General features: G+C 56.8%; 86 protein-coding genes, 1 tRNA gene and 1 pseudogene (2 of these 88 only partly in view). 42 read left to right on the top strand and 46 right to left on the bottom strand.

Translation table 11 applies throughout. The features are described 5' to 3' along the window. The 5 genes from VO84_RS18800 to VO84_RS18780 all read right to left on the bottom strand — a co-directional run. Positions 1–1,313, bottom strand: partial view of a sensor histidine kinase gene (locus VO84_RS18800; protein WP_197414112.1) — the start only. The gene continues 1,765 nt to the left of window position 1, outside the view; the window shows 1,313 of its 3,078 coding nt (coding positions 1–1,313); it begins with the start codon at positions 1,311–1,313; its stop codon lies off the left edge, out of view. A gap of 652 nt (positions 1,314–1,965) precedes the next feature. Continuing rightward, on the bottom strand, positions 1,966–2,202 hold the full coding sequence (locus tag VO84_RS23390; protein ID WP_058189277.1) for a GyrI-like domain-containing protein: 237 nt from the start codon (positions 2,200–2,202) through the stop codon (positions 1,966–1,968). A gap of 13 nt (positions 2,203–2,215) precedes the next feature. After that, complete coding sequence (locus VO84_RS22940) at positions 2,216–2,584, bottom strand: hypothetical protein (protein WP_058189276.1); 369 nt, start codon at positions 2,582–2,584, stop codon at positions 2,216–2,218. Between the two features lie 28 nt (positions 2,585–2,612). Further along, positions 2,613–3,344 (bottom strand): hypothetical protein, encoded by a 732-nt coding sequence (locus VO84_RS18785; protein WP_157440002.1) that lies wholly within the window; start codon positions 3,342–3,344, stop codon positions 2,613–2,615. A gap of 594 nt (positions 3,345–3,938) precedes the next feature. Further along, on the bottom strand, positions 3,939–4,211 hold the full coding sequence (locus tag VO84_RS18780) for a LexA family protein (protein WP_269431433.1): 273 nt from the start codon (positions 4,209–4,211) through the stop codon (positions 3,939–3,941). Positions 4,212–4,213: 2 nt separating this feature from the next. Here VO84_RS18780 and VO84_RS18775 point away from each other — a divergent pair, with 2 nt between their 5' ends. The 5 genes from VO84_RS18775 to VO84_RS18755 are packed head-to-tail and all read left to right on the top strand — an operon-like array spanning position 4,214 to position 11,152. Further along, positions 4,214–4,516, top strand: coding sequence for a hypothetical protein (locus VO84_RS18775; protein ID WP_058189273.1), 303 nt, complete (start codon positions 4,214–4,216; stop codon positions 4,514–4,516). Between the two features lie 26 nt (positions 4,517–4,542). Beyond that, entirely contained in the window at positions 4,543–6,576 is a 2,034-nt protein-coding gene (locus VO84_RS18770; RefSeq protein WP_082662164.1) for a TerB N-terminal domain-containing protein, read from the top strand. Continuing rightward, positions 6,533–7,612 (top strand): tellurite resistance TerB family protein, encoded by a 1,080-nt coding sequence (locus tag VO84_RS18765; RefSeq protein ID WP_082662163.1) that lies wholly within the window; start codon positions 6,533–6,535, stop codon positions 7,610–7,612. Before VO84_RS18770 ends, VO84_RS18765 begins: the two co-directional genes overlap by 44 nt. Continuing rightward, on the top strand, positions 7,612–8,907 hold the full coding sequence (locus VO84_RS18760; protein ID WP_058189270.1) for an ATP-binding protein: 1,296 nt from the start codon (positions 7,612–7,614) through the stop codon (positions 8,905–8,907). Before VO84_RS18765 ends, VO84_RS18760 begins: the two co-directional genes overlap by 1 nt. Next, positions 8,852–11,152 carry a DEAD/DEAH box helicase gene (locus VO84_RS18755; RefSeq protein ID WP_197414110.1) on the top strand — a complete coding sequence of 767 codons (2,301 nt, stop codon included), beginning with the start codon at positions 8,852–8,854 and terminating at the stop codon, positions 11,150–11,152. The genes VO84_RS18760 and VO84_RS18755 overlap by 56 nt, the downstream gene beginning before the upstream one ends. A gap of 820 nt (positions 11,153–11,972) precedes the next feature. Here VO84_RS18755 and VO84_RS18750 read toward each other — a convergent pair. From VO84_RS18750 to VO84_RS18740, 3 genes are all read right to left on the bottom strand, one after another. Next, positions 11,973–13,946 carry an alpha-L-arabinofuranosidase C-terminal domain-containing protein gene (locus VO84_RS18750; RefSeq protein WP_197414109.1) on the bottom strand — a complete coding sequence of 658 codons (1,974 nt, stop codon included), beginning with the start codon at positions 13,944–13,946 and terminating at the stop codon, positions 11,973–11,975. A 244-nt stretch (positions 13,947–14,190) separates the two neighbouring features. Then, positions 14,191–16,317, bottom strand: coding sequence for an arabinofuranosidase catalytic domain-containing protein (locus VO84_RS22935; RefSeq protein ID WP_058189268.1), 2,127 nt, complete (start codon positions 16,315–16,317; stop codon positions 14,191–14,193). 249 nt (positions 16,318–16,566) lie between these two features. Further along, complete coding sequence (locus tag VO84_RS18740) at positions 16,567–20,187, bottom strand: TonB-dependent receptor (RefSeq protein ID WP_197414108.1); 3,621 nt, start codon at positions 20,185–20,187, stop codon at positions 16,567–16,569. 739 nt (positions 20,188–20,926) lie between these two features. On the opposite strand from VO84_RS18740, the gene VO84_RS18735 reads away from it, so the two are divergent. After that, a complete protein-coding gene (locus VO84_RS18735; protein ID WP_082662160.1) occupies positions 20,927–21,847 on the top strand; it encodes an ROK family protein in 921 nt (306 codons plus the stop codon). On the opposite strand, the gene VO84_RS18730 is transcribed toward VO84_RS18735, so the two are convergent. After that, positions 21,810–23,150: a sugar porter family MFS transporter gene (locus VO84_RS18730; RefSeq protein ID WP_058189266.1), complete on the bottom strand. Its 1,341-nt coding sequence runs from the start codon at positions 23,148–23,150 to the stop codon at positions 21,810–21,812. The genes VO84_RS18735 and VO84_RS18730 overlap by 38 nt on opposite strands. A 498-nt stretch (positions 23,151–23,648) precedes the next feature. Between VO84_RS18730 and VO84_RS22265 the strand changes: the two genes are divergently transcribed. From VO84_RS22265 to VO84_RS18715, 3 genes are read left to right on the top strand one after another with little or no spacing between them, the layout of a single operon-like run. Continuing rightward, complete coding sequence (locus tag VO84_RS22265) at positions 23,649–26,714, top strand: PfkB family carbohydrate kinase (protein ID WP_082662159.1); 3,066 nt, start codon at positions 23,649–23,651, stop codon at positions 26,712–26,714. A 23-nt stretch (positions 26,715–26,737) separates the two neighbouring features. Beyond that, positions 26,738–27,337 carry a D-sedoheptulose-7-phosphate isomerase gene (locus VO84_RS18720; protein ID WP_197414107.1) on the top strand — a complete coding sequence of 200 codons (600 nt, stop codon included), beginning with the start codon at positions 26,738–26,740 and terminating at the stop codon, positions 27,335–27,337. A 22-nt stretch (positions 27,338–27,359) separates the two neighbouring features. After that, complete coding sequence (locus VO84_RS18715; protein WP_157440000.1) at positions 27,360–28,415, top strand: class I mannose-6-phosphate isomerase; 1,056 nt, start codon at positions 27,360–27,362, stop codon at positions 28,413–28,415. 121 nt (positions 28,416–28,536) lie between these two features. Here VO84_RS18715 and VO84_RS18710 read toward each other — a convergent pair whose 3' ends face one another. From VO84_RS18710 to VO84_RS18685, 5 genes are all read right to left on the bottom strand, one after another. Then, entirely contained in the window at positions 28,537–30,252 is a 1,716-nt protein-coding gene (locus VO84_RS18710) for a glycoside hydrolase family 32 protein (RefSeq protein ID WP_058189263.1), read from the bottom strand. 134 nt (positions 30,253–30,386) lie between these two features. Continuing rightward, positions 30,387–31,547: a GntR family transcriptional regulator gene (locus VO84_RS18705; RefSeq protein ID WP_058189262.1), complete on the bottom strand. Its 1,161-nt coding sequence runs from the start codon at positions 31,545–31,547 to the stop codon at positions 30,387–30,389. A 1,355-nt stretch (positions 31,548–32,902) separates the two neighbouring features. Further along, positions 32,903–32,978 (bottom strand) — tRNA-Lys (locus VO84_RS18695). 133 nt (positions 32,979–33,111) lie between these two features. Beyond that, positions 33,112–34,872, bottom strand: coding sequence for a carboxypeptidase-like regulatory domain-containing protein (locus VO84_RS18690; RefSeq protein WP_082662157.1), 1,761 nt, complete (start codon positions 34,870–34,872; stop codon positions 33,112–33,114). A 60-nt stretch (positions 34,873–34,932) separates the two neighbouring features. After that, the gene (locus VO84_RS18685; RefSeq protein ID WP_058189259.1) at positions 34,933–36,654 is read right to left on the bottom strand and encodes a GWxTD domain-containing protein; all 1,722 of its coding nucleotides are present in this window, start codon (positions 36,652–36,654) and stop codon (positions 34,933–34,935) included. Between the two features lie 306 nt (positions 36,655–36,960). Here VO84_RS18685 and VO84_RS18680 point away from each other — a divergent pair, with 306 nt between their 5' ends. From VO84_RS18680 to VO84_RS18665, 4 genes are all read left to right on the top strand, one after another. Continuing rightward, positions 36,961–38,325, top strand: coding sequence for an efflux RND transporter periplasmic adaptor subunit (locus VO84_RS18680; RefSeq protein WP_058189258.1), 1,365 nt, complete (start codon positions 36,961–36,963; stop codon positions 38,323–38,325). 146 nt (positions 38,326–38,471) lie between these two features. Then, positions 38,472–39,236, top strand: a complete 765-nt coding sequence (locus VO84_RS18675; protein ID WP_058189257.1) for an ABC transporter ATP-binding protein — start codon at positions 38,472–38,474, stop codon at positions 39,234–39,236. 273 nt (positions 39,237–39,509) lie between these two features. Further along, positions 39,510–40,496 (top strand): sigma-54-dependent transcriptional regulator, encoded by a 987-nt coding sequence (locus VO84_RS18670; RefSeq protein WP_157439999.1) that lies wholly within the window; start codon positions 39,510–39,512, stop codon positions 40,494–40,496. A 136-nt stretch (positions 40,497–40,632) separates the two neighbouring features. Continuing rightward, positions 40,633–41,673, top strand: a complete 1,041-nt coding sequence (locus VO84_RS18665; RefSeq protein ID WP_058189255.1) for an L-threonylcarbamoyladenylate synthase — start codon at positions 40,633–40,635, stop codon at positions 41,671–41,673. A 117-nt stretch (positions 41,674–41,790) separates the two neighbouring features. Here the strand turns inward: VO84_RS18665 and VO84_RS18660 are convergent, their stop codons facing one another. From VO84_RS18660 to VO84_RS18640, 5 genes are all read right to left on the bottom strand, one after another. After that, complete coding sequence (locus VO84_RS18660; protein WP_058189254.1) at positions 41,791–44,559, bottom strand: ABC transporter permease; 2,769 nt, start codon at positions 44,557–44,559, stop codon at positions 41,791–41,793. Between the two features lie 23 nt (positions 44,560–44,582). Further along, on the bottom strand, positions 44,583–44,906 hold the full coding sequence (locus VO84_RS18655) for a PadR family transcriptional regulator (protein WP_058189253.1): 324 nt from the start codon (positions 44,904–44,906) through the stop codon (positions 44,583–44,585). A gap of 423 nt (positions 44,907–45,329) precedes the next feature. Next, positions 45,330–46,742 carry an EAL domain-containing protein gene (locus VO84_RS18650; protein ID WP_197414106.1) on the bottom strand — a complete coding sequence of 471 codons (1,413 nt, stop codon included), beginning with the start codon at positions 46,740–46,742 and terminating at the stop codon, positions 45,330–45,332. Positions 46,743–47,315: 573 nt separating this feature from the next. Further along, positions 47,316–47,651 carry an Hfq-like protein gene (locus VO84_RS18645; RefSeq protein ID WP_058189251.1) on the bottom strand — a complete coding sequence of 112 codons (336 nt, stop codon included), beginning with the start codon at positions 47,649–47,651 and terminating at the stop codon, positions 47,316–47,318. 311 nt (positions 47,652–47,962) lie between these two features. Further along, positions 47,963–49,078, bottom strand: coding sequence for a DNA polymerase III subunit (locus VO84_RS18640; RefSeq protein WP_058189250.1), 1,116 nt, complete (start codon positions 49,076–49,078; stop codon positions 47,963–47,965). Between the two features lie 155 nt (positions 49,079–49,233). On the opposite strand from VO84_RS18640, the gene VO84_RS18635 reads away from it, so the two are divergent. Next, a complete protein-coding gene (locus VO84_RS18635) occupies positions 49,234–50,733 on the top strand; it encodes an aldehyde dehydrogenase family protein (protein ID WP_058189249.1) in 1,500 nt (499 codons plus the stop codon). A gap of 95 nt (positions 50,734–50,828) precedes the next feature. Here the strand turns inward: VO84_RS18635 and VO84_RS18630 are convergent, their stop codons facing one another. Then, positions 50,829–51,437 (bottom strand): hypothetical protein, encoded by a 609-nt coding sequence (locus tag VO84_RS18630; protein ID WP_058189248.1) that lies wholly within the window; start codon positions 51,435–51,437, stop codon positions 50,829–50,831. Positions 51,438–52,373: 936 nt separating this feature from the next. Here VO84_RS18630 and VO84_RS18625 point away from each other — a divergent pair. After that, complete coding sequence (locus tag VO84_RS18625; RefSeq protein ID WP_058189247.1) at positions 52,374–53,237, top strand: hypothetical protein; 864 nt, start codon at positions 52,374–52,376, stop codon at positions 53,235–53,237. A 162-nt stretch (positions 53,238–53,399) separates the two neighbouring features. Here VO84_RS18625 and VO84_RS18620 read toward each other — a convergent pair whose 3' ends face one another. The 3 genes from VO84_RS18620 to VO84_RS18610 form a co-directional block, all read right to left on the bottom strand. Next, the gene (locus VO84_RS18620; protein WP_058189246.1) at positions 53,400–53,924 is read right to left on the bottom strand and encodes a hypothetical protein; all 525 of its coding nucleotides are present in this window, start codon (positions 53,922–53,924) and stop codon (positions 53,400–53,402) included. A 174-nt stretch (positions 53,925–54,098) separates the two neighbouring features. Then, positions 54,099–55,565, bottom strand: a complete 1,467-nt coding sequence (locus VO84_RS18615) for a sigma-54-dependent transcriptional regulator (protein WP_231738067.1) — start codon at positions 55,563–55,565, stop codon at positions 54,099–54,101. Between the two features lie 95 nt (positions 55,566–55,660). After that, positions 55,661–56,590, bottom strand: coding sequence for a sensor histidine kinase (locus VO84_RS18610; RefSeq protein WP_058189242.1), 930 nt, complete (start codon positions 56,588–56,590; stop codon positions 55,661–55,663). A 433-nt stretch (positions 56,591–57,023) separates the two neighbouring features. Here VO84_RS18610 and rph point away from each other — a divergent pair, with 433 nt between their 5' ends. Continuing rightward, positions 57,024–57,761 (top strand): ribonuclease PH, encoded by a 738-nt coding sequence (gene rph / locus VO84_RS18605; RefSeq protein WP_058189240.1) that lies wholly within the window; start codon positions 57,024–57,026, stop codon positions 57,759–57,761. On the opposite strand, the gene VO84_RS18600 is transcribed toward rph, so the two are convergent. After that, complete coding sequence (locus VO84_RS18600; protein WP_197414105.1) at positions 57,758–59,158, bottom strand: MHYT domain-containing protein; 1,401 nt, start codon at positions 59,156–59,158, stop codon at positions 57,758–57,760. The two genes, rph and VO84_RS18600, sit on opposite strands and share 4 nt — an antisense overlap. 223 nt (positions 59,159–59,381) lie before the next feature. On the opposite strand from VO84_RS18600, the gene VO84_RS18595 reads away from it, so the two are divergent. Both VO84_RS18595 and VO84_RS18590 read left to right on the top strand, forming a co-directional pair. Beyond that, on the top strand, positions 59,382–59,840 hold the full coding sequence (locus VO84_RS18595; protein ID WP_058189236.1) for a MarR family winged helix-turn-helix transcriptional regulator: 459 nt from the start codon (positions 59,382–59,384) through the stop codon (positions 59,838–59,840). Positions 59,841–59,852: 12 nt separating this feature from the next. Then, entirely contained in the window at positions 59,853–60,281 is a 429-nt protein-coding gene (locus VO84_RS18590) for a DUF1398 domain-containing protein (RefSeq protein WP_197414104.1), read from the top strand. Positions 60,282–60,390: 109 nt separating this feature from the next. Here the strand turns inward: VO84_RS18590 and VO84_RS18585 are convergent, their stop codons facing one another. Beyond that, on the bottom strand, positions 60,391–62,847 hold the full coding sequence (locus tag VO84_RS18585; RefSeq protein WP_058189234.1) for an ABC transporter permease: 2,457 nt from the start codon (positions 62,845–62,847) through the stop codon (positions 60,391–60,393). Positions 62,848–62,945: 98 nt separating this feature from the next. Between VO84_RS18585 and VO84_RS18580 the strand changes: the two genes are divergently transcribed. Together VO84_RS18580 and VO84_RS18575 are read left to right on the top strand one after the other, a co-directional pair. Continuing rightward, the gene (locus tag VO84_RS18580; RefSeq protein WP_058189233.1) at positions 62,946–63,431 is read left to right on the top strand and encodes a MarR family winged helix-turn-helix transcriptional regulator; all 486 of its coding nucleotides are present in this window, start codon (positions 62,946–62,948) and stop codon (positions 63,429–63,431) included. A 75-nt stretch (positions 63,432–63,506) separates the two neighbouring features. Next, entirely contained in the window at positions 63,507–65,165 is a 1,659-nt protein-coding gene (locus VO84_RS18575) for a tetratricopeptide repeat protein (RefSeq protein WP_231738066.1), read from the top strand. A gap of 154 nt (positions 65,166–65,319) precedes the next feature. Here the strand turns inward: VO84_RS18575 and VO84_RS18570 are convergent, their stop codons facing one another. From VO84_RS18570 to VO84_RS22645, 5 genes are all read right to left on the bottom strand, one after another. Further along, positions 65,320–67,995, bottom strand: a complete 2,676-nt coding sequence (locus VO84_RS18570; RefSeq protein ID WP_058189229.1) for a CHAT domain-containing tetratricopeptide repeat protein — start codon at positions 67,993–67,995, stop codon at positions 65,320–65,322. Between the two features lie 65 nt (positions 67,996–68,060). After that, complete coding sequence (locus VO84_RS22930; RefSeq protein ID WP_058189226.1) at positions 68,061–68,972, bottom strand: hypothetical protein; 912 nt, start codon at positions 68,970–68,972, stop codon at positions 68,061–68,063. Between the two features lie 209 nt (positions 68,973–69,181). Further along, positions 69,182–69,892 (bottom strand): anti-sigma factor family protein, encoded by a 711-nt coding sequence (locus tag VO84_RS18560; RefSeq protein ID WP_058189225.1) that lies wholly within the window; start codon positions 69,890–69,892, stop codon positions 69,182–69,184. Between the two features lie 79 nt (positions 69,893–69,971). After that, positions 69,972–70,757, bottom strand: coding sequence for an RNA polymerase sigma factor (locus VO84_RS18555; protein ID WP_082662151.1), 786 nt, complete (start codon positions 70,755–70,757; stop codon positions 69,972–69,974). Continuing rightward, positions 70,747–70,893 (bottom strand): hypothetical protein, encoded by a 147-nt coding sequence (locus VO84_RS22645; protein ID WP_157439996.1) that lies wholly within the window; start codon positions 70,891–70,893, stop codon positions 70,747–70,749. Before VO84_RS22645 ends, VO84_RS18555 begins: the two co-directional genes overlap by 11 nt. Positions 70,894–71,542: 649 nt before the next feature. Here VO84_RS22645 and VO84_RS18550 point away from each other — a divergent pair. Beyond that, the gene (locus VO84_RS18550) at positions 71,543–72,136 is read left to right on the top strand and encodes a hypothetical protein (protein ID WP_058189220.1); all 594 of its coding nucleotides are present in this window, start codon (positions 71,543–71,545) and stop codon (positions 72,134–72,136) included. Positions 72,137–72,217: 81 nt separating this feature from the next. Here VO84_RS18550 and VO84_RS18545 read toward each other — a convergent pair whose 3' ends face one another. After that, positions 72,218–74,116 (bottom strand): winged helix-turn-helix domain-containing protein, encoded by a 1,899-nt coding sequence (locus tag VO84_RS18545; RefSeq protein WP_058189218.1) that lies wholly within the window; start codon positions 74,114–74,116, stop codon positions 72,218–72,220. A gap of 330 nt (positions 74,117–74,446) precedes the next feature. Between VO84_RS18545 and VO84_RS18540 the strand changes: the two genes are divergently transcribed. Then, a complete protein-coding gene (locus VO84_RS18540; RefSeq protein WP_058189217.1) occupies positions 74,447–75,130 on the top strand; it encodes a Rossmann-fold NAD(P)-binding domain-containing protein in 684 nt (227 codons plus the stop codon). A 307-nt stretch (positions 75,131–75,437) separates the two neighbouring features. On the opposite strand, the gene VO84_RS18535 is transcribed toward VO84_RS18540, so the two are convergent. Next, the gene (locus VO84_RS18535) at positions 75,438–78,062 is read right to left on the bottom strand and encodes an ABC transporter permease (protein ID WP_058189215.1); all 2,625 of its coding nucleotides are present in this window, start codon (positions 78,060–78,062) and stop codon (positions 75,438–75,440) included. Between the two features lie 2 nt (positions 78,063–78,064). Further along, complete coding sequence (locus VO84_RS18530; protein ID WP_058189393.1) at positions 78,065–78,430, bottom strand: PadR family transcriptional regulator; 366 nt, start codon at positions 78,428–78,430, stop codon at positions 78,065–78,067. A 282-nt stretch (positions 78,431–78,712) separates the two neighbouring features. Between VO84_RS18530 and VO84_RS18525 the strand changes: the two genes are divergently transcribed. Next, positions 78,713–79,285, top strand: a complete 573-nt coding sequence (locus VO84_RS18525) for a dihydrofolate reductase family protein (protein ID WP_058189213.1) — start codon at positions 78,713–78,715, stop codon at positions 79,283–79,285. A gap of 96 nt (positions 79,286–79,381) precedes the next feature. Here the strand turns inward: VO84_RS18525 and VO84_RS18520 are convergent, their stop codons facing one another. Together VO84_RS18520 and VO84_RS18515 are read right to left on the bottom strand one after the other, a co-directional pair. Beyond that, a complete protein-coding gene (locus tag VO84_RS18520; RefSeq protein ID WP_058189211.1) occupies positions 79,382–80,446 on the bottom strand; it encodes an NAD(P)H-dependent flavin oxidoreductase in 1,065 nt (354 codons plus the stop codon). A 14-nt stretch (positions 80,447–80,460) separates the two neighbouring features. Continuing rightward, a complete protein-coding gene (locus VO84_RS18515; protein WP_157439995.1) occupies positions 80,461–81,807 on the bottom strand; it encodes a hypothetical protein in 1,347 nt (448 codons plus the stop codon). 514 nt (positions 81,808–82,321) lie between these two features. Here VO84_RS18515 and VO84_RS18510 point away from each other — a divergent pair. The 8 genes from VO84_RS18510 to VO84_RS18475 all read left to right on the top strand — a co-directional run bounded on the left by VO84_RS18510 (position 82,322) and on the right by VO84_RS18475 (position 89,265). Next, positions 82,322–83,089, top strand: a complete 768-nt coding sequence (locus VO84_RS18510) for a hypothetical protein (protein WP_157439994.1) — start codon at positions 82,322–82,324, stop codon at positions 83,087–83,089. Between the two features lie 152 nt (positions 83,090–83,241). Then, on the top strand, positions 83,242–84,291 hold the full coding sequence (locus VO84_RS18505; protein ID WP_058189206.1) for a ketose-bisphosphate aldolase: 1,050 nt from the start codon (positions 83,242–83,244) through the stop codon (positions 84,289–84,291). 204 nt (positions 84,292–84,495) lie between these two features. Then, on the top strand, positions 84,496–84,855 hold the full coding sequence (locus VO84_RS18500) for a GIY-YIG nuclease family protein (protein ID WP_058189204.1): 360 nt from the start codon (positions 84,496–84,498) through the stop codon (positions 84,853–84,855). A 533-nt stretch (positions 84,856–85,388) separates the two neighbouring features. Continuing rightward, positions 85,389–86,081 (top strand): hypothetical protein, encoded by a 693-nt coding sequence (locus VO84_RS18495; protein WP_058189202.1) that lies wholly within the window; start codon positions 85,389–85,391, stop codon positions 86,079–86,081. 408 nt (positions 86,082–86,489) lie between these two features. Beyond that, a complete protein-coding gene (locus tag VO84_RS18490; RefSeq protein ID WP_058189200.1) occupies positions 86,490–86,747 on the top strand; it encodes a hypothetical protein in 258 nt (85 codons plus the stop codon). 291 nt (positions 86,748–87,038) lie between these two features. Beyond that, positions 87,039–87,938 carry a D-hexose-6-phosphate mutarotase gene (locus VO84_RS18485; RefSeq protein ID WP_058189198.1) on the top strand — a complete coding sequence of 300 codons (900 nt, stop codon included), beginning with the start codon at positions 87,039–87,041 and terminating at the stop codon, positions 87,936–87,938. A 30-nt stretch (positions 87,939–87,968) separates the two neighbouring features. Next, entirely contained in the window at positions 87,969–88,382 is a 414-nt protein-coding gene (locus VO84_RS18480; RefSeq protein WP_058189197.1) for a thiol-disulfide oxidoreductase DCC family protein, read from the top strand. Between the two features lie 88 nt (positions 88,383–88,470). After that, positions 88,471–89,265 (top strand): 3-keto-disaccharide hydrolase, encoded by a 795-nt coding sequence (locus tag VO84_RS18475; RefSeq protein WP_058189196.1) that lies wholly within the window; start codon positions 88,471–88,473, stop codon positions 89,263–89,265. Here VO84_RS18475 and VO84_RS18470 read toward each other — a convergent pair. Beyond that, positions 89,262–90,722 carry a DHA2 family efflux MFS transporter permease subunit gene (locus tag VO84_RS18470; RefSeq protein ID WP_058189195.1) on the bottom strand — a complete coding sequence of 487 codons (1,461 nt, stop codon included), beginning with the start codon at positions 90,720–90,722 and terminating at the stop codon, positions 89,262–89,264. The genes VO84_RS18475 and VO84_RS18470 overlap by 4 nt on opposite strands. Positions 90,723–90,751: 29 nt before the next feature. Continuing rightward, positions 90,752–92,761 (bottom strand): ABC transporter ATP-binding protein, encoded by a 2,010-nt coding sequence (locus VO84_RS18465; protein ID WP_058189194.1) that lies wholly within the window; start codon positions 92,759–92,761, stop codon positions 90,752–90,754. A gap of 278 nt (positions 92,762–93,039) precedes the next feature. Between VO84_RS18465 and VO84_RS22920 the strand changes: the two are divergent. Next, a pseudogene (locus VO84_RS22920) lies at positions 93,040–95,136 on the top strand (NHL domain-containing protein); the annotation flags it as partial. Positions 95,137–95,614: 478 nt separating this feature from the next. After that, positions 95,615–96,751: an Ig-like domain repeat protein gene (locus tag VO84_RS22255; RefSeq protein ID WP_157439993.1), complete on the top strand. Its 1,137-nt coding sequence runs from the start codon at positions 95,615–95,617 to the stop codon at positions 96,749–96,751. Positions 96,752–96,802: 51 nt separating this feature from the next. Here VO84_RS22255 and VO84_RS18450 read toward each other — a convergent pair whose 3' ends face one another. Next, positions 96,803–98,164 (bottom strand): aminotransferase family protein, encoded by a 1,362-nt coding sequence (locus tag VO84_RS18450; RefSeq protein WP_197414102.1) that lies wholly within the window; start codon positions 98,162–98,164, stop codon positions 96,803–96,805. A gap of 88 nt (positions 98,165–98,252) precedes the next feature. Between VO84_RS18450 and VO84_RS22640 the strand changes: the two genes are divergently transcribed. After that, on the top strand, positions 98,253–98,393 hold the full coding sequence (locus tag VO84_RS22640) for a hypothetical protein (RefSeq protein ID WP_157439992.1): 141 nt from the start codon (positions 98,253–98,255) through the stop codon (positions 98,391–98,393). A gap of 71 nt (positions 98,394–98,464) precedes the next feature. On the opposite strand, the gene VO84_RS18445 is transcribed toward VO84_RS22640, so the two are convergent. The 5 genes from VO84_RS18445 to VO84_RS18425 all read right to left on the bottom strand — a co-directional run bounded on the left by VO84_RS18445 (position 98,465) and on the right by VO84_RS18425 (position 105,580). Then, entirely contained in the window at positions 98,465–100,396 is a 1,932-nt protein-coding gene (locus tag VO84_RS18445; RefSeq protein WP_058189191.1) for a CocE/NonD family hydrolase, read from the bottom strand. Between the two features lie 117 nt (positions 100,397–100,513). After that, a complete protein-coding gene (locus tag VO84_RS18440) occupies positions 100,514–102,979 on the bottom strand; it encodes an ATP-dependent Clp protease ATP-binding subunit (protein WP_058189190.1) in 2,466 nt (821 codons plus the stop codon). A gap of 355 nt (positions 102,980–103,334) precedes the next feature. After that, positions 103,335–104,090, bottom strand: a complete 756-nt coding sequence (locus VO84_RS18435; RefSeq protein ID WP_082662148.1) for an ABC transporter ATP-binding protein — start codon at positions 104,088–104,090, stop codon at positions 103,335–103,337. Between the two features lie 200 nt (positions 104,091–104,290). Then, the gene (locus tag VO84_RS18430) at positions 104,291–105,028 is read right to left on the bottom strand and encodes a hypothetical protein (RefSeq protein ID WP_058189189.1); all 738 of its coding nucleotides are present in this window, start codon (positions 105,026–105,028) and stop codon (positions 104,291–104,293) included. Positions 105,029–105,100: 72 nt separating this feature from the next. Next, positions 105,101–105,580, bottom strand: coding sequence for a nucleoside deaminase (locus tag VO84_RS18425; protein WP_058189188.1), 480 nt, complete (start codon positions 105,578–105,580; stop codon positions 105,101–105,103). Between the two features lie 47 nt (positions 105,581–105,627). On the opposite strand from VO84_RS18425, the gene allB reads away from it, so the two are divergent. Genes allB through pucL form a run of 7 tightly spaced genes read left to right on the top strand, consistent with a single transcriptional unit; the run spans position 105,628 to position 112,026 of the window. Beyond that, positions 105,628–106,989 (top strand): allantoinase AllB, encoded by a 1,362-nt coding sequence (allB, locus tag VO84_RS18420; protein WP_058189187.1) that lies wholly within the window; start codon positions 105,628–105,630, stop codon positions 106,987–106,989. Positions 106,990–107,015: 26 nt separating this feature from the next. Next, positions 107,016–108,248: an allantoate amidohydrolase gene (locus VO84_RS18415; protein ID WP_058189390.1), complete on the top strand. Its 1,233-nt coding sequence runs from the start codon at positions 107,016–107,018 to the stop codon at positions 108,246–108,248. 11 nt (positions 108,249–108,259) lie between these two features. After that, the gene (gene allE, locus VO84_RS18410) at positions 108,260–109,000 is read left to right on the top strand and encodes a (S)-ureidoglycine aminohydrolase (protein ID WP_058189186.1); all 741 of its coding nucleotides are present in this window, start codon (positions 108,260–108,262) and stop codon (positions 108,998–109,000) included. 4 nt (positions 109,001–109,004) lie between these two features. Beyond that, a complete protein-coding gene (locus VO84_RS18405) occupies positions 109,005–110,243 on the top strand; it encodes a M20 family metallo-hydrolase (RefSeq protein ID WP_058189185.1) in 1,239 nt (412 codons plus the stop codon). Between the two features lie 10 nt (positions 110,244–110,253). After that, positions 110,254–110,766, top strand: coding sequence for a 2-oxo-4-hydroxy-4-carboxy-5-ureidoimidazoline decarboxylase (gene uraD / locus VO84_RS18400; protein ID WP_058189184.1), 513 nt, complete (start codon positions 110,254–110,256; stop codon positions 110,764–110,766). A 46-nt stretch (positions 110,767–110,812) separates the two neighbouring features. Further along, positions 110,813–111,157, top strand: a complete 345-nt coding sequence (uraH, locus tag VO84_RS18395) for a hydroxyisourate hydrolase (RefSeq protein ID WP_058189183.1) — start codon at positions 110,813–110,815, stop codon at positions 111,155–111,157. A 26-nt stretch (positions 111,158–111,183) separates the two neighbouring features. Beyond that, positions 111,184–112,026: a factor-independent urate hydroxylase gene (gene pucL / locus VO84_RS18390; protein WP_058189182.1), complete on the top strand. Its 843-nt coding sequence runs from the start codon at positions 111,184–111,186 to the stop codon at positions 112,024–112,026. Between the two features lie 374 nt (positions 112,027–112,400). Here pucL and VO84_RS18385 read toward each other — a convergent pair whose 3' ends face one another. Then, positions 112,401–112,982, bottom strand: a complete 582-nt coding sequence (locus tag VO84_RS18385) for a nucleotidyltransferase family protein (RefSeq protein ID WP_058189181.1) — start codon at positions 112,980–112,982, stop codon at positions 112,401–112,403. A 114-nt stretch (positions 112,983–113,096) separates the two neighbouring features. Between VO84_RS18385 and VO84_RS18380 the strand changes: the two genes are divergently transcribed. Then, positions 113,097–114,500: an APC family permease gene (locus tag VO84_RS18380; protein ID WP_058189180.1), complete on the top strand. Its 1,404-nt coding sequence runs from the start codon at positions 113,097–113,099 to the stop codon at positions 114,498–114,500. Between the two features lie 21 nt (positions 114,501–114,521). Here VO84_RS18380 and VO84_RS18375 read toward each other — a convergent pair whose 3' ends face one another. Beyond that, a complete protein-coding gene (locus VO84_RS18375) occupies positions 114,522–114,911 on the bottom strand; it encodes a VOC family protein (RefSeq protein ID WP_058189179.1) in 390 nt (129 codons plus the stop codon). A 74-nt stretch (positions 114,912–114,985) separates the two neighbouring features. After that, positions 114,986–115,343, bottom strand: the 3' portion of a protein-coding gene (locus VO84_RS18370) for a DUF2165 family protein (RefSeq protein WP_058189178.1). Its footprint extends 131 nt past the window's final position; the window shows 358 of its 489 coding nt (coding positions 132–489); its start codon lies off the right edge, out of view — the gene reads right to left on this strand; the stop codon is at positions 114,986–114,988.

Genomic DNA, 115,343 nt, shown 5'->3' with positions numbered 1-115,343 from the left:
TCGCGCGGCATACCGGGCGCGTCTACATGTTCCCACTTGCCCGAGTAACGCCACAAACCATGGCCTTCAAAACAGGCAAGCAAGGCGCCTTGCCGGTCCGTTCCCAGGCACCACGTCTCGCCAGCCATCCCTTCAACCGGGGCGGGTATCCGCAGCGGTGCACCTCCCGATTCCGAATAGCGGTAGAAGCTGCGCGTAATCTGGTCCAGCATCCAGACAGATCCGTCGCTGTCCTCAAAGAGAGAGCTGCTCCCGTGGCCTTCGCTCACAAACGACAATTTTCCGTCGCGCAGACGCATCAATGGCTTATCCATATCGTGGAGCCAGATGCCGCCGCTGGCGCCTGCCGCCAACGCTGGATAGTATTCGAGTGGAACCCCGTGAAACGGCACCACGGGCGAAGGACGGAATCGATCCAGGCCCCTTGCAGTGCCAACCCAGATGGCGCCTTGACGATCTTGCAGGATCGTTCGCGTTTGCCCGTCTGTCAGTCCATTCGCCTGCGCGTAGTGTTCTGTCTCACTCGAGGCGGCCCCCGGCTCCTTGATGCGCGTAATCCCGCCGAAATCGTTCGCCAGCCAGATGCTTCCGGCCTTGTCCACGATCATGACCGGCACGCCGGGGATGCGAACCGTGTTCACGTGCTCGTCGTCGAGCAGAGGCCGGATCTTGTTCCAGGCGTCACTTATCCAGATGTCTCCGTTCGGCAACTGTCCAAACTGATTCACTACCTTTGCCGAAACAGCTACTGGAACAAACTTGTCTTCCCCTTTCTTCAGTTCGTAGACATGCCCCTTGTCGGCAGTCCAGAGGTTTCCAGCGCGATCGAAGAACAGAGAATAGAGCCCTTCAGACACCAGACCATGTTTGATCGAGTAGTTCTCCCAGCCGGTTCCGGTAAAGCGCATCAGCCGTCCGTCCGCGGTTGCCCAAACTGAGCCGTCTTCGCGACAGAGCAACTGTTCCGTCGATTCGCTTACCAGGCCGTTGTGTTCGTCGTAGTCCACCTTCTTGCCGTCGCGGAGATAGCTGATCCCGCCCATTCGGTAGCCGATCCACAACCCGCCGACGCGGTCCGTGGCGAGCGCCGCTACGGCGGAGGCAGGCAGCCGTGGATCCGCGGAAGTGAAGGGGTAGGACTGGAATTGCAGACCATCGAAGCGAAAGAGCCCGGCGCTTGACCCGATCCACAGATATCCGTCTTGGGTTTGCGTCAGTGCCGAGATATCGCTCGGAGCCCCGTCCCGCCGTGTCCAGCTCATGTGGCCCATGTCTTCAAGCGGCTGTGCTTGTCCTCGTGCCGGCAATCCCAAGGTTGAAGCATGCCACCTCTCGGCATACAAGTTCGTCGCTGTCCAAAGCAAGGAGACCGCGATTACGATAAATTCCATGCCAAAGAGCGGGAGACCTGAACCTCTTCCAGCGGGGCGAAGCGCTACCCAACGGCCTGCACGCCTCCAAATTATTTGAGCCAAAGAATGCGGATGCAAGAATGTCTTCCAATCGGCTCCCGACATCCGACGGCCGCGCATTCCTTGACTATCGCTTTTCTGATGTTCCATCGTTGTCTCCGTGCCGTTGAGTCAATCCGCTTGAGCAAAGACTTCGCCCAGTGCGATTCAATCTCAGGCCTAAGGCCGTGCGGACAATCAGAGCGGCATATGAGGAAGTATCGTGATCGGCTCGCATGAAGCCATTTATGCCTCGCGAGCCTTCACTATAACAAGACGATGCGAGCTTCACACCCCCCGAAAGAGTGGACAATTCTCGACTCTGAGGACCTCTTTGGCCGAAACGCTATCTCACGATCCTCCTGCTCACAAAGGGAATCAAGCAGCGGAATATCTCCTTAGTCGGCTTTGTCGGAAGTGAAATGCTAAATGCAAGCGGCAGCAGAGTAGTTTAAGGCAGGAGTCAGAATTCGACCGCTCGACTCAACGACGATCGAAGCCCGCAGCGGCGGACTCAATCACTTAAGAACGGTTCGAGGGGAATCCAGATTTCAACCGGTCCAATGGGTGCACCGGTTTCCGATATGCTGGAAAATCGCTCAAACTCTGGTGCGTTCTTCTCTCGACGTCCGGAGTTCGCCAGCCAATGGCCCAACAACCAGGTCCAGGTATCGCGGAGCAAGGCTGTATCGATGACACGAACGACCGCATACTCTCCCGCCTCAAGAGTCAGGCGCTCACCACCAACCACACCATCCGGGCCTTCATATGCGACATTGTGATGTGCTCTGAAGAGTCGTCGTGTACGTATAATAGGTCGATCCGACACTTTGTTGTAATCCTGACCAGCCCCATTGTGAAATGGGCGTCCATACCTGAGAGCCACTTACAGTAGCGGGATACCAGATGGAGCTGTCGTAAGCAAGGTTGAAGACAAAATTCTGCCCCCGTCCTGCCTTGTTCATGATCGGAAATTGCCAATTGACATTGAGATTTCCCAGATTAACTGCATCCGGTCCGCCTGCGAAAGACCCGAACTGATATGTACCGGTCGCCACAGTCTGCGAAGTCACAAGATGAGAAGCAAAGCTGAATAGAACCAGGATCAGCGAACACAGGCGGGCGTTCTTCATGACAGGTCTCCAGATCTTCAAATATGTCTCAGTTGGTAGTAACCGAAGAAGCGCTAGGAGTAGCGCTGGTAGCTTGGAGGGTGACCACAAGGGCACCGTTCATGTACTTTGATACCGTTCCCGGGACGAGCACTCCGCCTAAATTCACATAATTGGAGAACTGGATTTCTATGGGAATATTCACCAACGCGTTGTTATCCGGATGGGCATTGAAATCGAACGCTACAGGCTGCAATGTCGTTGCATTGAGATAAATATCCGTCTGCGCTATCGCTGAAATGGAGGAAGACCCGTCGGACGCGCTGCTCAGACTTGGAGGGGCAACCAGATAATGAAGGGCTGCAATGCCATTCTTGGTTTCGCTCCCGACAAACTGAATAGTCATCGAGCCTGGTGATTTGAGAATGGACGACAGAACAACTTGCGGGCAAAACCAGGCCGCAGGTGTCTGCACATTCTGGGGAGCCATAGCGTGTGCCGTACCTTGCTCATCTACCCAGCTTCCGGAGGCCACGCCCGCCGCGATCAGACTATTCTCGGTACGCGTTCCCGACGAGAGCTGCATCTGAAGCTGACTCGTTCCCGAGATGCTGCACTGGCCGGAAAAGGTTCCAGTGTCGCTGTCCTCTCCAGCAGGCGCCTCGATAGTTCCGGACAATTGAAGCGCGCCTACATTTCCGGAATTTAAGGAGGCTATTGCTGATTGAAATACCTGTTGCGGTGTTGTGCCTTGCTGTGCTCGCGTACGCGTGGCGGTCATAGCTAGACATGCTAGGGTAATCAGCGACAAACACTTTCTCATACGTTCTCCTCTGCAACATCGCTCGCTTGACGCTATTAAGTGTGCTTTGAGCAAACTCTCCACTTGGCATACACTCCCCATTACAGGCGGAGTACGCCATAGTGTTGCCCTTATGGCTTCAATTACGCGGAATTCTTCACGATTTGCGGCCTCGAATGATCAACTGACATTCCCGTTCCATCGCCATGATCTGGGAAACGAACACAACACACTACTGCATTCGAGACAACGTCGGAGTCGCTGCCGCGCGGATCGAGGGGCCCATTCATGAGCTACGACTACTGCCGCCGCGCACGGCGTAGTCTGAAGTTGTAAAGCAGGAACGGGAAGAGTCTCGTCGAACTACGACAAATCTGTCAAGTATTTTTTGCGGCAACAATTTGCCATAAGTCAGAATGACTCATTCAGGCGTTCTAGTTAAAAATCCTACGAAAATATTTAGCGCAAATCTTATCGTCAGAAAGCTGACAGACGAACACATCGGTTCTTCTAGCCGTTTGGGTGGACCCTCATCGTGACACACCAAATCAGCGGAGGAACCGCAGGTTATAACTACGGTACAAGCCAGTTACACTCCTGGGGCCGGAAATCATCCGTCAAGCGGATGTCGGGGAACTTCTTTTTGTCAGCGTTGTGTGAATTCAAGTAGGCACTGTTTTCGTCTTCGGCCAATTCTTTGACGATAGAATCGGCCCCATCCCAAACGACAACGTAGTTTCCGACCACAGCCCTCTTGGTCAGATGGATGACCACGGTGTCGCCATTCAGAATGCCAACGCCCTCCATCGAATCTCCGCTAACCCTGCAAAGCCGCTCCTTCGACAGCTTTGCAGGAGTTCGCGGGCACTATCGATGTCAACGGGCTGGCTCTGACTTTCTGCTGTTCCCTTGCCGACCTGCACGGAGCCGATCATCTTGATCTCGAAGAACCGCAGGCCACGCACGAACTAGAAGGTCGAGGCATTCGTCTGGAAAGGCGGATCGCAGTACAGCAGTTTAATCAATGCCTCAAGCATTTTGCCGCAGGTGTCTATATTTCAGCAGTTCATCGATTCGCGCGTTTTGAGAACTTTATTGCCATCAGACGGTTGCGCCAGGAAGGACTTGCACGCCACTCAATTTCTTGCTGATATTGTCAATATCAGGATTCGTCCACATGATCTGGCTTTTTCTGTTTCTACTCCTTTTAGCCGGAGTTTTTGTTACCTATCGCCTTTCACCCGCCTCACGGGCAAGGAAGCGGGTGACCTCTGTGTTGCGGCCGCTTGAGCAACTCAAGCAAGAGCTCCTTGAACAACCGTCGAGGACTCAGGACGCGATTGGCGGAGCAGCCAACAAATATGTACAAGGAGTGCAGGCAGCCCGATTGCGGGTTATTCCCCTCGATGAATTAAAAAAGCATGGTGAGGGTATGCGTCTCCAAGCGCTCAAAGACGCTGGTATACGCACGCTGTCTGATCTTCAGGGATGGGATGAGTTTCGGATTTCCCAGGTACATGGTGTTGGCCCCAAATCCGCATCGATGATCGCGGCGATTGCCCGACAACTGACGAATACTGCCCGATCTCTTCCTATTCCACATCCCACGCCGCCCTTTGACATCGATGTCGAGCGAGAGTTGATACAGGCAATCTATCTTCAGCGGTGGCTGGAGCAGAATTTTGTATCTCCACAAGAGCATTTTGAGAGGACAATTTCGCCTCATCTGGATTCGCGCGATGAAGTACTTGAACATACCAAATTCATGTCTTGGCTTTGGACCTTTGGCAGCAGTGATTCTGTTCGGACCCGAATTGAATTGGCCAGCGGTGTGTGTGAAGAAGTCGATGGAGCGAATTTTCGTGCAGTCCACAATCAGGCTACCGCTGCGCTTATCGAGATACAAAAGCTGCGCGCCAATCGAATCGGGAATGATCTTTTAATTCAAGACTTCAATGCCAATCGGACGTTTTACGAATCGTTGCTGACGCGCCAACTTGGCAGTACAAAGCAAGAATCGACGACGTCATCATCTAAAGAGCAAGTTCACGTGGAATTCGGTCGTATCACTACCGGACCCCCTCCAGTGCCGGTGCCGCGTACACAAACTGCACCAGAAAATTTGCTTATGATCACCGTCGGAATGGGCTCGACGGTCAAGACAGCTGATTTCTCGATCCCTTCTCCTCCTAAAAAAGAGCCTGAGAAGAACTACCGTTGGTATGGAAAGGGCGAATCAACCACCGTTCAGGGATTTGAGTTGCGCACTGGCTTCATTTATGTAGGCAAAGGAAGCGCAACTGACAACCCGTTTGTGATTGACCCGCAACTCCTGGTGCAGCGTGACAATCCGTCATCCGCCGATGAATGGTTCCACCTCGGAGACTACCAAGCGCTTTCGGCTGACGTACGATGCCGTTACCTCCGGTGGCTTTCGCAAGGGGCGATAACACAAATCGAAAATGATCTTGGATTGCTCTATTTCTATGGCCTGGAAAACAGGGTTCTTGGCCTGATTCAAAACAAGATTTTAGATCCCCCCGCGGAAGAGATTGCTGAGCTGCGCGACGAGATGCTACGCATTGCAAAGCTATTCTCTAGTGCAGGGGGAAGTGTCAGGGAGGCCTGCATTCGGCTTGCGGACTTCATCTCGTTCTATTCCCTGAACGGTGCGACTCCTGAGCTTCCTGATATATGGATGCGCACCTACGAATTTCCACTAATCATGCGCTACGGCCTTGGCTGTTTTATGCGGGACCGCAAGCCCATCCCTGTTGAATGGGCAATGCGATGGGTTGAGGTCGAGCCCACCATCTATTTCCGTACCCCAGCTACTAGATGCCCACAGGAATTTGGGGCAGCATTCGCGGCAACTTATATGAAACGATTTGGCGATGGGCTTATCATTCCACCCAATAAAACGCCGCTGAAAGTGACATACACGCCATGGTGGACCCGGTATTCCCCAGGAAGCAAAGAAATCAAACTTGATACCAAAGGCATACCCGATATCGCTGCGTTAAGCACGCCCGTACAAACTCTGAAAGAGATTGTCGATCAGAGTACGGCCGCGATTGATTCCTACAGCCGATTTCTGGGCCGAACCCCGCAAAAAGCAGGCACGCTTGAAGCGTATCTTAATCTACCAGTTGCATTCTGGCCTGAAGATGCAAAAAAAACGACTGCAGGAATTAAGAACCAGCTACGCTGATTCAATTGAGCCTGTTCTGTATGACGTGTTTCTGCGACAGTTGGGCTTCACCGAAGACACCGCCTCGGCGAAGATCATGGAAATCGCGAATAATCTAAAGCGCGCATCCATTGGTATCGAACCTGATGTTCTTGCTGATGCGCGTCGCCCCAAGCCCGGAGAAAGGATTGTGCTCTTTTCTCTTATCTCTGATACGGACGCTGACCGATCGGGCAATGATTATAAGAACGCATCGATAACGGTATCTCTTGCGGCCTGTGTAGCCCTCGCAGACGGTCACGCCAGCCAGGACGAAACGGATGCGGTGGATGCAATGATTGCCTCTTGGCAGCATCTCGATGCCAACCTGCGTACTCGACTTCGTGCGAAATATCGTCTTCAGATTCATCAGACTGTTTCACTGACCAGCTTGAAGATTCGATTTGCGGCGCTGTCCAGCGAAAGCCGATTGCGGATAGCTCAATTACTTTCGTCCCTTGCGGCTGCTGACGGCGTAATTGACGCCAAAGAGGTAAAGTTCCTGGAAGAGGTCTATAAAGCCCTGGGAATTGGCAATCAGTTGCTCTACAGCCACCTACACGGAACCCATTCCCGCCCGACGCCAGATCCAGCGCCGGTGGAGAACGGCCAGGGGCTCTCCGAGGCGGCCTTTGCTGTAAATACCAAGCGCCTCGAGTATCTCCGTAGGGAGACAGAACAAGTTAGTGAACTCCTCGCCAGCGTATTCGCGGATGAGGAAGCTGCCCAAGAAGAGAAGCCGACAGAGGCAAATGTTTCTTCTGCAAATGAGGTGGCATCGAGCGAATCGCTTTTACCGGGTCTTGACCAGATCCATCAAGTGTTCTTGTCAGAACTACTTCAAAGGGCCGCTTGGTCCCGCACAGAATTGGAGTCTATCGCGGCCAAGCTACAAATTATGCTGGATGGAGCTTTGGAGCAAATTAACGATGCTGCATTTGATCTGATTGGCGAAGCACTTACCGATGGCGATGATCCAATCCATGTTCAGCAGCAACTTCTGGAGAGTGTCGAATAATGCCTCCAATTCGCCCAAGAGAGCGGGATGCAGTGCTGCAATCCCTCCGTGCCGGCGTCGTGCCCCGCATCGGCCAACATCTCATTCAGGTAGGCCGTGTACAGGAACTGCGCACGCTGATCTCAGATATTGATCGGATCGCCGATGGCGGTTCCACATTTCGCCTGGTGATCGGGGAATATGGCGCGGGCAAGACATTCTTCCTGAATCTTGTTCGCTCCATTGCCCTTGAGAAGAAGCTTGTCACAATGCACGCCGACCTCAATCCAGACCGGCGACTCCATGCTTCCAGCGGGCAAGCCAGGTCATTGTATGCAGAATTGACCCGCAGCGCGGCCACGCGGACCAAGCCCGAAGGTGGTGCGATACCGGCAATTCTTGAAAAGTTCATCGCACAGGCAAAGACGGAGGGTGAGCAGTCGGGCACGCCGACTGAGCGCGTTGTTCGGCAGAAGATTGAACATCTGGCTGAAATGGTCAACGGATACGATTTCGCAGATGTGGTATTGGCATATTGGCGAGGATTTGAAGAAGGCAATGATCAGTTGAAGGCCGATGCGATTCGCTGGCTGCGCGGGGAATTTACTACGCGAACAGAGGCACGGGCCGCACTTGGAGTTCGTACCATTGTCGATGACGCATCTGTCTACGATCAGTTGAAGCTGCTCGCCCGTTTTGTCCGCCTGGCCGGATATAGTGGTCTTCTCATTTGCCTCGATGAGATGGTCAATCTCTACAAACTCGCCAACACCCAGGCGCGGACCTCAAACTATGAGCAAATTCTCCGTATCCTGAATGACTCGCTGCAGGGATCAGCAGAAGGGCTCGGTTTCTTGCTCGGCGGCACTCCTGAATTTCTACTCGATACACGAAGGGGACTTTATAGCTACCAGGCGCTGCAATCCCGCCTGGTACAAAATTCTTTTGCGAAAGACGGGCTTGCAGATTTTACTGGACCTGTTATCAGGCTTGCCGCGCTCACCCCGGAAGATTTCCAGATTCTTCTTGAAAAGCTGCGCTTTGTATTCGCATCGGGAGACCCAGAGCGGTATCTTATGCCCGACGAGGCAATCCCTGCCTTCATGCACCACTGCAGCCAACGCCTTGGAGACAACTATTTCCGCACCCCCCGCACCACGATTACGTCATTCATTGATTTGCTGACGATTCTGGAGCAGAACCCCCAGGTGAAGTGGACGGGCCTTATTGATGGATTGGCGGTAAAGCAGGATAAAGGTGGTGAAGCCGATCTGGCAGTTGAGAGCGACGATGAGTTTACCACCTTCAAACTCTGAAACAGCTTCTTTTGGCCTGCTTGACGAACGGATTCGGCAATGGATCTGGTCGCAAGGGTGGAAAAGTCTACGCTCCGTTCAAGAACAGGCAATTCCTCTCTTGTTGGACGGGACCAGCGATGTGATTCTTGCTGCAGCCACCTCGGCTGGGAAGACGGAAGCCGCCTTCTTTCCGCTTCTGACAAGGTTGCTGCAAAATGAGTCTCGATCTGGCTTCATCCTGTCAATCAGCCCACTCAAAGCACTTATCAACGACCAGACACAGCGGCTTACATCTATCTGTGACCCGTTGGACGTTCCCGTACTCGGCTGGCACGGCGATATTTCTGCCTCAAAAAAGCAGCGATTTCTGAAAGAGATGAAGGGCGTAATGATTATTACCCCCGAGTCTCTGGAAGCACTTTTCGTCAATCGTGGAACCTTGATGCCTGCGTTCGCCAGCGCTGTTCAATGTGTTGTGATTGATGAATTGCACTCCTTTATTGGCTCAGAACGTGGCAAGCAGGTACAGTCTCTTCTTCATCGCCTCGAATTGGCTGGCCAAAAACGCATTCCGCGTGCAGGTCTATCCGCCACGTTGGGTGATAAGTCCCTGGCGGCCGAATTTCTCCGTATTGACAAAGGAAAAGTGGTTAAGACCATTGATGCAGCAAGCGAAGGCTATGAACTGAAGCTGCTTGTCAAAGGATACGTTGATGAATGGTCCGTCCCGGACAAGCGGCAGATTGAAGATTCCAATATCCGGGATGACATCGCGGAAGATGAGATTGAAGAGACAACTTCTGAAGGAGCCTCCAAATTTGCCATTGCCGACTATCTCTATCAACACCTGCACGGAACCAACAACCTGATCTTCCCAAACAGCCGTTCTTCGGTTGAATTCTACGCAGACCAACTCCGGCGCCGCTGCGAGAGGGAGGGTGTTCCAAACGAATTTTGGCCCCATCATGGAAGCCTTTCACGCGAATTGCGGGAGGAGTCCGAGGCAGCGCTGAAGAGTGGTCAAGCTGCTGCTACGGCCGTATGTACTACCACTCTCGAACTCGGTATCGATATTGGAAATATCCGCAGCGTCGCACAGATAGGTTCCCCACCTTCTGTTGCCAGCTTGCGCCAGCGGCTTGGGCGTTCCGGTCGGCGGGCCAATGAACCTGCGATTTTGCGTTGTTTTGCTATAGAGAGAAAGCTCTCTCCCAAATCAACATTCTCTGACCGGATTCGCGAAGGACTGGTCCAGACAATCTCGATAGTCCGTTTGCTCCTGGCACAATGGCTTGAACCGCCGCGGACGGAAGCATTGCACGCCTCTACTCTTGTTCAGCAACTTCTTTCTGTGATTGCGGAGAAGGGCGGCGCTACGGCTGTTGATCTATGGCAAACTCTCGTGCGCAGCAGCGTTTTCGGCCAGATTCAAGCGGCTGACTTTTCTGACCTTCTTCGAGAACTGGGAGCACGTGACCTCATCTCTCAGGAAAGTTCCGGTGTACTGCTGCTGGGTGTGCTGGGCGAAAAACTCATTAATCAATATGAGTTCTACAGCGCGTTTAACTCTGGCGAGGAATTCCGCGTTGTTGCCGAAGGCCATAATCTCGGGTCTCTGCCAATCCTGAGGCCGCTTGTGCCGGCACAGCGCATCATCTTCGCGGGACGCCGCTGGAAAGTTCAAAGTATCGACCCTGACTCCAAGGTGATCTATGTGGTGAATGACCGCGGCGGGAAACCACCGGCATTCGACGGGATTGCCGGGGCTGTCCACGGACATATACGCGAAGAGATGAAGCGCGTACTTTCGGAGACCAGCACGATACCATTCCTTGACACCAAAGCGGGTTCACTCCTTGAAGAAGCCCGTGATTGGTACAAGGCTTCCAGTTTGGCGCAAAAGCCGTATTTTTCAGACGGAGCTAGCACCCTATTGCTTGGCTGGAGAGGCGACCTGACACACGACGCGCTGTCTCTCTTACTGACGGCACGTGGTCTTCAGGCAACAAATGAAGGAGTCGCCATTCGAGTATCATCCACGGATAACCAGCGCTTGATTGCCGTGCTTAGAGCAATCGGAGAAGGATCTCCGCCGTCTATCGATGATCTCAAGATCGAGCCAGATCATGCGATCCGCGAAAAATGGGATTGGGCCTTGCCGGAAGGACTGCGGCTGCGTTCATTTGTAAGTGCTGAGTTGGATCTGAAGGGCGCTCATGAGTTAGCGGCTAGACTCTCGGCAATCAATGTAAATTCGGCCTAAATTAACGTAACTCGCGAATCGAGAAAAAATCTTTGTTACGCTGACCACCATTGTGGTACTGTTTCGATCTGTTGCTGTACAGCAGGACCTTAACTTCGGCCCTACCTCTCCCGACACAATTGCCTAGTTTCCGAAACAGAGCGCGCGCGGCCCTCGAATCGATCGTCAAGAAGCCCGCAGAGGGAGCCCCTGCTCATCAGAAAGAGCAGGAAGTGGGGCGCCCCGCAAGAGTTGCCACGGGGTTGGAGAACGGAGTCCCGCGGCCAACGAGCAGTCACACAATGACGCTCTCGGCTGGAGTAAGAAAAACGGAGCAGGAGTGCTTAGAATCGCCAATGATTGTCCAGCATTTTGAAGGAGAGTCCCTACAAAAGTCCCTACAGTCTTGTATTTTGGAGGGTGATCAGGAGGCTTAGAAGCATTGTAAATTGTTGATTATAATTGATTTACGCGGTAGGAATCGAACCTACAACCTGTCGGTTAAGGGCCCAAAAGGAAGACCTGGAGTACTTTTGTTTTCAACGGAGTAGAAGGGAGCCGAGAGGATAAATTGGAGCCTCTTCGGGGCACAACTGGACCAAGTTTTGGACCACGTTTCTTAACCCAGCCGGTTCTCGCAACCTGATGGTGGAGGAGCCGGAAGGATGTGAAATTTCGTTCGAAACTGTTTGGAATGCTATGTTGAGGGTCCGTAAAAACCGACCCTCCCGGGACGCAGTTCCGGTCTGTTGTTAATCGTGTCACCGAAGGCAAAACCTGAAATATTCATTTCCTTCTTCTCTCTTTCGCCACTTGCATACTTCAACCTCGAGGAATCCTGTCATTTCTTGAAGGGTATCTCTATCACCGTTACACTGGCGTTCGGAAACGTGTAGGGATGTTTGGCAGTGAATCTCTCTGTGTGTGTCACGGCGACCACGCGGCTCGGATTGTATTCGTCGTTCGCCTCAAGTATCCCATCGCCGGCAATGGTCGTCACCTGAGCAGGCCCACCTTCCACCGCAATGAAACTTACATCGATAACAGCGGATTCGGGACGCGTGAGATTGCGATTGACGCACAGGAGCACAATCTTGCTTCCATCCTCCGACAGCGCTGCGACGACATCGAGATACGGTGCGCCCTTGATCTCCGGTAACTGAGTGACGCCCTTCGAGATGTTGAAAGTGGGTGAAGTAGACTCGACCTTGAGCAAGGTGCGCGGCATCGCTTTTGCGTAACTCCGCAGCACCCAGTAAGCGGAAGAGGCATAGACCTGTTCCCGCTTCTTCCAGATGCCGCCAAACTCGAGAATCCCTGTCATATTGGCAATCGACACAACATCGGAGTTACGCATCATCGCATTCAGGAATCCGCCGGCAAAGAGTGCGCCTCCCAAATTGCTGTAATTGGGCGCAGCGTGCAAGTTGTTGGCGCCCATCAGCCACTCTGTAAAGGCAAACTGCACCTTGGGCCGGTGAGCATCGATGGCTTGCTGCTTCATGTCGCGTATTCGTTGCGAAAGACCCCATGGGAGGGCGAGCAATGCCATCGTGCGAAATTCGTTTGTAGCCTCGGGAAGAAGTACGTCCTCGCTCATGATGAAGTGACTGGAAAGGTAATTGAAGGTGTCAGGGGGAGTGGCAAGTTGTTGCGCGTTCCAGTCCTGAAACACGCCTGCGTCGCCTCCGGTCGCGATTAGCCGGGCACTCGGGTCGACCTTTCGGACAGCTTCGCTATTTGCCTGGGTCGCGGCCGCGGCAAGCGTCGGCGCAGGATATCCCACCTGGTAGTCTCCCCAGAGTTCATTCCCCAGCTCCCAGGTGAGCCCTCCGCGATGATCCTCCCAGTGCGCGTTGACGAAGCTGACCCACTCAGCCGCTTCGCGCGGAGTTCCGGTACCCAGGTTGAGTGCAATCTGGGGTCGTGCATGAATGAGTTCGCAAAAGCGAAGAAACTCGAGCGTGCCGAAGGTGTTGTATTCGGGTATACCCCATGCCAGGTTCAATTTACTAACGCGTATGTCTAGCGGCCCCACGCCGTCATGCCAGTTATACGCAGAGGTGAAGTTACCTCCAAAGCGAACTGCCGGAGAATGGAGTTCCCTTGCCAGCGTCAGGACATCAGGGTCCATGCCATCCACAGCGTCGTCAGGGTTCAAGCCGATGTTGTCGACCAGTACGCGTGCATCGCCATCGAGAGAGATCACCAGGTCGACGGGTTCAAGAGGAGCTACCTGGCCGGGATTCAACTCAAGGTGAAATGTGTATTTGGCCCAGGTTTCCGATGGCGCCACGACGATACTCGACGCCAGCACTTCCGCCGGGTGTGCATGACGACGCAGGGAGAGCTTTACCGCGTTGTTCCCATCGATATGCTTGAGCCAAATGCTGCCGCTAAATTTGAGCTCGCGATGAACCGGGAGATAGACCTGTTCCAGAATACCCACCTCCTTGCCAGGCAGCGACATCAGGAGGATGGATTGAGTTGAATTCGCCGCGTCTCCCCGCACAGGAGAATAGCGGTTGCCCTGGGATTCATGGAGCGGCTCCCATGGCGCCGGTAGACCGAGCGATGATGCGGCACGAAGTTCAGGACGGGAATTCCATAGCGTCTCGAGGTTTTCCGCGGACCAGAGTCCCTCTTCAAAGGAAGGATTCTCCACAACGTTGGCCCAGAGCCCACCGTAAATCGAATGACCGATAGGCTCCAGAAAACTTCCAAAAAGCGTAGGCGCTATCTCCTGCGGTGTGTCGGGCCTGCTAACTCGAATCGCGATAGGCTTGTCCTGGAGTCCCGGTGAGGACTCAGACATCTGAGACCAAGCGAGGGGAGCCGCCAACACTGACAAACAAAGCAAGGTAAGAGACTTGATGAGCCGTGGTGCCGAATTGTCAAGGATCTTCATGTTCAATGATTTCTTCTTTCGCACAAGGAAATGGATTTGAAACAGCGAAGAGACGCGGCCCATAGGCATAACTCCATGCCATGAGTTGGCATAAGGCCGCAGGGTCGCCGTGCCAGGCGATCATGATGCCTGGCACGGCGACACCAACTTCTCAGTTGGGAATTACGCTGACAAACCTCCATTGGGCTGTTGTATCGTACGCTCGCACTCCGACCTGTCCAGAGGAGAAGCTGCAATCGGTCACACTAACGTCATTGGCCGGGGTAGAAGAGTCTACAGGCTGGGCTGTCAACCGAATCTGGCAACCAACGACCTGCGCCGTGAGATGAATCCAGGTATTGGCAGGCGAAGCATTAAGAGGAGCTGCTGCTAGCTGGGTCCAACCGTAGCTCTCTTTTCCGATTTCGATAAAACCTCCAGTGTCGACTCCCAAATAATAAGCGTCCACAGAGTCAGCGCCAACGGCTGGATTGGTCGCACGGACCAAGAAGCCCGCATTTCCACTACTGGATGTAACGTCAACATCGCCAGTTAAAGTGAAGTTGCCAGAAGTAGGCCCGCCAATTGATTTGTCGCCCGATGTTTCACTTGCTGAATCGATGTAATTCTCGCTGGATAAGGACCAGGTTCCTGCGTATGTCGTCCAACCGGATGGCCCCGTACCCGCTGCAAACGGAGCGTAGTAGGGCAAGGTGGAAGTCCCTCCTACTGATACGCAGATGTTGCGCCACATTGCCGATGCAAGATGGCTGCGAACTCCGATCGCGCCGGCTGTGAACGTACATCCGGAATCGGTGTAACTGAATCCAGTCGAGGTTGTTGATCCTACCGCTTGAGCAGAAACAGTGAAAGTACACCCCACGGCTTGTACGGTGAGGTGATACCACGCATTGGTGGATACACCGCCGGGCATTGCCGTTGTTTGTAACGCCGTCCAACCGTAGCTTTCACGACCCAGAACTAAGTCGCCACTAACCGCGTCCACGCCTACATAGTAGCCATCCAGAGAATCGAGTCCCGACGCCGGATTGGTCACACGGAAGTTCAATCCAGCATCGCCTGAGCTGGTAATCTCAACATCTCCCTGCAATGTATAGTTATCCCAAGTTGGCGAGCCGGTCACTGCCTTGTCTCCGTTATTATCGGCTGTACTGTTTACGTACGCACCAGAAGATGATACAGACCAGCTACCGTCATATGTAGTCCATCCCGATGCGGAGCCGCTTCCAAATCCGTCATGATACGGGAGCATACCGGCGTAACCGACCGAAACGATATTAGCCTGAACAGAATTCATGGTTGTGCTGGTGGGAGCGCCTGCCGTCATCACACCTTCGAAGAAGGATCCTATCGTCGATTGACTGTTATCTCCGCCTATCCCAAGAATGATAGCTCCCTCTTGTCTCATCGGCGAGTACCCGCTTGGCAGGGCTGTCGAGCCCGTCGTCGTGAGGCTGCCCGATTGAGCGTTGCCCTGGTAGATGGCATAGTAATGCTGACCGTCGTTTGAGCCCATCGCGGTCACAAACGGGGTTCCGCCGGCTACAGCCAATTGCCCATAAATACCGTTCTCCATATCGAGTCCCGCGATGGGAGTGCATGGATTGGTAGTACAGATAATGTTGATCGCATCCATACGTCCGGCGCCGTCGTCATCGTTGCTCGTCTCAGCATTGCCAAAGTCGAAACAGCATCCGCCATTGAGATGGGTCCCCGATGTCACCATATACACTCCCTCTGGCTGGCCGTTGACCGCAATGCCCGTGGTCGCATCGTTGCGATAACCCATGCCAGACTGGAAGTACACGCCGTATACCTTGTGGCCACCGGCAGTTATCGGCAACGCGGTTGCAAACGCGGGGAGATCGTATCCGCCTGGACCCGGGCCGCTAGTTTCGCCACCGGGAGGGGCGACGGTTAGATTGTTATGGTTCGATGATTGATCGTAAATTTCCGTGATCGTACAGACGGTGCCGGCACAGAATGTGTCTTGCGTCGCAGCATTCGCATAGCCATCGGAGAGGACTCCGATATTCGTCGTAGTGTTGTCTGATTCACGGGTTACCTGGTAGAGAGAACCGGTATAGGAGCTATAGAGTGCTCTGGTGGTGCTGAATGCGGCAACACAAGCTGTGCTGGCCGCTGCGTAGATGTCGCATGGACCATTACTAGCCTGTGCTGGGCGGACATCGATCAAGCCGGTGACGAGAAGCGCAATAACCGATGCTGTGAACGATATTCTCCGATACAACGATTGTGATTTGTCTCGTACGAGCATTTTGCTACTCTCCTTTTCTTGATTTTGGATATCGCATCCTCGTTGCTGAGCCCACGCCCGGCATCAACCAGAACAAGAGAAATGTGGCTGCCTCCCCGAAAGTGACTTCGCGGCGCGATGCAACGAAGTGGGATAGAGAATTCAGGACCGGTGCCGCCCAATCGAGGCAACACCAGCCATTCGGTTTTTGTGAGGTGGGAGAAGAGCCGTGCCTGGCGGTCCTAACTGCCTGGCACTGCTCCAGAGTGATCAGAAGCTTACACGGATCGTGAACTGTATGTTTCTTGGGCTCGTAATGGTTGAGTTTGGAATCCCAAATGAGGAGTCCGTCGGATTCGTGTCCGGAACATTGAACATATGGCGGTTGAACATATTCAACGCTTCCGCTTTGATCACAACATTCACTCCTTCGCGGACCGGAGTGGTCTTCATTACGCTGATGTCTTCATCGTCGTAGTGCTGCATCCTCACCTCTCCTGTGACCCGAGGTGTGTTGCCAAATGTATAGGCTCCGGCACCTCGATTGGCAGTGCTGTTAGGATCACTAAAGGCCGCAGCATTGAAGAAGCTGATCTGTCCAGCGACGAAGGGATTTATCTTGCCCGAACGATAGCTCGGGCTCTTTAAGGACTGCCCCAGAACCCGGTTGTAGCGGATGAGATTATCCCAGCCGGGAATCGCGGTTGCGCAACAGAATGCGATCGGTATCCCTGACTCGTAGCGCTGAATCGTGCCGATCTCCCATCCGCCGGCAAGGTAGCTGGCGGGTCCACTGTTTAAGTACTTCTTTCCTTTTCCGAAAGGCAATTGATAGAGAGGCGCCAGAACCAGAGTATGCGGCAGGTCTTGTATTGAGATGGCCTTTTCTTCGTGAAGATCGGCGGGATTCTGAATGGTAGTAGGCTCCGGTTGCTCCGATTCGGCATTCGTCAGAGTCTTCTCAAAGGTGTAGGAAACCTGCAGAGACAAACCGTTCCTGTAGCGCCGGTTCAGAGACACGAGGAGCGCGTTGTATGTCGACATGCCGTCGTTCTGAAGGCAGCAGCCTGCGTCGATTTGAGAATACTGAGGGAAAGGACGGAGAGCGCGGTTGATGGGCGCGCCCGCGCCCCACAAAGAGTAGAACCCCGCGAAGGGGGCAACCACTCCCACGGTGTTCCCAGCCACGGCGGAATTCAGTTCATTGCCCAGGCTGAACGCACTCTGGGGAATGTTGTTGGGGTTTTCCAGAGACGAACGAAGGTTCTGGGCCTTATTGCCCGTATAGCCGACTTCGAGGATAAGATCCTGTGCAAGCTGCTCCTGAACCTGGAGGGCCCACTCAAAGAGCATGTCCGGTTTGCCTTGCGAAGACCGGATCCATTGGTCGCTCAGGGGCTGACCGTTGAAGATGCCCGGGTCGAGATCCGGCGGTTGACCGTAGGATGGGAAGCCGTTGTCGACCAGAAAAGATGGCGAAAAGCCATCGCTGCTCGTAAACGCAGGCTGAATCTTGTAGCCAACGTTCATTCCGCCGCCGTCGTCGGCATAGAGTAGCGGACCAGAGATCATGCCGGCGCCGCCGCGAATCACGGTCTTTCCATTCAGAAACGGAGTAAAAGCGAATCCGAATCTAGGTTGAAAGTCTTTGTAGTAGGTGTCGGCCCAACGCGTATTACCTTTATAGGTTGTACCGAAGACGAGGGCTCCGGGAATGTTGTACTCGGGGTCGTTCGCGGTTGGGCTGAAATTAGAGGTGTAGTTGTGTGCTGCCGTGCGGGGAATATCCACGTCCCAGCGGACGCCAAGGTTGAGGGTCAACCTGTCGCTCACCTTCAGGTCGTCCTGGGCAAATAACGCATAGTAGGACGACGTCCATCGCGGCAATGAAAAATTCAGCCCCGCCCCGAAGTTGCCGGTTGAGACTTGGCCGAGGAGAAGGCTTGCAAAGCTGTTGCCGTCGAGCTCCGAGTTCGCAGGGTCCGATGCCGTCTGCGCGCGATCATAGCCCAGAGTGGGAGTTGGATAGGAAATCGGTGAAAACTGCTGAATGCGGTAGTCCGCACCGAACTTGAAGCTGTTGCGCCCCTTCTCTATGCTTACGCTGTCATTGAAGCGCCACCCGTTGTCGATCCAATCGTTGTTCAGCGAACTGCCCAAGGCGACGTACTGATCCCGGCTGTTGAAGCTGATATTGGTAAAGTTTTTGGAAGGAGGCGCATTGGAAATTCCAAGCTTCTGCGTGTAATCGATGTTCCCTAAGGCCGGAAAGGCAAAACAGGCGCTGTTCGAGCGGTTATATCCGAAGTTGAAGTGGTTCAACATGGTTGGCGTAATAATGAAGTCCCAACCAGCTCGGGCAAAATGCGTCGTGAAGTTCTGGCTCCAGCCAATAGAAGCTTCAGGGTAAGGAAGATTTGGAGTTGAGCAGCAGGTGCGGAGATTGTCGCGTGACGAGTAAGATGCGAATAACTTCTGCCGGGGAGAAGGACTGGCATCAATCCGGATGGTGTTAGTGGTGTTGTTGATTGGCTGCGTAAAGGGATAATAGAAGTTGTTAATCAGGCCCGGCTCCGTCGGAGAGGGAGTATAAGCGAGAACGTTTGTCGCCACCGCACTGATCGGCGTCGTAATCTTGTTGCCCGCGAAGGGAAGCCGGCATGGCGTTCCGTTGACAACCCGTTGTGTTGAAGGATCGAATATCTCGCCGGGATATACAGGCTGGCCGTTACAAGGATTGATAGCCGTGCTGCCGCCAGCCGGTGGCGCCGCCGGATTATAGAGATCGGTAAAATCCCCGCCCCGTTCGGGAACAGTCGGCACAGTGCTGATCATCGTCCCGCCAACTGTATGCAGGATTTGCTCCCAGGCGAAGAAAAACTGGAGCTTATCGACCCCGTTGATAACGTGCGGAACCCTTACAGGTCCACCCAGCGTGACTCCAAAATCGTTCTGCGTATCGGCGGGTTTCACATAATTACTGGTGCACAGAGGAGTATTGTTCGCGCCCACGCAGATCGTTGCTAGACCTCCATTATTGAACCAGGTGTTTCCGTCGAGCGCTGCATTCTTGACGATGTCGAATGCTGTGCCGTGATATCGGTTCGTACCGCTCTTAGTCACAAAGCTCTCGGTGCCGCCCTCTGTCCGTCCGTACTCCGCCTCGGGAATCCCCGTCGTCACCTTGAATTCCTGAAGCGCCTCTACGGATGGCGCCTCTTCATCGAACTCGGAGCCGTTTTCGCTTCTAATCTGGTCCGCGCCGTCGAGAATGTCGCTATTGGCCTGCATCTCAGAGCCCGAGATCCTCAAGTTATAAATGTCGCCGGTCAAGCTGGATTCAGAGCCGGGGCCCGTCGTGCCAGGCAGCAGGAATTCAAAAGATTCAGGCGAGCGAAGAGCGCCGACGCCGCCAAGCGCAAGCGGCAGTTCTTCGATCTCCCGGTTCTGAATTGTTCCACCAATGTCAGATGATCGCGTCTCAATGGTCGGCGAAGAAGCATCCACACTGATCGTCGTCTCGGCGCTGCCGGCTTTCAGCGTCAAGTTCAGGGCGGACACATTGCCCACCGTAACCTGCACCCCATGCTGGACGAGCGTCGAAAAGCCGGGGGCTGATGCAGTGACATCATAGGAACCCAGATTCAACTCCGGAAAGTTATAGGAACCTTCGGCGCTCGAAACCGTGGTCCGCGTCACACCTGTATTGGGGTCGCGGGCGCTGATCTTGGCTCCCGAAATGACCGCGCCCGACTGGTCCAGAACATTTCCTGAAAGAGATCCGCGCGTCGATTGTGCAATGGCCACATTAGATGGAAAGTACGTACCTGCTAAAGTCAGGATCGCGAAGATCCCGACCAGTACTTTGATCGTCCAGCTCCAATTCTTCATTGTGTCGCCTCCTCGCCCATTGTTTTGCCTCCTCGAATTTTCAAAACCGACGGCTTCCATGACGAATGCAGGAGATTGTCGTACTTGGCGCATCTTTGTCATGGTTCCGCTTCCAATCCGCGTCTTCACACTTATTACTTCCTCCGCCATCACTTCCTCCGGAATTACTTTCTCAAAACACTTCTTGCGGCTGCTTCAGTGCAAGCCAAATCGCTCCCCGTGTCTTGTTTCCGGGCTTCATCCCCGCAGCGGCTTTGTTACGTTGATTTTTCGTGATTCACGACGCCAACATATATACATACCGGATTTGCATATGTCAACGATGAAATATATATACCTATCGAGCATCAGGAGGCGGTGGTGAAAGAGTAAGAGTCTTCAACCAAGCCAACCCCGCACGAGAGGACATCTCAATCAAGCCTGCTCTCGTAGCGGTTCGCGCAAGGAAGAGATCAGCTGTAATATATGGATATATGTCGTTTATTTCTAGATATATATAAATTTCCATCCGACCCGCAACCCCAGCAGAAAACCAGGAAAGAACGTCGTGTCACGGATCATTCGCCTCGCGCACGAGCACGTCGGTGGTGAAGAGTCTGGCCGCTCACGCCCTTTCGATTGCATTTCAGCTATAACCTCTCTATTACCATATATTTCCGGATATTCGCAAGAGATTCCGCTAAATAGATACTAGACACGTATACATATATGCTAAAAACTATGTGCTATCGTGAAATGCATGAAAAACACTCTCGCAATCGATATCGGAGGAACGAACTTCAGTATCGCTGTCTTCGAGGGGACATCGTTGAGAGGAAAGCTCTCGCACCCGACTGACCGAACCGCAGGTCCGAAGGGTATGTTGGATCGAATCGAAAAGATGCTCAAAGTCCAATGGCGCGACACAGCCATCCACGGATGCGGAGTTGGATTCGGCGGTCCAGTTGACTTCGCTGCCCAGAAGGTTATTGCTTCCACGCATGTGGACGGTTGGGAAGGTTTTGACCTGGCCAGAGAGGTTCAGGAGCGATTCGGCGCGCCGGTCGTCATTGATCGCGACAGCATGGTCGGCGTTCTAGGGGAAGGGTATTTTGGGGCAGGCCGAGGCTTCCGGCCGCTCTTTTATATCACGCTTTCCACGGGAATCGGAGGCGGGCTGCTTACCGAGAATGGGCTATATCGTGGAGCTGACTCATTTGCCTGTGAATTAGGTCACCACACGATCGTTCCGGGCGGGCCGGCCTGTCTCTGCGGCTCCAACGGCTGCCTCGAGCGAATGTGCTCCGGGCTCTGGCTTGAACGCGATTATGGCAGTCCTGCACAAAAACTCTTCAAGGATCCGGAGTTTGTTTCTCGTTATGTGATTCATCTTGCCCAGGGGATCAAGAGCTGCCTGATGTTCCTCAATCCTGCCCGCATCATCATCGGCGGAGGAATCAGCCAGGCCGGAGATTTGCTCTTCGTTCCCTTGCGAGAGGAGTTGGCCCGCCAAATGACGTCCTGGTGGAAAGCGAACGTCGCAGTGGTTCCGGCTGCTCTCACCGGAGAGAGCGTTCTTTGGGGGGCCTTAGCTCTCGTTGCCGAACATATTTATAAGCAGAATCCGGCGCGTCTTGATCGGCTTAACGATGCAGTTGTTCCTCCATCGCTTCAAGCCTGACTCCGCGTGTTTCCGGAAAGAAAAGAATCACAACGATGAATTGGAGCGCCGTAAATCCCGAGAAAAAATAGAACGGTCCTGAATGCCACCTGGCAGCGGCAATCGGAAAGACCATCGATACCAGGGCATTCATCAGCCAATGCGTAAAGCTGCCAATGCTCTGCCCCTTGGCCCGCACCCGGTTCGGAAAAACTTCGCTGATATAGACCCATATTACAGCCCCTTGTGAAAAGGTGAAGAAACCGATAAAGCCCATCAGGAGCCAAACGAGAGATCCCTGATACTGTTCCAGCCGAAATATTGTGCCGACCCCAAAAAGACAAATCGTAGTCCCGACAGAGCCAATGAGGAGAAGCATCCTGCGGCCAATCCTATCGATGACCAACATCGCCAAAGTCACGCCGATGAGGTTGGTAATGCCAATGAGCACCGCCTGAAGATCGCTTGATCCTTTGTCAAAGCCGGCTTTTTCAAAGATGTCATTCAGGTAGTAGAGGATGGCGTTGATGCCCGAGAGCTGGTTGAACATTCCAATGGAAATGGCAAGAAATATGGGAAGGCGATAGCGCCATTGAAAGACATTCCCTCCTTTCGATCCAACTGCAACCTGCAAAGACCTGGAGATTTCGCCGAGTTCAAGTTCCGGATCGGGGTCGCCGTTTCGCCTGAGCACTTCCAATGCCTCCGGCATCTTGGTTTTACCCACCAGCCAGCGGGGGCTTTCAGGAATGAAAAATAAAGCAAAGTAGAAAACTAAAGCCGGGATGATCGCAACGCTGAATTTCCAGCGCCAGTCTGCTGCTCCAAGGTGCAACAACCCCAGGCAGAAGTTAGAAAAGTATGCGGACAACATTCCAAGTACAACATTGAATTGAAACGCCATTACCAGGCGGCCGCGAAGATTCGGCGGAGAGATCTCCGCAATATACGTTGGGCTGATCACCGACGAGGCGCCAACTGCCAGGCCGGCGAGCACACGAAAACACATCAGGGGGTACCATCCCCAGGCCAATGCGCACCCCAGGGCAGAAAGCACATAAAGCAGGCCCAGGGCGCGAAGACAAGTGCGACGGCCAAACATATCTCCCAGTTTCCCCGCAAAGCCGGCCCCCAAAACTGTGCCCCATAGCGCACTTGATACCGTGAGGCCAAGAACAAACGGAGAAAGATGAAAAGCATCGGTGAGCGAACTAGTTGTTCCCGCAATGACCGCAGTATCGAACCCGAATAGAAGCCCGCCCAGCGATGCAATCAAACATGTGGCCAACAAGGTTTTGTTGAGAGCTCTGCGTATTTCAGACATCTGCAACTCCAAAGGCCCAATCGGCTATAAACATGACATTCAGTGACTTCACGTGTCTCGTGAGTTTGCAGCGCCTAACTGCCCTTTGACGTGGCGTATACGCCTTTGAGCCGAGACGACAACTCCCGCATTGCCCGTTCTCATTTCCTTCCTCTGGACCGCTCCAAGCGTAGAAATAAGAACTGGCCGTCCCTTTCCATCCCAATCAAACTTCACCACGCTTGAGCATTCTCTCCATTTCACCCATTCTCCGAGATGATCAACATATCATATACGTGTATGCATCAAATAATTGACTTTCTAAATCTTGGTATGTATACATGTTGGTACATCCGGGCCGCCGCTGAGCGAGCAGGCATTGCCAATCGCAACCAATAGAGGGAATTCCGGCTCGGCAATTTATCCGGGAGGGAGCTTGAGTCTCCACCTCTTCGAATGTGACGACAACCTGGTCGACGAATCAAGTTGTAAGGCGCACCCCACTGGAGCTGCGGCGCAATGACTGAATGGCAAGAAGACAGCCTTCGGGCTCAATACACGGTCCCAACGGTGGAAATATCTTCAATCTTGGATAGCATTCCCAGCGTCTCGGCAGCCGTTATAGGCGACTTTTGCCTGGATATTTATTGGGCAATTGACCGATCCGCATCTGAGCTCTCAATTGAGACCGGACTCAACACTGAGCCGGTCAGTCACCAGCGATACTCGCCAGGCGGTGCGGGCAACGTGGTTATGAACCTACTGGCTCTTGGGGTTGAAACCGTCTATCCCGTAGGAGTGTTAGGGGAAGATCCTTTTGGGCGCGAGCTGCGACTGCTATTCAAAGACCCTCATGTAAATTGCACCGGCCTGGTATCGCAGGATAAAGGCTGGGCGACGCCGGCTTATATTAAGCCGTGTGTGGAAAGTCAGGAATTGAGCCGTATCGATATTGGAAATTTCAATCGGCTATCCGATTTAGCGGAAGCGGAGCTTCTTACAAAACTTGAAGAGATTCTGCGCAGGGTCTCCGTAGTTTTGATCAATCATCAAGTTACTGGAAGCATTCATGACTCCCCGGCCTTTCGACATCGACTCGCGCAGTTGATAGAGCGGTATCCTCAACTGATCTTCATCGTCGACTCACGCGGATACCATGATTCTTATCCAAAGGCGATTCATAAGCTCAACGAACATGAAATTATGCGGGCAAGTGGAAAGCCTGTTGATGCCCACGAAACAGTTCTTCTGGAAGACCTCATTCAGCAAGCTCCGTTGCTTTGCGAACGTTGGAATTCGCCCCTCATCGTCACTCGCGGAGAGCGGGGCTGTATCATCGCCGCCGGCGGTGAAGTATCTCGGGTCTACGGTCTACAACTATCCGGCCCGTTAGATCCGGTCGGGGCGGGCGACACTTTTTGTGCGGCGCTTATGGCCTGTATCTCAGCCGGAGCAGGTCTCGCTTCCGCCGCGTTCGTCGCCAATATTGCGGCTGCGGTTACAGTTCAGAAACTTCTCCAGACTGGCACCGCGAGTCGCCAGGAAATTCTTGAATTGGGGAAGCATGCTGATCGCGTTCACAATCCGGAACTTGCCGAATCTCTCCATCGCGCACGATATATTGACGGATCCGAAATCGAAACCATCAACAAGCCCATCCCTGCTCTAAATATCCGACATATCCTATTCGATCATGATGGCACCATCTCCACGCTCCGCCAAGGGTGGGAAGAGATCATGGAACCGATGATGATCAGGTCCATTCTTGGAACTCAACATCGCATGGATGATGAAGCAGTATTCCTTCGAATCCGAAAGCGTGTGCGAGAGTTCATCGAGCGCACAACGGGCATTCAGACAATCGCGCAGATGCACGGACTCGCGCAATTGATCGGAGAGTTTGGACTTGTGCCGGAGAACCAGGTCCGTTCAGCGACGGAATATAAAGAAATGTTCAACAAGGAACTTACAGAAGTTGTAGACATGCGTATAGCTAAGCTCGATCGCGGCGAATTGAGCGTTAGCGACTTCACATTGAAGGGCGTGGTGCCGTTTCTTCGAGCGCTCAGGCAGGCTGGCGTGCTGCTCTACCTAGCCAGTGGCACCGACGTGGAGGACGTGAAAAGGGAGGCCGAACGACTAGGCTACGCAGATGTCTTCGATGGTAGAATCTACGGTTCAATTGGCGAGGTCGACAAAGATGCAAAGAGAATCGTCATCGAAGGAATTCTTAACAAGATCAATGGAGCTGCCGAACAAATCATCACGTTTGGAGATGGACCTGTCGAAATTCGCGAAACTGTGCGGCGAGATGCGCTCGCCGTAGGTGTTGCCAGCAACGAATTGCGCCGCTTCGGGTTGAATCCAGAAAAACGAACTCGCCTCATTCGCGCAGGAGCGAATGCAGTTGTTCCTGATTTCTCGCAATGGCAAAAACTCTGGGAGGTGCTTCAACTCCCTCGTCCGCGCTTACAAAACATCTCGCATCCTCAATTTGACCGCTCCCATTTGCAGACTCGTAAACTCAATGTCCGTGTGAACAAGGTCAACATCGAGCGCGACGCTGTTTTGGTGGAAGCCACGCCAGGACCTATTTCCCCGGCGACTGCAGGGGCATTAGTGGAATGCGCGGAGAAAATCCGCGCTGCTCGAAGCGCTGGCCGACCTGTCATGCTGGCCTTTGGTGCGCACACCATTAAGAATGGCCTGGCACCGGTTCTTATCCAACTCATGGAGCAGGGATGGGTCACTCTTCTCGCCACCAACGGAGCAGGAATCATTCACGATTGGGAGTTTGCTTTTCAAGGATTCAGTAGTGAGGATGTCCGATCCAATGTGAATCTTGGCCAATTCGGTATGTGGGAAGAGACAGGATTCAATCTGAATCTAGCGCTAATCGTTGGGGCCTACGAGGGGATTGGTTACGGTGAGGCTGTAGGCAAGATGATCATGCGCGATGGGTTAGACATTCCCGTTCCGGAGGAGTTGTTAAGAATTGCCAGGACCAACGCAGAACAGGATCCCAGCAGTGCTGCTTCAGCCCTCGATCTAGCGGATACGATTCAAAGATTCGGCCTTGAACCTGGCTTCCGTCCTATCCCTCATCCCTTCAAGAAGTACAGCGCACAGGCTGCAGCTTTTCGACTGAACATTCCTTTCACAGCGCATCCGATGTTCGGCCATGACGTCATTTACACCCACCCGATAAACAACGGAGCAGCAATTGGACGCGTCGCACTGAGAGACTTTCTCACTTACGCGGAACAAGTACATCGATTGGAGGGAGGAGTGTATCTTTCGGTGGGTTCTGCTGTAATGTCACCGATGGTATTCGAGAAATCGCTTTCCATGTCGCAAAATCTTGAACTGCTGCAAGAGCGCAAGATCACCAACCACCACATGGTCATTGTTGACTTGGCCGAGAACTCCTGGGACTGGCAACGTGATGGTGAACCACCTGCTGACAATCCTGCCTATTACTTGCGCTTTTGCAAAACATTCAGCCGGATGGGTGGAACGATGCGTTATGTCTGCGCCGATAACCGCGACTTCCTACTCGCACTGCTACAGGAACTACGAGGATAACGATGTCAACACACCTTCGGGATTTGATCGAACGCTATCCCCTGCTGAAAGAATGCCAGTCTGAAATTCAAGATGCATATGATCTGCTGACTGCGACGTTCAGAAGAGACGGAAAGCTTCTGCTATGCGGAAATGGTGGAAGCGCCGCGGATGCGGAGCATTGGGCCGGCGAACTTCTCAAGAGCTTTTCACATCCCAGGCCGCTCACCGCTTCCATGCGCAAGGGACTGCCGCCCAAAATGGCTGCCCATCTCCAATGGGCATTTCCGGTCATTCCATTGACGGGCTTTCTTGCTTTTTCAACGGCATTCGGAAATGATGTCGATCCAGAATATGTCTTTGCGCAGCTCGTACTCGCACTTGGTAGAAGCAGCGATGTGCTGGCTGCATTGAGCACCTCGGGAAACGCCTCCAATGTGTGCCGCGCTGCTGAGGTCGCTCGTGCGAAGAGCCTCCCTGTTCTGGGATTGACGGGAAAATCCGGCGGCAGCCTCAAAGAATTAGCTGACGTCTGTATTTGCGTTCCAAGCACGCTGACGCCGCACGTTCAGGAATTCCATCTTCCCATTTATCACTGCCTCTCGTTGATGCTGGAAGAATATTTCGTAAGACATTGGGAATAATCACAGATTGGAGCTAATTGCGATGACGACATCAGACTTTCAAAGCCCATTATTTTTCGAGCGAAATCGCGTCTTCCGAGTTTACGAAGGGGGCAAGCTTTTTCATGATTTCTTTGGAGACGAAGCCGTCGACGGGAATTTGCCTGAGGAGTGGATCGCATCGAAGGTGAAAGCCTTGAACAAGGAGATGCGAGGGCCAGATGAAGGGCTTTCAAGAATCCGAGGTGAGGAGACAACCTTTGCCTCGCTGCTCGCAAGCAATCCTGGGGAAATGACCAATGGCAATGGATTCGACATTCTAGTCAAGATTCTCGATAGCGCCGTCCGATTGCCGGCTCAAACTCATCCTGATCCTGAGTTCTCGAGAAAACATTTCGCTAGTAACCATGGGAAGACTGAGTGTTGGGTCATCCTTGCAACCAGACCGGGTGCAAAGCTCTTCTTCGGCTTCAAGCAAGGCGTGACTGAAACTGATTTGCGCCTCGCAGTGAGAAACGGCGAACAACCAGGCGACGCCTTTCCCGTTCTGCTTCAAGAGGTCGAGGCCAACTCAGGCGACGTGTGGTTGATCCCTGCCCGCGTTGCACATGCGATCGGAGCCGGATGTCTGATTCTGGAAGTCCAGGAACCGACTGACTTCACGATTCAACCTGAACGCTGGTGCGATCGTTATCGCCTCTCCGATCAGGAAATGTATCTTGGCCTCGATAAAGAGGTGGCTCTCGGTTGTTTTGATTTGGAGCAGGCAGGACCTTCGGTTCTCGCTCGGGGAAGGAAGGAGGCGAAGGTTGACGAGGAAAACAATGATTATCGAAAAGAAGTTCTCATCTCATTCAAAGATACGCCCTGCTTCGCTGTAAATCGGTACCGAGTGAAAACGTCTTGTGCCTTGCAGAACCTGGCGGTCTACGTCGTAACAAGCGGGGAGGGCGAATTGGCGAGCTTGGCTGGTACAAGTAAAGTGAAGAAAGGCGCGTATTTCTTCGTTCCCTTCGCTGCTCATGGAGTTACGATCCATACCAAAGAGGGGATGGAATTAATTGAGTGCCTCCCCCCAGTTCAAGTTAAGACAATTTGATAAGCGGGAAACTCCGAAGCTTTTCCCAAGTCCCAGCACGGCTCCAGCGTAATCTACACAAGGCTTGATGACCCTGTCGGGCAAGTTGTATAAAAGGACACAATTGTTGCCGCACACATACTCAGCGTCTTGGAGCGCGATCTCTTGCCTCGCGTCTCCACATGGAGGTCATCTTATAAACGTCAAGAGTGTTAAAGATGCTCCCCGATCGTCCCATATCAAGTTCAATGCCGCGAACATTCGTAGTCGCCGGTAACTCCGTGACGATGTACCGCCTTCCCCCATCGATAAATATCTCGGCTACAGATTTGTCGATCAATATCTCCGCAGCTCCGATGCCTTTGTCGAGGTCGCCGAACTTCACAGTCGCCAGAGACTTTCCCTGGTATCGAATGGTCAGCTCGTCATCTCTCTCTAAGGTTACCTGCATCTTCATATGCAGAGGTCCAGGAGGAATAAGATGCAGCCTCCTGTTAGCATCCATAGCAGTTAGTGAAGACCATGTATACTCCCTGGCGTGCAACCCTTCGATTTCCCGAATAGGAGTAGCAAGCAATCTAAGACCATCCTTTGTAGTGGCTAACTTGAATTCCGTTGGGAAGAGCATCATCTGACTGAAGGGCATGCCTGGTTCGGTGATTCTTCCCCATGCCATTTGGACACGCCTTCCGTCCGGCATATCGGCGAAGGACTGGGCAGCATAAAGAATGTCGTCTCCCTTCGTGTTTTTTCCCTCCGCGTAGCTCAGCGCCGATGATTCAGGAGTGAATGTGCTGCCATCGAAACTGCCGATAAAGTATGTAGGCGAGCCGCCATGAAGGATCCACTTGCGATGACTGTTATCTCCGTCAACGGGTAACTCAAAGAAATCCGGGCATTCATGAAGACCCTTGAAGTGACTCTGCCGCGTCCATAATTTCAGGTCGGCCGAATTAAAGAAAGACATCCCGTCATTCTCAAATAAGACCATCACCCAACGCTTTGTCGGTTCATACCAGAAGACCTTTGGATCCCTCGTGTCATTCGTACCTGCCTCGATGTTGGTGTCAAGAACTGGATTACCAGTAAAGCGGGTGAACGTAACTCCATTGTCGGTGCTGTAGGCAATGCACTGCACCTGCTTATGCGAGAAGCGGTCGAAGGCTGTATAGACAAGCACGAGCGCATCTTTCCCCCACCCGCCGTCATTGTTGCGATCGACGACGCTTGAACCGGACCAGGGAGAGCCCAGCTTGTCGACCATGAGAGCGGGCGGCAACTCTCGCCAATGAACCAGGTCCTTGCTCACTGCGTGTCCCCAATACATAAAACCGGTATCCCACGTCACTCCAAATGGAAACGCCTGCCAGAACAGATGGTATTGGCCCTTGTAAAAAATCGGACCGTTGATGTCATTACTCCATCCACGCTTGACCGTAAAGTGAAACTTGGGCCGATTGAGTTCTTTATACAAGCTGCCTTGACCGTCAATCTTGCTCGACTGATAGATGCGCCCCAACGCCAACTGCGACGCACTGCCGGACAGTGTGATTGACTGCCCCTGAAATTCACTCACATCGATAAATATCCAGTAGTCGATTGATCCTTCCGCCAATTGCGCTGGGAATTCGCGCTGCGGTTTGCCATTGACGCTGATCTGAAACACGCGCATTTTGGCTTCGCGACCGATGGGGATATTCAAGTATTGCTTCGTAATATGCGTTACCGTAGTCTCCGCACAAAGGGAGATCGGAAGGTAAGCATGAAGACCTAACAGGCAGACGCTAAGACGAAAACACCTTAGAGCGAGGACGCGAATAGCAAACCACGTACGATTGCGACCAAAGCCGCCAGCCATCGTTCCGGCTCCCGCCGCGCTATTTCCAATAGACAAATGCATCCCTACCTCGATATTGGACACATGTAAAAGAATCGTCTTTATCGATCCGCAACTTGGTTTGGGACGGAACTTGAGAGATTCGGCCCGCTAAACTAGCCAAATTGAGAGCTCATTGAGTAATTCGGATTTGCGCCGCAAGAGGCCCGTACGATGAGCTCGCAGTCAAGCGAAATTGTGCGAGGAACCATTGACGGATCTTCGAGTCGAGCTAGCATAGCCTTCATCGCAGCAATGCCAATTTCGAGGCATGGCTGGCGTAGTGTTGTTAGAGGGACCGGAAGAATGCTCGCATATCTTACGTCGTCGAAACCCACAAGCCGGATTGTTTGTGGTACGGCAATTCCAAGCTTTGCGAGTGTGTGCATCAGTTGCCCCGCTGTATAGTCGGTTGCGCAAAGTACGCCATCGGGACGAACGACCTCAACCCAGCGTTGGACAGTGTCTATATCGGTCGGATCCGCCATTAAGATACACTCAGAGGACATCCCGGACGAATATTGACGCATTGCTTCACTCAAGCCTGCAATGCGTGCATTCACCGTTGGGGCCGAACCGGGACGACCAACGAACCCAAGTCTTGTGCAGCCGAGGTCCAGGAGATATTTAGCCATTCTGCATCCTTCGCGCCAATTGTCTATACCAACAAGATCGTGCTGCGTAGGCTCTGGGAACGGTTGTATGCTGCGATCCAGCAAGATAATTGGAATGCTTGCTTCATCCAAACGATTAACAATCTGCTGATTAATCTCCTTGGTATGAGAAGTTAGCTCGAGTGGTGCAAAGAAGACTCCATCCACCCTTCTTGCAATAAATGAGTTACAGAGCTCAAGAGCCTGAGCTTCCTTGTTAACACTGGAGTTCGATATGTTTCCCCAGATAAGAGCTTGTTGCGACGAGCTACCGGCTCGTGCCAAGCCCGCACATATAGGTTCAAATATTTCGCCTTCCCCTAAGTTGGGAAAGAGAAGCCCAAACGAGTGTGCAGCATTATCACGCTGGAGTCCGACGTAGGTTCCCGAACCTGCCTTACGTTCTACAAGCCCTTCCGACTCTAATTGTCGGAGAGCACGGATTACCGTTAGTCGCGAACTGCTAAAGTGCTTGCTCAACTCGGAATCGCTAGGAAGCTTGTCCCCCGGAGGATATTCCAAAGAGCAGATCTTCGCGCGTAACATGTCGGCAATTTGCTTGTATTTTGGCGGCGCTTCTGACGACGAATCTAGATCGTGCATAATATCCCCGTTAAACTCCATGCAAGAACGCTTTGTATAAGAATGTGCTTTGTTTCACCGGGAAGGTACACCCTGATTTTTGAAATGCTAATATCCGTTGCAAGCCCGGTCGATTGAAAAGGCCGACTTGGATTGCACTTCGCCATCCACTTGGCTCCCCCTGATGTGTCGGACCGATCAACATGCGGTTGATGAGAGCTGTTCGCTCAGTTTGTCTTTGCCTCAGCCTGCCGCCTTGATTCCAAACCTTTCAACGATCACCGATTTGGGGCAGACAAAGTCATTCGAATTAGTTGGTCCAATGAAACAGCCTCGGTAGTCATCCGCTGGAAATCCACTGCTAAATTGGTAGTCCAACCCTTTTTACCGCCCGCGGAACCGAGGATATCTGGAGGAAGCGGATGCCTTCGGTATTAGCTGTCCGCCCGTACGAGGGCAGCCGGATCGTGTTTAGACCCGTAAACATCGGTAGGTTACTAGACATGTCGATATACTACATCACTTATTTATCCATAGACAAGTCTGTAGATTGATTGGCAGCTTTGTGCTAGTGCCTGAGGGGAACTTCTCGAGGTCGCACTAATACGGATCAGATCGAGAAAGCTATTTTGGCTGCTGCCAGCCTCTATTCCGTCCCTTCGTAAGGATCTGCAACAGAAGCATTTGACTTGTCTGCGCTGCTGTTCAACCAAGCCTTCCATCCTCTCCGGAGAAAACGCAATTCAGGAGCGGGCCCGAACTTGCGTGCTTGGCAAGACTTCTGTCCCGGCGCGCGGCTCCACCTCCGACAATCTCGCTCGGGCAATGAAAGAGGGGGCATGAGCTTCTTTCGCCGCGGCGGTGTCTGGTGGTATGAGTTCTGGTTTGCGGGACGACGGGTTCAGGGATCGATCAAGCGCACGTACCTTGAGCTTGAGCATCTTTCATTTGCGGAGCCGAATGCGCATTATGTCACCCGGATCGCGAGGATGCGAAGCAGAAAACCCACTTCCTCATTGACACTCTTCGGCGATATTGCCGGTCACGTCTCCAGCAAATGCTCAAGCACTACAGCCACATTCGCATGGAGGCCAAGCGCGCGGCCCTCGAATCCATCGTCAAGAAGTCAGCGAATGAGGGCGCCTCTGCTCAACGGAAAGGGCAGGATGTGGCCTCGCCGCAAGAGGCCCTACAAGCGGCCGGGAACGGAGTCCCGCGGCCAACGAGCAGTCACACAATGACCCTCTCGGCCGGAGCAAGAAAAACGGGACAGCATTGCTCAGAATCGCCATTGATTGCGCAGCATTTTGAAGGGGAGTCCCTACAAAAGTCCCTACAGTCTTGTATTTTGGAGGGTGTCAGGAGGCTGAGAAGTATTGTAAGTTGTTGATTCTAATTGGTGGACGCGGTAGGAATCGAACCTACAACCTGTCGGTTAAGAGCCGAATGCTCTGCCAGTTGAGCTACGCGTCCGGGAGGGTTGAAATGGGGCCTTTTGCGCGCCGGGATACGCTCCGGAAAGCGTGCTCTGAGCAGTAAAACTGCCTCAGCCACCTCAATGAATATACCACAGAGTTGTCTTGCTTAAAAAGCGCGCGTAAGCAATCTAGAATGTAAACGCAAGCCCGGCGCTCAGGCTGCGCTGCTCCTGGGCAAAGATCAGCAGCGACCCATCATTGAGCACAAATGATCTGTATCCTTGCGCCAGCAGATTCCGCGCGTCCACCATCGCATCGATGCTGTGCGCGTGCTCTCCGCGCACGCGGTATATGGGCTGCCGCACATGCAGATTCATGAATGGCTCGGCCGCATCGAGCGCATAGGGCGCCACTCGCGTCAGAGTCTCCTCCGGCTGCCAGCGATAACTGGCGCGCCAGCGAGTTCCCGTGCCGTCAATCGTTCCTGAAAGCGAGAGCGAATACATTTGCGTCCGCCGCGGCTTGGCCGCGCCCGCCAGCGCACTCAGCGACATGGCTCCGTGCGCACCGGAAATCACAAGCGCATCGCCGTTGGCATAGCTCAGTCGCACCGAGTTGCCGCCAGGCAGTCGATGCTCAACGCTGGCCACCACGCCTGCCGTCGAGAATCCTTCTCCTGCGGTGCGTATCAAGCCGCTGGCCGGATCCATAAGCGCCTGTCCGGCAAAGCCCATTCCACCCGTCTGGTGCGCGCTGGCTTCCAACATCGGATTGCTGATCGAATCGGCATACACCAGAATCTGCACGCCGGAAGCATCCGTGCGGCGCTCCCACCCAATCTCCTGGTGCGTGCCGCGCTCCACAACGAGCTTTCCATTTGCCATTTCCACTGCCGGCAGCACACCTGCAGCTCCCGAAGCATCGGCTCCCGGAGCCGGCACGGCTGTCGCCATCCGGTAGTGAATTTCGTTGTTGCCCGTCCGCCAGCCAACCATGGCAAACGGCATCTCTGCCAGGACCGTATTCGGGCCATTCTGTATAAAGCGCGCCATCACCTGCTGCGTGCCTACTTCCGCCTCAGCCATATCGCCGAACTGCATCCGCTCAGTAGTCCGAACCGCAGCCTCTTCCAGCCCCACGCCCGCTCCATTACCTCCGGCATCTTCAATCTCCGGATGCATCGCAACCGCAGCTACCGACTCAACGGAGCCGGCAAATCCAAGGTCCTGCCGGAAGCCAAGCATTGACTCCATGCCGGCATTGGTCGTAGGGTCAAAATCCACGCGCGCTAGAAGCTCACGGCTGCTCGAAGGCGTATCTTCCACTTCCATCGTGATACGCTCGCCATCCTCGCCAAATGCGCCCTGTTGCCCGCTGGCAACTAGACGCGCCTTCAGCCTGGGCTGCGAGTTCGGCCCCTCGGAAACCACCACCAGCGGGCCATCTTCCAGCCAGCGCAGCAACGGACGGTTTGCCGTCGAGCGCAGCGTCCACGCCCAATCATCCTTCTGCGTGCTCGCATTGCGCGGCTGCGCGGGGAGCCACTGCATTACTTCATAGAGAGTATTCAGAGTGAGATTAACCACTGTCGCTGAGCGAACACGGACATTTTCGCGCAGCGATGGCAGGAAGGAGCTCCCGATAGCCTTCACGGCATAGGAGCCGGGCAGCACAGAAGCAAATACAAAATGTCCCTTGCTGTTCGTATAGGCGTTCGCCGCCACCGTCAGATCGGCCTTGATAAGCTGCACTTCGGCGCCGATTTGCGGCACCCCTGCCGAGTCGCGCACCATTCCCGATACTGACGTCTGTGCGCCGGCTTCGACCGAAGCCGCGGCCAGACCGGCCAGCATAAGAAACAACGCGAGATGGAGCCTGCGTATGATCACTCTTGGCATCTGTGACTGCGCGGCGTCTCTGGCAAATCCGAAGTGCAAGCTCAACTGCATTTTCCCCCACGCGGAATTCCGGTCTGAAGCCGGGTTACCGGGTTTGTGGGGGAATGTTTTCTATTCCACGACAAAGGGAGCCGATTGCGCAATCTCTTGTTTGGAGATTGTGTCGTTGACCTTGATCGTTACCTTGTACTTGCCCGGCTGGAGACCTGCGATCGGGAGCAGCTTCTCCACCGTCAGCTGGTTGCTGTGAGCGCCCAGGTCCTTGGATTCAATCTCTTTCTCAAAGATGACGTTGTTTGTGGTCGAATCAATGATCTGATAGGTCACCTTGGCTAGATTGCTCTTGCTCTGCTCGTCGATGCTGAGGTTGTACACCTGCATCCAGAAAGCCAGATTCTGGTTTCGCTTGTAGCTCACCGGCGTGGCTGGGCCGGCCTGTACGCGCGGGCAGATCTTCGTGCCGCCAATGACGCACGTGCCGGTGCCTACCGAGTGCGAGTCAACAGGCGCCAGGTTATCGGAGAGAATCAGCGATGAGGTGGAGAGCTTCTCATCGTCGAACGTCGGCACATTGATACCGCGCCCATACAGGCCCACGTGGTCCGGGTTGTTCACGTCCTTGATAGCAATGTCGATGCGGTAGAGGCCGGGAAGAAGCGGAAGCGCCTGCCAGTAAATCTTTTTGCTGTCCAGCGCCTTCTCCAGCAGCTCGGCCGGCTCCTGCACAGAGACCGTATCTTCAAAGGTCTGCACCGTCTTGTGCGTCAGCGTAGTTACCTTGCCCAGGATGTTGACGCTTGCAGTCGAAACACCATCCTTGGTTACAAAGGTCAAATCACGGTTCTTGAGCTGTACCGTGATAGGCACCAGTACAGTGCTCTCCGTTACCCGGACAAAGTCCGTACGAACATCAAACGGCAGCGGCGGTCCGGTCAGAATCGTGTGCTCGGAGATGAATCCTTCCAGGTCCTTGAACTTGATCGGCGGCGGCGCAAATAACTTCGCAGCCAGTTCAATGCGGTCAAACTCCTTGGTATTCTGCCCGCTCGACTGCGGTCCCAGGCCAAGCGCTTCGCCGCTGCCCTTGAAGCGGTCAGCCTTCTTGGCCATGCCCATCTCTTCCCACTGCGTCAGGCCCGCGCCCGGTACGCGCAACAGAGCATCCTTTTCGCTGCGGTCAATGGTGAAGTGGTAGTCGCCGCACTGGCAGGTGTCCACAAACTCGATATCGATGTTGTCGCCGATGCCTTCGAGATAACGGTAATGCCAGGTCTCAAAGGGGAAGGTCGAAGTCTGGCCTCCGCCTTCTTCAATCGGACGCTGATATGCGCCGCCGGAGGGGTGGGAATCTGTCGAGTCCGGCTTGCCGAAGGCGATATATATATGACCCCGATCGGTCTTCCATCCCGGCTTGCCCGCCGCATAGTGGTCGTTCGCATATTGAATACGGCGATAGTGCTCATCTCGAAATTCGTTCTCGGGAGAATCGGGATTCGGGTTGCGCCGCAGCCAGAAGTTTTCGATAAACGACTCGCGTTCTTCGTCGTTCGAGAGGCTTCTAAAAGCCTTCCGTTCCTCATCCGTAATGATGTAAGCCACATCCTGTTCGAGCCAGGTCTTGTATGCGCCCTTTAACTCTGTCCGGAGGTTCTTACGTGCATCCAGTGTTTCCTTGTCGCTGCGCTTGCGCTTCAGGGGATCCTGATCGTCTTGCGTGGCTGCTCCGGCACTCGGCGGTGGAGTCGACTGCTGCGCTGCCATCCTGGCGGCGGGAACTGCAAACAAACCGCACAGTACTGCGGTGGCAAACAAGGAACTGCGGCTGTGCGTCATAACCCTCAAAGAACTCCTGGATCACCGATGCTGATTGCCTTTATTCTACGGTCCGGAAGCAACGACGGCAAGATATTCCCCAGCGCCTGTCCCTGCCTGATCCCTGCTCTGGCGCAGATAAATCTGCAAGTTGGACTCTCCAGGAGCCGGAAAGTAACCTTTTGGGGCAAAAATTGGCCCTGTATTCTGCCTCTCAGCCTTCACCGGATAGCAGAAAACCGGAACACTTTTCGATAACTCAAGGAACTCTTTGCGAAGTTTTTGCGTACACTGGACTGGTACCCCTCAGGGAGCAAAAAGTCGCACATGAAGAAGATTCTTTTGATTGCCCTCATTCTGCTTGCGGTCGCCGGAGCTGTGACCTTTTACGTCATCAAGCAGCAATCCGGCTTCACCAAGGTCCTCACTGCCAAAGTCGCCCGCCAGGAGCTGACCACCGTGGTCAGCGGCACCGGTCAGATCAGGCCCAAAACCTTCGTTGTTCTTGGCGCCACCGCCATGGGCCGCATCACGCACCTCTACGTCAAGGAAGGCGACCACGTAAAGAAGGGTCAGCTTGTGGCCACCGTCGAGAACGTACAGCAGACGGCGCAGGTTGTCGGTCAGCAGGCAGCCATCGCGGCGGCCAAAACCGACATTAACAGTTACATCGCCGCCGAAAAGACTGCCGATGCCAACATCGAACACGCCAAAGCTGATCTTGAGCAGAAAAAGCTCGACTGGGACCGCGCCCAGGGTCTTTACAAAGCCGGCATCATGGCCAAGCAGGACTACGACGCCAAAAAGGCTGCTTACGATACCGACGTCGCCACGCTCGACCAGAACATAGCTCAGCTCAACCAGGCCAAGGCCAATACGGATTCCGCCCGCGGCCATCTCGGCACACAGGTTGCCACGCTGCAGGCCAACAAGAACATGCTGGACCTGACGAATGCCATTGCGCCCTTTGACGGCATCGTCACCAACCAGCCCGTCCGCGAAGGCGAAACCGTGGTCGAAGGCATCCAGAACACCTCAGGCTCGACGTTCATGACCATCGCCGACATGAGCATCATTACCGCCGAAGTCAAAGTGGACGAAACCGACATTGTGAACGTCAAGATCGGCCAGCCCGCGGATGTAACCGTGGACGCAGTTCCCGGCCGCGTCTTCAAAGGACACGTAACCCTCGTCGGCGATCAGGCCCTGTTGCGCTCTACCGGCGTCGCCACTTCGCAGTCCACCTCCGGCACCGAAGAGGCGAAGGACTTCAAGGTTGTCATCACGCTCGATCAGCCAGACGAGACCTTGCGCCCCGGCCTCTCCACCACGGCCAAAATCACCACGGCACAAAAATCCGGCGTGCTCGCTTTGCCCATCCAGGCGCTCACCATCAAAACGGTCGAGACCCCGCCATCCGGCAATGTGCAGGCTGCCACTAAGCCCGCCGGCACGCCTGAGCCGCAGGGCGTCTACGTCGTCGACAAGGACAAGTCCGGTAATCTCCGTGTACACTTCGTCACCGTCACCACCGGCATCACCGGAGCCACCCAGATTGAAGTGCTCTCCGGTCTGACAGAAGGCCAGGAGATCGTCATCGGTCCCTTCAAGACACTGCGTGCCCTGAAAGAGAACGCTCTCATCAAGCGCGACACCGAGAAGCCAGCGCCGATACCGTCCTCAACTACATAAGCAGAAGAGGAACGAACCCGGTTTGATCTGCGTATGTCTTAAATAAGTGATTCGTTTTTAGTGATTCGTGATGAGCAGAGATCTACTCTCATCCATTCACGAGTCCTGACAACGAATCACGAATCACGAATCACCGAAAGAAGAACATGGCTCTCGACAGCGTCGGAACCGAAGAAAGCACACAGCAGGCAGCTCGTCCAACGGGCGACGTCATTGTCGTCGAAAACCTCTGGCGCACCTACGACATGGGCTCCGAGCAGCAGGTGCACGCCCTCCGCGGCCTCAACCTCCGCATCCGCCACAATGAATATGTGGCCATCATGGGTCCCTCCGGCTCCGGCAAATCCACGCTGATGAACCTCATCGGCTGCCTCGACACGCCTTCGCAGGGCAAGTACTGGCTCAACAACCAGCTCGTCAGCGATCTTGATGACGACCAGCTCGCACGCATCCGCAACAAGGAAATCGGCTTCGTCTTCCAGACCTTCAACCTGCTGGCCCGTGCCACTTCGCTGCACAACGTCGAGCTGCCGCTCATCTACAACGGCACCCCTGCTGCCGAGCGCATTGAACGCGCCAAAGCCTCCCTCGCCAGCGTCAATCTTGAAGAACGCATGATGCACAAGCCCAACGAGCTCTCAGGCGGCCAGCGTCAGCGCGTCGCCATCGCCCGCGCGCTCGTCAACCGGCCCTCCATCATCCTGGCCGACGAGCCCACCGGCAACCTTGACTCCAAGACCGGCGTAGAGATCATGGCCCTCTTCGATGCGCTCCACGCCAAAGGCAACACCATCGTCCTCGTCACCCATGAGCCGGACATCGCCGAATACGCTCACCGCGTCGTCATGATCCGCGACGGCCAGCTCTTCTCCGACACCCCAAGCAAAAGGTTCCAGAGCAGCCAGGGATAAGGAACAAGAAAAACAACTGCGCTGGTCATCCTGCAAGGATATTGGATGATCAGCGCATTTTGCTTATGCGTCAAAATAAGACACCCCGCAACAGCCGATCCGCATCCCGCCCTTGTCCCTTGTCCCTTGTCCCTTGTCCCTTGTCCCTTGTCCCTTGTCCCTTGTCCCTGCCTTACTAACGTTCTTCCCCTGCCCGCCGATGAAACACCTGTTGGCCATTTCCTGGCCACCGGGCCCTATTTTGGCGCTCCATCTGTACCGGAGGCAGGCAAGTTGAGCACACAACCTAACCCCATTCCCTATCTTTCTCAGCTTCCTGCCCTTCCGGATCACGCGGAGAACGGTTTGTCACAGAACGCACACGCGACCGGCATCAGCTCTGCCTGGCGTAAGCTCCTTCTGCAGGCTGAAATGGCCGCGCCGCACCTGCAAATTGCCTCAATTGAAGGCGAGCAAGGATCAGGCAAGCAGACCGTCGCCCGTTATCTGCTCAGCCGTTCGCCATTGGCCCGCGCCGTCTTTCAGCGCCATGATGCGCGCGAGTGGCTGCTCAGCGATCTTGACCCTGCCAGGCTCTCCGGCTTTCTGTATCTGGATCGCGTAGACCTGCTCACGCCTCCAGGCCAAGCCCTGCTGCTGAATGTTTTCAAAGCAATTGAGAACCGGCAGCCACAGCGCCACACCTTTCCCGGCCATCCCCAGCAGAGCGCGGATGACCGCTCGCCACGCTTGTTGATCGTTGCTTCCTCGCAGGCCTCAATCCGTCAAATGGCCGGTCAGGGCCAGTTCCTTCCCGACCTCGCCTTCCGTCTCACCGCCTGCCGCTTTGCTGTTCCCGCGCTGCGCATGCGCAAGGAAGACATTGCACCCATCGCGCAAGCCCTCCTCGACCGGCTCTGCGCCCGCTACCAGCAGCGCCCCGTCTCGCTCGGGCCCGGCACACTCGCCCGCCTGCTCCAGCACAACTGGCCCGGCAACGTGCGTGAACTGGCCAGCGTGCTCGAAGCCGCCATCCTCGAATCGACCAGCGACGCCATCCTCCCCGCCAACCTGGCCCTCCCCGCCCCAGGCCAGATGCCACATGATCTCTCTCTCGGTCCACAATCCAGTCCGCTCACGCTCGACGACATAATTCAACGCCACGTGCAGTATGTCCTCGATCTCAACCGCGGCAACAAGCTCCGCGCCGCCCGCCAACTCGGCATCAGCCGCTCCACGCTCTATCGCCTGCTTGGCAACGAGTCTGTCCTCACCAATTAAGCGATCCTCTTCGCTGCCCCGAGACGCGGGTGCCGATGCAAGTGACAGGTGCCCCACTCATGCGCAGCTTCGTCGCGCATGGGTGGGATCGCACAAAGGCCGAGTCTTCCGAAGCCAGTCCTGCGAAAATTAACCTATGCAAACCCTGCGGCTGACCAGCACGCCGGAAGACCTCTCCCGCGCCGCTGAAATTCTCCGTTCCGGCGGCCTCGTAGCCTTCCCCACGGAGACCGTCTATGGCCTCGGAGCCAACGCGCTGGATCCCGCTGCCGTAGCCCGCATCTTTGCCGCAAAGCAGCGCCCCGCCTGGGATCCAGTCATTGTCCACATCGCAGACACAGTCACGCTCTCTCAAATCACCACAGAGGTCCCGCCATCCGCGCAGAATCTTATCGACCACTTCTGGCCCGGCCCGCTCACCCTTCTCCTGCCCCGCTCTTCGGCAATCCCCGACACCGTCACCGCCGGCCGTCCTCTCGTCGGCGTGCGCATGCCCGCGCATCCCATAGCCTTTGAGCTCATCCGTCTCGCCGGCGTCCCCATCGCCGCGCCCAGCGCCAACCGCTTCGGCCACACCAGCCCAACCACCGCGGAGCACGTACTCGCCGACCTCGATGGCCGCATCGACGCCATCGTCGATGCCGGACCCACGCTTCACGGTGTCGAGTCCACCGTCCTCGATCCCACGCAGAACCCCATCGTGATCTACCGCCCTGGGGCTATCACTCTGGAACAAGTTCGCGCTGTCGCGGGTTCCGCTCATATGTACGAACCCCCTCCAAAAAGCAAAAGCCCGGAGGGCCTGCCATCCCCAGGCGTCGGTATTCGCCACTACGCGCCGCGCGCGCATCTCATTCTGATCGAAGCGCCGGATGCAGATCTGCCCGCCGCACTCACACACGCCGCCGCCAATCACACGCAAAATCACGAACAGGAACGCCTCGGCATTCTTCTCCCGCGCGAATTCGCGCAGACTGCCCCGCAGCACGCAGCAATCTTTGACTGGGGAAGCTGGTCCACACCGGCAGAACTCGCGGCACGCCTCTATTCCGGTCTCCGCGAACTCGACGCCGCAGGCTGCGATCACATTCTCTGCCCGCTGCCCTCCGCAGAAGGCATCGGAGCCGCACTCCGCGATCGTCTCCGCAAAGCCGCTTGGAAGAACGAGAGACTTTAGGCATGAAGTTTCGGCATGGGTTGCGCCTGATTCAATCTGCGGTCACGCCGAAATGGATAAGTGCTCGGCACTGAAGTAGGCAATTGAATCACAAAAGGAGAGCCAGGCCTTTCACAGTCATTCACACCGCAAAGAGGCCATGGGGTCGACTGCAGCTGCGCGACGCGCGGGGAGCCATGCGGAGAGTACGGTGACGGCCGCGATGCCGGCTGTTGCTGCGATGAAGATCATGGGATCGAAGGGACTCATCTGGTAGAGCTGTGCACGGATCAGGCGAGCGGCGCCGAGGGCGATTGGAATACCGAGGGCCAGGCCCGCAGCGAGCAAGACAAGCGACTCGCGCAGCACCATCCACTGCACGCCGGCCCCGGAAGCACCCAGAGCGATACGGATGCCGATCTCATTACTACGGCGCGCAACGTTAAAGCTCATCACGCCGTAGAGTCCAATGGACGCAAGCAGCACTGCAAGCAAGGCAAAGATGGCCGTGAGCCGTGAGACCAGCGTCTCCTGGCTCATGAAAGCTTCCATGTGATCGTGCATGGTGTGAACCTGAAGAATGGGCAGATTGGGGTCAATGCCTGCGATTGCGCTGCGAAGCTCGTTGATCGTCGACGCCGGGTCGCCTTCTGTGCGCAGAAGAATTGTATGGGCAAAGCTGTCCTGATTGCCTGCGCCATTCTTGTCCAGGATCTGCGCTATGGGTAGATAGACCATGCGGTGAGGCTCTTGTCGCGGGTTACCGGACTTGGTGTCGCGCGCCACGCCCACAATCTGCCACGGTCCCTCGACAGTATCAATATCGATCTTCACCGTGTGCCCGACCGCATCTCCATTGGGGAAGAACTTGCGAGCAATGGTCTCGTTCACTACAGCTACTTTCATGCTGGTTGCGTTGTCGGTGGGCGAAATGGGCCGGCCGGCGATGATCGAAATTCCCGTGGTTTCAAAGTACTGGCCTGAAACGCGGTTGAGCTCCGACCCCATGTCCTCCTTTGGACCTGGTGTGTATCCGGAGAAATGGACGGAGGAACTCCATGCGCCGAAGCTGATGGGCGGCAATGCTGCAAGAGCCGCCGAGCGAACGCCCGGAATCGCCGACAGGCGTTCCAACACGCGCTGATTTAAGGCAGGAGCCTGCTCCGGCTTGTAGCCTGCCAGGCTCTCAGCTAGGTCAGCAATTAACAAATGCGTGCGCTCGAAACCGAAGTCCTGGTTCTGGAGATTGCCGAGCGTGCGCAGAAATAGTCCGGCTGCCACGAGCAGCAGAAGGCAGAACATGATCTGCGCGGTAACCAGCGCCTTGGGCCACCACCGGCTGGTACGTCCGCCGCTGCTTGCGGCCGTTCGTGTGCCGGCATTCATAGCTGGCATGGCCGAGGCACGAGCCAGATGCAGTGCCGGAGCCAGACCGAAAAGCAAACCCGCAAAGATCGACACGCCCAGCGTGAACAACAGAATCGTAGAGTCCGGCGAGGCATTGAGCGGAACATACGCTGCACCCCGCGCCACAAAGGCGATGAGAGCACGCGTAGCGGCAAATGCCAGACCAAGCCCGAGCAGGCCTCCCGAAAGCGACAACAGCAGCGCCTCCAGCATGCTCTGCCAGATAATGCGTCCGCGACTCGAACCCAGGGCAAGACGCGTGGCTGTTTCGCGTTGCCGCGCAATGGTTCGGGCCAGCAGGAAATTCGCAAGGTTGGCGCATGCGATCAGCAGAACGACACCTACGATCGCCATGAGGATCGTGAGGGAGTCGCCGTATCGAGAGCGAAGCTGCGAAACTCCGTGTGCGCCAGAGACGAGGAGAGCGGTGATGCGCTCAATCTCCTGCTGCCGCGCAGGGGCGATGGTTTGGCCTTCGCCTGCGCGAACGTAATCACGAATCTGACGATCGAGCCATCCCTGGTCAGTGGCAAGCTGTGACTGGGGGCTTCGCCGCGCAACCATATGCAGAAAATAAAACGACCGCGGCTCCAGGAAGCCCGGCTGCAAGAGAATCTCCCGCGTCATGGTAACCGGCACCCAGATTTCCGCCGGTTCCAGTTCCTGCTGAATGCCATGAAACGCGGGCGGCATTACACCGATCACCGTAAACGGCGTGCCATTGATGGAGACGGGCTTGCCGAGGACGGCAGGGTCGGAAGAGAACGATTGCTGCCACAGGTGATAGCTGATGACCGCAACCGGGCTGCGGTCCGGAGCATCGGCGTCAAACCGGACAATGGTGCGGCCAAGCAGCGGCTCTGCACCCAGAACGCTGAAGAAGTTGCCGGAGACGAGACTGGCGGAAATCTGAAGCGCACCTGCAGTGTTGGGGAGACGAACACTCACTTGTGGCGAAAAACTGGAGTAAGTAGCAACCCCTTGAAATGGGCCGGGATTGGCTTCGAGTTGCCGCGCGAAATCGTAGGTGAACAAGTCGGCGGTACCCAGGTCGATGCCGCCGAGAACGCCCCCGCCGGTGGACTCGCCGAAGGTGACGAGCTGCTGCGGATCGCGTACCGGGAGCTGCTGCAAAAGAACCTGCCGGATCAGAGTAAAGATAGCCGTGTTCGCGCCGATGCCAAGCCCAAGCGACAGCACAGCAATCAGCGTGAAGCCGGGGCTGTGCAACAATCCGCGAACACAATGTTTCAGATCGCGCCAGAATATCTCCATCTTTGACTCCCATGTAGCGGAATAAATACGGTGTTTGACAGCGTTGGAGCTGCCCATCTCAACGCGGGCGGCGCGACCGGCCTGCTCTGCGGACATGCCACGACGAAGCTTGTCTGCGGTGGACGCCTCGACGAACTCGCGTAATTCATCGTCCATTTCGCGCTCGATACGATCTCGCTGGAACAGCGAGCGGACACCCTGTGCAATATTGTTTAGCAGCCCCATTCGAGCTCCTTCGGCCTATTCACTTAGGCTTCCATGATGCGAGCGATGGCAGAGATCTGGCGGTTCCACGTCTCTGCTTCCTCAGAGAGCGACTTGCGTCCTCGTGCAGTCAACATGTAGTACTTGGCGCGGCGATTATTCTCGCTTGTGCGCCAACCGCTCTTGACGCGCCCTGCACGCTCCATGCGGGCCAGCGCCGGCAGCAGCGATCCCGGGTTGACGCGAAAAACACCTTTGCTCATCTGTTCGATGCGCAAGGCTACTCCGTAACCGTGCATTGGCTCATGTGCCAGGGTCTTCAGGATCAACATTTCCAGCGTGCCTTGCACAACGTCTCGTTGGCCCATCTTGACTTCACTCCTCTTGATTGTCGAGATAATACGCGCATCTTCTCTCGATAGTCAAGAGGAAGCTGCATCGAACCATCGACGGCGAATTGAGCCGTGTCGAAACTGGACGGTCAGTCTCGAGCCGATTTGTCGGACGATTGAAAGCAGTTGCTGAAGATCGGACCTGGTAGATTTGCGCAAAAAATCGGCGAGTCCCTCTGTGTGCCGTGATTGGCCGGCAGCATGCAGCTTTCATTGCAGCCCTCGCTGATTGTCGGATGGCAGTACCCCATACGACCCTGATCGGGGCCGCGTGTCAAGTGAATTGTGCCTGCTCATCTCGTTATCGCCCATTTGAACGTCTGCACTCCAGAGAGAGAATCTCTGCGGATCCAAGCTCAGAGTTCGCCGGCTGTCAGCCTTCAATATGGATTAGTCCGGTCACAGTGATCTGGAGCCGATAATCACGCCAGGCGTCTCTAATTCATGTTCTTTCACCCAGCTCATCAGCTTTTCCGCCGACAAGGGCGGCGAATACACATAGCCCTGGATAGCATAAACGCCAGCTTGGACCAGGTAATTGACCTGTTCGTTCGTCTCCACACCTTCCGCAATCATGCTTAGACCAGACTGTCTTGCGAAATGAATGATCGCGTCCAGGACCGGGCGCTTCGCATCGTCTTTTGCACGCAGCGTGTCGATGAATATCTTGTCGATTTTCAACGTGCTTACTGGCAGTTCCAGCAGGTAAGAAAATCCTCCGAATCCTGTTCCAGCATCATCGATTTTGATGTCAACTCCAGCATTCGCCAGGTAGAGCAGATGGCTGCGCCCCATGGCAAGGTCTGTCAATTGTCGCCGTTCGGTGACCTCGACCGCGATGTTCTTGCCCGGAATGCCGCTATCGGCCAGTTGCTTCACAAGGGACTTGCAAAAATCTGTTTTCACAATCTGGTCGGGTTCGGCATTGATGCTGATGTAGCGATTCGTCCCCACCCATCCGAATGTCTTGATGTCCATCAGAACCTTCTTTACGAGCTGTTCGGTGATGGGTCCAATCAAACCATTTTCTTCGGCAAACAGAACAAATTGTTCCGGTGGAACCAGCTTATGCGGGCGCGACCAGCGCACCAGGGCTTCCGCCCCAAGCACGGATCCATCACGGCCATCGACGATGGGCTGATAATATGGCAAAAATTCATTTCGTCGCAGCCCCTGTCTGATCAGGCTTACGACTGAAGTTTGCCGCGCCAGCAAGGCATACAAGAGGAAGCTCAAGATCAACGCAACGATAGCCGCAATGCCCGCGGCCAGCACACGGCCGCTGGATTGAAGCCTGTCAACGTAGCTTTGCGACGCTCCCAGCGTAACCCTGTTGCGGATGCCCAAGATCACCACATCCCCTGTTTGGCGTATGACGACGCTGTTCCAGTCTCCGAACCTCATTACGAAACCTGGCTGGTCAACATCCCATTGATATGCCACACATCGCGGGCAATCGAGTGAGCTTTCGAAGTCAAACATCATCGCCTCAGGGATTGCGATGTACTCCGTGTCACCCCGGCGCTGCTCCAGATAAACGACGTCGGACTTGCCTTCCAGGAAGCCTATCGACCATACATCGTTAATGCGGTAAAGATGAGCGGCGAGCCCGGGATCCCTGTTCACGAGACCGCTGCGGCAGATCATCTTCCCCGCGCGCCTGACGCCTATCCAGCGAATATAGGGATTCTCGAATGCTCGCTGGGCCAATATATCGCTGACGCCGTTCCTGCAGTTCAGCGCTTCAACGGGCGGCAACTGCTCGAGTTCGCGGCGCGTGCCGTCAACGCCCTCTTCGAGTGCGCGAACCATCACATTCGTCTGGCGCGCAAGCGCTCGGTTAGCCAGATATCTGCTCGTCGATCCCAGACTGAAAAAACACACCAGGAATACGACCACGCACGTGGTAGCTGCCAGGCGCACCGACATGTCCGTCACAAAAAGTCTTCGCATAGCGGCGAACCACAAGCACTACGAAACTGGAGGACCAGATCTGGTGAGCCCAACGCCCACCCTCAGGCGAACCTTGAACCGACTTGCGAGAAACGCACAGTGCAGTTGAAGGCAATTCCAGAAATACCGGGAAGCGGCATGATTCAAACGAAAGACTCGAAGTACTCAGCTATATTGGGCTCAGATTACTGACGGTGCGATCCCATCGTCTGAACACTGGCATCATACACCCGGTTTACCTTCGCAAGAATTCTCTTCATACCACTACCAGTGGCCTCTTGAGGCCGAGCCGATCTCAAGAAAACCGATGGATATCGACCGACAGGCTTCAGTTCGAATCTTGCTTGCTGACTCGCAGATTGTCGATGGCACATGATCGCTGAGGCATTACTAGTTGAACCGACATAGAGTGCTCTTGAAAAACAATAGCCTTCAGCCGTTCTCGCCCTGCTTGTACATAAATTTAATCGCGGACTTGTAAATCAGCATCCTCGTCCGCCCCCGCACCTTGAGCGCATGATGGTCGTACCATTCAATGCAGCCTTCAATCGTCTCGCCATCCTCCATCACAATCACCATCGACGTCTGCGACTGAATCTGTTTCTGCAGGTAAAAAAGCTCCGCGTGATGCAGCGCGAACGGCTCCTGGTACTCGGGCAAACGCACTGAAATTGGTGCCGTGCTACGGCGTTTGCGCGGTGCCGAGATCTCCGGCTGGGTTGCAATACCATCCTCTGCAACGCGGGGAAGAATAGCTTGTCCGCTCATAAAGCTCATCCTTTCTTTCGGTGCTTTATCGACGGGACATCGCGTTTGATTGCTCAAACGCAGGCTGTGCAAACTCGTGCATCGATAAAGCCCTCTCTCCAATACCGGCAGCAAGGACAAAGAGAACCTGCACCAGCGCTGAGGCCTCGCTGAGGCCTCTTCGTACTGCTCTCGGATTTTGGAAAGCTGTTACTAAAAGAGATGCCCACGCGTTACTCCGGGTTGTGCGCCACGATGTGGAAATTCCCACAGTGCGAACTTCCATTGCGCTCGAACACTCTGAGCACCGCGCCCTGTCGCCGCTTGTATTTTCAGCGCTCCGGCAGACTCAGCGCCATCGCATCCAGGCTCAGCGACCGCAACAGATTCCTGCGCATTCCGCTCTGAACCTGTCCCAGCGCATAGGCGGCTCCATCCAGCCAATCCACGTTGATTCCCTGCGCCAACTGCCCCAACTCGCCAGCCATATCGATATTCCGTATGAGCTGAGGCGTACCCGCATGGGTCAGCAGCAGGTCCTCAAAGAGGCTGCCCAGAACTCGCAGCAAGTTCGTAGTTTTTTCCTGCCCCTCTGCTCCCGCGCGATACGCTTCCGTCGTGCGAAACAGCGTCGAGTAATCCGGCTCACGCAGCGCCGTTCGCAAAAGAATCAGCGCATCCTGCCGGCTCTGCAGCCAGGCCGCAAGATCGAAGCCCAGCGCCCGCCCAACCGCGCCCTCAGCCAGCCGCGCCACCAGCGCGCGCTCCGCGGGCTTCAGCTCCGGCCTGCGCACACCAAGCAGTGTTTCCAGCTCTCCGCTAGGCAGCGCGCCAAGCCGGTGCGTCACCGCGCGAGAACGAATCGTCGGCAGCAGCTCCTGAGGATTTTCCGCCAGCAGAATCAGCGTTGCGTAGGCCGGCGGTTCCTCCAGAACTTTGAGCAGACTATTTGCCGCCTCCTTCATAAACGCTGCGCTCGTAAAAATGAAAAATGAGCGCCGCGCCTCCACCGGAGGCCGGTAATAAGCCGCGTGAATCACCTGCCGCACTTGTCCCAACTTAATCAGCAACTGCGGCGGATCAGGAGGAATTACCAGTACATCAGGATGAGTCTGGATAAGAATCCGCGTATCCTTCTTATCCGCCTCGCGCAGATCCTCGCGCGCCTCCACGGCCTCGGCAACCTTTTCTTCCAGATTCGCCGCCTCGCCAATCTTCACGCAATTGAGACATCGCCCGCAGAAATCCGGCAGCCCATCCGTAACAATCGGGCCGCCATCCGGACCGCCCTTGCAATTCACCACACGCGCCAGCATCAGCGCCAGCGTGTACTTCCCCGCCCCGCGCGGCCCAGCCAGAATCATCGACTGCGGAACGCGCTCCGCCGCAACACTCTCGCGCAGGCGCGTCACAGTCGCCGTATTGCCCAGAAACTCCCGGAAGCTCACTCATCGAGTGTAGAAGAAGCCGCTGTGCATGCGGAATATTCGATAACAGCACAACAAATTCCCTTACCCGCGCTGGCCAACTCTCCGCGCCCGGTGCTACTGTTCCTCCGTGCAATATTCCGGCTCACCACAGCCGGAAACACGGAGGAATTTTCATGGCAACTGTCGCAATTGATCCTCGCATCAGCCACTCAACAGCTGGCTTCGTCACCGCCGATCACAAGATGCTCATCGACGGCCGCTTCGTCTCCGCCGCCTCCGGCAAAACCTTCCCCGTCTACAACCCCGCCACCGGCGAGGTCATCACCCATGCCCCCGAGGCTGAAGCGGAAGACGTCAACCGCGCAGTCGCCGCCGCCCGCCGCGCCTTTGATGAAGGCCCCTGGCCGCGCATGTCGCCCTCCGAGCGCGGACGCATCCTCTGGCGCGTCGCCGAGCTGCTCGAAAAGCACAACGATGAGTTCGCTGAAATCGAATCACTCGACAACGGCAAGCCCTTCTCTGTCGCCCGCATCGCAGATGTCCCGCTCGCCACCGACATGTTCCGTTACATGGGCGGATGGACCACCAAGATCGCCGGCAAGACCTTCCCCATCTCCTTCCCCGGCGACTTCCACTCCTACACCCTTCGCGAACCCATCGGCGTCGTCGCACAAATCATTCCCTGGAACTTCCCGCTGCTCATGGCCGCATGGAAACTCGCTCCAGCGCTCGCCTGCGGCTGCACCGTTGTCTTGAAGCTCGCCGAGCAGACCCCGCTCTCTGGCCTGCGCCTCGCTCAGATCCTCCATGAAGCCGGCGTGCCTCCCGGCGCGGTCAACGTCCTCACCGGCTTCGGCGAAGGAGCCGGAGCTCCGCTCGCCTCGCATAACGATGTGGACAAGGTCGCCTTCACCGGCTCAACCGAAGTCGGCAAGCTCATCGTCAAAGCCGCCACGGGCAATCTCAAGAAAGTCAGCCTCGAGCTCGGCGGAAAATCTCCCGTCCTCGTCTTCCCCGATGCGCGTATCGACAACGCAATTCAGGGAACGGCCTCGGCCATCTTCTTCAACCACGGCCAGTGCTGCTGCGCCGGCTCGCGCCTCTTCGTGCATGAAAAGATTTACGACGAAGTCGTCGAAGGCGTCAGCAAAGTTGCCTCCGGCATCAACGTCGCTCCCGGCCTCGACCCATCGTGCCAGATGGGACCGCTCGTCAGCGATGAGCAGTATCGCAAGGTTCTCGGCTACATCGAGTCCGGCGTGAACGAAGGCGCAAAAGTCACCGCAGGCGGCGCAAAGAAGGCGGAGCACGGCTACTTCGTACAGCCCACCGTCCTCACCAACACCCATCCCGGCATGAAGGTTGTCGACGAAGAAATCTTCGGACCCGTCGTCTGCGCCACGCCCTTCTCCGACAAAGACATCGAAGCGATCCTCCGAAAAGCCAATGATTCCATCTACGGCCTCGCAGCCAGCGTCTGGACGGAAAACCTATCCACTGCTCACAAAGTCGCCCGCGGCCTGCGCGCCGGAACCGTCTGGGTCAACTGCCACAACGTCTTCGACGCCTCCCTCGCCTTCGGCGGCTACAAGCAATCCGGCTGGGGCCGTGAAATGGGCGAAGAAGTCCTGCACAACTATCTCGAAACCAAGGCCGTAACCATCGCGCTGTAAGCTCATTTCGAAAACAAGAGCGGCCTACCCTCGCAGGCCGCTCTTGTTTTCGCCTCTTGCTGGACAAAATCTGCGCCGTCACTCCGCCTTCTGCTTCACAGCGCGGATTCCACCGCGGAAGCAAGCTCTAGAAACTCATGTGCTCCCAGCGAAGCACTGAATCCCATCGACTTGCTCTTCGGCAGAGTCACCGCAATCAGCTGCGCCGCGCCATCGCGGGAAACAACCTTAAGCGTGCGCGGAATCTCAATCTCTGCACCTGCGAGCCCGCCTTTCTTCACCGCAAATGCCTCGCATTTCTTCCGCAGGTCTTTGTTGCCATTGAGCCTGCCTGCAAATCCGGCATCTCCCGTGAATTTACCGTCATCCGCCATCGCAACATCTCCTGGGATGGCTTTGTTCAGGACCGCGCTGTAAGCCAGTGGGCCGCCGACGCACCCCAGGCCCTTACGCAACATGTGCACGTCCAGTTGAGCAAGGCGCGGTTGCGTCAGTTGAAAGTGAATGGTAAAAAGCGGAACTGTATTGCCTCCGAAGACAGAAGCGCCGAGATCCCGAAGCACTGAAGCTCCACTCACCCCTCCGCCTTCAACCTCAACCAAGCTGGTGATGGGCCCGCTTATGCCCAGTTCCTTGCTCAGCAATTCTTCCACTTTGGGCACAACGGTCTGTCCGTCCTGCCCCATGTAAGCCATATTGTTCATCCATGGACCTCCTTCAGGTTGTCTCGGAGGAAGATAACTGCTCTGCGAATGTGACCGTTCCAGGATTTGTAGCTCGGCTTCCCGGTTCAGCCGGAATGATACGCACTGCATCTATATTTGTAAAAATAATTCTGCCCCACTGTCTTTCCAGCAGGCAATGCCAACGCATCTACCCCTTGGAAGCAACAGCCAAGCCTGCCAAGTCCGCGGCATGGGCGAAGAAGTCCTCCACAACTACCTCAAAACCAAAGCTGTGACGATTGCGCTTTAGAGCATCGTCGGCTTCCTTCCGGGTGGCTGCGCAGTGTTTGATTTTGGGCGATTTCAGGAGTTATCCTGTGCAGCACAGTTTCTGAAGCTGTTTTGTTTCTGCAGGTTACAGGAGATTGCACAGTTTCTGGAAAAATCTTTATACGACCTTCATTTCGAGACTGTGCAATCTGTCTGGATGGAAAATAGTTCTGTTTCTGCGAGTTGCGGAAAACCAGACGATTTGCGCGCGATATCTTCATGCGATCTTTCTTTCGGGACTGTGCAGGGGCATGTTGTTTACAAGCCCGGGCTAATCTCCTTTTGTTGTCAGAGGCCTGAAGGCCCAGTTCCCTTCAACTCTCTTAAACGACTACGGCCCGAACCTTTTAGGGGTTCGGGCCGTGGCTTTTCTACTGCTGATTCTAAGTAAAGCACAATTCCCCTTAATTGTAGGAAAACTATTTTTGGGGTGGGACGTTACGAAAGGACAGTGGACCAAAGTAATCAGTGATCTTGGCGGAGTTAGCAGTGTTAGTAAAGCAGCGTGCTTCGCTCGTGACAGGTTGCAGGGGACAAGAAGACGGGCAAGCTTTTGTGGTCTCCCAGGTCTCCAAACCCTGGAGACCTGGGGCACCCGGCGGTAGGCGGCAACTGGCTGTATACTCTCGTCGCCAGGAAAGAAAAATGGAAATTCCAGTCAAGATTATGAAGAAACCGAACGAACTGAACGCACGCGACGCTTTTATTACTATTCTGAGGTCGCTCACGGACATAGAATACGAGAAGTCTGAATCGCCTGATGAGGTTAATCGAAGCACTCGTGACGTTGACTTCGTTCTATTCCCCAGCAGCGATGAAAATGACAAGATTGCGGTTGAGCATACCAGTGTTCAATCTTTCGATGGGCAGATTGAGTATGTGAACAGGTGGAGGAAAATCGTCTGTTCCGTCAATGCTGGCTGTAAAGAGCGAATTCCCCCCGATCGTTATTATTTTCTTGCTGCTCCTCCAGCAAGCGTGGATTCCCTTGAGAAGGAGAGTAGTAGGGAGCTGTTTGTCAGCGATCTCGTTTCCTGGGTAGTGGATACCGCCCCGACGTTGCTAATGGTCGACAGTTACGTACGGACTGAATACGAAGGACATAAGATAACACTTATGTGCAGCGGGGACCACGCGAAGTTGAATGGAAACGTCTGGCCCATGCCTGAAGAACCAGAGGACCAGAAAGCTCTACAAAGCCAAAGACTTGGGCAGGCAGTTGAACATGGGCTTCTTAAACTGACGAAGTACAAGAAGGAGCAGGGTTTCAAAACCGCGCTCCTGCTTGAAGACGTTGCTGGCACTCTGAGAGGCAGTACGTTGAGTGGCTATGAAGGTTTAGAGGAAGTTGACTATATCGTCGTTTTTGTATCGAACGAAGACCGGATGATTATCGGCAATGTGTGGAAGGAGGGGTCTGTTTGGTATTCGTCTGTCCCAGTTAATAGGAGATTCCTATTCCCTAGGGAACCTCAGCACAAGTCTGCAACCCGCGTCTTTGTTGAATAAGTTATAAACATGAAGCGAAGGGCGGCATAGCAGAGAATCCTCCGCTCCAGATGCCACCGCACGCCACGCGAAAGTAATTGCCCCGCACCTCCAAAAAAGGAAGCCGGGGCAAAACATCGCCCCGGCGTTTTGCGCGTGCAACGCAAACTCAAAACACAAATCTCAGTGAATCGCCGGAACCGCCTCACCGCGCGCGGGCAGCGGCGCGCTCAGCTTCTGCCGGAGAATTCCAGCAAGATCAGCCAGCGTGCGCAGCCGCTCCGCCGCAGGCGACCCCGCATCCGACCCTGAAAGGGCAAGCTCCGAGTGCAGCAACAATCCTGCAACCGTGGACTTCAGCTCGGACTCAATCGCCGCGGCAGCCGCTTTCCGGGCCAGCGCCTGCTCCCGCTCGCGGCGGTTCAGCGCCGCGCGCAACTCGCGAATCAGCCGCGCCGCGCCGGTCAGCGCAAAGTTCACCTGCACAGGAATCGCAAGCCCTGCACGCTCCCAGATTGCTTCGGCCGCAGCCGGATCGCACTCGGCAATCGTCTCATCGACGACAACGGCGGAAAATTCTCCGCGCCGCAGTGCAGCCAGTGCAGTCTTGCGCCCCTCCGCTATCTCCACTTCGGTTCCCAGGTTCTTGGCAATTACATCGGCGCAATTCCGCGCCCCTTCAATTCCAGTCACGAGAAGAATGCTCATAATGTCCTCCTTCGGAGGCAGCTTCTAGCTGCCGGCTCCTAGCCGCTAGCTCGAAAGCCGGGCTGATGAAATGTGTTGTTGAACTCAATCCGTCTGGACCGCGAGAATTTGTTTCAGCAGCCAGCACCTGCACAATAGAACTAGCGGCTAGGAGCTGGCAGCTAGAAGCTGTCCTCAGTCCGCCATCGGGTCCGCAATACCGTATTCCTTCAGCTTGCGGTAGAGCGTCGTCTTGCCGATGCCCAGCAGCTTCGCGGCCTGCAGCTTATCGCCATGCAGCGTGCGGATCGCCGAGAGAATCGCCTGCTTCTCAAGATCGGCCAGCGTCGTCAGCGGTGCCGCACTCGTTGCGCCATTTTCAGCAGGCTGCGCCGCCTCCAACGTTATCCGCCGCGCCTCCAGGCCAGTGTTCTGCAGTTGCGTCGGCAAATCGCAAAGCTGCACCACTGGACTAGAGGCCATAGTGCAGGCCCCCTGTACGGAGTTTTCAAGCTCGCGTACATTGCCCGGCCAGTCATAGCGCATCATCGTCCGCAACACTTCGTCACTCAGCGTAAATTTGTTTATCTGCTCGCGGCTGATGCGCTCCAGAAAATGCGCCGCCAGAATCGGAATGTCCTCGCGCCGGTCCCGCAGCGAAGGTAACCGCAGATTCACCACGTTAAGACGATAGAAAAGATCCTTGCGGAAGCTTCCCTTCTCCACCATCGCAGCCAGGTCGCGATTTGTAGCCGCCACAATCCTGGCCTTGATAGGCACGCAATGCGTCGCGCCTACCGGCCGCACCTCGCGCTCCTGCAGCGCCCGCAGCAGCTTCGCCTGCAGGTCGAGCGGCAGCTCGCCAATCTCGTCGAGAAACACGGTCCCGCTCTCCGCCGAAACCAGCAATCCATCCTTCGAGCGGTTTGCGCCGGTGAATGCCCCCTTCACATAGCCAAAGAGCTCGCTTTCAATCAGCGTCGGCACCAGCGATCCACAATCGACCGGCAGAAAAGGTTTCTGTCCGTTAGGCCCATAAGCATGAATCGTGCGCGCCACCAGCTCTTTGCCCGTTCCGCTCTCGCCCAGAATCAGGACTGGATGCGAGCTCTGCGCTACCTTCGACAGAATGCGGTAAACCTTCTCCATCTCCGGCGATCGCCCGATCATCGCGCCCAGTCCCTGGCTCGCGCGAAGTTGTTCGCGCAATCGCCGCGACGCCGTGTCCGTTGTAACCGTCTGATTCGCGCGCTCGAGGACGCCCGAGAAATCGTCCATCGTAAAGGGCTTCGTCAGATAGTCGTTCGCTCCGCAGCGCATCGCCTCCACAGCCGTGTTCACCAGGCCGGAGGAAGTCATGGCAACAATTGCAATGCGCGGGTAGAGCAGCTTCACCTCGGCAATCAGTTCGAGGCCCTGCCTGGATCCGGCCAGAGGCAGGTTCACCAGCAGGATATCCGCGGCGCTTGAACGCAGCAGGCTCCGCGCCTGTTGAAAGTCCGAGGTGGTTTCAGCAGCGTAGCCCAGACCGGACGCAATCTCGGCGCAGGCCGAGCGAATCGCCGGATCGGCGTCGACGACCAGCAGGTGCAGACGCGCAACCGGCTCTGCTGCTTGAGGGAAGAACTCCATGGATGGTGTGTGGAAGACTGTTGCTAACATTGTATTCGCCTCGCGTGGGTTTTCGTTCGGTAAGTGTTGAAAGTTCAGGTACCTTCGCCATCCCGGACCTGTTCCATACATCGGCAACAACTCTTTTAGTGAGTCCGTACCGGCAGCTCAATCTCAATCCGCGCCCCGCCCCGCTGCTCGCCCATGCGGCCCCGGTTTCCGGCCAGCATGCGCCCGCCTGCCGCCTCCACAATGGACCGGCAGATAAAGAGCCCGAGGCCTCTATGCGAAGCAGGCCATGCGCCCGTCGCCCCGTTTGCGTGGGCGTTCGTGGTAAAGCCCGGCTCAAAAATCGCTTCCAGCAGGCCGGGATCGATGCCCGGCCCCGAATCCTCCACAGTCAACAGCAGAGTGGGCGACGCATCCGCGCTCCCGGCGCGTTCCCGCAGCTCGATGTCGATCCTGCCTGTCCGTCTCCCTGTCCCTGAATCGTGCCCCGAACCGGATCCCGACCCGTTGCCTCCAATCGCCTCTCCCGCGTTCTTGACTAGGTTCACCAGCACCCGCGTCAGGTCTTCGGTCGTCAGCCACACTGGCAGCGCGCCCACCGGAGCCGAAACCGTCACGGCTACCAGTGGCCCGGACAGTGCGTCCAGAAGATTTCGCGCCGCCAGCACCTCCTCGCTCAGATCCTCGATCGGCTGCTCCGGTACCGCCATCGCGAGCGCAACCGGCCTGGTTTTATTGGGTCCAGCCGGGATGGGTCCGCTCCCTCCGGCAATCTCCCGCTTGCCCAGTAGCGCCAGCTTCTCAACCAGGCGGCGGCTTGAAGCCGCCACCAGCCGCAGCTCGGCTGCATAATGCCGGTAAGGGAGTGAGAGCACACCCGGCTCCTCCAGCAGGTCGCAGTAGAGAGATAGCGCCATCACCATATTGCGTGCGTCGTGGGCCAGTTCCGAGAGCGACTCGGACTGCCTGTGCGACGATGCCAGGGTCTCGGCAAAGGCCTGCGCCCTGCCGCGAACACTCCCCCGATTGTTTTCCGGAGTATGCGCTGTTTCCGCCGTCGTATGCATTTGCCCCGTTCCCCCTTCTTTGCGTCCGCTTTCAGGTCTCGAATCCGGTCCCCAATGCCCGGATTCCATTTCGAATTCGATTGGTTCCGAATACGTCCTGCGCATCCGCTTCTGTCCCGCTTATATACACGTCGCGTGCCAAACTCGAACGCGTTCCCTAAGTGGTTCATTAGAAAAGGAATCAATCCAGTTTCCCGCTCCGCTGAAAATCCCCCGTCTCCTCCAGATTGGTTCCAGAATGAAACTATCGCCAAGAATATTTCCGGCTAATGTATTGATTTTGAAAGTGTTAACTGCAATTTCCCATTTCAATCCTCCATTCCCAAAATGAAACCAACTCAACCCACTCCTCCCAGCCCGTCCTGACCGGGGAATCCCGGCAACGGAAATCAGCCGGAATTCAGCCCCAAATCGAACCCGCTACAATGCCGTTATGAGTTCGTCCTTTTCCTTTTTCCGCCCTGGCGGCCGCACACCGGCCCAACTGCGGCCTCTTACCCTTACCCCCGGCTACGTCCAGACCGCGGAAGGCTCCGTCCTCGTCGCCTGCGGCAACACCCGCGTCCTCTGCAACGCCACCATTGAGCAGGGCGTTCCCGGCTGGCTCCGCAACTCCGGCCGCGGCTGGGTCACCGCCGAGTACTCCATGCTTCCCCGCTCCACCGTCACCCGCACACCCCGCGAGAGCGAGCGCGGCAAGATCGGCGGCCGCACCCACGAGATCCAGCGCCTCATCGGCCGGAGCCTCCGCTCCGTCATCGACATGCAGGCACTCGGCGAGCGCACCGTCATCCTCGACTGCGATGTGATTCAGGCCGACGGCGGTACACGCACCGCGGCCATCACCGGCGCGGCGGTCGCTCTGGCTCTCGGCCTCAACGCCCTGGTCCAATCCGGCACGCTCAAGCAATCGCCCATGAAGCAGCTCGTCGCCGCCACCAGTGTCGGTATCGTCGAAGGCAACGCCCTGCTCGACCTCTGTTATGAGGAAGATTCGCAGGCAGAAGTAGATATGAATGTCGTGATGACCGCCGACGGAGGCCTTGTCGAAACCCAGGCCACGGCGGAAAAGGGCAGCTACTCGCGCCAGCAGCTAAACGCTCTCATCGACCTCGCCGAAGCCGGCCTGAAAGAAATCTTCGCGGCACAGCAGGCGGTGCTTGGCTCTTAGTCGCCTTCCGGCGTAAACGGCAAAAAGAACCGGAAGCACGAGCCGTTTCCGCCGGCTCCCGACTCAAAGTCCAGCCGTCCTCCATGCCGCGCCAGAATCTCGGCCGAGATCGACAGCCCCAGCCCGGTTCCATTGCGACCTTTGGTCGTAAAAAAGGGCTCCAGAATCCTGCCCCGCACCTCTGCCGGAATCCCCCGGCCAGTGTCGGCCACCTCGACCTCGATCCCGCTCGACACAGGCTTCACGCCAAGCCGCAGTTTCCCACCGTCCGGCATCGCGTCAATCGCATTGCTGATCAGGTTGGCAATCACCTGCCGGATCTCGCCCTCCCGGCAAACCACCTGCGGAGTCTGCTCCGGCCAATCGCGTTCCAACGTAATCTTCTGCTCCGTAAGTTGCGTCTGAAAGAGCACCAGCGCCGACTCCAGCAGCTCCGGAATCAACACCGGCGCAGGCCCGCTCTGCTGCCGGTAAAACCGCAGCGTGTGCGTGGTGATCGAGGCAATCCGTCCCACTTCTTTCTGCGCCATCGCCAGGTACTCGCGCTCACTCTCGCCCACGTTCCCCATCTGCGCCAGGTACAGCAGGTTCGTCACCGCCTCCAACGGATTGTTGATCTCATGGGCCACACTGGCCGCAATCTTGCTCGCCGCGGCCAGCGCATCCAGCTTGCGCGCAGACTCTGCGCTCTCCGTCTGCGCCGCGCCAGCCTTCTGAATCCACCGTGCCTTGTCCCGGTAAGAAACCACCAGCAGAGCAAAGGTGAACAGCATCGCGTTGCCTACGCCAATCCGTGCCAGCGTCACGCCGCTGAAGCTCGCCGGCAGGTGCAGGCTCAACGCGTCCGGCTCGGGCATAAAGGCCCGCATCCCTGCATAGTGCATTCCGCAGATGGCCACCGCGATCCCCGCCGAAGCCATCAGCCGCGGCATCAGATCCTTCATCCCATCGCCGCTGCGCGCCAGTAGCGCCATCGCCGCCCATGAGGCTGTGACGGCAATGACAAACGAGCACAGCAGCCAGAGCGGATCCCACATCACTCGCCCGGAAAAACCCAGCGCCGCCATGCCGATGTAGTGCATCGAACAGATGCCCGCGCCCACCAGCAGCGCCCCCAGCCCACGCCGAAACAGGGATTGCCTGGCAAGATCGTCCGCCACAAGGTAGAGCGCCAGCCAGGATGCGCAGATCGCCGCCAGTACCGAAAACACCGTGCGATCTACTGCATAGAACAGCGGAAACGGCGGATGCCACGCCAGCATGCCGACAAAATGCATCGACCAGATGCCCAGCCCCAGCGTCACGCCGCCAAAGAAGACCCACTTCTGCCGCGACGCGCCCGACCGCACATGATCCACCGACTCAAAGGCGGCGAACCCGGCAAGAAACGCAATCACGAAAGAGCAAAAGACAGTCCAGAGATCGTAATAACCGACCAATCAGTTTTCTCTTTGCATCCCCACGGGGAAGGTAAGGTGGGGAATCGTAATTTTATTATCCATCACGGACAGGCTGCGGCAAAAGCAACTCCTCAGCGGCTCACCATCGCCAATTTCGTCACGTGCAAATCTTCTTATCTCTCTTGACCTCTTAATACTTTCCATGGAAACTATTAAGAGAATGAGATCCTCTGAACCTTCCGCTCTCGATTCCCACCTCGGCTATTGGCTCAGGCGCGTATCGAATCACGTCTCGCTCCAGTTCTCCCGCACGCTCGCCGCGCAGAATGTTTCCGTTGCTGAGTGGGTAGCTGTGCGCCATCTTTACGACCAGCCCGGCCTCAGTCCCAGCGACCTGGCGCTCGCACTCGGCATGACCCAGGGAGCCATCTCGAAGATCCTCGACAAGCTATTCGCCAAGCGCTGGATCGCCGCAAAGGATAACCAGGCCGACCGACGTCAGCAGTTTCTTACCCTCACCGCCGCCGGGCGCAAAGCCGTGCCTCAACTCGCCAGGATCGCGGACGAAAATGATGCCCACTTTTTCGGCGAACTTTCCGGCAAGGAACAAGCCAGGCTGCGCCGCCTCATGGAGCGCCTTACCAAAATTCACCACTGGGACGACACCCCAACGACATAAGGAGAAACACCCTTGAGTAATGCAGTCTCGTCCAAAGCAATCGAGAATCTTCAGCGAGCCATGCAGCACGCGGAAACCATCCGGCCCAAAGTCGGTGGCTTTCCTTATCTGGCCGAAGTCCTCCGCCAGGCCGGCGCAACGCATAACCTCTGGTATCTGCCTTCGTGTCACTGCATCTTTCAAACGCAGCAAGGCGCAGTTGCTATGCAAGCTCAGCCGCTCATCTCAGGCATCGCCGACATTCCGGCCTTCGATCAGGCAGCACTCATCACTGCCCTGCGCACCGATCAAGCAGGCCATACTACATTTCCGGAATTTTTAGAAGCCTCATGGAAGGCAGGCATCGTGAAATACGAGGTAGACTTCGCCGCCCGCACCGTCACCTACTACGGCGTCAACGACGAAGCATACGTCGAGGAATACCCAGCCGTAGCGCTGTAATTCGGGTGCCCCATCCATCGAGCCTCTTTTGCTCGATGGGTGGGATATCTATAGTCTTTGCCTCTTATCGATAACCCTGACCACTGATCTCTGACCCCTGATCCCTGCCTTATTCCGCCCTCAGCGCCTCAGCCGCATTCACTCGCGCCGCACGCATCGCAGGAATCGCCGATGCCACCACCGCAGCAGCCAGAATCACACCCGCCGCCCCAGCAAAAGCCAGCACGCCCGGCTGGTCAATCGCCGCGACTTTACTCGCCACCACACGCGCCAGCACAAATCCCACTGCAATCCCCGCCGCCACGCCGATGCCTGCCATCCACAACCCATCGCGCAGCACTCCCGCCAGAATCGTCCTCGGCTGCGCGCCCAGCGCCATCCGTATACCAAACTCCCGCGTCCTGCTCGACACCGAAAAGGCCAGCACGCCGGCCACGCCCACCACGCTGATCAGCAGCGCCACCGCGGCAAACCCGCCAAAGACAATCGCATTCAACTTGTTTGGTGATAGCACCTCAGCCCGCACATCGCCCAACGTCGTGGGCTTCTCCACCGGCTGGTCATTCGACATCTTGCGAATCGTCTGCGTAATGACAGGCAGCAGCGCATAAGGATCCTGCTTTGCCCGTACAAACAGGCTCCCCGGAAAACCCTCCTGCTCCGTCGGCTGATAGATCGTCATTACCGGGGCAGGAATGATGTTCTCGTCATCAAAGTCCGGCACCACCGCCACAATTCTCCGCGGCTCGGAGCCCATGCCGATAAACTTGATCACCGGATCGGTCCAGCTTATGGTGCGGTTCAGCGCATTCTGCCCCGGATACAACAAGTCAGCCAGGCTCTTCGAAATAATCACAACCCGCTCTGCGCCTTCCTTGTCACCGTAGTTAAAATCACGCCCGCCAAGAAGCGGCACGCCCAGCGTGTCAAAGAACCCCGGCCCAACGGGGCGGAACTTCGCGCGATAGTCCTGTCCATCCGGCCGCCGAGCGCCGGACGCCGCAAACTGCAGCCCAAGCCCCAGGTTTCGCTCATCCCGCCACGGAACCGCAAAGCCCTCGGCCACATGTTCCACGCCCGGAATCGCCGCCACATTCTGCACCACCTCGCGCCGAAACTCCGTGATCTGCTCCGGCGTCCTGCCATACGACATCACCGGCAAATCAATCGCCATCACCCGCGAAGAATCAAACGGAGGCCGTGTCTGCTCCAGCACAAACAGCGTCCGCATCAGCACCGCAGCTCCCACCAGCAACAGGAATGAAGCCGCAATCTGCGTGATCGCAAAGATACGCAGCCGGCGGCTGCTTCCTCCCGTCACTCGCGTTCCACGGCCCGCAAGCCCGCCCTGTGCTGCATCTGGAGAAGGAAGCCGCGGCACAAACGCCAGGAACACCGCCGCCAATACAGCCAGCGCAATCCCCGCCAACACCAGCGTAATGTCGAGATGAATCTCGCTCGCCCGTGGAGTGAACCGCGCCGCATACCGCGCCAGCTCCTTCACCATAGGAATCGCCAGCGCCACCGCCGCAATCGCACCCGTTCCGCACAGCACCAGGCTCTCAGCCAGCAGCGTCCGCCTCAGAGCGCCGGTCGTTGCGCCCAGCGCCGCACGTGTTGACAGCTCGCTTTCGCGCCGCACCGTCCGCGCCAGCACCAGGTTCGCCACATTCGAGCTCGCAATCACAAACAGCAGCGCAGACGCCGCAAACAAGATCCACAGAATCGTGTTTGCCTTCGCATTGATCTGGTCATGCATCCGCCTCACGCTGATCTGGTAGTGATCCGTCGGGTGATACTCCTCCGTATGCGCCTTCGTCATCGCGGAGTAAACCGTGCTCAGCTCTGACCGCGCCTGCTCCAGCGTCGCTCCTGGAGCAAGCCGCCCAAACACCTCCGTCATCCGGTGCGAGCGCCCCGTCACCATCGTCGCCGAAAGATGATGCGGGCTCGTTACCAGGTTGGCAAAGATCTGTGTCGCCACCGGGTACGGCACCGAAGGCTCCAGCACTCCCACCACCACTCCTGAAGTCGGTCCGTTGTACACCTCGATCCGCACAACCTTGCCCAGCACATTCGGATCCCCATGCAGAGACTCGCGCCAGAAGTTGTACGTCAGCACAATCGCGCCCGGCGCATTCCGCCCATCATCGCCCGGTCCCAGCAGCCTTCCCAGCACCGGCCGCAATCCCATCACCTGGAAGTAATTTCCATCCACCACGCCCGCAGTCACTGTGCGCGGCGTCCCTAAGCCGATAATCGTGAAATCCACCTGCGAGAAGGTTCCCACCTCGCTGATCGACTTCAGTCCCGTGTTGATGTCGTTGATCTCCGGCACGGAAAAATTCGCGTTCTCCTCGCCCAGTCCCTGCGCACTCTGCCGGATGTACAACAGCCTGCTCTCATCCTGGTTCGCCAGCGGCTTCAGCAGCACCGCACGCACCACGCTGAAGATCGCCGCATTCGCGCCAATACCCAGCGCCAGCGTCAGCGCCACGGTAATCCAGAGTGCGGGAACGCGGGAAAGCGAACGAACAGCGTACTTCAAATCGCGCAGGAAGTTCATAGGCTGGCTCCAGGGAAGAAAATTACAATTAAAACCTTGACAGATATGTTGGTATCAACCAATCTATCTCCGTGTCAAGCTTTAAAATTGCATTACAGATGAAAATCCCTCCAAGTCCTGCCCGCCGCGCGCAGCCTGCGCCCCAGGCAAACATTCTCCCTTACCAGACCACGCTTCTGGTACGCGACTGCTGCCTCTGTCTTCACGTGCAGCGCGCCGCCCGCTCACTCGCCCGCCGCTTCGACGAAGCCCTCCGCCCCTTCGGCCTCACCAACGGCCAATTCTCTCTCTTAATGAGCCTTAACCGCCCCGAGCCGCCCTCCATGGCGCCCGTCGCCTCGCTGCTCGCCATGGACCGCACCACCCTCACCGCCGCCTTGAAACCCCTCGAGCGCCGCGGCCTCGTCAAAATCTCTCCCGATCCCAATGACCGCCGCAGCCGCATCCTGATCCTCACCACAAAAGGCAAAAAAACCATGGCCGCAGCCATGCCCACTTGGCAATCCACGCACAATGAAATTGAAGCGCTCCTGCCCGCCGGCTCCCCCCACGATCTCCGCCGCAACCTAAACTCCTTAGCCTAAGGACGAGAAATTTCAGCTCGGATTTTTCAACGCATCAGCTCAACCAATAGTCGCCCAGCCTATAATTCGGTCACCATGAAAATTTTGTCGCTCTCCGTGCTTGCCCTGGTCTCCCTGCCTGCTGTGGCCCAAATGGCAATGGATCATCCGGCCAAATCGGATGCGGCATCCGCTCCCGAACGGCTCGGAACCGTGTCCTTTTCCATCTCGTGCGCGGCCGCTGTACAGAAGCCCTTCAATCGCGGCGTCGCTCAGCTGCATGACTTCGGATACGACGAAGCGCTGCAACAGTTTCAGGAGATCGCAAAGTCGAATCCGGACTGCGCCATGGCGCACTGGGGCGTAGCCCTCAGCTACTTCCGTCAGATATGGAACCGGCCATCCGAAAGCGACATGGCTCGCGGATGGACTGCCATCCAGCAGGCGCAATCGGCGAAGACTCCCCGCGAGCGCGCCTATGTCGCAGCATTGAGCGATTTCTACCGTCCCGGCAAGCAGCAATTTCCCGAGCGCGTTCAAGCGTATTCCGATGACATGGGTAAGCTTTACGCGCAGTTTCCAGACGACGTCGACGCTGGCGCATTCTATGCGTTGTCGCTCTTGGCAGCCGCCCCATCGAACAACACCAGCCTGGTCGCAAATCGCAAGGCAATGGCAGTCCTGTCGCCTCTCTTCCTAAAGTATCCCGACAATCCCGGCGTGGATCACTACATCACCCACGCTTGCGACAATCCTGAAATGGCCGCCGAAGGGCTGTCCGCAGCCAATCATTATGGCGAAATTGCGCAATCCAGCGCGCACGCCTACCACATGCCGAGCCACATCTACGCCCGCCTTGGCATGTGGCCGCAGGACATCCATGCCAATCTCGGTTCGGTAGCAGCCGCGGAATCCGCACAGGCGAAATACGGCACCGGAATCATGAACGAGGCCCATGCCTACGACTTCATGCTCTACGCCTATCTGCAAAGCGGTCAGGATAACCGCGCCGGATGGGTCCTCAGCCAGACATCCGAGCTGTTGCCCAAAATCGCATCCATGGCCGCGACGTCAGATCATAACGATCACCGTATGGAGACCATGGCTCCTGCCTATCACACGAAATATGCGGTCTTCTATGCGCTGGAAACGCGGGATTGGAAGTCCGCGGCCATGCTGCAGGCCGCCGCCGGTGCGCCTTCTGAGACAGTCATGCTGGCAGCATGGGCACGTGCCATCGCCCATGGTCGTCTGCGTCAACCGGAAGAGGCGCGAGCCGACCTTGCCAACTATGCCGCATCCCTGGATGAGCTCAAAAAGGGTAAGGATTCCTACGTGGCCGAAGATACCGGCGTGAAGATCAAGCACTCAGAGATCCTAGCCTGGGTCGCCTTCGCTGAAAACAAACAGGACGAAGCCTTGAAAAACATCCGCGCCGCCGCCGACCTGCAGGACAAGGTCGGCCAGGGCGAAGTCGATATTCCCGCCCGCGAGATGGTGGCCGATATGCTGCTCGAGTGGCATCAGCCGCAACAAGCGCTCGCCGAGTATCAAATCGCCCTCAAGCTCAGCCCCAACCGCTTCAACGGCCTCTACCATGCAGGTCTTGCAGCAGAGGCAACAGGCGACAAGGCAAAAGCGCATCAGTACTACGCCACACTTCTGAAATCAACAGATAACGGCGGCCAATCGGCACGCCCCGAATTCGCACACGTGAAAGAATTCATTTCTTCCACGCAGTCGGCTTCAAAATAGGGTAGTGGTTCAGTCTGAATTGGATTTGTATCAGCGCACGGCTTTAGCCGTGTCGAAGATGACCCCAAAATGATGGGGCTTTAGCCCCTGAGAGACGCTTTTCAGGGTGGAATGGGCTCGAAAAGGACTCGTCAGAACTGCTTGATCCGCGCCTTCATTCGCGACTATAAATCTGAAACGGAGCCCAGTAAAACGGCTCCTTGAATCGCGTACCCGAGTGCAGCATCGCCAGCTTCGCCTCTCGCAGCGCATCGATCGGCTTCTCTCCCGCGGCAATCCCCGCATACAACCCATCCATCAGTCGCGGCGTGGACTCGTCCGTAACCTCCCACAGCGCCGCCACCACCTGCCGAGATCCCGCGCGCAGAAAAGCCCACGAAAGCCCCACCAGCCCCTCACCCGCATAAGCCCGTGTCCCCGTTCCATAGCACGCTGAAATCGTCACCAGCCGCGCATTCAACTTATGCGTCACAATCTCCCGCGCATACAGTTTGTACGCGCTCACTCCACCAGAACTGGAAGCACCGGAGTTCGCCCCCGCGGGATTCGACAAGATAATCGCCGAGTCCAGCGGGCTCGTCTCGCTAGCCGTCGCATGAGACACAAAATGGATGTAGGCAAACTTCTCCGGATTCGCCGCCTCATACGCCGCCGGCGTAGCCTTCGCTCCAGTAAAAACAGTCGTCTCTTCCGGCTGAAAGCGGCCCGCAATCCGCGTCATCTCCATGCCAAAGAGCGGCAGCGGCGGAAAATCCGCATCGGCAGCAGCCGCATTGCCCATCAGCAGCAGATTATTCGTCGCTGGATTGCCCTTCGTCTGTCCTTTTCCATCCAACCCTTTTCTATCTGGCCCAGTCCCGCCATGCGCCAGCAGATCCAATGACGGCGCAGATTCCAGCGTGTAATCCTCCACCAGGTAGTGCTGCGTTCCAGCTGCCGCGCCTCTCTGGTATGCCGGCCCTTCAGCCCCAACGTTTCCTCGCGAAGATGGGTAAGCCGGGACTTTAGCCCCGGCAATCAATCCCGCGGAAACCTCGCGGCTTTTAGGCCCTGAGGTTTGCTTTTCCCCCGCCGCCGCATTCGGCGCAAGCAGCGTCTCAAAATTCATCTGGTTCAACACGCCATCAGCCAGCACAATGACAGGCTTATGCGTATCCATCACCTTCAGCGCAGGAGCAATCAGCGCCGCATACAGCGCCACGCCGTCGGCATTCGCCGCCTCCGCCGGATCGCCCGAATCCAGAATCGCCTTGTTGTAGCGCGTCACCCATGTCGTAATCTGCTGGTTCGCAGGCAGCGTGGAAAACGCTGTTCTCTCCGGCCCAACCGCCCACAGGTACGAGTCCTTATCGCCCAGCCAATAAAACAGCAGCGTAGCTCCCGTCTTCCGCGCAATCTGCTCCGGATGCAGCACCTCCGTCGCAGACCCAGCTCCCGCAGCCGCATGATTCTGTCCAAACCCCAGCCCCTCAGCCAGCGTCCGAGCCCGGCTATTGTCTGCCAGCGCAAGCGCCTCGGCATTCCTGCCGCGCTCCACCAGGAACCGAACATAGTTCCCATAAACTCCCCTTGCATTCGTGCCAAACGAAAGCGCCGACTCCTCACGCTTCAACGCAGCGCGCGCCGCCTCCCATGCTGAAATCGTCTCCCGGTACTCGCGCTCCGCGGCAGCATACTTCTTCTCGTCCTCATACACTCGGCCCAGGTCATTGCCCGCATTCAGCCGCACCGCTATCGGACTGGCCTTATCGCTTAGCACTGCTTGAAACAGCCCCTCAGCCCTCGCGTACTCATGCCGCGCCGCCGCCAGATCGCCCTGCATCAACGCAAAAAACGGCCGCGGCTTCTGCCCACCGGCCGTCTCGATCCGCAGCGCCTCCACTAAGTGACCGTCAGCCGCCGTCAGATCTCCATTTGAAATTTCCACTGCAGTCAGATCGCCCAGCGCATTCACAATCTGGCCCTGGTCCTTCGTCGCGCGTGCTAGTCCCAGAGCCTTCTGCTGCAGTTCCTCCGCGCGACTGAGCTCTCCCCGGTCTCGGTAGACATAGGACGTATCGCTCAGCCAGCGAAATTCATCGTCCTCATCACCCAGACGTTCGGCGTTCTTCTCCGCTTCCTGAAAACGTTCCAGAGCCCGCTCGCCATCTCCAAGCTGGAACCATGCAAAGCCCAGGTTCCCGGTCGCCGTTCCCGCTATGCCCTCATAGCTATGCTGTGACGCGATCTGATATGAAATTTGCGACCAGTCGAGTGCTTCATTCAGATGCTCTGTCTGTAGACCGATGTAACCCAGATAGGCCGAAGCACGCGATTCCTGCCACGGATCATGATGGCTGTGCGCAAACTGATACGCCTGAAGATAGTATCTTCGCGCCTTCTCTAGCTGTCCCTCCCCAAGCGTCTGCCTCGCCAACAGAGCAATCGATCCCCGCGTGAAGGTCACACCACTGCACGCCGTAAGGTCGGCTTTCTTGCAAAGCGCCTCAGCCTTCGTCAGCGTCTGCTCCGCAGATGCTGGTTGACCAAGGGACGCCAGGGCGCGTGCCTCCATGACGTACCGCTGAACCACGCCCTCCGATGGGCCGGTATCCGGGTAAGAGGCCAGCACCCGCAGGACCTCTGCATTTTCGCCCGCATTCTTCAGCGCTTCGGCATAAAGCAGTTGATACTGAGCCGCCAGGGGCCGGTCGGTCTCGCGATAACGCTCCCAGCCCGCAGCCGCCTCGGCCCGCGCCGCCTCCGTGCGCTGCCGTTGAAAGAGCTTTAGAGCATGGTCGTAATTGATCTGCACCCCATCTGCGTCATTGTCGCGCAGAGGAATGAGCACCAGAAGTACCAGCGGGCACAGCAGCCACAGCCATATTTTCCGTGGCTGCTGCGCGCCCGCCTGTTTTAGCTGTTGCCGCCCTTCGCGGTTCCGCCCTTCGGGGTTCCCCCGTTGCTCGTGCTGGTCCCCACCGGAATGTCCCCGTCCACCGCGCAACCCAGCTTCAGGTCGATCATCGTCAGCGTGATCGTAGTGGTCTCCGGCACTTTTGGATCCGGGTTGTGCGGATCTTCCGGCGTCCCGTAATCCTCGTGCTTCACGCTCAGCTTCGCCAGCTCGATCGTTCCAAAATCCGGCACGCGAATGATATGGCCAAAGGTAAAGCCGGGGTAGCCACCCCACGCTTTTTTGACCAGCGAACATTCCACGGCCCCCGGAGACTCAAGATTCGATGAAAGTCGATTGTACTGCGCAGTCACCTCCGCCGGAAGCTGATCCGGCTTGCCGAACCCCTTCATCAGGTCCTTAACCTTCTTCAGCACGCCTTCGTGCTGCGAGTAGCCATGATCTTTTTCCGGCTTCTCACCCAGAATATTCAGGTCCCACTCGATGTCCACCGGGAATCCCGCAATCTTCAGTCCCTCAAATCGCGTCCCAAGGAACGAGATGCGCGGCACATACCCTTCCAGCGGATGCTCCGTGATGATCTGCCCCACCACCTTGTCCGCAGTCAGAATCTCCAGCACGTTCAGTTTCTCGATTACAGTCGTGGTCAGCGTAGACCAGCCGTGCCCCGGCTTCTTTCCAGGATTTCCCGCCACCTGCGTGTACGCCTTCTCAAAGGTCAGCACACCCTCCACCCGGAACTCGCCCACATGCTGAGCCAGGTACCCGCCCTTGTGGAAGAGGTTCGACTTCGCCTGCGGCTCAATCGTCTGCGGAAACGGCAGATGCAGGTTCCCGGAGACAACCGTTGCCTCCGCGTGAAACTCATGAGTCCTGCCATTCACTGCTGCATTCTCGTGCACTCTGGACATAACTTCGCCTTTCGCAACTTAGGGAACTGCCGGAATTGTACCCGGCGCACTATTACATTTATGACAAATTTCAAAACGCTGTATCCCCGGCACGTAATTTTGCGTGCCAGGGATAAGAAGGGTTAAAGTGCCCTCGCTCACACATTCGTTACGAAACCAAGACCGACCAGCTGACAGTTTTTTAGTCTCTCGTCCTTTGTCATTCAGCCTTATTCGGTCACAACCAAATTAAACACATACCGCTCCGTGTCGGTCCGCGCACCATCCGCACCAATTCCCGCCACAGTCACCGTAGTCGTTCCGTTGCTCAACAGCTTGCCCGGAATCTCAAGCGACATCTGGCGGCTCGCATCCGCAGGCGCCGGAATCGTGCCGCTCCAGGACACCTTGCCGTCCGGCCCCGTCAGCGTAAACGCATACGAAGCAAACTTCGCCTCCGGCATATCCACCGGCAGCAAATCCACCGGCAGCGTCAAACCCAGCTTCCGCGTCGTCGTCAGCGTCTGATGTCCGTCGCCGCGTGTCGCGCTTCGCACCGGCGTCAATGGCGCCAGCCGCGGCTCATTCGCCGCCTGCTCCAGCCCGGGCAGCGTCACAATATTCTGATACGCCACCACCGCCAGCAGCATGGCAAACGCCGGAGCCAGGTAAACCGGCCGCATCCACGCAAACCAGTCCCGCTTTTCCTTCACCGGCCTTATCTTCTCCCGGTCTCTCGCGGCGCGTGCTTCATCCTCTGCTACCAGAGCAGGCAGCTGCACCTTGGCTTCGCGCAAAAACATATCGCCAGCCCGCACATCCACCACGCACTCCGAACACTCGAACAAGTGTTCTTCGAACTCATCGCGAACGTCCGGGCCCAATTCGTCGAGTAGGTACCGCTCGGCGGCCATCTGTACAACTGCTTCGCTATGATTCATAGTCTTAATCCTCATTCTTTTCCAAGGCTGATTCAAAACTTCCAGTAAAACCATCAAAATGCCAGCTGTACCAAATTGCTTACGCTCCGGCTCCCTGCGGTGCAGGGCTTCCAACGCGTTTTATGTATTCCTGCTTGAATCCCTGCTTGGCCCTGTGCAGCAGCACCCGCAGATATTCGCGATCCACTCCAAACTTCGTGCAGACCTCTTCCCGTTCGCTCTCATCCAGGAACACCGCCTGCAGCAGCGCACGATCGCGCGCCGGCAGTTCCTGCAAAATCTCCCGCACCTTCACCGCAATCTGCCGTGAAGACGCAATCTCCAGCGCGTCCTTGCCCGGATCCACCGGCTCAACGCTGTTTTCCTCATCCAGGCTCTCCCCCCGTCCAGCCGACCGGTACTGCTCAAAGAGAACGTTGTTGCATACCGTATTCACAAACGCGCCCAGACGCTCCGGCTGCCTAAGACCGCCATCTCGCCTTAGCACCGTTAGAACCCGTGCAAAGGTCTCCTGGCGTACATCCTCTGCAGCCTGCGGAGACCGCAGCCGCGAACGCAGCTTGATCTGTAGAAGCGCCGAGAAATACGTAGTGAAATGCTCCTGTGTGACGCCATCGCCGGCACAGAGCTTTTCCACGTAACTCGCGTCAAAAGAATGAAATTGCAAACCCGTCTCCACCTTCTTTAAAGGAGACGAGTATAGCACCGGGCCGATTGTAGACCCATAAACGGCGCGACCTTTGGAGCTGTCCGAAGTCACCCGGCGCGACCCCAAAGTTTCGCGCGTTGCCGGCAGCGCCGCTGCCGCCGAGCAGCTCATCGCCGCCCCTTGCATTCTTCGGCTTGTCTGAGGATCACGCATCATGACGATCCCCTCTCTCTGAGCGGCTCTGATTCTTCGCCCGCAAGTACGCCGCCGCGGGCATCGCTTGAAACAGCGCCAGCAATGCAATTCCACTCATGCCCAGCCAAATCGCCATCGGAATTATTCGCGTCATCATTCCTGAACTCCGGCCCAAATCGCGGTCATTTACGTTCATTGCGCCCAGAACTCCTGCGGCACGGCTCGAGTGGGGGCACAGACGGAACCCGCGCCTCCGAAACGCGGGCACCGTCTGTGTTCTGGGAAACCGGTCCAGGTGCGTGCGGTGCCTGAACAAGCCTGGCCCAGAAATCCGCGTGCGCAGCGGCAAAATCACGCAAAGCACGCTTAAATGTCTTCCGGCCCGGAACGTGCATAAACTTCGCGGATCTGGGGATCTCCGCACGGAGAGCCGGGCCTGTATAACCCTCTCACTTGGGTTACGCATATGTAGTGCGTCCAAAGCGAAATGCGTTTCACCTATATATGCGTATTTTTAGGAGCGATGCGCCACGGCCGAAAATTGCTCATAGCCCCGCTCGGGTTCGTCAAGATATCGCAGGTCGCATTGCTTGACCCTACCTGTCACCCGGGGATGACTCCCGCTAGCAAGTTCATTCTTAACGGATTAGGCAGGTACAAACAATCCGCTTCGTGGGCATTGCAGTAATGTCTGGATTCCCTGACACTCCCGTTCATCTCGCCAACGGTTGCGGGAACCGGAACCCGCTTTTGCGGGCACGGAACCGATTCCTTGTATCCGAAGAGATAAGAAAAGGAGCAGCATCATGAATCAACTTGCAAACAAGCCGGGGATTCGCTTCATGTCCGCGCTGAGGGTAGCTCTGCGTAACCGGTTCTCCCGGGCGACGTTGGCTTTCCTCGGTCTCTTCATCCTTGTATCCACCACAACCCTTTCAGCAAAGGCAGCCGGATGCAACGGACTGGCCGGCAGAGACAGTATCGTCAAATATCCCCTCCAGGAGCACGACGGCGTCGTAGGCCCGAATTCAATTGTGGGTCTGTGGCATACCGTCTACACCGCCGGCGGAGCTAACTTCGGCATATCTTTCAAAGAATGGCACGCCGATGGAACGGAGTCTGAAAACGTTGACCATTCTGCCGTCATCGGAAATGTTTGCTTCGGCGTGTGGAAGGAAGTAGGTCTCCGGACAGTCCGCTTGCATCACACCGGATGGACGTTCGATGACAACGGGAATGCCACGGGGTCCTTCACCATCGACGAAACCGACGTCGTCGCCCCTAATGGCATGAGCTACAGCGGCACTTTTACGTTCAAACTTTTCGACACGAACGGATACTACATCTCCGGAACGGAGACGACAGGCACAATCGCCGCATCACGAATCACTGTTGACTGACCACGGAGGACCTACCTTGTTTTCGCGCAGCCGCTGGCATTTCCGCATGGAACTGTCAGCGGTGTTGCACTCTTCGCCAACTCAATACGCGGGCTGCAGCCCCATCCCCTTGATGACCGACCGATAGCGCTCATCGGAGTGAACAAAATCGTAGGCAGGATCATCCTGGACCCACAGCAGCAGAGGATCACGACTGCGATAAGCCTCTTCCAGGGAATTCAGCGTCTCCTCTCGCTGTTGCAATTGCGCATGCGCCAGCGCCAAAAGGACCGGGGAAACATAGTGCTGCAGGGATTGTTTTTTCAGGTCAGCCAGGTTCCAACGAACTACCGCCGTATAGCCTCCCTCCGCAAAGGCTCGCCGCACGCTCGATGCTGATACTTCATCGCCCCGCGCGGAAAACATATCTTCCCAGGCCTGTGCAGCCTCTTCGTACATTCCCTTGCACCGGTAAAGGGCAGCCAGGTTTTCTAACGTCTTCGCGTTGTGCGGACTGGATTCAAGGCGCAGGCGCGCATCAGCAATGCCAAGGTCATACTTTCGTGCCCATAGATAAGAGCGTGCCAGTCCCCACTGGTCGCCCGATGGATCAAGCTCGGTGGCAATCTTCTCCTGCGCGATGCCCTCGTCGTGACGATTGACTGCCCCGAAAAGTCTCGCGCGCATGCGATATGCAGACGCATATCTTGGATCCAGATCGATGGCGCGCATGCATTCCCTGTCGGCGCGCGCCCAGTCATGCTCCTTGAAAAAGATCGATCCACACAGCGCAATATGCGGGTCAGGAAGCGAGCCATCCAGTTCGACTGCTTTTTGCGCGGCCGCTTCCATGGGCACAAGCCCTTCCATGGGGTTCATCCGGCCATTCAGCAAGTTGCTCCCGTAGTATTGCGAAAGGCCCAGCCAGCCTAACGCGTAGTCCGGCTCCAGCTCGACTGCTCTCTGAAAGTAATCCTTCGCCTTATCGCTGTTGTTTTCGCTATACCAGAGATGTTCCCCCCGCATATAAGCGTCATGCGCCTCCGGGTTCACGTAGCGGGCCGGGGGCCGCTCCGCAACTGCGCTATTCGTCTTCTTCGCGATGGCCATTGCCGCTTCGTTCAGCAGGGAAACCGTGTTGTTCGCATCACGGTCATAACTCTCCGCCCACACATGCGCATCAGATGAGCCCTGAATCAACTGCAGCGTCATATGGACCTTGTCGCCACTTCGCTCCACTGAGCCCTCCACCACGCCATCCACTCCCAACGCCTGCGCTATCTCAGGCAGAGGCCGAGTCGCTCTTCTGTATTGCATGGCGGACGTACGCGAGACGATACGCAGCGTGGAGTCCTTTGCCAGCATGGTCGTCAACTCATCGGTCATCCCGTCCGCGAAGTAATCCTGCTCGTGGTCGCCCGATAAATTGTCTAGAGGAAGCACCGCAAGGGAATGAACTGGGGCTATCTGTTGTTCTCTTTCGTGCTTTGTGTAAGCCAGCCATCCAGCGCCCATCAGCAGTGCAGCCATGCATCCAGCCACCAATAACCAACCCGTTTTGGTCCGGGGTTCCGTTGGCAATATTAGTGTGTTCTTATCGCTGGCGGGCTCTGCAGGTAGCTCATCGCCCGTCTGCTCATCTAGCTCCTCGATGACTCGGCGCGCATTCTCCTTCACAGGCGCAATAAACCGGTATCCGACTCGTGGAATCGTCTCAATGAACCGCGGTGATTCTGCCGAATCTCCCAGCGCATCTCGAAGCTTCTGCACCGATTTATTCAGTGCATGATCGAAGTCGATGAAAGTGTCTGGCGACCACAGCCTCTGGCGAAGCTCTTCTCGCGTTACCACTTCGCCCGGCCGCTCAAGCAGCAGGGCAAGCACTTGAGCAGGCTGCCGTGGAATGCGAATCCGGCTGCCATTTTTGCGAAGTTGGCCGCTCTTCAGTTCCAGCTCAAAAAGGCCGAAGCGAATCACGTTCTCAGTGGGCGAAACCGACACTTCTCTCCCCCGCGCGTCTGCCAGCACCGAGTTTAGCATTGGCTCTGAAGGGTGATTTCATCTGCGATTTTCGTCAGCAGCCTCAGTACGTGGCTTCGCCTGCTCAGAAACCAGCGCGCATCCGTTAGCGCATGATCACCAATTTGCTAACCGAACATCGGATACGAAGCTTCAACTCCGCTTCAGGGTTTAGCGGAAGCCATATATTCTCACCCAACCCCAGCCACCCGCCGCGTCAACTCCGCAGCAGGAATTTCCACGCACCCGGACGCATTTTCGCCGCCTTGCTGAGCGCGTTGTTGCATCCTTACTTCAGCAGAGGTCCTGTTTGTGAATCAGAATTTCGCCGTAATCATCCTCGGTGGCACCGGACAAGTCGGCGGTGCGGCTGTCGCGGAGCTGCTCGCTACTTCGGAATGCCGGGAAGTGGTAATGATCACCAGAAAGCCCATTGCGCCGCAATCGCGAGTGCGCAACATCGTTCTTGATACCGGCGCGGCTGACTTTTCCGAGCGCACTGCCGTCCTGGCCCGCGAAGTTTTAAGCCACGGGCCCGTCAGCGCCGTGAGCTGCGTCGGCGTCGGTTCCGGATCGGCCCGCTGGAGCGAAGAAGAATTGAAGCAACTTGAGATCGGCGTCGTCGGTGCCTTCGCACGGGGCTGCCATGACGTCGGGGTCGCCCAGTTTTGCCTCCTTTCCGCCGCAGGAAGCACAGCGAGCAGCTGGATTCGCTATGCGCGAATCATGGGCATGAAGGAAGACGCCGTGCGCAACATCAGTTTCACCCGCCTGGCCATCTTTCGCCCCGGCATCATTGTCGGCAATGCTCACACGCCCACCTGGGTCGGTTGGTTGGGAAACCTCGTCCCTGGTTCATTCGGCAATATCGATCAAAAAATTCTCGGCCGCTCCATCGCCGCCGAGATAGCCTTGCACAGCCGTGAGACAGGTGAAGTCACCCGCGAAAATGCAGCCATGAAAAAACTCGCCGAGCAGCTCAATAGCGTGCCTTAGGAGTTTTCGCCTGAGGCACAATCTAAATAAATGGCAAGAGAAAAAAACGGCGAGCCGTATTACCGGCTGATTTGAGTGGCCATTCCCTCCAGAGCAATCCCCCGTCGCCGCTAAATCGCCGAGGATCAAATCGAGACAAGCAGCGGACGAGTCGCGTTCAATAAGCGCGTTGCCCTGTTATCGCCAATTAAGAATGAGAGTGGTACACAGAAGCGGACTTCTCGTTACTTATCTTTCTCAACGAGTGCTTTGGCGATGATGCGCCATTCCGGTGTCATGCTGTAAGTCCGATGTCGGTTTACCTTGGTCATTCTGTCCGCAAGGCCTGCATGGGATCTACAGATGCTGCTCGGCGGGCAGGAACAAAACAGGCAATCAGTGTAATGACGCAGAGCAGAATGGCAACTATAACGAATGTCAGCCAATCCGCAGTCCCCACGCCATAGAGCATTCCACGTAGATAGCGGGTAAGAGCAAATGAGATCATCAGCCCGAGAACCACTCCAAAACCCGCAAGGCGCAAGCCTCGTCCCAAGACCTGGCGAAAAATGTCTTGCTTGCCTGCGCCGAGTGCTATGCGAATGCCGATTTCATGAGTGCGTTGCTTCGTGGCATAGGCAACCACACCATAAACTCCGATGGCGGCGAGGATAAGAGCCAACAGCCCGAATGAACCTGCGAAGGCTGCTTCGATGCGCTCGAAGGCATTCCCCAACTGCATGTTCGCAGCGAGCGTGGTCTCGTTGAAGAGCGGCAAATCAGAATTGAGTCCGTGGACTGTTCGTTCCACAGAAGAAGCATAGGACAGAGGATCGCCGGCTACACGCACATATAGAACCTGGTCGGTTCGGTAGCTCTGCAACATCGGAATCAGCACCAGTGGCGCAGCATCGTAAACCAGGCGCCGGTACTTCGCGTTGGCGGCCACACCAACCACCGTCGTCCAGTGTCCGGCAACCTGTAGCCGCTTGCCGAGCGCGTCCTGCCCCTGCCAATAGCGGTCGGCCAATGCCTTGTTGACAATCGAGACCGGCTGCGCGCCGGCATCGTCCCTGTCGGTAAAGTCCCGTCCCGCCAGCAATGCTGTACGCACCGTTCGCAGATACTCCGGTCCCGCCACACCTCTGTCGACCTCCATGGACTCGTTCTTCCGCGGTACATAGCCTTCAGGCTGGATAAAGTCCGTACGGATGCTAAAACTCAGCGGCGCGAAATCCCCCACAGTGACAGACTGTACGCCCGGCAGCGATTTCAGGCGCACAAGCATTTGTCTATCAAACTGAATGCCTTGCGCTCTGGAATAGCCAACGGGCCTCAGATCAAAGTAGGCCAAAAACACGTGGTTGGGATCGAACCCCGGATCGGAGCTCTGTTCGCTCTGCAGGCTGCGGACGAACAATCCGGCACAGACCAGCAGCAGCAGCGACAGCGCAATCTGTCCAACGACCAGTGCTCCTGCCAGGCGCGACTTGTGGATCCCTGCGGAGCTATTGAGTGCTTCGTCTTTGAGCGCAGACACCGGAGAGAGGCTGGAAGCGCGAAGCGCAGGCACTACGCCGGACACCACGGCCGTCAGAAGCGAAATCATAATGGTCGCCACCAGCACCGTTCTGTCAACGCTTCCATTCAGGCTGAGAGGAAGCGTCGTGGCCGGCAGAAACGCAGACAATCCGTGTGCCGTCCACATAGTCAACAACAGCGCGAGTCCGCCTCCTGCGAGAGCGATCAGCACATTCTCCACCATCAGTTGAAGCACCAGCCTCCGGCGGCTTGCTCCCATCGACAGGCGGATGGCAAATTCGCGCCGGCGGGCCACCGAGTGCACCAGCAGAAGATTCGCCACATTCGCGCAGGCCAGCAGCAAGAGCACCAAAGCCAGCGCCAAAAGAATGGGCAGGGTTCCGGAAAGATAGACGTTCACTCCAAAGGGCGACCGCCACAAGGGATCGGAGGAGATCATGTTCGGTCCCTGGTGCGCATCCGGAAACTGCTCCGCGATGTGCTGCATCAGGATATTGAGCTCTTTCTCAGCCTGGTGATGATCGACTCCCGGCTGGAGCTTGCCAAGCACGTTGAGCCAGAGGGTGTCGCGATACTTGATTCGATCGGAGCCCCAAACCTGCGACTCCATGCCAAGCGGTATCCATAGATCGGACTGCAACCCGCTCTTGCAACCCTGAAAACCCTCGGGGGCGACACCAACAATTGTGTACGGATGCAGATTGATCTCAACGGTTTTTCCAATGATGGAAGGATCCGCGCCAAAATGCTTCTGCCATAAGCCGTAACTGAGCACCGCTTCCGCTGTACCCAGCCGCTCATTGGGCGCAGTCGATTGAAGCGTTTGGCCCAGGATCGGGCGCACGCCAAGTACCTCAAAGTAATTCGACGACGCCAGTGTTCCATAAACGCGCTCTGGCTTGTCCGATCCGGTGATCGCCATGTAGTCGTCGTGATACGCGAGCAATCCGCTGAGGGTCTGCGTGCGATCGCGAAGGTCTGCGAAGTCCAGGTACGAAAACGGAGGCGTTGGATGCTCGCTTCTTTCGCCCCGCATGATCGTGATCATGTCGCTGGTGTGCGCGATTCCGGGAATGGGGTCAAGTAGAGTCGAGTTGATCCAACTGAAGACCGTGCTGTTGGCGGCGATGCCCAGCGCAAGGGTGACGATTGCGACGGAGGCAAAACTCGGATTTCTTATCAGCTGACGAATCGCGAATTTAATATCGTGGAGCAGATTGTCGAACCATACGATACGGCTTCGGAGATAGAAGCGTTCCTGTGCTGCCTGCGCGTTGCCGAACTCGACTCTTGCCCTGTGACGCGCCTCTTCTTCGCTCAAGCCTTCGCTCTGTAACTCATCGGCCTCGAGCTCGAAATGCGATTTGATCTCCTCGGCAAAATCGTCAGCGCTTCTTCTGCGTTTGAACATGACTAGACCTCCTCGCTGCTCGGTCGACCATCCAGAATCAATCCCATCGCTCTCGTCAGCCGCTGCCATTCGCTGGTCTTTTCTACGAGCTGCTGGCGGCCCTTACCAGTCAGCGAATAGAAGCGGGCCTTACGGTTATTCTCGCTAACGCCCCACTTGGCGCTGATCCACTTCCTGTCTTCAAGGCGCTGGAGAGCAAGATAGAGCGAGCCATGATCAACGAAAAAGACCTCTTCCGACTGACGTTGTATGGAGCGCGCTATGCCTTGCCCGTGACACGAGCCGAGCCTGAGGGTTTTGAGAATGAGCAAGTCGAGCGTGCCCTGCAAGAGGGCGATGCGATCGTCGGGATTGTCTTGGGAAGGCATCCGACCTAAGCTTGGCATTATCTTGGGTCGGATGTCAACAGGAGTTGGGAGCCTCATTAAAAATGTACGCTAAGAAGCAGGGCTGCTCAGAGCAAGGAGTCCTATACTGACGACAACACGCCAATGCAATCATCGACCTTCCGTTTGCGCATCCGCGACATGGCTGGTAACGACAAACGCCCTTAGCGTCAGCGATCAGCCGGTAAAGACATTGCGGCGAGTTTCATCTTTATGTAACCTCACCTCAGAGGCGTTCTGACATCTGTCTTGGAGGTCTGTAACTTGGCAAAACTCGTCTATGCATTGAACCAATCGCTGGACGGCTATGTCGACCACGACCACGAAAAATTTGTACCTCGCCCCGCGCTCTTTCGTCACTTCATCGAGGATGTGCGCGGACTTTCGGGCATGGTGTACGGTCGCCGCATGTATCAGATCATGCGTTATTGGGATGAAGACCAGGCGAACTGGGGCGCGGAAGAACATGAATACGCGGCTGCATGGCGCAGTCAACCAAAGTGGGTTGTGTCGCGCTCGTTGAAGTCGGTCGGGCCCAATGCAACTCTTGTCGCCGATGACATCGACGCGTTGATACGAGGACTGAAGGCACAGCTCGTTGGGGAAATTGAAGCCGGGGGCCCGGACCTGGCTGGAGCCCTCACCGGCCTTGGTCTCATTGATGAATATCGACTCTACCTGCACCCTGTCGTGCTTGGTAGCGGCAAACCGTTTTTCTCGGGCCCTCTGCCGTCGCTCCGTTTAGTTGCGAACGAACTAATCGCCGGAGACGTGATTCGCTTGACCTACGCTCCTGCTGCGCAAGTGCCGACAGACTACAACACGCTAAAGAGGTAACGACAAACGCGCATGGCGGAAGAGACACAGCTGGATTGAGCCAGATCGCCAATCCACTCAACGAACCAATACCGAGCCGAACGACTCAAAACCCCTCTAAGCGGAAGCTATCTGTTTTGAACCAACCCCGGCGAGCCGCCGCGTCAACTCAGCAGCCGGAATTTCCGCACACCCGGAAGCATTCTCCCCACTCCACAACGGCGAAAAATCACCAAATCCCAAACTTTCCGCCTTACTTCTCAATGGAGCCAGCGCCAGCGAAGCCAGCGGAAACTCCGGAGCCACCTCGTTCATCGCACCTATCTCACGAATAAGTCGATTGACAATCCCCCGCGCAGGCCGCCCCGAAAACAATCTCGTCAGCACCGTATCTCTCGCGCCAGCTCCCCGCAACGCAGCCCGATGCACCCGGCTCGTAGTTGCCTCCGGGCACAACAAGTATGCGGTCCCAATCTGCACCGCAGCCGCCCCCAACCCCAAGGCAGCTCGCACACCCCGATGATCTGCAATCCCGCCAGCAGCAATCACCGGCACCTTCACCGCATCCACCGCCTGCGAAACCAGCGCCATCGTCCCAACCTGAGTAGAGATATCCTCCGTCAGAAACATCCCGCGATGCCCACCGGCCTCCACTCCCTGCGCAATCACCGCATCCGCTCCACGCGCCTCCAGCCAAACCGCTTCCTCAACCGTAGTCGCCGAAGAAAGCACAAACGCCCCCGTAGCTTTCACCCTCGCCAGCAACTCATCCGACGGCAATCCAAAGTGAAAGCTCACCACCGGCGGACGTATCTCCTCCAGCAAATCCGCAACCTCGCTGGTAAACGGCGCGCGCCCAGGCCCCGTCGGGATCGTCGAAGGATCAACCTCCAGCTCTTCGTAGTACGGCAACAGCGCCGCGAGCCATGCAGCCTCTCGAACAGCATCAGGCTCAGGAGGCGTGTGACAGAAAAAATTCACATTGAATGGCTTGCTCGTAGCCGCTCGAATCGCCGCCACTTCCGCTCGGATCTGAGCGCCGGTCAACATCGCGCAAGGCAGTGACCCAAGCCCGCCGCAATTCGACACAGCAACAGCCAGCGCACTCCCCTGCACGCCCGCCATCGGAGCCTGAATGATGGGAAGATCGATGCCAATGCGGTCCAGAAACGCTGTCACCATCTTCTCCTGTCCGGCTATTTTTCCAGGTCCGGCGCCGCCGTAGGATATAGCATCTCTCGAATCGCCCGCTTGTCAGTCGAATAGTTGAGATGTGCCCTGATCGGGTTTTCTAAAAGCCAGAACCAGTGAATCGCATTCTTCACATACACATTCTGCACATCCACCGTCGTCAGCTTCGGCACCCGCCACGTCAGCAGATCGCTAGGGTCGCTCAGCGCCACAATCTTCGGCAGCCTGCATGGCGCATTCGGGTCCGCCCCTGGCGCAGACATCTCATAGTCGCAGCGCAGCTTACCCCAGTCCTCCAGGTGCGAAACAAAATTATCCGTCGGAGATTCCTCCAGGTTCGCCAGTTCCAGCATCCGCACCTGGTTGGCAAAAAAGTACACCAGCGCAGTCTGCCGCAGCACCTGCATATATGCCACCGCGGCCTGCATCAGAATCGGAGTCGCCCTGTCTTTTTCGTTCACGCTCAGCGCTGAAAAAATCAGGTAGCTCCCCAGCGATTGCGAAACAATCACAAAATCCTGATCCGGCACAGGGGACAGCAGCGGCGTCGGCGTCAAATCCCGCACCGTCATCGGCGAATCCAGCACAGCCTTCAGAATCAGTTGCCGAATCCCCTGCACCAGCAGGTCGTGCAGCGGCCCCAGTGAAGCAACCGCATCCGCAAACCCCCAGTCCGTAATATCCATCTTCAGCGTCCGGTTAATCAGCGCTGCCCGCTTCGGCTGCGTCAACAGTTGCTTCGCTTCATCCGGGTTAATCCAGTCATAGGAAATAAACCGCCCCGGTGCCGCGGGGTCAGGCTCGCGCGTCGAACACGTCTGGATATGTTTCGCCGCCGGCCCGGCCAGCAGCGCATCCGACACAATAATCTGCCGGCACTTCAGCGCAAAAACCAGCGGCCACCAGTTCAGCTCATCCAGATAAATCGTCCGTCCGCTCGTTCGTGCCAGTTTGTAATGCACCACAAACGGCGCTGCCGCATGCCATTCCTCCGGCGAATTCCACACCGGCCTGCCCATGTAGCGCATCGTCGGAGGAGCTTCGTTCATTCCAAACTTCGCCCCATCCGCATAGTCGTAGCCGCCCACCTGTTCGCCTTCCGGCTTCACGCAGTTCTTCACATATGCGCAGATACTCTTCCGCAGCAGCTCCGAGTCATGCGAGTTCGGGCCCTCCGACCCGATCCCATGAATAAAAAAGATATGCACCTCGCGCACGTTCATGCCGTTCAGCTCTTCGCCCAACGACCGTTCCACCTGCGCCTTCCGCGTGGAAACCTGCGGCACGGCCGCCTGCGGCGCGGAAGTACTTCCCGCTGGCTCCGTCTGCGCCCCCGCAGCAGTCACTGCCATGCACAACAATCCGATCGCCATCCCAAAGCAATTGAAAAAAGTCCACTTACGCATCGCACAATGCTCCCAATGCACGTTCCTCAATGTCAAGCCCATCTCGCCTTTCCAGCAACATTTTCCAGCGCCGCTCAAACCACATGCGTGTAGGCTTGCCTTCCGCAAAACTCGTCCAACTCACAGAACGTGTTTCTAAATTCCTCTGATCGATACTCGGAGGTGGTTGGTGGTCCGCTGTCTGCATTCTGTATTTCACTGGTCTTTTTCCCTATCTTTAGCAGCAATCGTTCTTTTCGCTTCGACTTCACTCCAGGCCCAAACTTCCAGTCAGACTCCTTCTCAAACGCCGGAGCAAACTCCCGCAGCCTCAGCTCCCACCGCCCAGCCCAAGCAACCTGCGGACAAAGCTCCGCCCGCAGACAATTTGCCCCAGGCCTCTAACCTCGGCACGTCTGACCCAAACCATAACTCCAGCAACGCGTGGAAAGGCCTTGCGCGTGATCTGGAGGAAGCCGGCATGAAACGTGCAGGCCTGCACAGCGGCGGCTCTGGCGGTCCCGGCGGCAACAGGCCCGGAGGACCAGGCAGTAATGGATCAGGCAGCGGACCAGCCTTCAGTTCCAGCTCTCAGGACACCATGCACTATGGCTCCGAAATGAAAACCAGAACCGGAGCAGGCATTGGTTCAGGCAACTTCGACAACAGCCTGCCGAGCGGATTCGGCAGCGATACCGGAAACGCCGTCGATGGCAGTTCCTTCGGTACCGGATCTACAGATCTCTTCGATGGCAACACAGGAAACCAGTTCGGCGGCACATCCGGCAATGGCTTCCGCGGCGGACGGGCCAGCAGCTTCAACCCCGGCTCCATCTCCCAGCTCAGCGGCGACGTCAGCCGTGGCCTCGCCGCCGGCGGACACACCAATGCAGCCTCTGTCCTCGGCGCGCTACCCTCAGCCAATCAATTGCTTCGCGGCGGCCTCAATCTTCCCGTCAACTCATCACTCGGCAACTTCCGCCTCTCATATCAGCCGCCCTTCTCACTCAACAACAACTTCCAGTTCAAAGATGCAAGCGGCTTCGGCTCACCTTCCGCCGTCTATGAAAGTCCTCATGCCCGCAGCGGCCACGTCGATTTCTCTGCCTCCGCAAAAGTAGGCGTAGGCTCCGCAATGGAAATGAACGGACCCGGCGGCGGGCAAAACGGCATCGGAGGCCACACTCCCGGCCACCCCGGCAACTCCTCCGATCCCTCCAGCTCCGTCACATTGAAACTTTCCTTTTAATCCCTCTCCGTTCCAGCGGGATTGTGCGTTCGCTCACAATCCCGCACCCATCCATTCCTGCTACCATTAGGACGATAGAAATACGCGCCGCAGGGCATATGTTCGTCCCCCCGCTCGACGCGCTCAATCACCACTCAATAAGGAGAATTCTTATGCCTCTCGTATCCATGCGGCAGCTCCTCGACGAAGCCGCCAAGGGCGGTTATGGCGTCGGCGCATTCAACGTAAATAATATGGAGCAGATTCAGGCCATCGTCGGCGCAGCCATCGAGACCAACTCTCCCGCCATCATCCAGGCCAGCCGCGGCGCGCGCTCCTACGCTGAAGATCGCTATCTCTACCACCTCATCCTCGCCGCCAACGAACTCCATCCTGAAGTCATGATCGCCATGCACCAGGACCACGGCAACAGCTTCGAGACCTGTAAGTCCGCCATCGAACTCGGCTTCACCTCCGTCATGATGGACGGCTCGCTCAAGACCGACGGCAAGACCCCCAACACTTTTGAAGAGAACGTCGAAATCACCCGCCGCACCGTCGAATACGCCCATGATCGCGGCGTCACCGTGGAAGGCGAAATCGGCGTCCTCGGCGGCGTGGAAGACGGCCACGGCGCAGGAGGCACCGGCCTCGAGCACCTCACCGACCCCGACCAGGCCGTAGAGTTCGCCGAGCGCACCGGCGTAGACGCCCTCGCCATCGCCATCGGCACCAGCCACGGCGCATACAAGTTCTCGAAGAAGCCAGACGGCTCCGTCCTCAAGATGGACCTGCTCATCGCCATCCACAAGCAACTGCCGCATACCCATCTCGTCATGCACGGGTCAAGCTCTGTGCCCAAGGAACTCCAGGACATCGTCAACAAATACGGCGGCCACCTCAAGGAAACCTGGGGCGTCCCCGTCGAAGAGATCCAGCTCGGCATCAAGAACGGCGTCCGCAAGATCAACGTCGATACGGACAGCCGCCTCGCCATCACCGGCGCCATCCGCAAGGTCTTCGCCGAAACCCCCGACAAGTTCGATCCCCGCGACTACCTCAAGCCCGCCCGCGAAGCCATGCAGAAGCTCGTAGCCGAGCGCATGCGCGAATTCGGCCAGGCCGGCCACGGCGCAGACTACAAGCCTCTCTCCATCGAAGCGATGAAAGAAGGCTACGCCAGCGGCGCCCTCGACACCCGCCCATCTTTGGCAACTAAGTAATCTCTGTCATCACCAGAAACACAAAACCAAAGGCCGCTCCCACAGAGCGGCCTTTCCTTTTCCTTTAGTTCTCCCACATAAAAGAGGTCGTCATCCTGACCGTAGCCGTTCTTCAGACGGAGGGAAGGACCTGCTTCTGTTTTTTTGCATTTACTTTTATCTTGGCTTTTCCAAACACATTAAGCTAACTTACCCTCAACCCTCATGCCCGCCAACTTCTATTTCACCTACATAGTGGCAAGTAAAAGCCGCACCCTATACATCGGAGTTACAAATAATCTCCTCCAGCGCATCTTCCAGCATAAACAGAAAACCTTCCCCGGCTTCACCGCCAAATACAACTGCACCCGCCTGGTATGGTTCGAGCGTTACATCGTCAGGGGAGACGCCATCTACAGGGAGAAGGAACTAAAAGGCTGGCTCCGCGCAAAAAAGCTCGCTCTCATCGCAGAGAACAATCCCACATGGGAAGACCTAAGCGAACCCTGGTATCCCCATCTCATCGCCAACAACTCTAGTCCCGAGCAAAACCGTCCACTATCCCACAAAAGCCCGTCATCCTGACCATAGTCGCTCGCTCACCCCCAATGACTGTCATCCTGACCGCAGCCCCTAGCTCCACCACAAAGGGTCGTCATCCTGACCGTAGCCGCCTTTCAGGCGGAGAGAAGGACCCGCTTTTGCTTTTGCAAATTCCGCCACCAGATCGCATGCCCATCAGCGAGACGTGTTTCCGAAAAGCACGACAACAACCTTCAATCTCAAACCCAACCGCCTAATCGCGATCGCAGCGCCCGCTCCCCACAAATGGTCGTCATCCTGACCGTAGCCGTTCTTCAGGCGGAGGGAAGGACCCGCTTTGCTTTTGCCAACCCATATTTGCCCCCCAGCGCAAAATCCTTCGACCTGCCTCCCTGTAACGGCCGCCGCCTTTCAACCACCATGCATGCACAGGCGTAATATGTTGGCCTGTCTATTCCACGGTCTATCTCGGCTCAAAGGACTTATATATGGCAGCCTGGCGTCACCATGCCTCTTGGAAGAATGGCTCATACTACGCAGGGTATCGGCGCTATGTCGGTCACCGCGCTCCGCACATGGAGAAATCCACGGATGATTGCGCCGATCTATCCGTGAGCATTCTCATCGAATTTGCCTCATTGAATGGCCTATGCGTCAGTTTTACTGACGATAGAGGTGCGCGATTCATTTCAAAGGCCACTCAGGCAACTTCGTCTGGCATTGTCACTGGATTCCGTAATGAATGGAAGCGCCTATTCTGGGGCGACGACAAGCAGAAGTTCATCGAAGTGGTGAAGGCGAACATAGGCGCAAGGAACCTGTTCCAACACAATTTCGTGATCAATAAGCGGGGGCCTGAAGTTGGAGATCTAATGGCCAATGCAGGGCATACGGCCCTCGTATATGCGGTTTATCCTCCCAAAACATTACACCCGTTGGGAGACAACTATGTGGACATGGCTAATCCAAAGAATCCAGCGTCTATACCTCGCTTTCCCGGCGACGGAGTCGCCCAGACTCAGCTGGACCAGACCCGCTATTTTCGAGACGAACCTCCGGTAAGGCTGCCAATAGTGCTGCCTTCAACTCCAGCAATTCACTTTGACTACCTGAATCATCGTGGTCACGGCGGCAAAGACAAGGCCGAACTCATCCTGTACGCCAATGTGGATGAACTAAAGAAAGAGAGCTTTGATTTCTTCTCGTACTCCCCGTCCGTCTTGGACGATTGGACAGATTGGGATGGCTTGGGAATACCGCCTCGCTAGTTGAATCAGAAACAACAGCAACCCCACGCACCCCATCACAAACAATCGCCATCCCAAACAATCGCCATCCCAAACACAGCCGTTCACTCCACCACAAAAGACCGTCATCCTAACCGTAGCCGTTCCCTCACTCCAAATGGTCGTCATCCTGACTGTAGCCGTCTTTCAGGCGGAGGGAAGGACCCGCTTTTGCGTAACCCGCCCTGTCTTAAAATCTTGTCAAGCCCTTCCCCAAAAAATATCTTCTAACCCCCTTATCATCAACACAAAATTCTTCGCGCAATTTGCGTAGTATTTCCAGCAATCTGTCATACTTATCTCAGGTAGAGAAAAAACGAGGCCCGAGTCCTATACGGATTCGGGCCTTTTCTTTTCCTGAACCCTGATCTCTGCTTCAAGGAGCATTCCATGGCAAACATCACCTTCAAACTCTCCGACGAACTCCTCCAGCACACCCGCCTTGCCGCAGCCCACCGCAACATGACCGTCTCGGAGCTGCTCCGCGCCTTCCTCACCACCCTCGAAAAAGCTCCCGCCGCCAGTGCTCCCGGCCTCAACCAAACCGACAGCCATCTCTTCAACCACTACTTCCCGCCGCAGCAGGAAAAGAGCATGGGCATAGAAATCATGCGCCTCGCCCACCAGATCGAAAGCCGTCGTCGATGATCCACCCCCTCTAGGGCCAGGTATTTCTGCACTTCTGTACGCAAACAGCTCAAAAACGCAAAAATCAGCTTCAAGAAAACGCATTTTGGCCACAATTAAGCCGCACTTTCGCACCCTTTCGAAATGGAATTTATGCAATCAACTCTCTCTGGATCAGATGTTTACACAAACCGGAAACACCAAAAACACGAATTCTAGCCGGTAATACTTCTGTACATCTGTACTTCTGTACGCACACCGCCACCAGCCAGCCTCTCAGCCCCCGCAAATATGGAATACTGAGACCCACACATGACAGCATCAGAACTAAACCAGACACTCGGTCTCCCCGGCATAGCGGAGATCGTCGAAGGCGAAAGCAGCCTGCCCAAAATCCGCGTCACCACAACCGCCGCCACAGCGGAAATCTACATCCACGGCGCTCAAGTCACCTCGTGGATTCCCGCACACAGCTCGGAAGTTTTCTTCCTCTCAAAACAGTCGCACTGGCAGGAAGGAAAAGCCATTCGCGGCGGCATTCCCATCTGCTATCCCTGGTTCCGCTCCAAAGCCGATGACCCCACAGCGCCCTCCCACGGAGTCGTCCGCACCACCGCCTGGCAAATCGAGTCCATCTCGCAACAAGCCGACATCGTCGTCATCTCGCTCATCATCACCAGCAACGACGCGACAAGAAAATTCTGGCCCTACGATTTCAACCTCAAGCACCGCATCACAATCGGTTCCGAACTCAAGCTAGAGCTAATCACCCGTAACACCGGCCCACGCAGCTTCAAGATTGAAGAAGCCCTGCACACCTACTTCCGCGTCGGCGATGTAGAAAAAGCATCCGTCTCCGGACTGGACGGCACCGTCTATCTCGATAACGTCCACAACAACACCGAAAACACCCAGCACGGCGACCTCGCAATGTCCGGCCCCACAGACAACGCCTACATCGATACACATTCCACGCTCTCAGTCGCTGATCCGGTGCTCAAGCGCAAGCTCATCACAGAAAAAACAAACTCCGCCACCACCATTACCTGGAATCCATGGCAGCAAGGAGCAGCATCGCTCTCCGATCTCGGCGATGAGGAATGGCGCGAAATGATCTGCGTAGAAGCCTCAAATATCCTGAGTAGCGCAGTCGATGTAGCCCCAGCCGCCGAACACATCTTCGCCGCAACCTTGCGCGTAGCGAGTCTTTAAGCTCATCTTTCAGGTGTCGCCAAGCATCAGATGGCTGTGGCCGCGTTCCCACAACCCGAAGCCATCATCTTCTACGACGGAGATTGTCACCTCTGCAATCGCTGGGTGGTCTTCGTCCTCCGCCACGATCCTGCAGCAAAGTTCCAATTCGCCACACTCAACTCACAGGCTGCCCGCGCCCGCATCCACGACGCCAGCCTCCTGAATGGATCAACTGTCCTCCTGCTCACATCGGAAGACCTCTTCACCCGCTCCACCGCAGTCTTGAAAATCGCCAGCGAGCTCAATGGCTACAGAACTCTTGCCCGGCTCCTGCTGAAAATCCCGCGTCCCCTTCGCGACAGCGTCTACGCCTTCATCGCACGCCACCGCCACGCGCTTCAGCCAAGCAGCAACCCCGCCTGCGCTTTCGTCCCCGGATCTGAAGGCCGCTTTCTCGATTGAGAATCAGTTATGCAAAATGGCCGCTCTGGCGCCGCAGGCGCAGTCGCCTGGACGGCCAGTCCCCTGATAAACTCGCGGCGTGACCAATATGCGACTCTTCCGGCTTTCTATCCTCGCTGCCCTCATCGCCGCAACCGCATCGGCGGCTCAACAACCCGCCCCAACAACGGACATCAAGCCCAAGCCCGAAGAAACCGAAATCTGGAAGCCCGCTCCACCCGTCGTCACACCCGCCGCAACCATCACGGCGCCACCATCCGACGCCATCATCCTCTTCAACGGCAAGAACACCGACGAATGGGTCAAAGTAAAGGACCACACGCCCGTCACCTGGGCGGTCCACAAAGGCATCCTCACCGTAGTCAAAGACGGCACCGGCAACATCGAAACCAAGCGCCGCTTCAAGGACTATCAGCTCCACATCGAGTGGCGCATTCCGCCCAACATCACCGGCACCAGCCAGGCCCGCGGCAACTCCGGCGTCTTTCTCGCCTCCACCGGCCTGGGCGACGACGGCTACGAGCTACAGGTCCTCGACAACTATCAGAACGAGACCTACGTAAACGGCATGGCCGGCAGCCTCTACAAACAAGCCATCCCGCTCGCCAACGCCGCCCGCAAGCCCGGTGAGTGGCAGTCTTATGACGTCGTCTGGACCGCGCCCACCTTCAATGAAGACGGCTCTCTTAAAACGCCCGCGTACGCAACCGTCTTCTGGAATGGAGTGGTCGTAGAAAACCACTTCGAGCTCAAGGGCCAGACCCTTTACATCGGCAAGCCGTTCTACAAGAAGTACGACACGGCTCCCATCAAGCTGCAGGCCCACGGCGATAAATCCGAACCCGTCAGCTTCCGCAACATCTGGGTGCGCGAGCTTCCCTAACCCACATGCGTTTCATGTTCTTTCTGGTCAGTCACAGATTCGCCGTCGCTGCGTTTCAGCCCCGTGAACACCAGCGTGGAGAACATCGTCATCACGCCCAGCCATAGAAACGCTTTATGTATGCCGCCAACCATCAACCCCGGATTGGTATAAGCCGATCCGGGTACAAAAAATGCCGTCGTCAACCCGGCCGCCGCCACGCCGAAACTGATTGATAGCTGCTGCCCCGTGCTGGCAACCGAGCTTGCCATCGAGGTATCCTTCTCCTCCACATCGGCAAACACCAGCGTATTCATCGCTGAGTACTGCAACGATGTACAGCCTCCATACAGCACCGCAATCAGAACAATCACCCACACCGGCGTTTGCAGACCAATCACCGCAAACAGCCCGAGCAGCACGCCCACGATCAGCGTATTTACCAGCAGCACCATCTTGTAGCCTCTGGCGTTAAGCAGCTTTCGCAAAATCGCCTTCATTCCCATGGAGGCAATCGCCTGCGGCATGATCAGCAGGCCTGACTGTATCGGCGTAAAACCCAGCCCCGACTGATAAAGCAGCGGCAACAGAAACGGCACGCCGCCAATGCCAAGCCGCGTAAAGAATCCCCCGCTCACCGCCGCGCGAAACGTCCGGATGTTAAACAGCGAAAGATTCAGCAGCGGAAACTCCAGCTTTCTTCCATGCACCCAGTAAGCCGCAAGCAGTAAAACCGAAAGCCCCAGCAACCCCGCAATCTCTAGTGTGCTCAACTGATGCTCGCCAAAGACCTCCAGCACATACGAGAGCAGCGCAATCCCCGATCCGAAAAGCACCAGCCCCACAAAATCCAGTGGATGCGACTTTTCTTCTCGATAATCCGGCAGATGCATGTACACCAGCACCAGACCCAGCAGTCCAATGGGCACATTCAGAAAGAAGATCACCCGCCAGTGGAAATAGGCCACAATCAGCCCGCCCGCCATCGGTCCCAGCATCGGCGCCACCTGTGCCGGCAGCGCAATAAATGTCATTACACGCAGCAGCTCATGCTTGGGAAACGCACGCACCAGCGTCAACCGTCCCACCGGCACCATCATGGCCCCGCCCATGCCCTGCAGCACGCGGCAAGCCACCAGCAAATGAATGTTGCTGCTCAACCCGCACAACAGCGACCCTAACGTGAACAGCCCAATCGCTGAAGTAAACACATGGCGCGTCCCAAACCTGTCCGCCATCCATCCGCTGATCGGAATAAAAACCGCCAGCGCCAGCGTGTAACTCGCCAGCACCGCCTTCATCGCCAGCGGAGCCACATTCAGCGCCTCGCTCACCGCCGGAACTGCCGTGTTCAGAATCGTCGTATCCAGCGACTCCATGAACAACGCCACAGCCACCAGCCACGGAAGCAACTGCTTCGCCGCTGCTGAAAGCTCCGGCGGCTCCGCATGGCCTGTAGAGATTTCGGGTGAACTCATGAGCCTCGCGACCGCAGTAAATTTGTTGATTATGTCGCAGCAGAAGTTGCCTGGACAGCCAGTCCTGCAGAAGACGCAGCTGCTGGAACCGCAAGCCCCTCTTGGTCCTTGTACTGCAACTGATATAGCTTCCAGTACAACCCGCGCATCGCCAGTAACTGCTGATGGCTTCCGATCTCGCGTAGCTGGCCCTTGTGCATCACCAGAATCGTATCCGCTCGTTGCACAGTCGAAAGCCGATGCGCAATCAGAACGCTCGTGCGCCCTTCAACCATGCGCTCCAACGCACCGCGAATCCGTAGCTCGGTATCCGTATCCACGCTTGACGTAGCTTCATCCAGAATCAGAATCCGCGGATTAAACGCCAACGCTCGCGCAAAGTTAATCAGCTGCTTCTGTCCCGTCGAAAGCGAGTTGCCCCGTTCCCGTACCGGGTCATCGAACTTGCCCGGCAGGCTCTCGATAAAATCCAGTACATTCACATCCAGTGCTGCCTGCCGCATACTCGCATCGTCAATCGCCGCATTCCCCAGCCGGATGTTTTCCGCAATCGTCCCGGTAAACAGAAACGGATCCTGCAGCACGACAGCAAAGTGTCGCCGCAGATCATGCAGATCCTGCTCCCTCACATCCACGCCATCCAGCAGAACCGCGCCTGCCGTCATGTCATAGAAGCGCATCATCAGGCTTGTCAGGGTCGTCTTGCCCGCGCCCGTATGGCCCACAATCGCCACCGTCTGTCCCGCATCAACCGTGAATGACACATCGCGCAGGATCCAGTCAATCTCCTTCAGCGCTTCAAGCTCTGCCGTGCTCGCCTCGGATCTCGCAGCCTTCGCTACCATCTCAAGCTGTTCCGGGCCTAGCTGCTGATACGTAAACCACACACGCCTGAACTCGATGCGATTCGATCCATCGCCCGCAACTGGTTTCGCTGGGCTCACAATCTCCGGCTTCTCATCCAGCAGCTTGAAAATGCGCTCGCAAGCAGCCATCGCCGCCTGCAGAATATTGAACTTGTCGCTTAAATCCTGAATCGGCCGCCAGAAACGCTGCGAATACATATTGAACAGCGCCAGCATTCCAATCGTCACCGCGCCATGCCGCAGTATGCTGAAGCCCCCGCCCCACAACACCAGGGCCACCGCCAGTATCGACAGAAAATCTACAGCGGGATAGTAGAGTGCATAGGCAAAAACCGTATCTTTGAAGGCCACCATGTGCTGCCGGTTCACCGTCTCAAAGTCATTAAATGCCCGATCCTCGCGGTTGAAGAGCTGCACTACGCTCATGCCGCCAATGTGCTCTTGCGTAAATGAATTGATGCGCGCAATCGCCGCCCGCACCCTCCGGTAGCTCTCGCGCACGCTCTTGCGAAAGACATTCGTCACGATAAAGATCACCGGCAGCACCGCAAACGCCAGCAACGCCAGCCACCACTCCACCCTCAGCATCACAATGCCCATGAATGTAAGCGTGAAAAAGTCGTCCACAATCGCCAGAACGCCTGCCGTGAACATCTCATTCACAGCATCCACATCCGACGTAAGCCGCGTCACCAGCCGTCCCACAGCGTGCTTGTCAAAGAACCCCACATGCAGTTGCTGCATGTGCCGAAAGATCTCCCGCCGCAGGTCGAACATCACCTTCTGCCCAACCCACTGCATCAGATACGTCTGGATAAACTCGAAGAGATACGCCGAAACCAGCGCAATTAGGTACAACCACACCAGCTGCGTAATGCCGGTCCAAGGATCGGGCGAAAGCCGCTTGCCAAGCCACGCCGTATACCCGCGGTTCTCATGCGTCATGTAGCGGTCAATGCCGACGTTCACAAAGTACGGCCCCGCCACATCGCTCAGCGCCTTCAGCGTCACGGAAACAGACGAAATCGCAGCCTGCACCCAATACGGGCGCATGTAAACAGCCAGCCGCCTCACAAGCGCCGAGTCGTAGACCTTCCCTACCGGATCTTCATCCTGCCTGCGGGCCTGTTTCTTGTCGGCTTTTTCGTCTTTGGGCTTTGTTTGGTCCGTCATCGGTTGCCGGGAAGTGTCCTCGCTTTATTGTACGAGGGCGGGCGCAAAGCCGCCTTCACCGCTCCCTCACATCCCACCGGCTGAAATTCAAAGATCGTACGCAGATCTCACAAAACAACCCTTCATTTGCTGTGATATCCTTCTCCCGGCTCTCACACCAGTCCAATTTAAGATAGCCCGCAATCCCTCGATCAACTTCGATTCTCGAGAGAGCTGCGGCCTCAACATATCTATCGAATCGGCTGCATAAGTATTCGATATCTCTGGAGTCCTGTGTCATGCGCAGACGTCTGCGGTTTCCCTTGGTTTTCGCCACCCTCTCTTTCGTATTTCTTGTAGTTTCCGGCTTCATCTCGCTCTCCGCGCCCGCCCAAGCCACAATACGACCCGGCACAACCCCACCAGACCAGCGCATGCGTCAGACAGATGCCGTCCTGAGCGCCCGCAGACCAAAAGCGCAGGCAAAGCGGGCCGATTCTACGCCGCAGGTAGCGCTGCCGCAGTTCTCCGTGCCCGCCGGCAGCTACTCCGGCACCCAGACAGTCAGCATTACTGACTCAACGCCGGGCGCAACCATCTATTGCTCCACAAATGGAACGGTTCCCGTAACCTCTTATCCTCCCGGCATCATCGGTACCCTGACACCCTGCCCTGCAAACATCACCGTTTCTTCTTCTGAAGTCCTGGTAGCAGTCGCCACAGCCACCAATTATGCTGAAAGCGGATACGCCTCCGCGCAATACAACATCGCCTCATCCAATATTCCGTATGTGTACTCCATCGCCGGCAACGACACCCTCGGCTATAGCGGCGATGGAGGCTCCGCTCTCCTGGCGCAATTCGGCCAGCCTCAAGGCGTGGCTGTCGATTCAGCAGGCAACGTCTATGTCGCGGACTTCGGAGATAACGTCGTGCGTAAAATCACAGCCGGCACTGGCATCATCTCCACGTTTGCCGGAACCGGCACTTACGGAGATACCGGCGACGGCGGTCCCGCCACAAGCGCGGAACTGTGGGAGCCAAGCTCAATCGTCATCGACTCCGCGGACAATCTGTACATTGCAGAAAACGGCGACAATGTAGTGCGCAAAGTAGAGGCTTCCACCGGAGTTATATCCACCTACGCAGGAAATCCGAATGGAACGGGTGGCACGAACAGCACCGCCACTAACATCTCTTTCGGCTACATCGGAGCATTGGCCCTTGACTCTTCAGGAAATCTCTATATCGGAGCGGTATATTACGTCTGGAAAGTAGACGCAGCAACCGGGAACGCTTCTCAGGTAGTGACCAACCCAGCGATATATTTTGGTTCGATCGGGGGTCTTGCATTCGACAAACAGAACAATCTATACGTCGCAGCTTCCGATAGCGACGTTGTCTACAAGATCAGCTCGCAAGGTACTCTCACAACGTTTGCAGGTGTGACAGCGGGCATCGGACAGTGGGGAGATGGCACTCCTGCAACCTCCGCATACCTGAGTTCGCCCTCCGGATTGGCATTCGATAGTGCAGGCAATTTATACATTGCTGACGAATTTGATTTCGCAATTCGCGAAGTAAACACAGGCGGCATAATCAACACCGTTGCCGGCGCGTTTCAAAACCCGTACACCATCTCAGGAGATGGAAGTCCCGCCACAAGTGTAGGCCTTACATATCCGCAATACATCGCCCTGGACGGTACGGGAAATATTTATCTCGCCGATCTTGGACACAATGGCGTCAGAAAGATTACTGCTGCCGCGCCACCTCCCACGCAGACAGCCGCCGCGCCTGCTTTCAGTGTCGCTTCGGGGACATATTCCGGCCCGCAAAACCTCACGATTACTAGCACCACGCCCGGCGCCAAAATCTACGTTGCATTCAATGGCTCGCAGGTCACTACTGCAAGCGAGGGCTATCACGGTCTAGTCGATGTGAGCGGTTCAGTAACCGTTCAGGCAGCTACGGTTGGACCTGGCTATCTCCCCAGCACGACTGCCACAGCCACATATACGATCACAACTCCTCCGTCCGCGCTTATTTCGACAATAGCTGGTATCGGACGTACCGGTTTTTCGGGTTCTGGCGGACTTGCTACAAGCGCGCAGCTTGACCAACCCCAAGACGTAGCCTTCGATGCCTCAGGCAATCTCTACATCGCTGATTCCGACAATAATGTCGTCTGGAAGGTCGCTTCCGGCACGCAAATCGCCGCTGTTTTCGCAGGCAATGGCACGTATGGCTTCACCGGTGACAATGGCCCGGCGACCGCTGCACAGTTATATGCCCCTCGCGGCCTGGCTTTTGATAAGGCAGGAAATCTATACATTGCCGACACAAACAACAATCGAATTCGTATGGTTGCGGCTGGAACCGGAATTATTACCACCATCGCCGGGCCAGGACAGTACGGCACACTCGGTGACGGCGGTCCAGCTAATTCTGCACTCCTTAACTTTCCAATCAGCTTAAGGATTGATAGCTCCGACAATCTTTACATATCCGATACTGGAGACAATCGTATACGCAAGATCAATCTATCAACTGACATCATTACGACTGTCGCCGGAGGAGGAACATACGGCATCCTGGATGGCACTGCAGCTACAGATATATACATTGCGCCGCGAGGTTTAGCGATTGACTCCCGCGGCAACCTGTATTTTTGCGACTCATTCAATCAACGCATTGTAAAAGTTTCTGCAGCGGACGGAACAATCGTTTCGGTCGCAGGAAACGGAGATTACACCATATCGGGTGACGGAGGTGTCGCCACTCAAGCCTCAATTGAAACAGTGTGGGGCATTGCGATCGACTCTCCCGGTAACATCGTCTTTTCGAATTCTCCGGCTACCGTTAGAAGAATTGATGCAAAAACAGGAATCATCACTACACTCGCCGGCAATGGTTATCGTGGCTACGGCGAAAGTACCCTCCCCCCCCCCCACCGCCACTCCAACCTTCAGTCTTCCCCCAGGTACTTATACCGGTGCACAAACAGTCAGCATTACCGACACGACACCCGGCGCAACAATCTACTACACAACCGATGGCAGCACTCCGTCGACTGGCTCTTCGGTGTACAGCAAGCCGCTCACGCTTACCTCAAGTGGGACTCTTCAGGCGATCGCGGCAACTACCAATTACATCGAAAGCGCCGTAGCCAGCGCGAGCTACACCATTACCATGCTCACGCCAACCATCCAGCTCACAGCCTCCGCGAATCCCTCCTTTACATCCAACGCAGTCACCTTCACCGCTACTGTCTCCTCCACCTCCGGCTCACCCAGCGGCACAGTCGCATTTCTCGATGGAACTACTCAATTAGGCACAGGCACGTTGAGCGGAGGCTCGGCAACCTACACCACATCCTCGCTTACCGCAGACTCGCACTCCATCACCGCCGTCTACTCCGGAGACACAGCCTTCATCGCAGTCACAAGCACCGCGCTCAGCGAAACTATCGATGACTTCACAATCGCTCCGCCCAGCGGAAGCTCTACTTCAGCCAGCGTATCGCCGGGCAGCACTGCCACCTATACGCTGGCAGTAACTCCGCCTTCGGGCACCACAACACCCACGGCCATCACATTCACCATTTCAGGTCTTCCCGCTGGCGCTACTGCAACCTTCTCGCCCGCCTCCGTACCCGCAGGCTCTGGAGCAACCAATGTCACCCTGTCCGTAGCTGTGCCTGCACAGGCCGCCGCAGTTGTGCCAAAGCATTCTCCGCAGAGCAGAGAAGCCTTGCCAGTGGCCCTGGGATTGATCCTGCTGCCACTAACCGCCCTGCGGCGCAATCGGCGCCGGCTCACGCAAACACTTGTCCTCTTCGCTGTATGTACTGCAAGCGCAATCGGATTGACTGCGCTCTCAGGCTGCGGTGGAGGGAGCAGCAGCGGAGGCGGCGGCTCTCAGCCGCAATCGCAGACCTACACGCTGACGGTCACAGCAACAGCAGGCTCACTCACGCACACAACGCAACTCACACTCACCGTCAACTAGCTGCCTCAACTAACATTTAAGGCGCGGAAGAACTCTTTCCGCGCCGATTCCTTACTCCACCAACGCATCCGCAATCGCCAGATGCCGATCCAACACGTCGATGCCGAGATCCAGCTCTTCTTTCGTCACAATCAGCGGCGGCGCAATTACAAAATGGCTCACCCACGCCTGAATTGTCACACCATCCGCCATCATCTTCGCCGCAATCTGGTCCACCACCAGCGCCTTGCCTTCCACCTTGTCACGCATCGTGTTGAACGGCTGCTTCGTCTTGCGATTCTTCACCAACTCCACCGCAAAGAACAGCCCCAACCCGCGTACATCGCCAATCGAAGGATGCTTTTCCTTCAGCGCCATCAGCTTCTCGCGCACATACGGCTCCATCTCCGCCGCGCGCTCCACCAGCTTCAACCGCTGCATCTCCTCAATCGTCGCCACCGCCGGCCCCAGCGTCAGCGGATGCGCCTCATACGTGTGCCCATGTGAAAAATAATGATCCTCGAAGTACTCCGCAATCTTCTTCGTCGTCGCGCACAACCCCAGCGGCACATAAGCGGACGTAATTCCCTTCGCCGTCACCAGGATGTCCGGCTTCACCCCCCAGTGATCCATTGAGAACCACTTCCCAGTCCGTCCCCAACCCGCCATCACCTCATCGGCAATCAGCAACACGCCATGCCGGTCGCAAATCTCACGCAGCTTCGGAAAATACTCCGGCGGAGGCACCAGCACGCCATTCGTTCCCACCACCGGCTCCACGATAATCGCCGCAACATCGCTTTCATTGCGAATCATGTGCTCAATGTAATCAGCGCAAGCGATGTTGCAATTCGGATACGTATGTTTGATCGGGCAGTCATAACAATTCGTCTCTGGCGCAAATACCACCCCGCCGCCCTTGCCGCCCGGCTCCATAGCCCACCGCCGCGGATCGCCCGTCGCCGCAATCGTTCCCATCGTCGATCCGTGATACGACCGGTATCGCGAAATAATCTTCGTCTTCCCCGTCACCATACGCGCAATCTTGAAGGCCGCCTCATTCGCCTCCGTGCCGCTCGTCGCAAAAAAGAACTTGTTCAGCCCCTCCGGCAACACCTCCAGCAGCTTCTGGCTCAGCCGCGCCCGCGCCCGCGTCGCATACACCGGCCCCACAAACGCCAGTTCCCGCGCCTGCTCGGCAATCGACTCCACCACGCGCGGATTCTTATGCCCCAGATTCACGCACATCAGCTGCGAAGAAAAATCGAGATACTTCTTCCCCGCCCCATCCGTAAACCAGCATCCTTCAGCATCCATCACCGGCAGCGGTTTCCACGTCTTCTGGAATCGCCACGTCCCATAGTTCGTCTGGCGCGTCAGGCTGGAAATCTGTTCAGGAGTTAATTCAGTAGAAGTCGGCGTGTCGCTCATCATGTACCTCTCGAAGAAGTTGTTTCCCATGCTAAGGCATCGCTGCCGCTCAGAGCGAGCCTGGCTTACACTGGACATGGGGAGACCGACCATGAGCGACGGCCGGGAAGAACGCGAAGAACAAGAATGGCGCCGCCAGCAGGAACAGCGTCGCGAGCAGCCGGAGCAATATCATGACCGCCTCGACCGTGACCCGAGCGATCAATGGCAGCCCGAACGCAAAGAATCCTGACCTGCCAACACTCTCCACAAACACAAAAGGCGCCATCTCGGCGCCCTTTGCACTCCAAACCAGAACCCTGACTATTTTCCATCCACAGCCGCCACCGGAAGGCTAATGAAGCTCGCATTCCCCGGCATATGCCAAACCCTCTGCGTCACCTTCTGATAATCCTTCGGCTCTGCCTTGAAGATATTCGGCACAAATGTCTGCGGATTGCGGTCATACAGCGGAAACAGCGTCGATTGCACCTGCACCATGATCCGATGCCCCGGCTCAAACGTGTGGTTGATCATCGGCAGCGCAAATGAATACTCCAGCGGCACATTTGCCTCAATCGCCTGCGGATGCTCAAAGCTCGTCCGGTAGCGCCCGCGAAAAATATCCGTCGCCAGCGGCAACTCGTACCCGTTCATATCCGTTGGTGGAATCGAGACTTCAGGCTGCGCGTCGATAATCTTCACCACCCAGTCAGAATCCGTTCCACTGGTCGAAGCCACCAGATGCACCATCGGCTCGCCAGAAAGCTTCATCGGCTCCTTCAGCGGTTCGGAAACATACGTCACCACATCCGGCCGCCCATCCACAAAGCGCTGATCCGTCACCAGCCACGTCTGCCAGCCAGGCCCGCCACTCACAGGCCGTGGACGATACGGCACCGGCTTCGCAGGATCAGAAACATACTCATCAAACTTCGCATCTTCCGCCGTAGGAGCCGTAAACGAAAGCTTCCCATTCGCGCCCAGATAAAGCGCCTTCGTCTTCTCCGGGCAGCCCTTCTCGCAGCTCACCGGAAACACTTTCGGCGTATCCCACTTATCCCGCCCCGTGTCGTAGATCCAAACATTCGGTGTCTCCGCATTCGGAGAACCCGGCTTCAAATATTGATTGAAGAACGGTAGCAGCACATCGCTCCGCCATTGCTCCGTCGTATCCGTCGCCCATGTCAGCGGCCCAATCGAGCGCCCCGGCCTGTTCACCTGGCTATGAAACCACGGGCCCATCACCAGGTGGTTCATCTTGTCCTGCGTACCGTTTGCCTTCAGTGCGCGATAGCTGTGGTTCGCTCCCCACATATCTTCCTGATCCCACAGCCCCTGCTCCCACATTGTCGGCACCGTCAGCTTCTGCTTGGCAATCAGCTTATCCAACGCCTGGCTCTGCCAAAACCCGTCATACGCCGGATGGTCCATCACCACTTTCATAAAAGGCAGTTGGTCCGCGCCCAGCAAATGCATAAAATCCGCCGCGCTTCCCGCCTCCAGCAAACCCGTGTAATCATCCGTGTTCGGGTGCGGCACATGCGCGCCCGCGCCGCGCTTTGTCGTCTGTCCCAGCGCGTAGTCAATATTCGGCTGCCGGAACGCGCCGTAATGAAACCAGTCATCGCCCATCCAGCCATCCACCATCGGGCTCTCCGGTGCAGCCACCTTCAACGCGGGGTGTGGATTCAACAGCGCCATCACCACCGTAAAGCCTTCATAGCTTGAGCCAATCATACCCACGCGCCCATTGGACTCCGGCACATTCTTCACCAGCCAGTCAATCGTGTCCCACGCATCTGTCGTATCATCAGCGCCCGTCGGGTTGTAACCCGAGTTCACCGGCGGCGGCGTCATAACGTACGGCCCCTCTGAGCCATACTTGCCGCGCACATCCTGGTACACGCGAATGTAGCCCGCCTTCACAAACACCTCATCGCTCAGCGGCAGCGTCTCAATCATCTTTGGACTGTCGGCTCTCTCCGCGCGCGCAGCCGCGTTGTAGCATGTCCGCGTCATCACAATCGGCACACCCTTCGCGTCCTTGGGAATCACAATCACCGTGTACAGCTTCACGCCGTCGCGCATCGGAATCATCTCCACGCGCTTCACGTAATCGCGCTCCACCACAGGAGCCTTAAAGTCCGGCATCAGTTGATCGGCAGGCAGCCCGTTTTGCGAACTGCCCTGCTGCGCCACCGCAGCCACTCCGCATACAGAAGCAATCACCGCAAGAATCGCGTATCGTCTCATCTCTCGCTCTCAAGCCGTCCTGGTCGAGCCCGTCCGGCCATGTCAGGAATAGAATCAGCCTACAACAACAAAAAGCCCCCGGTTTCCCGAGGGCTTTTCTTTGTTTCTCGTCGAGTCTTACGCGCTGTATAACAATACGCCAGCGGACTTCTCTTCGACTCCGGAATCATCCCGGCTTACCGGACGATAGAACAGCTGGTTGTTGTCCAGATACACCTCAAGGAATGCTGGCCGGTCTGCAATCTGCCCCGCAATCAGAGCCTCTGAAAGAGGATCCTCCACATAACGCTGCAGCGCCCGCCGCAGAGGCCGTGCCCCGTAGCTGCGGTCTGCCAGCGTCTTGTCCAGAATCCACTTCTTCGCATCTTCTGTCACAGAAATCGTAATCGCCTTCTGCGCCAGGTTCGAGTTCAGTTGTTGCACCAGCAGCTCCACGATCTGGATCAGGTCTCCATCCGAGAGCGACTGGAACAGAATGATCTCGTCCAGTCTGTTCAAAAACTCCGGATTGAAGGTCTTCTTGACCTCCTGCTTGACCAGTTCCTCAACCTTCTCCGTCACCAGGTCGTCACGCTCGCTCTGGAAGCCCAGTCCCTGCTTCTTCTGCAAGTGCCGCGCGCCAATATTCGACGTCATGATGAGAATCGTGTTCTTGAAGTCGACCGTATTCCCCAGCCCATCCGTCAACTGCCCGTCTTCAAAGACCTGCAGCAGCAGATTGAACACATCCGGATGCGCCTTCTCTATCTCATCCAGCAACACCACGGAATAAGGCGAACGCTTCACGCGCTCCGTAAGCTGACCGCCCTCCTCATAGCCCACATACCCCGGAGGCGAACCAATCAGCTTCGACACTGAATGCTTCTCCATAAACTCCGACATGTCGAAGCGGATCAGCGCCTTGTCTGAGCCAAACAGAAACTGCGCAAGTGTGCGCGCCATCTCTGTTTTGCCCACACCCGTCGGTCCCAGAAACAGGAACGAACCAATCGGCCGCGCCGGCGACTTCAGCCCCGCACGTGACCTGCGGATCGCCCGCGCCAGCGCTGAAATCGCCTTCTCCTGCGAAATCACGCGCTTGTGTAATTCTTCTTCCACGCGCAGCAGCTTTTGCGTCTCTTCTTCCTTGATGCTGGTCACCGGCACGCCTGTCCACCGGCTCACCACATCCTCAATATCCTCGCGCCCCACAATTCCGGCAGCCGAGTCATCCAGGTGGTACTTATCGCGCAGCGCACGCAGATTCTCGCGCTCCTTGCGTTCCTCATCGGAGTAGAACCGCGCCTTCTCAAACTCGTGGTTCGCAATCGCCGAGTCCATGCGGTGCACAATAAACTTGATCCGCTTCTGAACCTCGGTAATCTCCTCCGGCAACGAAGTCTGACGCAGCTTCACTCGCGCGCCGGCCTCATCAATCAGGTCAATCGCCTTATCCGGCAAAAACCGGTCCGGAATATATCGATTCGAGTGCGACACCGCGAACTCAATCGCCGCATCCGTATAGCTCACCGCATGAAACTTCTCATAGCGGTCCTTGATGCCCATGATGATCTTGATCGCATCCGCCTCATTCGGTGGCGGAACCTTCACAGCCTGAAAGCGCCGCTCCAGCGAGCGATCCTTCTCAATCGACTTGCGGTACTCAGCCGGTGTCGTCGCGCCAATGCACTGAATCTCGCCGCGGCTCAGCGCCGGCTTCAGAATGTTCGCCGCATCCAGCGAACCCTCCGCCGAACCTGCGCCCACCAGCGTGTGCAGCTCATCGATAAAGATAATGGAATTCTGATTCTCCATCAGCTCTTTCATGATCGTCTTCAGCCGCTCTTCAAACTGGCCGCGATACTTCGTGCCAGCCACAATCAGCGAGAGATCCAGTGCCAGCACTTTCTTGTCGGCCAGAAAAGTCGGAACCTCGCCATCTGAAATTCGCTGCGCCAGCCCTTCCACAATCGCCGTCTTACCCACGCCCGGCTCGCCAATCAGCACAGGATTGTTCTTCGTTCTCCGGCACAGAATCTGAATCACGCGCTCCAGCTCGCCATCCCGTCCAACAAGCGGATCAAGCTGTGTATCCATCGCCGCCTGCGTCAGATCACGGCTGAACTCCGCCAGTAAGCTCGACTCACGCTGCCTTTGCTGCGCAGGAGCCTTCTCCTGCGTCACGCGCGCCAGCTCATCGCGAATCTGCGCCAGCTTCAGCCCGCGCTCCTGCAGAATCTCTGAGGCAAAACATTTCTCTTCCCTCAGCAACCCCAGCAGCAAGTGTTCCGTTCCAATATGCTTGTGGCCCAGCCGCTCAGCCTCTTCAGCCGCGTACGCCAGCACACGCTTGCATTCGTTGGAAAGTGGCAGGTCCACCGAGGTCGAAACCTTTTCACGGATCGTCGTATGTGCTTCGATTTGCTTCCGAATCGATTCCACCGAGGCATGAGAACGTAAAAAGCGGTTAGTAAGCTGCTTGTCTTCGCGCAGCAAGCCTAGCAGCAGGTGTTCCGTCTCGATATACGGCGAGCCAAACTGGCTTGCCTCATACCGCGCAAAGAAGATAACGCGCCGCGCCTTCTCCGTATAGCGTTCGAACATGGTGTTCTCCCTTGTGCCGGGCTTATCGGCCCAGATGGCTGTCCAGTTCAATACCGTCCAGTACCGGCATCAGCCTCTGCGTCCTCAATCCCGGTGAAAAACAGTGCCGCCCAGAGCCTCGAGCTAAAAAGAATTCCTGCTCCGGAACAGCGAATTAAGACGGTGCGGAAGGTTTTCCGCCGGCTTTGAGCTCTGTATCCGCCCTCTGCCCCATCCATCCTGTCGGAAATCTGCCATCCTGCCGGCAGCCTTCCTGGCGCGTTGTTATTCATTCAGACTCATCCAGCGGTCTGAACGCTTCATTACTCTCTGCGGACCCGGCTTCCCCTGTCTTGTTGCGTCTGGTCCAGTTGTGTTAAGGGTGAACTTCCATAAGCCGGCCGCCCTCCAGGCGAAGCGTCCTGGTACATCGGGCAGCAAGCTCCATGTTGTGGGTTACAAGGATTGAGGTAAGCCCATGCGAGGCATGAACCCGTTGAATCAAATCGAAAATCTGCCCGGCCGTCGTCTCATCCAGATCGCCCGTCGGCTCATCCGCCAACAGCAAACGGGGATTGTTCACCAGCGCCCGAGCCAGCGCCACGCGCTGCTGCTCACCGCCCGAAAGCTCTCCCGGCCGATGCGCCGCGCGCTCCTCCAGGCCAACTTCCCTTAACCAGCTCGCCGCCTGCGCCATCGCATCCCGTTTCGTTAAGCCGCGCGCCAACAGCGGCATCGCCACGTTCTCCTGCGCCGTAAACTCTGGCAACAGGTAATGAAACTGCCAGACATACCCAATCGAGCGATTGCGAAAGGCAGCTGCCTCTTTCGATTTCAATTCCGCAATATTGGTTGACGCGCAGTATACAGTTCCCGCGGAAGGCGCATCAAGCGCGCCAAGAATGTGCAGGAGCGTGCTTTTTCCTGTCCCGGACTGGCCCACAATTGCAATCAGTTCCCCGGGCGCAACCACCAGGTCCAAAGCGCGAAAAAGCGTCAGCTCACCACGAGCAGTCACATAAGTTTTTTCAAGATTGCGTACCAGAACAGCCGGAGATTCCGCTGCCCGCAACTCCTGCTCCCGCACAGCGCGGGAAGCCTGCGTGGCAGCCGCTGGAGAAGTCAGGTTCATCCGTACATCTAATTTTAACCTGCCGAAATCGCCCCGCTCGCCCACCCCAAAGATTCCCGTTGAAAACAGGACAGAAACTCGTCTTCACCCCAATTCGGGAACGCCCAGTAAGGCCCTGCGCACGATGAGTGAGTCGAATCCGCCGGGGGATAAAACGGCAGCTTTCTGTCCACTGTCAAACAACCGATTCCGTAACAATCTCACTGCACCAGGCGAACTTCAATCACCCGAATCCTCGCCCCATTCAGCCGCGCCTTCAGCCGTTCAACAGCGTCCTCCTGAGCCTGATTGGCAGCTTGATGGGCGAGAGCAATCTTTTGGCCATCTTCTGGGTGCGCACAGGGCTCTTGAATCGCTCGAATCTTCGGGCCGCTTGCATTCATATTCTGTTGTAGGACGGCCTTTTTAGTAGCCTGACTGACGCTGACATTAGTGCGGTCAAAAGAAACGACAAAGATTGTGTAGTCGATCTGTGCCGGAGTAGCCCAATCGCTGCGCAGAATACCAGGAACCATGGCTAGAACTTCACGCAGCGAAGGACGGACTTGATATTTAGGGTTCAAGTCCGGCTCAGGGATTACCTGAGGAAGCGCATCGATCACCTTCACATTTTCTTCAGAGGAATCGCTGAAATAGAGAGGCACACCCGCGGAGGAATATATGTCGAGGGTGGGATAGCTCAGCCGGTAATTTCTATTAACGTTTTTATCATGTTGATTATATGGAAGCAGTGATCTGGTAACAACTACCTCTGTTGCCAGTTCGGGGTGATTCGTTAGCCATGACGATTGACGCCTTCCAAACTCATAGAGAGAAATTTTCGCGCTCACAAAATTTGGGCTTTCGGCAGCCTGGGACGGGGATTGAGTGAAAATCTGCTCCGCCGTGAGAAACAGAAGAACGAAGAACAGGATTTTTCCCGGGGCAACAAGCCGCATACTATTCCTCTTTTGTTAGGTGCATCCCATCTGTCGGAGTGGCGGTTACTCTTGTTTTTGCTTTTATCGGCCCTAATACTCCACCTTATTCGGCGAAGCAATCCAAGCCGCAAAACTGTCCCAAGCCTCACCGCTCAGCAACTGCACCGCAGGCAGCGTCCTCTCCGGCTGGTCCTTCTTAAACTCCGCATACAGAAACGCATCGTCAAATCCCGCCCGTGCCGCATCCGCCGCGTTCGCTCCATAATAAACCGCATCCAGCCGAGCCCAGTAGCTCGCCGCCAGGCACATCGGACAGGGCTCGCAGCTTGTATACAGCTCGCACCCATCCAGCACAAACGTCCCTAACGCCTTCGCCGCCGCGCGAATCGCATTCACCTCCGCATGCGCCGTCGGATCACTCGCAGCCGTGACGGAATTCGCGCCCTCACCCACAATCTTCCCGTCCCGCACAATCACCGCGCCAAACGGCCCACCACGCCCGCTCGTCACATTCTCGGTAGCCAGCGCAATCGCCCGGCGCAAAAACTCAGAATTCGGCCCAGCTGGCATGTTTGTGCCTCGTCTCGTATTCACTCTGCTACAAAAGTAAACACAGTATGGCACAGGCATTCCGCTCAACCCGAGTCGTCACACCGGAAGGCGTTCGCCCCGCCACGGTCCTCGTAGACGCAGGCAAAATCACCGCCATACATCTATGGGACGCACACACCCCCGGCGCAATCCTCCACGACTTTGGCGACCTCGTCCTCCTTCCCGGCCTCGTCGATACTCACGTCCACATCAACGATCCCGGCCGCGACTGGGAAGGCTTCGGGACCGCCACCCGCGCAGCAGCCTCCGGCGGTGTCACCACGCTCGTCGACATGCCTCTCAACTGCATCCCGGAAACCATCACCGCAGCTGCCCTCGAAGAAAAACGCGCAGCCGCCCGCCACAACGCCTGGACAGACTGGGCCGCATGGGGCGGAGTCGTCCACGGCAACGCCGACGAAATCCCCGAACTCATCGCCGCCGGCGTCCACGGTTTCAAATGCTTCCTCATCCACTCCGGCATTGAAGGCTTCGCCTGGGTCGACGAATCCGATCTCCGCGCCGCCCTCACCAAACTTGAAGGCACAAATCTACCCCTTCTTGCCCATGCAGAACTTAAAGCATCAGTTGAAGCTGCCACAGCTAAACTCAGCGCCACAAATGCAGATTGGCGTCTATACTCCACATGGCTCACCTCACGTCCCGACTCCTCCGAAGTCGAAGCCATCCGCCTCCTAATCCAGCTAGCGGAAGAGTTCCAGACCCCAATCCACATCGTCCATCTCTCCAGTGCTGAAGCTCTCCCGCTGCTAGCCGAAGCCCGCCAGCGAGGCCTGCCCATCACCGTAGAAACCTGCCCACACTATCTCTGGTTCGCCGCCGAAGAAATCCCCGACGGCGCAACCGAATACAAATGCGCCCCGCCCATCCGCAGCGCACAGAACCGCGAAGCCCTCTGGCAAGCCCTCTTCACCGGCCTCATCGACTTCATCGCCACCGACCACTCCCCATGCCCGCCCGCAATGAAGAATCAGGAAGAAGGCCGCTTCGACTCAGTCTGGGGCGGCGTCGCTTCGCTTGGCCTAGCTATATCAATCATTTGGACCGGAATCCTCGAGCGAAACTTCAACCACGAATCTGCTCTTATCCACATCGCCGAATGGCTCGCCGCCGCCCCCGCGCGCCTCGCTGGCCTCCATAGCAAAGGCGCACTTCGCCCCGGCGCAGACGCCGATTTCGCCATCTTTGATCCTGACATCACCTGGACCGTCACCGAATCCGGCCTCAATTTCCGCCACAAAATCTCGCCTTATCTCGGCGCAAGCCTCCGTGGCCGCATCCTCGAAACCTGGCTCGGCGGTGAAAAAATCTACGCAAACGGCACATGGAGCCCACAGCCGCACGGAAAAGACCTCACAAAACCGTAATGGACCAGACAATAAAATCCCGCCCCATGCATGCCCAGTCGGTCCGAGCCATCTCCGAGTGCCACACCCTCGCCACTTTCACAGAGGAGCCCGCCCACATCACCCGCCGCTTCCTCACCCCGCCCGTCCACGCCGTCCATACCCATCTCCGACAGCGCATGGAAGCCCTCGGCATGACTGTCCAAACGGACGCAGCCGGCAACCTCCGAGGCATCCATCAACCCGCCAACGCACCCGCTAAACGCTTCCTCATCGGCTCCCATATCGACACCGTTCCCGACGCCGGCCCCTTCGACGGCATCCTCGGTGTCACCCTCGCCCTCGAACTCGTCGAAATCGTGCAGGAGCGCCAACTCCCTCTCAGCATCGAAGTCATCGCCTTCAGCGAAGAAGAAGGCGTCCGCTACGGCATCCCGTTCCTCGGCAGCCGCGCCGTCGCCGGCACCTTCGATGAAAAACTCCTCGCCTATGAAGACGCCGACGGCATCCCCATGTCAGAAGCAATCCGCTCCTTCGGCCTCGATCCCACGCAAATCCCCTCTGCCGCCATCGAGCCGCAACAGACCCTCGGCTTCCTGGAAATCCATATCGAGCAAGGCCCCATCCTCGAAGCAGAAGATCTGCAGCTCGCCGCAGTCACTTCCATCGTCGGCCAAACCCGCGGCACCCTCACCTTCACCGGCCACGCCAACCATGCGGGAACCACCCCCATGCACCTGCGCCATGACGCCCTCGCCGCAGCCGCCGAATGGATCACCGCGGTCGAAACCCACGCCAACAGTACGCCATCCCTCGTCGCCACTGTCGGCAAAATCTTTGCCGACCCCAATGCCACCAACGTCATCCCCGGCACTGTCCACACCACTCTCGACCTCCGCCACCCAAGCGACCCCATCCGTACCGTCGCCGTCGAAGCCCTCATCGCTCAAGCTCAATCCATCGCTCAGCGCCGCGGTCTCACCGCCCAGTTCACCCAGACCATGAACGAACCCGCCATACCCATGGATCTTGCTCTCACCGCCAACCTAACCGCCGCCCTCGAATCCACCGGCCTCCCTGCCCGCATTCTCACCAGCGGCGCAGGCCATGACGCCATGATCCTCGCCGCCCGCATTCCTACCACCATGCTCTTCCTCCGCTCTCCCGGCGGCATCAGCCACCATCCCGCAGAATCCGTCCGCGAGCAAGACGTCGAAGCCGCCCTCCACGTCGCCGCCAACTTTCTGGAACGCATCTTCGCTACAATCAACAACACCTAAACGAGGTCACCGTGCAACATCTTGGCCACACACGCAGCAGCCTCAAACACGACCATCTCCTCCAAACCCCCGACACCTTCGTCCGCACAGCGCTCAATAGCGCCCCCGGCGTCGAATTCATCATCCACGCCGCCCCACAGCTCGGCGCAGAATTCACCCAGTTCACCGCCGAATTCGCGCCCAACGGCACCCTCGCCCCCGCGCCAGCCCAGCGCTTCCTCTACGTCCTCGAAGGCGAACTAACGCTCAGCATCGATAGCCATCAGCACACCCTCACCGAAGGCCACTTCGCCTACATCCCCGAAGCCACGCCCCACACCGTCACCGCCGTCACCAAATCCCGCGCCGCCATCATAGAAAAACCCTACGAGCTCACCAGCACCTCCGAAGCTCCAAAGCTCATCATCGGTAACCAGGCCAACGTCCCCGCCGCCATAGCCGTCCCCGGCGACGACGCCCTTCGCGTCCAGCCCCTCATCCCCGACGCCCCCGCCCACGACTTCGCGGTCAACATCATGACCTACGATCCAGGCGCAGCCCTCCCCATGGTCGAAATCCACATCATGGAGCACGGCCTTCTCATGCTGCAGGGCAGCGGCATCTACCGCCTCGGCGACCACTGGTACCCCGTCCAGGCCGGCGACTTCATCTACATGGCCCCATACTGCCCGCAGTGGTTCGGCGCGCTCGGCAAGCAGGCCGCCAAATACCTCATCTACAAAGATTCGCGCCGTCACCCACTAGGCGAATAAACCCATGGCTCCCACACTCACCACCGACAATCTCATCCACGAGCTCCTGACCCTCGGCCAGATCTCTGAGGCCGAGCCCCCCGTCGTCACTCGCGTCGTGTTCAGCGAAGCCGATCTCCGCGCCCGCGCCTACGTCAAGAATCTCTGCACCGCCGCCGGCCTCACCATCCACGAGGACCCCATCGGCAACACCTTCGCCCGCTGGCCCGGCTCCGATCCCTCGCTCGCCCCCATCGGCACCGGCTCACACATCGACGCCATCCCTAACGCCGGCCTCTACGACGGCTGCGTCGGCGTCCTCGGCGGCCTTGAAGCCATCCGCGTCCTGCAAGCGCTCGGCTTCACCCCGCGCCGCTCCATCGAACTAGTCATCTTCACATCCGAGGAACCCACGCGCTTCGGCATCGGCTGCCTCGGCTCTCGCATGATCTCCGGCGCGCTCTCTCTCCAAAAAGCCGCCACCCTCCGCGATAAAGAAGGCCGCACACTGGACGAACTCCGCGCCGCCGCCAACTTCCCCGGCTCTCTCGAATCTGTCGCTCTCCCACCCAACCGCTTCCATCAATTCATCGAGCTCCACATCGAGCAAGGCCCAACCCTCGAAGCGGAATCCATCGACATCGGCCTCGTCGCCCACATCGCCGCCCCCGCCAGCCTCCGCATCCTCATTGAAGGCGAAGGCGGCCACGCCGGAGCCATGCTCATGCCCGTGCGCCGGGACGCCCTCGCCGCAGCATCTGAAATCATCCTCGCCGTCGAATCCGCCTCCAAATCCACCGGCGTAGTCGACACAGTCGCCACCGTAGGCGTCTGCGAAGTCTTCCCCGGCGCAGTCAACTCCGTCCCTTCGCGCGTAAAACTCGAAGTGGACGTCCGCGACATCGACGCCACCCGCCGCGACCACGTCCTTACCGAAATCCAATCCGCCTGCAACCAGACAGCCTCGAAGCGCAACGTCCGCATCACCACCGAAATCGTCAACTCCGACCCGCCCGCCACATGCGACGAATCCATCCTCGCCGCGCTTGAAGACGCATGCAAAGCCTCCGGCAAGAGCTACAGGCGCATGGTCAGCCGCGCCTACCACGACTCGCTCTTCATTGCCCGCATTGCACCCGTAGCCATGCTCTTCATCCCCTGTCGCGGCGGCGTAAGCCATCGTCCCGACGAATATGCCTCACCCGAATGGATTGGCTCCGGCGTCCACGTCCTCGCCCGCACACTCGCCGCCCTCGCCTCATGAACGGCCCAGAATGAACCCAATCCTGACCGCATGGAACGACGCCCCTGAGCAAACTGCCCTCAGCGCCATGCTCGCCTGCTGCGGCGCAACCCGCTGGGCCACGGCCATGGTCGCCGCACGCCCCATCCCCACTCCCCAATCTCTCTACGAAACCGCCGACACAATCTGGTCTGAGATGCAGGAATCCGACTGGCTCCAAGCCTTCGCCTGCCACCCCCGCATCGGCTCGCGCAAACCCGCCCAGCACGCCTCAACCCAATCCGCATCCTGGTCGAACCAGGAACAATCCTCCACGCAATCCGCCACCGAGCAAACCCTCGCGCATCTCGTCATCCTCAACACGCAATACGAAGAACGCTTCGGCTTCACCTACATCGTCTGCGCCACCGGCAAATCCGCAGACGAAATGCTAGCCATCCTCGAACGCCGCCTTTCAAGCGACCGCCCCACCGAACTCAGCGAAGCTGCCGAACAGCAGCGCCAGATCACTCACATCCGCTTAAAAAAATGGCTAACAGAGTAGCGCCACAATCAATTCGACAGGTTAATCTCGGAGTCAGGTCCACACCATGAGCTCAATCTCCACACACGTCCTCGACACAGTGACCGGCAAACCCGCCCCCGGCATTCCCGTCCGCCTCGATAAATGGCTTCCCGGCACCGACGGCTCAGAACAATGGCAATCCATCGCTCGTGGCGCTACCGACCCCGACGGCCGCTGCCACCACCTCGCGGCCGAGGCACCCGAAGGCCTCTATCGCCTCCGTTTCGACGTCCACTCCTACTTCACCCACCGTGGCCGCACCAGCATCTATCTCGACATCACCATCCAGTTCCAGTGCAACGGCGAAGCCCACTACCACCTGCCGCTTTTGCTCAGTGACAACAGCTACACCACCTATCGCGGAAGCTGATCAAAGTCCAAGCCAGAAGAGGAACCATGGCCCATCTTGGAGAAAACCGCTACGGAAAATCGCGCATCCGCCTCTCGCGCATCACACGCCACGGCGACCGTCATGATTTTTCAGAGTGGACCGTCAGCGTTCTTCTCCGCGGCGACTTCGAAACCAGCTTCACTCAAGCAGACAACAGCAGCCTTCTGCCCACTGACACCATGAAGAACACCGTCTACTCCATCGCCCGCTCTTCCAAATTCGAAACCATGGAAGAGTTCGCCATGGAGCTCGGCGATCATTTCCTCTCGAACAACGCGCATGTCTCCGCTGTCAGCATCGAAATCACCAGCAAAGCCTGGGAGCGTCTCGTCCTTAACAACACAGAAGAACCCACCACTTTCAAACTCGGCGGCCCCGAGCTCCAAACCACTCACGCCGCACGTCGGCAAGACGAGCCTTGGCAAATTACCTCTGGCATCCAGGACCTCACCATCCTCAAAACCACCAAGTCCGCCTTCACCGGCTACATCGTCGACAAGCTCACCACGCTCCAGCCCGCCACAGACCGCATCTTCGGCACCGCCGCCACCGCCACATGGGACTATACCTCCAACACCGCACCATTCGCCCAAGTCCGCAGCCGCATCGTAGCCGCCCTCCTCAAAACCTTCGCCGCCCACGATAGCCAATCCGTCCAACACACCCTCTTCGACATGGGCCAGGCCGCGCTCGCCGCCGCGCCTGAGATCACGCGCATCACCCTCACCATGCCCAATCTCCATCACCTGCTCGCCAATCTCACACCCTTCGGCCAGGACAATCCCAACCACATCTTCGTTCCCATCGACGAGCCCCACGGCTACATCGAAGCCACCATCGAACGCTAGAAATTATGCTGCCAGGAATAAACACTCACTTGAATAAAGTGATGTCATCTTGAGCGAGTGCCTAAAGCTATGTCATCCTGAGCGAAGTTTGGCGCGTGCGCGCCAAACAAGTCGAAGGACCTGCGGTTGTTTTTGTATTTGTTTTTCGTTCGTTCACCCCCCCACATTCGGGTGCCCCATTCTTGCGACGTCTTTGTTTTGTCGCAAGGGTGGGATAGCACAAAAGCAAACCATGTCATTCTGAGCAAATGGGCCCCAAACGTCCTTCAGGGGTCCCCAAAGAGCGGTCTTTTGCTCTTTGGGGCAGAGTTCGGGGGTGGTGAGTCGAAGGATCTGCTTTCGCTCTTTCGTCCTTAGCCCTTCGTCACTCGCCCCTACTCCAACGCCTCCAGATCCTCCGGCGTATCCACATCCACTTCCCCACCCGGAAAATCCACTCGCATCACAACGCGCGCATCTTTCAGCTGCACCCGCGCCCCCTTATCCCCACTCAGCGCATACAGTTCCGCAAACATGCAGCGCGGAAAAATCGCCGGCACACCAACTCCACCCGCATACTCTGACGCCGCAATATCCCGTCCACCCCGCGCATCAAACGCCGCAACCAATGCCCGCAAATGCGAAACACTCAACCGCGGCTGATCGCACGTCAAAATCAGCGCCCCATCCACATCCGCATCAACTTCCTCCAGCGCCCGCAGCCCCGCATGAATCGAACCCGCAATCCCGCGCACCCAGTCTTCATTTCTCACCACGCGCACCCCGCTCAAATCCACCGCCGCAGCAATCGCCTCACGCTCCGCGCCAAGCACCACCACGGTATGCGCCAAACAAGCCTCACGCACCAGCCTCAAAACCCGAGTCAGCAACATCTCACCCTCATAGGAAATAAGCTGCTTCGCCCGCCCCAGCCGCCGGCTCGCTCCCGCCGCCAGAATGATCGCTCCAACCTTCATCGCCCCTCAGTCTAGAACCATCCGCCCCAAACCATCCATCCCCAACACGCCATCTTTAGATACAATTTGCAACACTCGATAGATAGACAAAACCAGCTCACCCAAAGGACCTCAGTGGCCGATCCAACAACCACCTCCGCATACGTGGAACAGCCCGCTACAAAAAACTACGGTCTCCATGCCGGCGTCCTCGGCCCTCTTGAAACCCTCGCGCAATCTATCTCCGCCGTCGCGCCCACAGCCACGCCCTCGCTCACCATCCCGCTCGTCTTCGCGCTCGCCGGCAACGCCACCTGGTTCGTCTATCTCCTCGCCACCATTGCCATCCTTCTCGTCGGCTTCTGCGTCAGCCGTTTTGCGCGCATCTCCGCCTCGCCCGGCTCGCTTTACTCCTATACCTCCAGCACGCTGCCACCCGTCTTCGGAGCCATCGCCGCCTGGGCGCTGCTTCTCGCCTACGTCGCCACCGGCGCATCCGTCGCCGCCGGTGCTCTCTACTACGCCGTCATCCTCTCACAGCAGTTCCTCCACTGGTCCGCGCCAGCTTTGCTCATCCTCGCGCTCGTCTGCGCCATCTCCGCATATATCGCCTGGCGAGACGTCAAGCTCTCCGCGGAAGTCATGCTCTGGATTGAAGCCATCAGCGTCGCCACCATCCTCATCATTCTCGCGGCCCTCGTCTTCCACTTCGGCCTGCGCCTCGACTGGGATCAGCTCAGCCTCAAAGGCATGACCTTTCCGTCACTCGGTCCCGCGCTCGTCCTCGCCATCTTCAGCTTCGTCGGCTTTGAGTCCGCCACGTCTCTCGGCGCTGAAGCACGCGACCCACTCCGCACCATCCCACGCGCCGTGCTCCTCTGCGCCCTGCTCATCGGCGCATTCTTCATGCTCTGCTCGTACTCGCAGGTGCTCGGCTTCCATGCCATCGGCGGAAAGCTCAGTGACGCCACAAGCCCTCTGCATCAGCTCGCCGCCATCGGCGGCATCGCACCACTCGGCGTCGCCATCGACATCGGCGCAATGGTCAGCATGTTCGCCTGCGTCCTCGCCTGCATTAACGCATCCTCACGCCTGATTATCAAAATGGCGCATGAGCGCCTCATGCCGCACGCCCTCGAACGCACCAGCAAGCGCCACGGCACGCCCGGCGCAGCCATCTTCGTATCCGCCACACTCATCTTCCTCGGAACTATTGTGCTTACGCTGCGTCACGTCAGCCCGCTCGATATCTACGACCTCGCCGGCTCGCTTTCAGTCTTTGGATTTCTCACCGTCTACGCGCTCATGGCCGCAGCACTGCCCTTCGCACGCCGCGCCGCCGGCCAGCACTCACTGGGCATTGCAGCCATCAGCGCCATCACCGTTGTCGTCATGCTGCTCATCGCCATCTTCGATCTGCAATCCGCATCGGACGCCGTTCACGGCCGCACCATCCCCGAAATCTATCTCGGCTATATCGTCCTGGGCCTGCTCGTATATCTATTCACTCGCAGGTCCTCCCGCACAACATCATCCTGATCTGCGACACGCAAAATCAAATTATTCAATGATGTAGTTAGAAATCTCGATCAGATTCCAATCTGGATCGCGTAGATACACCGAAAGCAATGCGCCGGCCGCGCCTTCACGCTCAACCGGCCCTTCCTCCACAGCCACACCCTTTTCACGTAACTCTCGCAGAACCTCATCAATCGGCACGTCTGTGATGAAGCAAATATCAATTGCTCCCGGCATCGGCACAGCTGCTTTTGGCCCAAATAAATCTTTCCCCAGTTCATGCAGGTTCAATTTATGCGCACCAGATTGCAATGCCTTGCGGCCATCCCCAAAAGTGACTACTTGAAATCCAAGCACTGATTGATAGAACGCGCAGGTGCGCTTAATATCCATCACAGTCAACACTAGATGATCAATACGATCAATCTTCATAGCGAAGCCTCACCACATAAGCCAACTTCGTATAAGCCTTCTTAGCCACTATCGGTCCCGTGGGCCCTCGTCTCTTACTCAGTCTCCGCCTGCACCATCAGGATGAACACAATCCCCACCACAACAAACATCCGGAACGCAGCCTCTTGCCCATTCCAAATCTTTGACTGCCACATCAGGAACCACTCCGCACCGACAATTAGAAACGCCACCAGCCACATCAACATAGAAAGCGCCAGCGCTCCAATCGCCAACTGCTTAGCACTATGAAACTCCACCGCTGGCTTCCGCAGCGCGCGAAACAGCTTCCACGCGCCTACCCAAAGCAGCGCCATCGTCACAATCTCCCACGCAATAATGCCCCAGTAAAACGCCAGATGCTCCGCAGGCAGCGGCAACGCCCGCCACATCCCATGATTACCAGGAAATGTC

It is taken from the genome of Occallatibacter gabretensis, from assembly GCF_001449115.1.
Taxonomy (GTDB): Bacteria; Acidobacteriota; Terriglobia; order Terriglobales; family Acidobacteriaceae; genus Telmatobacter; species Telmatobacter gabretensis.
The sequence above is the reverse complement of the archived record's forward strand: the minus strand, read 5'-3'. Positions and strand labels throughout refer to the sequence as shown.

Coding starts and splice junctions, on each gene's coding strand:
- VO84_RS18750 (WP_197414109.1), bottom strand. CDS start 13,946: ATGTCTGAGTCCTCACCGGGACTCCAGGACAAGCCTATCGCGATTCGA.
- VO84_RS18520 (WP_058189211.1), bottom strand. CDS start 80,446: ATGGTGACAGCGTTTCTGGACCGCATTGGCATCGATCTTCCCATCATT.
- VO84_RS18385 (WP_058189181.1), bottom strand. CDS start 112,982: ATGAAGGTTGGAGCGATCATTCTGGCGGCGGGAGCGAGCCGGCGGCTG.
- VO84_RS18730 (WP_058189266.1), bottom strand. CDS start 23,150: ATGTCTGAAATACGCAGAGCTCTCAACAAAACCTTGTTGGCCACATGT.
- VO84_RS18405 (WP_058189185.1), top strand. CDS start 109,005: ATGGCTCCCACACTCACCACCGACAATCTCATCCACGAGCTCCTGACC.
- VO84_RS18445 (WP_058189191.1), bottom strand. CDS start 100,396: ATGAGACGATACGCGATTCTTGCGGTGATTGCTTCTGTATGCGGAGTG.
- allB (WP_058189187.1), top strand. CDS start 105,628: ATGGCACAGGCATTCCGCTCAACCCGAGTCGTCACACCGGAAGGCGTT.
- VO84_RS18535 (WP_058189215.1), bottom strand. CDS start 78,062: ATGTTCAAACGCAGAAGAAGCGCTGACGATTTTGCCGAGGAGATCAAA.
- VO84_RS18685 (WP_058189259.1), bottom strand. CDS start 36,654: ATGACGCACAGCCGCAGTTCCTTGTTTGCCACCGCAGTACTGTGCGGT.
- rph (WP_058189240.1), top strand. CDS start 57,024: ATGAGTTCGTCCTTTTCCTTTTTCCGCCCTGGCGGCCGCACACCGGCC.
- VO84_RS22645 (WP_157439996.1), bottom strand. CDS start 70,893: ATGATGACGCGAATAATTCCGATGGCGATTTGGCTGGGCATGAGTGGA.
- VO84_RS18765 (WP_082662163.1), top strand. CDS start 6,533: ATGCAAAAAAAACGACTGCAGGAATTAAGAACCAGCTACGCTGATTCA.
- VO84_RS18620 (WP_058189246.1), bottom strand. CDS start 53,924: ATGAGCATTCTTCTCGTGACTGGAATTGAAGGGGCGCGGAATTGCGCC.
- VO84_RS18465 (WP_058189194.1), bottom strand. CDS start 92,761: ATGACGGACCAAACAAAGCCCAAAGACGAAAAAGCCGACAAGAAACAG.
- VO84_RS18510 (WP_157439994.1), top strand. CDS start 82,322: ATGAAACGTGCAGGCCTGCACAGCGGCGGCTCTGGCGGTCCCGGCGGC.
- VO84_RS18630 (WP_058189248.1), bottom strand. CDS start 51,437: ATGAACAATATGGCTTACATGGGGCAGGACGGACAGACCGTTGTGCCC.
- VO84_RS18500 (WP_058189204.1), top strand. CDS start 84,496: ATGCCCGCCAACTTCTATTTCACCTACATAGTGGCAAGTAAAAGCCGC.
- VO84_RS18740 (WP_197414108.1), bottom strand. CDS start 20,187: ATGAAGAATTGGAGCTGGACGATCAAAGTACTGGTCGGGATCTTCGCG.
- VO84_RS18550 (WP_058189220.1), top strand. CDS start 71,543: ATGAATCAACTTGCAAACAAGCCGGGGATTCGCTTCATGTCCGCGCTG.
- VO84_RS18735 (WP_082662160.1), top strand. CDS start 20,927: ATGAAAAACACTCTCGCAATCGATATCGGAGGAACGAACTTCAGTATC.
- VO84_RS18615 (WP_231738067.1), bottom strand. CDS start 55,565: ATGTTAGCAACAGTCTTCCACACACCATCCATGGAGTTCTTCCCTCAA.
- pucL (WP_058189182.1), top strand. CDS start 111,184: ATGGCCCATCTTGGAGAAAACCGCTACGGAAAATCGCGCATCCGCCTC.
- VO84_RS18480 (WP_058189197.1), top strand. CDS start 87,969: ATGGCTGTGGCCGCGTTCCCACAACCCGAAGCCATCATCTTCTACGAC.
- VO84_RS18450 (WP_197414102.1), bottom strand. CDS start 98,164: ATGATGAGCGACACGCCGACTTCTACTGAATTAACTCCTGAACAGATT.
- VO84_RS18710 (WP_058189263.1), bottom strand. CDS start 30,252: ATGGCTGGCGGCTTTGGTCGCAATCGTACGTGGTTTGCTATTCGCGTC.
- VO84_RS22255 (WP_157439993.1), top strand. CDS start 95,615: ATGCAAAAACAGGAATCATCACTACACTCGCCGGCAATGGTTATCGTG.
- VO84_RS18515 (WP_157439995.1), bottom strand. CDS start 81,807: ATGGCAGTGACTGCTGCGGGGGCGCAGACGGAGCCAGCGGGAAGTACT.
- VO84_RS18595 (WP_058189236.1), top strand. CDS start 59,382: ATGAGATCCTCTGAACCTTCCGCTCTCGATTCCCACCTCGGCTATTGG.
- VO84_RS18575 (WP_231738066.1), top strand. CDS start 63,507: ATGAAAATTTTGTCGCTCTCCGTGCTTGCCCTGGTCTCCCTGCCTGCT.
- VO84_RS22265 (WP_082662159.1), top strand. CDS start 23,649: ATGACTGAATGGCAAGAAGACAGCCTTCGGGCTCAATACACGGTCCCA.
- VO84_RS22935 (WP_058189268.1), bottom strand. CDS start 16,317: ATGCTCGTACGAGACAAATCACAATCGTTGTATCGGAGAATATCGTTC.
- VO84_RS18705 (WP_058189262.1), bottom strand. CDS start 31,547: ATGGAGTTTAACGGGGATATTATGCACGATCTAGATTCGTCGTCAGAA.
- VO84_RS18650 (WP_197414106.1), bottom strand. CDS start 46,742: ATGGTTCGCGCACTCGAAGAGGGCGTTGACGGCACGCGCCGCGAACTC.
- VO84_RS18505 (WP_058189206.1), top strand. CDS start 83,242: ATGCCTCTCGTATCCATGCGGCAGCTCCTCGACGAAGCCGCCAAGGGC.
- VO84_RS18655 (WP_058189253.1), bottom strand. CDS start 44,906: ATGGGCCAACGAGACGTTGTGCAAGGCACGCTGGAAATGTTGATCCTG.
- VO84_RS18435 (WP_082662148.1), bottom strand. CDS start 104,090: ATGAACCTGACTTCTCCAGCGGCTGCCACGCAGGCTTCCCGCGCTGTG.
- VO84_RS18760 (WP_058189270.1), top strand. CDS start 7,612: ATGCCTCCAATTCGCCCAAGAGAGCGGGATGCAGTGCTGCAATCCCTC.
- VO84_RS18530 (WP_058189393.1), bottom strand. CDS start 78,430: ATGCCTTCCCAAGACAATCCCGACGATCGCATCGCCCTCTTGCAGGGC.
- VO84_RS18715 (WP_157440000.1), top strand. CDS start 27,360: ATGACGACATCAGACTTTCAAAGCCCATTATTTTTCGAGCGAAATCGC.
- VO84_RS18430 (WP_058189189.1), bottom strand. CDS start 105,028: ATGCGGCTTGTTGCCCCGGGAAAAATCCTGTTCTTCGTTCTTCTGTTT.
- VO84_RS18415 (WP_058189390.1), top strand. CDS start 107,016: ATGCATGCCCAGTCGGTCCGAGCCATCTCCGAGTGCCACACCCTCGCC.
- VO84_RS22930 (WP_058189226.1), bottom strand. CDS start 68,972: ATGTCCAGAGTGCACGAGAATGCAGCAGTGAATGGCAGGACTCATGAG.
- VO84_RS18770 (WP_082662164.1), top strand. CDS start 4,543: ATGATCTGGCTTTTTCTGTTTCTACTCCTTTTAGCCGGAGTTTTTGTT.
- VO84_RS18425 (WP_058189188.1), bottom strand. CDS start 105,580: ATGCCAGCTGGGCCGAATTCTGAGTTTTTGCGCCGGGCGATTGCGCTG.
- VO84_RS22640 (WP_157439992.1), top strand. CDS start 98,253: ATGAGCGACGGCCGGGAAGAACGCGAAGAACAAGAATGGCGCCGCCAG.
- VO84_RS18440 (WP_058189190.1), bottom strand. CDS start 102,979: ATGTTCGAACGCTATACGGAGAAGGCGCGGCGCGTTATCTTCTTTGCG.
- VO84_RS22940 (WP_058189276.1), bottom strand. CDS start 2,584: ATGAAGAACGCCCGCCTGTGTTCGCTGATCCTGGTTCTATTCAGCTTT.
- VO84_RS18470 (WP_058189195.1), bottom strand. CDS start 90,722: ATGAGTTCACCCGAAATCTCTACAGGCCATGCGGAGCCGCCGGAGCTT.
- VO84_RS18645 (WP_058189251.1), bottom strand. CDS start 47,651: ATGAGCGGACAAGCTATTCTTCCCCGCGTTGCAGAGGATGGTATTGCA.
- VO84_RS18580 (WP_058189233.1), top strand. CDS start 62,946: ATGAAAATCCCTCCAAGTCCTGCCCGCCGCGCGCAGCCTGCGCCCCAG.
- VO84_RS18635 (WP_058189249.1), top strand. CDS start 49,234: ATGGCAACTGTCGCAATTGATCCTCGCATCAGCCACTCAACAGCTGGC.
- VO84_RS18785 (WP_157440002.1), bottom strand. CDS start 3,344: ATGACCGCCACGCGTACGCGAGCACAGCAAGGCACAACACCGCAACAG.
- VO84_RS18680 (WP_058189258.1), top strand. CDS start 36,961: ATGAAGAAGATTCTTTTGATTGCCCTCATTCTGCTTGCGGTCGCCGGA.
- VO84_RS18610 (WP_058189242.1), bottom strand. CDS start 56,590: ATGCATACGACGGCGGAAACAGCGCATACTCCGGAAAACAATCGGGGG.
- VO84_RS18560 (WP_058189225.1), bottom strand. CDS start 69,892: ATGAATCATAGCGAAGCAGTTGTACAGATGGCCGCCGAGCGGTACCTA.
- VO84_RS18675 (WP_058189257.1), top strand. CDS start 38,472: ATGGCTCTCGACAGCGTCGGAACCGAAGAAAGCACACAGCAGGCAGCT.
- uraH (WP_058189183.1), top strand. CDS start 110,813: ATGAGCTCAATCTCCACACACGTCCTCGACACAGTGACCGGCAAACCC.
- VO84_RS18625 (WP_058189247.1), top strand. CDS start 52,374: ATGGAAATTCCAGTCAAGATTATGAAGAAACCGAACGAACTGAACGCA.
- uraD (WP_058189184.1), top strand. CDS start 110,254: ATGAACCCAATCCTGACCGCATGGAACGACGCCCCTGAGCAAACTGCC.
- VO84_RS18665 (WP_058189255.1), top strand. CDS start 40,633: ATGCAAACCCTGCGGCTGACCAGCACGCCGGAAGACCTCTCCCGCGCC.
- VO84_RS18555 (WP_082662151.1), bottom strand. CDS start 70,757: ATGATGCGTGATCCTCAGACAAGCCGAAGAATGCAAGGGGCGGCGATG.
- VO84_RS18490 (WP_058189200.1), top strand. CDS start 86,490: ATGGCAAACATCACCTTCAAACTCTCCGACGAACTCCTCCAGCACACC.
- VO84_RS18660 (WP_058189254.1), bottom strand. CDS start 44,559: ATGGGGCTGCTAAACAATATTGCACAGGGTGTCCGCTCGCTGTTCCAG.
- VO84_RS18485 (WP_058189198.1), top strand. CDS start 87,039: ATGACAGCATCAGAACTAAACCAGACACTCGGTCTCCCCGGCATAGCG.
- VO84_RS18475 (WP_058189196.1), top strand. CDS start 88,471: ATGCGACTCTTCCGGCTTTCTATCCTCGCTGCCCTCATCGCCGCAACC.
- VO84_RS18495 (WP_058189202.1), top strand. CDS start 85,389: ATGGAGAAATCCACGGATGATTGCGCCGATCTATCCGTGAGCATTCTC.
- VO84_RS18375 (WP_058189179.1), bottom strand. CDS start 114,911: ATGAAGATTGATCGTATTGATCATCTAGTGTTGACTGTGATGGATATT.
- VO84_RS18585 (WP_058189234.1), bottom strand. CDS start 62,847: ATGAACTTCCTGCGCGATTTGAAGTACGCTGTTCGTTCGCTTTCCCGC.
- VO84_RS18690 (WP_082662157.1), bottom strand. CDS start 34,872: ATGCAGTTGAGCTTGCACTTCGGATTTGCCAGAGACGCCGCGCAGTCA.